The following is a 111,894-nucleotide window of genomic DNA, read 5'->3' as shown; positions in this document are numbered from 1 at the left end:
GCTGCACTGGATGGCGCCCACCGGCTGCGAGGGCGTGAGCGTGGTTGACTGGCTCGAGCCCGCCGCCGTCCGGCAAGCCGTGGCGGCCCCGCCGCCCGATGTGCTGGTCGAGGCCTTCGGCTGCGAGCCGGCGCCCGAACTGATCGCGCGCTTTGCCGAGCCGCAGGCCCAGGGCGGGCCGGGGCGGGCGTGGATCAATCTCGAGTACCTGTCGGCCGAGCCGTATGTCGAACGCCTGCACGGCCTGCCCTCGCCCGTGTTCAAGGGGCCCGGCACGGGATTGACGAAGCGCTTTTTCTATCCGGGCTTCACCCCCGCCACGGGGGGCCTGCTGCGGGAGCCCGGCCTGCTGGAGCGACGGGCGCGCTTCGACCGCGCGCAATGGCTCGCGGCGCAGCAAATTCCCTGGCGCGACGGCGAACGCCTGGTGTCGCTGTTCTGCTACGAGCCGCCGTCGCTGGCGACCCTGCTCGAGCAATTGGCAGTGGGTTCGCAGCCCACACGGCTCCTGGTCACCTCGGGCCGGGCCGCGCATGCGGTCAGGGCGTTCTTTGCCGACAGGAAACAGCCGGATCACGGGGTCTCGGGGCTCGGCGCGCTATCAATTTCATACCTGCCCTACCTCACGCAGGCCGATTTCGATCATCTTCTCTGGGCCTGCGACCTGAATTTCGTGCGCGGCGAGGATTCGCTCGTTCGGGGGCTGTGGGCCGGCGTCCCGCTGGTCTGGCAGATCTATCCGCAGGACGACGACGCGCACCACGTCAAGCTCGGCGCCTGGCTCGACTGGCTGGGCGCCCCGCCGTCGCTGCGGCAGTTCCACCATGCCTGGAACGGGTTCGACAGCAGCCCCCTGCCCGCTCTCGAAACACAGGGCCCATGGCGTGAAACCGTGCTGGCCGCCCGCCAAAAGCTCTGCGCACAAGAGGACTTGGTCACTCAATTGCGGCATCTGGTCGCCGGAAAAAGCTAAAATAGCGGGCTTTGCGGATTTCGGCCCGGATTTACACAGATCCGAGATGCTCTCCGCCAAACCTGCCGCGGGACATGTACCGCGGGGCCAATGAGGCCGGCAAGACACGCCGGCAAGACCTTGCAAACCACATTGCATACGTCGCCCGATGGCTCCGCGCACCGAGCGGCCAACATCCAGAGAACCTGATATGAAAATCGCTCAAGAAATCCGCGCCGGCAACGTCATCATGCACGGCAAGGACCCGATGGTCGTCCTCAAGACCGAATACAGCCGCGGCGGCCGCAACTCCGCCACCGTGCGCATGAAGCTCAAGAGCCTGATCGCCAACTTCAACACCGAAGTGGTCTTCAAGGCCGACGACAAGATCGACCAGATCGTGCTGGACAAGAAGGAGTGCACCTACTCCTACTTCGCCGACCCGATGTACGTCTGCATGGACACCGAGTACAACCAGTACGAAGTCGAAGCCGAGAACATGGGCGACGCCCTCAACTACCTCGAAGACGGCATGCCGGTCGAAGTGGTGTTCTACGACGGCAAGGCCATCTCGGTCGAACTGCCGACCAGCGTCGAGCGCGAAATCACCTGGACCGAGCCGGCCGTCAAGGGCGACACCTCGGGCAAGGTGCTCAAGCCCGCCAAGATCGCCACCGGCTTCGAAGTGCCGGTGCCGCTGTTCGTGTCGCAAGGCGACAAGATCGAAATCGACACCCGCACCGGCGAATACCGCAAGCGCGTCTAAGCCCGCACCCATGCTGGCTGGCCAGCACCCAACGACAAAGGCTCCGCAGGGAGCCTTTTTCCGTTGATGGGCTTACCCTTGCGCCCATGAACACGTCCGCCAGCGTCCGCACCGAGATCGATGGGCCGGTCAGCACCATCGTCATGAGCCGCCCGAAGCAGCGCAACGCCGTCGACCGGCCCATGGCCGACGCGCTGCGCGCCGCCTTCGAGCGCTTCGAAGCCGATCAAAGCCAGCGCGTTGCGGTGCTCTGGGGCGAGCACGGCACCTTCTGCGCCGGCGCCGACCTGGGCGCGGTCGGCGACCCCGCGCGCCGCAACGAACTCGACCCCGAGGGCGGCGGCACGGGCCCGATGGGCCCGACCCGCATGGCGCTTGCCAAGCCCCTGATCGCCGCCATCAGCGGCCATGCGGTGGCCGGCGGCCTGGAACTGGCGCTGCTGGCCGACCTGCGCGTGGCCGAGGAAGATGCCGTGCTCGGCGTGTTCTGCCGGCGCTGGGGCGTGCCGCTGATCGACGGCGGCACGGTGCGGCTGCCGCGCATCGTTGGCATGGGCCGCGCACTCGACCTGATCCTGACCGGACGGCCCGTGAGCGCCCCGGAAGCGCAGGCCATGGGCCTGGTCAACCGCGTGGTGCCGCTCGGCCAGGCCCGCCACGCGGCCGAAGCGCTCGCGCGCGAGATCGCGTCGTTCCCGCAGCAGTGCATGCTGGCGGACCGCCAATCCGCTCATGCCCAATGGAGCCTGCCGCTGGCCGATGCGCTAAGGCAGGAAGGCCGGCTCGGCGTGCCGATCGTCGCGGCCGAAGGCGCGGCCGGTGCCGAACGCTTCGTGCGCGGCGAGGGGCGCCACGGCACCTTCTGAGCCGCGGGGCGCCGCATCCGCGACGCTGCACAATGCTGCAAGTCTTCCTGTCCGATTTCTCCATGAACAACACGCACGACCTTCACGACAAGCGCCTCGCGGACGCCTGGGCCACCCTCAAGGCGCACGCCGAAAAGGGCCTCCCCCTCGATCCCGATCCTTCGCGCCTCGCCTTTGCCGATCCGGAATTCCTGCTGCGCCGCGAAACCCGCGGCATCCGCATGCAGCTCGAGCTGATGAAGCCCGACCTGGAGCAGCGCGCCCACGGCATCGAGAACACCGTGGTGGTGTTCGGCAGCGCGCGCTTTCGCAGCGAGGAAGAAGCAGCCGCGCTGGTCGCGCAGGCCGAAGCCGCCGGCGATGCGGTGGCGGCCGAGCGCTGGCGCCGCCTGGCGCGCAGCTCGCACTACTACGAGAAGGCCCGCGCCTTCGGCAAGCTGGTGGCGGAGTTCAGCAACGGCAAGGAGCCCGAGGACAAGCTCTTTGTCTGCACCGGCGGCGGCCCCGGCATCATGCAGGCGGCCAACCGCGGCGCGCACGAAGGCGGCGGCCTCTCGGTCGGCCTGGCCATCGCGCTGCCGATGGAAGAAGAAGCCAACCCCTACGTCACGCCGGCGCTGAGCTTCAAGTTCCACTACTTCGCGATCCGCAAGATGCATTTCATGATGCGTGCCAAGGCGCTGGTGGCGTTTCCGGGCGGCTTCGGCACGCTGGACGAGCTGTTCGAGGTGATCACGCTGGTGCAGACCCGCAAGTCGAAGCCGGTGCCGATCGTGCTGTTCGGCTCGGCCTACTGGAAGAAGCTGGTCGACTTTGACTTCCTGGTCGAGGAAGGCGTGATCTCGCCGGCCGACGTGAAGCTCTTCGAATACGTCGACGCGCCCGAAGATGCCTGGGATGCGATCAAGCGCTTCTACAAGCTGTAGTCCGGTTCCAGGCTCCGGCGGCATCGCCCCGCCTCCGCGGGGCAGCTAGACCTTCAAGCCCCAGGTCGCCCGCGCCCCCAGCACAACCACGCCGCCCACCACCCAGAAGACGCCCGCGATGCCGATCAGCGCGCCGATCGAGCCGAACAGCATCGGCATGGCCACGCTCGAGGCGTTGATGGTCATGAGGCGCAGGCCCAGCGCCTCGCCGTGCCGCGCATGCGGCGTGATCTGGTGCAGCATGCTCATCACCATCGGCTGCACCGCGCCGAGCGCAAAGCCCAGGATCACCGAGCACAGGCCCATGCTCCAGGCCGAATCGAGCAGCGGATAGACCGCGAACACCAGCGCCGTGACGAGGGTGGAGCTCAGGATCACGCTTCGCTCCGAAGCGCGCGAGGCCACCAGCGGCAGCACCACCCGGATGGCCGCCGCTGCAATGGCGAAGGCGCCGAGGATGGAACCGATCATCGACGCGCTGATGCCGCGGTCATGCCCCAGCACCGGCAGCACGAAGGCATGCACGTCCCAGCTCGACGATTGCAGCCAGTTCACGAACAGCAGGCGGCGGAACATCGGCTCGCGCAGCAGGTCCCAGGCGCGCGTGGGCGCGGCGCCGGCGGCGGGTGCCGCAGGCGGCGGTTCGTGCGCGCCGCGCGCCAGCAGCCAGCAGGCGATGGGGAAAGCCGCCATCACCGCAAAGCAGACCCGGAACGCCAGCATGTCCGCAGGGGCTCGCCCTGCATGGTCGATGAGCATGCCGGCGACGAAAGGGCCGATGAAATTGGCGACCGCGGGCGCTATCGCAAGCCAGCTGAACACGCGCTTGAGCTGCGTGGCGTTGGTCGCGGAGCGGCCCACGTGGCGCTGCAGCGCAATGACGGTCGCGCCGGTGGCGCCGCCGGTCAGCAGCGCCGCGATGCACATCATTGGAAAGGTCGGAAAGGCGAGCACGAGTGCTGCGCCGGCCGAAGCCGCAATGACCGACAGCCACAGCGGCCGCTTGAACCCGTACCGGTCGGCAAAGCGCCCCGCCGGCAGCGCCAGGAACACCTGCGTGAGCGCGAACAGCGCGATCAGCACGCCGACGGCCGCCGCGCTGTAGCCCAGTTGCAGCGCCAGCAGCGGGGTTGCGAGCCGCATGCCGGCCATGGTGGCGTGCAGGCAGACCTGGGCGCCGATCACGCGCAGCAGTTCGGAGCCTTTCACGGGGTGTCGTCGCCCTCGCTGTCTGCGGTGGGAGGCAGCAGCACCTGCGACTGGGCCTCGGGCAGCGCCTCGACCTTGCGCAGCGCCAGGCGCATCTGCTTGGCGCGCGTGTCGGCCTTGTCGAGCGTGTCGGAGGCCTTGGCCACCTGCTCCTTGATGCGCGAGACCCATTCGCCATAGCGCTCGAACTCGGTCTTGACCGCGCCCAGCACCTTCCAGACCTCGGAGGCCTGCTGCTCGAGCGCCAGCGTGCGAAAGCCCATGTGCAGGCTGTTGAGCATGGCAAGCAGGGTGGTGGGGCCGGCCAGCGTGACGCGGTGCTGGCGCTGGATGGCGTCCATCAGGCCCGGGCGGCGCAGCACCTCGGCATAGAGGCTTTCGACCGGCAGGAAAAGAATGGCGAAGTCGGTGGTGTGCGGCGCCGCCAGGTAGTTCTCGGCGATCGAGCGGGCCTCCACGCGGATGCGCGCCTCGAGCGCCTTGGCCGCGAGCTCGGCGCCGGGCGCGTCGGCGCGCTCGTGCGCATCGATCAGGCGCTCGTAGTCGTCGCGCGGAAACTTGGCGTCGATCGGCAGCCACACCGGGGCGCCGTCGTCGCCGCGGCCAGGGAAACGGATCGCGAAGTCCACGCGCTGGCCGCTGCGCGGCTTGGTCTCGATCTGCTTGGCGTACTGCTCGGGCGTGAGCACCTGCTCGAGCAGCGCCTCGAGCTGCACCTCGCCAAACACGCCGCGCGTCTTCACGTTGGTCAGCACGCGCTGCAGGCTGCCGACGCCGACGGCCAGCGTCTGCATCTCGCCCAGGCCCTTGTGCACCTGTTCGAGCCGGTCGGCCACCTGCTTGAAGCTCTCGCCCAGGCGGGCTTCGAGCGTGCTCTGCAGCTTCTCGTCGACGGTCTTGCGCATCTCGTCGAGCTTGGCGGTGTTGCTCTGCTGCAGCTGCGCGAGCTGCGCTTCCATGGTCGCCCGCACTTCCGACAGGCGGCGCGCATTGGATTCGCTCAGGCCCTGGAGCTGGGTGTTGAGCGTGTCGGCCAGCGTCTTCTGCAAGGAGGCGAGCTGCAGCGAGAAGGCATCGAGCTGGGCGTTCTGCGTGCGGGTGGCTTCGGCGCCCTGCTGCACCAGCGCCTGCTGGAAGGTGGCGAAGGCCTGCGCGGTTTCCTGCCGCGCGCCGCGCGAACTTTCGCCGATCTCGTGGCGCAGTTCGCGCTCGGTGCGTTCGTTGGCGGTGCCCATGGCGGACAGCACGGAGAGCAGTTCGCTGTGGTCGGGCGCCGGCTGGCGGCGAGCCAGCAGCCAGACCGCGAGCACCAGCTGGACCACCGCAAGGGCGGCCAGCAGAAGAAGAATCAGGGAAGTGTCCAAGGTGACGATGAGGGTCCGTGTTTATTTACTTGGCGGCGGGCGGAACGGGCGTGACGGGCGTCAGTGCGCCCTTGCCGCTGAACCAGGCAATGAGGTTGTCGGCCGCGAGATCGGCCATGGCGCGGCGCGTGGGCACGGTGGCGCTTGCGATGTGCGGCGTCAGCACCACGTTGGGCACGGTCAGCAGGTCGGGGTGGACCTTGGGTTCGCCCTCGAACACGTCGAGCCCCGCCGCGGCAATGCGCCTTTCGCGCAGCGCCACGGCCAGCGCCGCGTCGTCGACGATGCCGCCGCGCGCGATGTTCACCAGCGTGGCGGTCGGCTTCATCAGCGAGATCTCGGCCGCGCCGATGGTGTGGTGCGACGCCGGCGAGTACGGCACCACCAGCACCACGTGGTCCGCCGTCTTGAGCAGCTCTTCCTTGCTCAGGTAGCTGGCCTTGCATTCGGCCTCCAGCGCCGCATCGAGCCGCGAACGGTTGTGGTAGACCACCTTCATGCCGAAGCCGTGCGCGCCGCGCTTGGCAATGCCCTGGCCAATGCGGCCCATGCCGATGATGCCGAGCGTGGCGCCGTGGATGTCGGAGCCCGCGAACATGTCGAAGCTCCACTTCTGCCACTTGCCTGCGCGCAGGAAGTGTTCGCTCTCGGTGATGCGGCGGGCCGTGGCCATGAGCAGCGCAAAGCCGAAGTCGGCCGTGGTCTCGGTGAGCACGTCGGGTGCATTGGTGCCGAGCACGCCGTGCGCGGCCATGGCGTCGACGTCGAAGTTGTTGTAGCCCACCGCCATGTTGGCGCAGATCTTCAGGTCGGGGCAGGCGTCGAGCAGCGCGGCGTCGATGCGCTCGCTGCCGGTGGTGAAGGCGCCCTGCTTGCCTTGCAGCCTGGCGATCAGCTGCTCCTTGCTCCAGCTTTCGTCGGCCTGGTTCGACTCGACTTCGAAATGCTGCGAGAGGCGCTCGATGGTCTCGGGAAAGATCGCGCGTGCGACCAGGATCTTGGGCTTGCTCATGATGTCTGCTCTCAACGGAAGAAGATGAAGGTGGAAAGGACGAACAGCGGAATCAGCACGACCACGGACCAGCCCATGTACCCGAAGAAGCTCGGCATGCGCACGCCGCGGCTTTCGGCAATGGCCTTGACCATGAGGTTGGGCGCGTTGCCGATGTAGCTGTTGGCACCCATGAACACGGAGCCGGCCGAAACTGCGGCCAGCGTGGTAGCGTAGGTGGTCATGAGCGTGGCCGGATCGCCGCCTGCGGTGTTGAAGAACACGAGGTAGGTCGGCGCGTTGTCCAGGAACGAGCTCAGGATGCCGGAGGCCCAGAAATACATGGCCGGATCGGGCTGGCCGTCGGGCCTCGTCACCGCCGCGATCACGGGCGCGAACGCCCCGTGCGCGCCGGCCTTGAGCATCGCGATCACCGGGATGATGGTCAGGAAGATGCCCGCGAACAGCTTGGCCACCTCGGCCATCGGACCCCATTCGAACTGGTTGTCGGCATGCACCTTGGCCGCGGTGGTCTTGAACGAGACGAGCGTGATGGCAATGAGCCCGATGTCGCGCACCAGCCCCGGCAGCCCGACGTGCGTGCCGAACACCTCGAAGCCGACGGGCGATTTCCAGACGCCGGAAAGCAGCACGAAGAAGACGATTCCGCCCAGCAGCCAGAAGTTGGCGGCGCCGTCGAAGCCGACGCGCCGGGTGTCCGGCGTCGGGTCGAACGGCAGCACGCCTTCCTTGCGGTAGAGGTGGCGGTCGATGACGTAGAACAGCGCCAGCAGCATGCCGACGAGGAACAGCGTGTTGGGCAGGATGTTGCGCGCCGTCCAGAAGAAATCGACGCCTTTCAGGAAGCCGAGGAACAGCGGCGGGTCGCCGAGCGGCGTGAGCGAGCCGCCCGCATTCGAGACGATGAAGATGAAGAACACCACCACGTGCGCCTTGCTCACGCGGTTGTCGTTGGCGCGGATCAACGGGCGAATCAAGAGCATCGACGCGCCCGTGGTTCCCATGAGGCTCGCGAGCACTGCGCCAATCGCAAGGATGGCCGTGTTGAGGCCGGGCGCGCCATGCAGGTTGCCGCGGATGTGGATGCCGCCCGCCACCGTGAACAGCGCCGTGAGCAGGATGATGAAGGGGATGTATTCCTCCACCAGCGCGTGCACGAACTGGGAGCCGGCCAGCGGCGCGCCATGGATCGCGGCAAAGGGAAGCAGGAACGCCAGCGCCCAGGCGGCGGAGATCTTGCCGTAGTGGTGGTGCCAGACCGACGGGGCCAGCAGCGGCATCAGCGCAATCGACAGCAGGATGCCCGCGAACGGAACACCCCAGAGCGCCGACAGCTTGCTGCCGTCGAGCTCGGCCGCCATGGCCAGCGCGGGGAACATCATCGGCAGCGCTGCGGCTGCCGCAAGGCGGATTGTTTTTTTCATCGGGGCCGTACCGTACCAGACGCGCGTCAGGCCGGCGGCTGCTCGATCTCGAACACCTGGCGCAGGTAGGCCAGGTATTTTTCGTCCTCGCACATGTTCTTGGAAGGCGTGTCCGACAGCTTGGCCACCGGCTGGCCGTTGCAGTTGATCATCTTGATGACGATCTGCAGCGGCTCGTAGCCGAGGTCGTTGGTGAGGTTGGTGCCGATGCCGAACGCCAGCTGGCAGCGGCCGCGGAACTGCTGGTAGAGCTCGACGGTGCGCGGCACCGTGAGGCTGTCGCTGAAGATCAGCGTCTTGGTGCGCGGATCGACCCGGTTGGCGATGTAGTGCGCCAGCATGCGCTCGCCCCACTGGAACGGATCGCCGCTGTCATGGCGCGCACCGTCGAACAGCTTGCAGAAGTACAGGTCGAAGTCGCGCAGGAAGGCGCTCATGCCGTAGACGTCGGACAGCGCAATGCCCAGGTCGCCGCGGTATTCGCGGGCCCAGCTCTCGAAGCCGAAGATCTGGCTGTCGCGCAGCCGCGGGCCGAGCCCCTGGCAGGCCTGAAGGTATTCGTGCGCCATGGTGCCGAGCGGAATCAGGCCGAGCTTCATCGCATAGAGCACGTTGCTGGTGCCCGCGAGCTGGGGCAGCCGCGCACCGGGCTCGGCCTGCGCCGGCGGCGAGGTGACGGCACCGAGCCTGGCGGTCAGCGTGCGCAGCACCTCTTCATGCCAGTCCTTGGAAAAGCGGCGGCGCGTACCGTAGTCGGCAATCTTGAGGTCCGACAGGCCGGCATCCTGCAGCTGCCCGATCTTGGTCTCCAGGCGCCGCCGGCCTTCCTCGAGGTCGGGCTTCTTCTGCGTGTTGCGGAAGTAGACCTCGTTCACGATGGCCAGCACCGGAATCTCGAACAGGATGGTGTGCAGCCACGGCCCCTTGATGCGGATCTCGAGCTCGCCCGAGGGCTGGGGCGTGATGGAGATGTACTTTTCGTTGAGCCGGAACAGGCCCAGGAAGTCGACGAAGTCGCTCTTGATGAAGCGCATCGAGCGCAGGTAGGCCAGCTCGGCGTCCCGGAACTGCAGCGAGCAGAGGCTTCGCACCTCTTCGCGGATCTGCCCCGCGAACTGCGCCAGGTCGATGCCGGGATTGCGGCACTTGAACCGGTACTCGACCTGGGCGCCCGGGAAGTGATGCAGCACGACCTGCATCATGGTGAACTTGTAGAGGTCGGTGTCGAGCAGGCTGTGAATGATCATGGTGCGGCGCGCGTTGTCCCGAGCTTTTCGGCGTGCGTTCGATTATCACGGGCGCCGTCGGCTTGTGCCTACGGCGCCAGCACTGGGCGTCCTACCGCCAGGGTGAATGGCCCCCGCGACAGTGCGTTCACGGCAGCCGGGGAGCTCGCCGAATCCATCTTTTCAAGGAGATTCGCATGAACAAGGACACCATTGCAGGCAACTGGAAACAGCTCAAGGGCAAGGTCAAGGAGCAATGGGGCAAGTTGACCGACGATGACTTCGACGTGATCGCCGGCAAGCGCGACCAGCTGCTGGGCCGCATCCAGGAACGCCACGGCATCAGCCGCGACGAGGCCGAAAAACAGGTCCGGGACTGGGAAACGCGCGACGGCCGCACGCCGGAAGCGCTCTGGTACGAGAAGTACTGAGCTCCCGATTCCTCTCTGAACAGCAAAGGAAGAACACCATGAAAAAGCACCTGCTCATGCTCGCTCTTGCATCCACCTGCTTCATGGCCACCCAGGCGGGCGCCATGACCAAGGACGAATACAAGGCGGCCAAGGAAAAGATCGAGGCCGACTACAAGTCCGCCAAGGCCCAGTGCGACGCGATGAAGGACAACGCGAAGGACGTCTGCCAGAAGGAAGCCAAGGGCACGGAAGACGTGGCGAAGGCCGAACTCGAACAGCAGTACAAGCCGAGCGACGCCCATGCCCGCAAGGTGGCCGAGGAGAAGGTCAAGGCCACGTACGAAGTCGCCAAGGAAAAATGCGACGACCAGTCCGGCGATGCCAAGGCTGCCTGCGTGAAGCAGGCCAAGGCCGACGAGGCCCAGGGCAAGGCCGAGATCAAGGCCATGAAGAAGACGAAGACGGCCATGTAGGCGCGGATCCCTCCGCACGGCAAAAAAAGCGCCCTCCTCGGGCGCTTTTTTTGTGATCAGGCCTTCAGCGAATCGACTACGCGCTGCAGCGCCTCGGGAAGCGGCACCGGCCGCTGCGTGGCCCGGTCCACATACACGTGCACGAAGTGGCCCTGCGCGGCTGCGCTGTCCGAGCCTTGCGCAAAGAGCGCGATCTCGTAGCGCACGCTCGACCGTCCGGCCTGGGCCACGCGGATGCCGGCCTCCACGGTCTGGGGAAAGGCGATCGGGGCGAAATAGTTGCATTGCGTCTCGACCACGAAGCCGATGGTCTGCCCCTGGTGGATGTCGAGCGCGCCGCGTTCGATCAGCAGCGCATTCACCGCCGTGTCGAACCAGCTGTAGTAGACGACGTTGTTGACATGGCCGTACATGTCGTTGTCAGCCCAGCGCGTGGGAATGCTGCGGAACGCGCGGTAGCTGCTTCGGGAATGCGGCGTGGGTTTGGCGGCGGAGCTCATCGCGCGGCATTTTGCCAGCGGCGCCAGTAGTCGAAGGCGACCCTGAAGGTGCCCAGCTGCACCTGCACCGTCTCGGCGATGTCGCTGGCGTAGCCTCCGGCCATCGCGAAGGCCAGCGGAATGCGGCGCTGCCAGGCCCAGTCGAACACCCGGCGGTCGCGCGCCTCCAGGCCGTCGAATGTCAGCTTGAGCCGGCCGAGCCGGTCGCGCTCGAAGGGGTCGGCGCCCGCCAGGTAGATCACCAGGCCCGGCGAGAAGCGCCGCTCCAGCTCGTCGAGCGCGTGCTCGAGCGCGGTGAGGTAGTCGGCATCGCCGCAGCCGTCGGGCAGCTCGACGTCCAGGTCGCTCGCCTCCTTGCGGAACGGAAAGTTCTTCTGGCCGTGCAGCGACAGCGTGAAGACGCTCGGGTCGCTGCGGAAGATGCTGGCCGTGCCGTTGCCCTGGTGCACGTCCAGGTCGATCACCGCGACCTTGAGCTGCCGGCCAGCGCGGCCGTGCTCCGCCTGCATCAGCCGCGCAGCCACCGCGGCGTCGTTGAAGACGCAGAATCCGCCGCCCTTGTCGGCATAGGCATGGTGCGTGCCGCCCGCCATGTTGGCCGCCACGCCGCCGGCGAACGCCGCGCGGCAGGCCGCGATGGTCGCCCCGGTGGACCGGCGCGAGCGCTCGACCATCGCCTCGCTCCAGGGAAAGCCGATCTCGCGCATGGCCTGCGGGCTCACGCTGCCGTCGCTGATGGCGGCGATCCACTGCGGGGTGTGGGCCAGCGCCAGCTCGCCGTCGGTGGCACGCGGGGCCTGGTCCATGTCCACCGCCGGCAGGTGCTCCAGCAGGCGGTCGCGCAGCAGGGCATAGCGGGACATCGGGAAGCGGTGGCCCGGAGGCAGAGGCAGGACGAACTGGCCGGAATAGAACGCGCGCATGGCCCGCATTCTGGAGGCCGGAGCGAATTTAGAAAGTGTGTTCTAAATTGCTGCAAAGCAGCAAAACCCCCTTGATCGCAAAGCTGTGCTGCCTATACTTGAGGCCATGCTGCACCGCAACATAGAACATGGACGACGAGGCAGCGCAACGTGAACCGACCACCCTTCATCCTTACCGGAGATTCCCAAATGGCCCTGACCGCTGACCAAATCCTCGCCGCCCAAAAAGCAAACCTCGAAACCCTGTTCGGCCTGACCACCAAGGCCTTCGAAGGCGTCGAGAAGCTCGTCGAACTGAACGTGACTGCCTCCAAGGCTGCGCTGAGCGAAGCTCAGAGCACCGCCCAAGCCGCCCTGAACGTCAAGGACGCACAAGAGCTGCTGACGCTGCAAGCCAGCCTGTTCCAGCCCCTGGCCGAAAAGACCGCTGCCTACAGCCGTCACCTCTATGACATCGCCCAGGGCACCGGCGCCGAGTTCACCAAGGCTTTCGAAGCCAAGGCCGCTGAAGCCCAGCAAACCTTTGTCGGCCTGGTCGACAGCGCTTCCAAGAATGCACCCGCCGGCTCGGAAACCGCCGTTGCCGTGCTGAAGAGCGCCGTGGCTGCCGCCAACAACGCTTTCGAATCGGTCCAGAAGGCCGTCAAGCAAGCGTCGGACGTTGCCGAAGCCAACTTCAACGCCGTGTCGACGCAAGCCGTTGCCGCCGCCAAGACCGCGACCACCTCGCGCAAGCGCTAAGCTGCCGACCACCACCAGTTGTCTCCTTGGGTCCTCACGGATCCAATTCAAGCCTCGTCTTCGGACGGGGCTTTTTTTTGTCCCGCTGCCGTCTTCGATAATGCCGGTCTCATTTCAGGAGACTCTCAATGCAGATCGACGGCAAGGTTTTTATCGTGACCGGTGGCGCCTCGGGCCTCGGCGAAGGCACGGCGCGCATGCTGGCTGCCAATGGCGGCAAGGTTGTGATCGCCGACATGCAGGCCGACAAGGGTGAAGCCGTCGCCAAGGACATCGGCGGCGTGTTCGTCAAGTGCGACGTGAGCCAGGAGGCCGACGGCCAGGCGGCGGTGGCCGCGGCGCAGAAGCTCGGCAAGCTGGTGGGCCTGGTCAACTGCGCGGGCATCGCGCCGGCCGAGAAGACCGTGGGCAAGAACGGCCCGCATGCGCTGGCGGTGTTCAGCAAGACCATCACGGTCAACCTGATCGGCAGCTTCAACATGATCCGCCTCGCGGCCGACGCCATGAGCCGGAACGAGCCCGAAGCCACGGGCGAGCGCGGCGTGCTGATTTCCACCGCATCCGTGGCGGCCTACGACGGCCAGATCGGCCAGGCCGCCTACAGCGCCTCCAAGGGCGGCGTGGTCGGCATGACCCTGCCGATCGCGCGCGACCTGGCACGCAACGGCATCCGCAACATGACCATCGCCCCTGGCATCTTCGGCACGCCCATGCTCTTCGGCATGCCGCAGGAGGTGCAGGACGCGCTGGCCGCCAGCGTGCCCTTCCCATCCCGCCTGGGCACGCCGGAGGACTACGCCAAGCTCGCCAAGCACATCATCGAGAACGACATGCTCAACGGCGAGGTGATTCGTCTCGACGGAGCGATTCGGCTTCCGCCCCGGTGAGCGGCGGCACCGCCGTGCTGCCGGTGCGGTCCAGCCGCTCGTACTGGGCGATCACCTGGGCGCCCAGCAGCACGAGCGTGGCGGCGATCTCCAGGCTCAGCAGCACCACGATGGCCGTGGTGAGCGAGCCGTAGACCACGTTGACCTGCGACAGCGTCGAGAAGTACCAGATCAGCACGCGCCGCGTGGCCTCCCACAGCAGCGCGGCGGTCACGCCGCCCAGCAGCGCATGGCGCAGCGACATGCGGCCGGCCGGCATCACGAGGTAGAGCGAGGTCAGCATGAAGATCTCGCCGCCCAGCCCCAAGAGGTAGAGCAGCAGGCCCGAGACGCCCGACAGCGACCAGTTGCGCCCGAACAGGTCGACGCTCTCCTGGCCCACCAGCTGCAGCGCGCCCGACACCAGCGTGACCAGCAGCAGGCCCACGCACAGGAACAGGATGTAGAGATAGGGCATGACCGCCGACACCAGAAAATGGCGCCGGTGGTCCGCCTTGCGGTGATGGAAGATCACCGCCATGGCGCTCTCCAGCACGCTGAAGGCCAGCGAGCTGAAGAAGATCATGGTCACGAACAGCACCGGCCCCATCACGTCGCGGTGCTGGAGGAAGTTCGACAGCTCCGCCACGATCGCCTTCGACTGCCCCGGCAGCAGCCATTCGAGGTACCGGCCGATGGTGCGCAGCAGCTCGGCCTGCTCGATCAGGTGGGACATCGCGATCACGCTCACGATCAGGAGCGGCACGATGGAAAGCAGCGCGTAGTAGGCCACGGCGCCCGCGAGCAGCAAGCCCTGGTTGGCGCGGAAAGCCTTGAGCGCATCCCAGACGAAGCGCAGGGGATGGCGCAGCAGCGGCGCGACGTGGTGCAATGGGTGGGGCGTCTTCATCCGTGGGTTCCAGCTGCGGGCAGTATGGCCTTCGCGCGCGGGCGTTCGAAGGCTTGCGTATGATTTGCCGCTCTTCGCCTACATGACCATCCCCGCTTCATTCATCCAGGAACTCATCGCGCGCGCCGACGTGGTGGAAATCGTCGGGCGCTACGTGCAGCTCAAGAAGGCCGGCGCCAACTTCATGGGCCTGTGCCCGTTCCACGGCGAGAAGTCGCCCTCCTTCTCGGTCAGCCCCACCAAGCAGTTCTATCACTGCTTCGGCTGCGGGGTCCACGGCAACGCCATCGGCTTTCTCATGGAACACGCGGGCATGGGCTTCGTCGAGGCGGTGCACGACCTTGCCGGCCAATACGGCCTGCAGGTGCCCGAGGACGACGCCTCTCCGGCGGAACGCGCCCGCGCCGCCAGCCAGCGCCAGAAGCAGGCCACGCTGACCGACGTGCTCGAAAAAGCCGGCGAGGCCTACCGCAAGGCCCTGCGGCAGGCACCGGGCGCCATCGAATACTTGAAGGGCCGCGGCGTCTCGGGCGAAGTGGCCAGGCAGTTCGGCATCGGCTATGCGCCCGCCGGCTGGCGCACGCTTGCCAGCGTGTTTCCCGACTACGATGACCCGCTGCTGGCCGAAAGCGGCCTGGTGATCGTCAACGCCGAAGACGGCGCCGAAGACGCCAAGCGCTACGACCGCTTCCGCGACCGCGTGATGTTCCCGATCCGCAACGTGAAGGGCGAATGCATCGGCTTCGGCGGCCGGGTGCTCGGCGACGAAAAGCCCAAGTACCTCAATTCGCCCGAGACGCCCGTGTTCAGCAAGGGGCGCGAGCTCTACGGACTGTACGAGGCCCGCGCCGCCTTCCGCGAGCGCGGCTTCGCCCTGGTGACCGAGGGCTACATGGACGTGGTCGCGCTGGCCCAGCTCGGCTTTCCCAATGCCGTGGCCACGCTCGGCACGGCCTGCACCACGGAGCACGTGCAAAAACTCTTCCGGTTCACCGAATCGGTGGTGTTCAGCTTCGACGGCGACGCCGCCGGCCGCCGCGCCGCGCGCAAGGCGCTCGACGGCGCCCTGCCCTATGCCACCGACGTGCGCAGCATCAAGTTCCTGTTCCTGCCGGCCGAGCACGACCCCGACAGCTTCATCCGCGAATTCGGCGCCGATGCGTTTGCGCGCTTCATCCAGGAAGCCACGCCGCTGTCGCGCTTCATGCTCGAGGCCGCGCGCGAAGGCTGCGACCTGACCACCGCGGAGGGCCGCGCCCACATGACGAGCAATGTGCGCCCGCTCTGGAGCGCCATGCCCGACGGGGCGCTCAAGCGCCAGCTGCTGAGCGAGATCGCCGCGCTGGTGCAGCTCGACGCGGCGGCGCTCTCCGAGCTCTGGGCCTCCACGCCGGGCCCGCGCAGGCCGGCTGCGGCGCCAGCCCAGCGCCAGGGCGACGCGGGCCACGAGAGCGACTACCCCGACATGCCCCCGCCGGCCGAATACGAGCCGCCGCGCTATGAAAGCGATAGCAAGCCGCGCAAATTCACCAAGGGCAAGCGCTGGGGCGGCAAATTCGAGGCGCCGATCGAGCCGCTGCGCGGCCGGGGCAAGCCGCCGAGCCGGCCGGACGTGGCGGCGCGGCTGCTGCTGTCGAACATGGCGCAGTGGGACGCGCTGTCGCACGAGCTCCACGTGATGCTGTGCGACCTGCCGGGCCCGCACGGGGCGCTTTTCACCTGGCTCGACAGCCAGTTGCACGAGCACGGCGTGCAGCCGTGGGCGGCGCTCCGCGAAGGCATGCGCGGGCTCGATTTCGAGGCGCTGGCCGAACGCCTCATGAGCGTTTCCGAGAGCGCCCCTGTCCCCGAGGGCGAGGAAGAGCAGCACCTGGCCGATGCCGCCAAGGAGCTCGCGAGCGTGCTCGACTTCATGCTGGACGACCGCCTGAAGGCCCAGCAGAGCGAGGCCATTGCCGCGGTCGGAAAGGACCCGAAGGCGCTCGAACGCTACAAGGCGCTGGAGGCCAGGCGGCTCGAATTGCGCAACCGATTGAACCCGCGCGGTGCAGAAACTGCTTGAAATTTGCGCAATAGGCTATAATGTAAGGCTTCGCAACTGGCGAAATTAGGCAAGAGCGACAGCAGCACCTCCGGGCCGACCCCTAGCGCAACGCACTCCCACGGAAAGAATCCGTCGGAAAGGGTCAATAACCGCAAGGACTGCACACCAAATGTTCGCCCGACATCTTGCCTGACGAGGAATTTCTTCCTCTTTCCCAATTGTTCCGTCCGTGCCTGTGCCCGGACCGTGGTGGCGCTGCCGTGTGGCGGTGCGCCTGTGATTCCGCTTGGTCCATCTTGCTGTAACGAGGTCGTATGCCCAGTTCAAAGAAGCCTGCTCCTTCACTCGCCAAAAGCGCCGCCGCGAAGTCTGTCGCAGAAAAACCGTTGAAAGCTGGCGTTATGCCGGCAACTAAGTCGGGTGCCGCCGCTTCCAAATCGGCAGCCGCAACGAAAGTGAAAACCGTGCCCACGAAATCGACCTCCATCGACGATCCGAAAAAAGCTGCCGCCAAGGCAGTTGCCGCCCCCGCCGCCAAGAAAGTAGGCCGCCCGCCCAAGGCCGCCGGCGCTGCCGCGCCCGCCACCGGCGCCAAGCGCGGCCGCAAGCCCAAGGCCGGCAACGAAGCACCCGAAAGCGACGTCGACCTGTCGGACATCGAGGAAGACCTGGCCGGCGACGAGCCCGCAACCGCCACGACCACCGAGGAAAAGGTCAAGCCGCTGCGCATGAAGATCAGCAAGGCGAAGGAACGCGCCTTGATGAAGGAGTTCGGCCTGGACGAGACCGTGCTCTCCGAGGAAGACCTGGCCAAGCGCCGCTCGCGCCTGAAGACGCTGATCACGCTCGGCAAGACCCGCGGCTACCTCACGCACGGCGAAATCTCCGACCACCTGCCCGACAAGCTGGTCGACGCCGAGACCATGGAAGTCGTGGTCACCATGCTCAACGACATGGGCGTGGCGGTGTACGAGCAAACGCCCGACGCCGAGACCCTGCTGCTGAACAACACCGCGCCCACCGCCACCACGGTGGAAGAAGCCGAGGAAGAAGCCGAAGCGGCCCTGTCCACGGTGGACAGCGAATTCGGCCGCACGACCGACCCGGTGCGCATGTACATGCGCGAAATGGGCACGGTCGAGCTGCTCACGCGCGAAGGCGAAATCGAAATCGCCAAGCGCATCGAAGGCGGCCTGATGGCCATGATGGAAGCCATCTCGGCCTCCCCCGCCACCATCGCCGAGATCCTGCGCCTGGCCGCCGACATCCGTGAAGGCAAGGTCGTCATCTCCACCGTGGTGGACGGCTTCTCGAACCCCAACGAAGCCGACGACTACGTGGCCGAGGAAGACTTCGACGAGTTCGACGAGGAAGACGACGACGACGGCAAGGGCGGCTCCAAGGCCCTCACCAAGAAGCTCGAGGAACTCAAGCGCGATGCGCTCGAGCGCTTCGACCGCATTGCCTCGATGTTCGAGAAGGTCCACAAGATCTACGACAAGGAAGGCTACGGCACGCCCGCGTACGAGAAGGCCCAGCAGGCCCTGTCGGACGAGCTCATGACCATCCGCTTCACGGCCAAGACCATCGAGAAGCTGTGCGACCTGGTTCGCACGCAGGTGGACGACGTGCGCAAGAAGGAGCGCGAGCTGCGCCGCATCATCGTGGACAAGTGCGGCTTCCCGCAGGACGAGTTCATCCGCGATTTCTCGGGCTACGACAAGAACGGCAACCGCGTGCCCTCGAACCTGCTGAACCAGAAGTGGGTCGAGAAGCAGGCCGCGGCCGGCAAGCCCTGGAGCGCCGTGCTTGCGCGCAACATTCCGCCGGTGCAGGAACTCCAGCAGAAGCTCGCCGACATCCAGTCGCGCGTGGTGGTGCCGCTCACCCAGCTCAAGGAAATCAACAAGCGCATGAACGAGGGCGAATCGTCCTCGCGCGATGCCAAGAAGGAAATGATCGAGGCCAACCTGCGCCTCGTGATCTCCATCGCCAAGAAGTACACCAACCGCGGCCTGCAGTTCCTGGACCTGATCCAGGAAGGCAACATCGGCCTGATGAAGGCGGTCGACAAGTTCGAATACCGTCGCGGCTACAAGTTCTCGACCTACGCCACGTGGTGGATCCGCCAGGCCATCACGCGCTCGATCGCGGACCAGGCGCGCACCATCCGCATCCCGGTGCACATGATCGAGACGATCAACAAGATGAACCGCATCTCGCGCCAGCATCTGCAGGAATTCGGCTTCGAGCCCGACGCCGGCATCCTGGCCGCCAAGATGGAGATCCCGGAAGACAAGATCCGCAAGATCATGAAGATTGCGAAGGAGCCGATCTCGATGGAAACCCCCATCGGCGACGACGACGATTCGCACCTGGGCGACTTCATCGAGGACAGCAGCAACACGGCCCCGATCGAGGCCGCGATGCAGGCGGGCCTGCGCGACGTGGTCAAGGACATCCTCGACAGCCTCACGCCGCGCGAAGCCAAGGTGCTGCGCATGCGCTTCGGCATCGAGATGTCGACGGACCACACGCTGGAAGAAGTCGGCAAGCAGTTCGACGTGACGCGCGAGCGCATCCGCCAGATCGAAGCGAAGGCCCTGCGCAAGCTCAAGCATCCCTCGCGTTCGGACAAACTGCGCAGCTTCATCGATACTCTGTAATCCGGGTTCCCTGAAGCCACAAGCGCCCGCAGCGCCCCGTCATACGGGCGGCGGGCGCTCTCTTTTGTGCAACGCAAACAAGAAGAATGGAGCAATTGCCATGAATCCCGATGCAGACAAACTCTGGCAGGCCCCGCGCTGGGCACTGGCCGTGCTGCTCGCGGTGCTGGGCATGCTGGGCCCCTTCTCCATCGACACCTACATCCCGGCCTTCTCTGGCATTGCGCGCTCCATCGGCGCCACGCCGGCCGAGATGCAGCAGACGCTTTCGGCCTACCTGTTCGGCTTTGCGTTCATGAACCTGTTCCATGGCGCGCTGTCGGACAGCTTCGGCCGGCGGCCGGTGGTGCTGTGGGGGCTCGCGGTGTTCACGCTCGCCTCGCTGGGCTGCGCGCTGTCGCAGAACATCGCGCAGCTGGTGCTGTTCCGCGGGCTGCAGGGCCTGTCGACCGGCGCGGGCATCGTGGTGTCGCGCGCCGTGATCCGCGACATGTTCCCGCCGGCCGAGGCGCAGCGCGTGATGAGCCAGGTGACGATCTACTTCGGCGTGGCGCCGGCCATTGCGCCGATCATCGGCGGCTTCCTGTTCGTGCATGCGGGCTGGCACGCGGTGTTCTGGTTCCTGGTGGCGGTCGGCGTGGTTCTGTTCGCGGCCAACTACAAGCTGCTGCCCGAAACCCTGCACCAGAGCCAGCGCCAGTCCTTCCATGTGCGGCACCTGCTGCGCGGCTACTGGGACCTGTGTTCCGATCCGCGCTTCCTGCTGCTCGCGCTCGCGAGCGGCGTGCCGTTCAACGGCATGTTCCTCTACGTGCTGGCCGCGCCCGCCTTCCTGGGCGACCACCTCTCGCTGCAGCCGCAGCAGTTCTTCTGGTTCTTCCTGCTGACCATCGGCGGCATCATGCTGGGCGCGCGCGCCAGCGGCCGCATGGCGGGCAAGGTGACGCCCAAGCGGCAGATCCGCGACGGCTTCCTGATCATGCTGGTCACCTCGGTGGTCAACGTGGCGGCCAACTTTTTCTTCGATGCGCACGTGGCATGGGCGCTGTGGCCGCTGGCGGTGTTCGCCTTCGGCTGGGCGCTGATGGTGCCGGTGGTCACGCTGCTGGTGCTCGACCTGCACCCCGAGCGCCGCGGCATGGCCTCGTCGCTGCAGGCCGTGATCGGCTCGACCGCCAACGGCCTGGTCGCCGGTGCGATTGCGCCGCTGGTGATGCATTCCACGCTGGCGCTCGCCGTCACCTCCATGCTGATGCTGGGCATCGGCCTGGTCGCCTGGGTCTGGCTGCACGGCCGCTGGCCCGAGATCGGACGAAGCCTCGCCAACGAAACCTGAAAGAGCGATACCCGCATGCGGACCTCCCCGTTCCTGACCTACGCGCGCGCCTGGTTGCCGGGCCGCACCACCGTCGACATGCGCGAGAGGCTGCGCGCGGTCTGCGGGGCCGCCATCGGCCTGCTCGTCACGGCCGTGCTGTGCCGCTGGCTGGCCGAGCCGCTGGGCAGCAGCGTCTGGCTGATCGCGCCGCTGGGGGCCAGCGCCGTGCTGGTGTTCGCGGTGCCCGCGAGTCCGCTGGCGCAGCCCTGGTCGGTGATCGGCGGCAACACGCTGTCGGCGATGGTCGGCATCGCCAGCGTGAGCTGGATTCCCGACCCGGCGCTGAGCGCCGCGGTGGCGGTGGCTGCCGCGATCGGCGTGATGTTCTTCGCGCGCTGCCTGCATCCGCCGGGCGGCGCGGCGGCGCTGCTCGCGGTGCTCACGCACACCACGCATTTCTCGTCCGCCCTCTTTCCGTTCTTCACCAATTCGCTGCTGCTGGTGCTGGCGGGCGTGGCCTACAACTCGCTCACGGGCAGGCGCTACCCGCATGTGCAGGTCGCGCAGCCGCCGCGCACCGATGCGCGCTTCAGCCAGGCCGACATCGATGCGGTGCTGGCGCGCTACAACCAGGTGCTGGACATCAGCCGCGACGACCTCGAGTCGCTGATCCAGCAGACCGAGCTCGAGTCGTACAAGCGGCGGCTCGGCACCCTGCACTGCGGCGACATCATGTCGCGCGACCCGGTGTCGGTGGAGTTCGGCACGCCGCTGCAGGAAGCCTGGATGCTGATGAACCAGCGCCGCATCAAGGCGCTGCCGGTCACCGACCGCACGCGCCGCGTGGTCGGCATCGTGACGCAGGCCGACTTCTTCCGCCAACTCGACCTGGAGCACCACGAAGGCATTGCCGGGCGCCTGCGCGACCTGATCCGCGCCACGCGCACCGTGGTGTCGAACAAGCCGGAGGTGGTGGGCCAGATCATGACGCGCCAGGTGCGCGTGGCCAGCGCCGACCGCCCGGTGGTCGACCTGGTGCCGCTGTTCTCCGAGGGCGGCCACCACCATATCCCCATCATCGACCATGAAAAGCGGCTCACCGGCATGATCACGCAGTCGGATTTCGTGCGCGCCCTCTACCGTGCCGTGCGGCCGGAGAACTGAAACTTTTCAAGGAGCGTGCATGGCGTGGATCGTTTTGCTGGTGGCGGGGCTGCTCGAAATGGGCTGGGCCATCGGGCTCAAGTACACCGAAGGATTCACGAGGTTCTGGCCTTCCGTCGGCACTGCGATCTCGATGGTGCTCAGCGTGGTGCTGCTGGGCTGGGCGATGCGCTCGCTGCCCGTGGGCACGGCCTACGCGGTGTGGACCGGCATCGGCGCCGTGGGCACGGTGATCCTGGGCATCGTGCTGTTCCATGAGCCCGCCAACGCCGCGCGCCTCATCTGCGTGGGCCTGATCGTCGCGGGCATCCTCGGGCTCAAATTCACGAGCGCTGCCTGAATCGGTGCTTCACTCCAGCACCACGTTCGCCTTCTTCACGAGCGCCGCATAGCGCGCCGCCTCGCTGCGGAAGTAGCTCGCGGCCTGCTCGGGCGAGGTGGGCTTGATGATGTTGCCCTGCTTGTCCATGGCCTCGCGCACCTCGGCGCTCGTGAAGGCCGCGGCCACGGCGTCGTGCACGCGCTGGACGTCGGCAGGCTGCATCTTCGGCGGGCCGATCACCGCGAACCAGCCTTCCACGACGTAGTTGGGCAGGCCCTGCTCGGCGATGGTGGGAATGTCCGGCGCGGCCGGCGACCGCGCCGGGCCGCACAGGCCGATGGCGCGCAGCGCGCCGCTCTTGAGGTGCGGCTGCACCGCGGGCAGCGCCACCACGCCCATCTCGACCTGGCCCGCGATCATGTCGGTGACCATCGGGCCGGTGCCCTTGTAGGGAATGTGGCGCGCCTTCACGCCGGCCTCTTCCATGAACATCTCGCCGGCCAGGTGGATGATGGTGCCGTTGCCCGACGAGGCGTAGTTGTAGCTCTCGGGCCGGGCGCGCAGCAGCGCCACCAGTTCCTTCACGTTCTTCGCGGGCAGCTTGGAATTGACCACCAGCACCAGCGGCGTCGCGCCCACCACGCTGATCGGCGTGACGTCGCCGAGCGCGTCGAAGGGCATCTTCTTGTACACGGCCGGATTGATGACGTGGTTGTTCGACACCATGCCGAGCGTGAGCCCGTCGGGCGCGGCCTTGACGACGGCCGAGGTGCCGGTGATGCCGCCCGCGCCGGGCAGGTTCTCGATCACCACCGGCTGGCCGAAGGCCTTGCCGAGTGCAACCGAAGCCGCGCGCGCGATGGCGTCCACGCCCGAGCCGGCGCTGATCGGCAGGATGAAGCGGACGGGCTTGTCGGAGCCCTGTGCAAGCGCGGGGCATGCCGACAGCGCGGCGGCGCAGGTGCCGAAGCCCAGGACGGCGCGGCGGGTCATCGGGGGAAGGATCGTGTGCATGGTCTTTGTCTCTCTTTATGTTTTTTGGAAAAGGCGTTCAGGCGACGGCCGATTCGGCCTGCATCGCAGCCACCTGCGCATCGCCGTAGCCGAGCTCGGCGAGCAGTTCGCGCGTGTGCTCGCCGAGCGTCGGCGGGTCCAGGCGCACGCCCAGGCGCTCGCCGCCGAGCGTGATCGGGAACAGCGTGGTCTGCGCGGTCTGGCCGGCACGCTCGCCGTCGGGCAGGCGGATGTCGGCGAGGCCGCCGGTCGCCTTCAGGTGCGGATCCTCGTAGAGGTCCTCGGGCCGCACGATGGGCGCGAACGGCAGGCCGCGCGCCTCGAAGATGGCCGACAGTTCGGCGGCCGGGCGGTCGGCCAGGCGCTGGCGCAGGTCCGCGAGCAGCGTGGGCCGCAGGCGGACCCTGTCGTTGTTGGTGCGCAGGGCCGGGTCGGCCTTCAGGTCGTCGAAGCCCAGCGCGTCGCAGAACACGGTCCATTGCGCGTCGCTCACCGCGGCCAGGAAGATCTGCTCGCCGTCCTTCACGGTGAACACGTCGTACAGCCCCCAGGCCGAGATGCGCTGGGGCATCGGCGCCGCGGCCTGGCCGGTGATCGCGTACTGCAGCATGTGCTGGCCGACCAGGAACACGTTGTTCTCGAACAGCGCCGACTGCACTTCCTGGCCCTTGCCGGTCTGCGCGCGCTGCATCAGCGCGGCCATGGCGCCGATGGCGCCGAACATGCCGCCCATGATGTCGTTCACGCTGCTGCCCGCGCGCAGCGGGTCGCCGGGGCGGCCCGTCATGTAGGCCAGGCCGCCCATCATCTGCACCACTTCGTCGAGGGCCGTGCGGTGCTCGTAGGGGCCGGGCAGGAAGCCCGTGTGGTTGACGTACACCAGGCGTGGGTTGAGCTTGCCGAGCGCGGCATGGCCCAGGCCGTACTTGTCCATGGTGCCGGGCCTGAAGTTCTGCGCCACCACGTCGGCGGTGGCGCACAGGCGCAGCGCCGCTTCCAGGCCCTGCGGGTGGCGCAGGTCGAGCGCGATGCTCTTCTTGTTGCGGTTGAACATCGGAAAGAAACCGGCGCCCGCGCCCAGCAGGTGCCGCGTGCGGTCGCCCTCGATCGGCTCGACCTTGATGACCTCGGCGCCGAGGTCGGCCAGCACCATGCCGCAGGTCGGGCCCATGACCATGTGCGTGAACTCGACCACGCGAATGCCCGTGAGCGGCAGGCGTTTTTCTTCGGTGGCCGCGTTCATGCGGCCACTCCGGCGGTTGCCGCGAAGGTCTTCGGGAAACCCGCGCGCCACACCGTGCCCTGCAGCGTCTCGCCTTCGAGCCAGCCGGCCACGCGCTGGCGCAGGCCGAGCAGCTTCGGCAGGTCGACGCCGGTTGCAACGCCCATGCTTTCGAGCATGAAGACGAGGTCTTCGGTGTCGACGTTGCCGCTGGCACCGGGCGCATGCGGGCAGCCGCCGATGCCGGCCAGGCAGGCGTCGAAACGCGCGATGCCGACTTCCAGTGCGGCGTAGACGTTGGCGAGCCCCAGGCCGCGCGTGTCGTGGAAATGGCCGCACCACAGGCGCTCGCCCGCGATGCGCTGCGCGCGCTCGAACAGGCTGCGGACCATCGCGGGATCGGCATAGCCGACGGTGTCCGCCAAGCTCACGCGGTCGGCGCCCGCATCGAGCAGCGCCTGCATCAGCCGCAGCACCTCGCCGGAGTCCACATGGCCCTGGATCGTGCAGCCGAACGCAGTGCCCACGCCGCCCTCGATCAAGGTCCTGGAGCCCGCGGCGTCGCGCGCGGCGCGGATGCGCGCGACCTCGGCCACCACTTCGTCGGGCGTCTTGCGCAGGTTGGCAAGGCTGTGGGCGTGGCTGGCGGACAGCGGCACCATCATGAGATCGGCCTCGCCGGCAATGGCCAGTTCCGCGCCGCGCAGGTTGGGCACCAGCACCGAGGCGACGAGCCCGGGCAGCGTCTTTGCAAAGGCCAGCAGCTCGGCCGTGTCGGCCAGTTGCGGCAGCAGGCGCGCGGGCACGAAGGAGCCGACTTCGATCTCGCGCTGGCCGGCGGCGTGTGCAGCGCGGATCCATTCGAGCTTCTGGGCGGTGGGCAGGGTTCTGGCGATGCTCTGCAGGCCGTCGCGCAGCCCCACTTCGCGAACGTCCGCGCTGGGCGGCAGGAAGGCATGAATCAAAACTGGTCTCCGTCGTGAGGGTCGGCGTCGATCTTAGAAGTTCCGATTTAATCCAGAAGGTATATTTTGGAAGCCATTCGATTCCAGAACGGAACATCATGAGAGACCTCGACCTCACCACGCTCCGCCTCTTCGTCGCCGTCTGCGAGACCCGCAGCATCGCGCGTGCGGGCGAGCAGGCCAGCATCGTCGGCTCGGCCATCAGCAAGCGCCTGGCCCAGCTCGAGGACGCCGTCGGCACGCCGCTGCTGCTGCGCAAGCGCCGCGGCGTGGTGCCCACGCCCGCCGGCGAAACGCTGCTCGAGCATGCGCGCGCGATGCTCGGCAGCGCCCACCGCATCGAGCGCGACATGGCCGCCTATGCAGGCGGCGCGCGCGGGCATGTGCGCATCCTGGCCTCGGCCTCGGCGCTGGCCGAATCGCTGGCCGAGGACGTGGCGAACTTCCTGCAGAACCCCGCGCACCGCAACATCCGCGTCGACATGGAAGAGCGCGTCAGCCCCGAGATCGTGCGCGGCATCCGCGAGGGCAGCGCCTCGATCGGCCTGTGCTGGGACGCGGCCGACCTCGAGGGCCTGCAGCGGCGCGACTACCGCACCGACCACCTCGCGATCGTCGCGCACCCCTCGCATCCGGCGGCGCGCCACGGCCAGGTGCGCTTCGAGGACGTGCTCGGCCATGAATTCGTCGGCATGCCCGCGCTGAGCGCCGTGCAGCTGATGCTCGCGCGCGAAGCGGCGGTGGCGGGCAAGCCGCTGGTGTACCGCGTGCTGGTGTCCAACTTCGATGCCGCCCTGCGCGTGGTGCGGGCCGGGCTCGCGATCAGCGTGGTGCCGGCCGAGGTGGCGCGGCCCTTCACCGACACCTACGGGCTGCGGCTGATGCCGCTCGCCGATGCCTGGGCGCGCCGCCGATTCGCGATCTGCTTTCGCGACGAAGCGGCGCTCTCGCCGTCGGCGCAACTGCTGGTGGCGCATCTCGAACGGTGCGCGACCGAGCGCGAGGTCGCTGGGTGATTCGTTCGAAATGCGAAACTATTCATTGGCAAATACAGGGTTTTTGTTTCCATTCACGAAACCTAACATTCGGGCTGTCCGCGCTGCCATCCCGCCAACGCCACTCCACCGAAAGACCCGAATGTTCCGCAGAACCCTTCTCTCCGCCGCCGCGCTCGGCGCCGCCCTGTCGTTCGCTGCCCTGGCGGCCCATGCCGCCGAGCCGCTCAAGCTGGAGGTGTACAACCCCGGCGCCAAGTCGATGTTCCCGGTGTCTTCCGAACTGGTCATGGGCCAGGCCGATGCCGTGCTGATCGACGCGCAGTTCCAGCGTAACGACGCCGAGGCGCTGGTGCAGAAGATCAAGGCCAGCGGCAAGAAGCTGACCACGGTCTACATCAGCCACAGCGACCCCGACTACTACTTCGGCCTCGACGTGATCCAGGCCGCGTTCCCCGACGCAAGGATCGTCGCCACGCCGCAGACCGTGGCAGCCATCCAGGCCTCCAAGGACGGCAAGCTCGCGCACTGGGGCCCGATCCTGAAGGACAACGCGCCCAAGGCGCTGGTCGTGCCCGAGCCGCTGGCCGGCGACAGCATCACGCTCGAAGGCCGCAAGATCCATGTCGTCGGCCTCGACGGCCCCACGCCCGAACGCACCTTTGCATGGATCCCCTCGCTCAAGGCGGTGGTCGGCGGCATTCCGGTCTCGGCCAACATCCATGTGTGGGTGGCCGACACGCAGACGCCCGCCTCGCGCCGCGACTGGATCAAGACCCTCGGCCGCATCGAGGCGCTGCGCCCGAAGACCGTGGTGCCCGGCCACTACCTTCCGAATGCGGACGGCAGTGCGCCCTACGCGCTCGCCTCGGTGAAGTTCACGCGCAGCTACCTGCAGGCCTTCGAGACCGAGGCGAAGAAGGCCGCGGACTCGGCCGCGCTCATTGCCGCGATGAAGAAGCGCTACCCGAAGCTCGAAGGCGCCTCGTCGCTCGAACTGGGCGCCAAGGTCATCAAGGGAGAAATGAAGTGGCCGCAGTGAACGACAACCCATCGGCAGCAGGCGCCACGCTGCACTACATCTTCGATCCGATGTGCGGCTGGTGCTATGCGGCTGCGCCGCTGGTCGAGGCGGCGCGCGGCGTGCCGGGCCTCAAGGTCGCGTTCCACGGCGGCGGCATGATGACCGGCGCCAATCGGCGTGCGATCACGCCGCAATGGCGCGACTACGTGATGCCGCACGACCGCCGCATTGCCGAGCTCACGGGCCAGCCCTTCGGCGAAGCCTACTTCGACGGCCTGCTGCGCGACACCGGCGCGGTGATGGACTCCGAGCCGCCGACCACCGCGGTGCTCGCGGCCGAGGCGCTGCGCGAAGGCGGCGGCCTCGACATGATCCATCGGCTGCAGCGCGCGCACTATGTCGAAGGCCGGCGCGTGGCCGATGCGGACGTGCTCACGGCGCTGGCAACGGAGCTCGGCTTCGATGCAGGCGCCTTCGCATCGGCCTTCTCGCGCCTTGGCGGCGAAGCGACCTCCCGGCACATCGCCGCAAGCCGCCAGCTGCTGCAGCGCGCGGGCGGCCAGGGCTTTCCGACCTTCGTGCTGGCGCAGGCCGACGGCAGCGAGGGCCGGATCGAGATCGGTCCCTGGCTCGGCCGTACCGAAGAATGGAAGGCGCAGCTCGCCGGGCTCGTGCTGCCCTCGCCGGCCACGGCGGCGGGCGCCGGCCCGACCTCATGCGGGCCCGACAGCTGCGCAGTCTGAGAAGCCGTTCAGCCCCGCCGCGCTACCTGCTGCACTGAAAACTGGCGGCCTGCGACACATCGCCGCCGGTGTAGCGCGGCCACAGCGGCCATTCGCACAGCGGGCGCGCACGCACGGCCTTGAACGGCGGCGGCACTTCCTGCTCGACCAGCTGCAGCCCGCTGGGCGCACGGCCGCGCTCGACCCAGTCGGCCAGCGCGCCGAGCATGTCGACGTTGGCCGGCGCACCGCTGCCCACGTGATCGACGCCGGGCGCGGTGTACAGGCGCAGGAAGCGGTCCGCGTTGTCGCGGCCCATGCGCGCGACGATCGACTCGTAGTAGCGGATGCCTGCGAACGGGCTCTGCGCATAGTCGGCCATGTGCTCCAGCATCAGCAGCTTGCCGCCGCGCGCGTGGAAAGCGCCCAAATCGGGGTTCGTCGAATCCATCAGCTGCGAGACGGCGGCGATGCGCGCGGCAAAGTCTTCCGCGCGGTAGTTGCGCACGTCGAGCGACGGGTTGCGCGCATAGAAATACTGCAGCGCGCCGCTGCCGTAGAACCACGCGATGCCGTTGCTCGGCTGCGGCGGCACGGTGGGCGCGCTGGTGCCCGTCCACCACGCGTTCCATCCGCCCATCGATGCGAAAGCCGGCGTCGCCTCGCCACCGATGCCCCAGCCGGGGTATTCGGTGACGCCATGGGCCAGCGGCACGGGCGAGCGCCACGGCGAACGCAGCGTGCGCACCGCCTGCACCTGCGCATCGTTCAGGCAGTTGTCGCCGCTCGTGCCCGCCGCGCAGCGCAGGCTCGCCGGATCGAAGCGCTGCAGGCAGGCCACCGGGTTCGACACGATGCGGTCCGCCGCGCCATCCGCGGCATCGCACGATGCGAGCACGGCGTTGTGCACCAGCTGCACCTGCGCGGGCCGTAGCCATCCTTCGCCGAAGGTGGCGATGCCGTTGCGCGTGCCGGCGTGCTGGAGCCCGGTCCAGTTGATGACCGGTACGCGGCTGAAGATGCCGTCGAAGTCCTGCGGATAGCGCTGCGCCATCGTGAGCGCCTCGCGCCCGCCTTCGGAGCTGCCCATGAAGTACAGCTTCTGCGGCGCCTGCCCGTAGGCGCGCTGCATCAGCGCCACCGCCACGTCGCGCACCTTCTTGTACGAGGCGTGGGCGAAGTTCGCCAGCGCCTCGTCGTTGAGCGCAAAGGCCTGCGGCGGCTGACCGGCCACGTTCTGGTGGCCGGAGTCGGTGCCGTAGGTCACGTAGCCCTGCGCGAGCGGTGTCGGCTGGTCGAAGCGCGCAGCCGGCACCAGCGCAAGGCCAGTGATCAGCGTGCCGTTGAAACCGCCGCCGCCGTACTGCACGCTGCGCCCGTTCCATGCGAGCGGCAGGTTGACCCGGAACAGGATCGGGGGTGCCGCGGCATCGAGCGGCGCAATGCGGCCGAGCACCGCACAGTGCGCAGGCGTTGCCGGCGTGATGCGCGCGGCCGGGCTGGGGCCGCGCTCGGCGACGGCAAGCGCCGTGGCGGGAACGAGCGTGGCCGAATCGATCGTGGCCGCGCCGCTCGGCAGGCCGATGGCCGCGGGCGCGACCGGCGCGGCGGCAAGGGCCGCACAGGCCGCCGCCGGATCTGCGCCGAGGCCGAGGCTCTTCGGGCCGGTGGTGCCGCAAGCGGCGAGCAATGCGGCGGCCGCCAGCATGGCGCCCCCGCTGAGCACTGTCTTCGGGATCGCCATTTTTCTGTCTCCTTCTTGTTCGCCGGGCCGCTAGCGCGCCACGCCCAGCAAGCGTTCGAGCACTTGAGGCTGGCTGCGCAATGCCGCGGCACTGTCGGCATGCACGATGGTCCCGTGGTCGAGCACCACGGCGTGGTCGGAAATCGCGAGGATCGCCTGCGGATGCTGCTCCACGATGATCGCGGCCAGCCCCTCGTCCTGCGTGATGCGGCGGATGGCGCGCAGCAGCTCTTCCACGATGATCGGCGCCAGCCCTTCGAGCGGCTCGTCGAGCAGCAGCAGCTTCGGGTTGAGCACCAGCGCGCGGCCCACGGCCAGCATCTGCTGCTCGCCGCCCGACAGCTGCGTGCCCAGGTTGGTCTTGCGCTCGGCCAGGCGCGGGAACATCTCGTAGACGCGCTGCGGGTTCCACTTGCCGGGCCGCTCGACCGCCGTGAGGTTCTCGTGCACCGTGAGCGACTTGAAGATGTTGCGCTCCTGCGGCACCCAGCCGATGCCGCCCGCCGCGCGCTGGTGCGGCGCCAGCTTGTGCAGCGCCAGTCCAGCCAGCGAGATGCTCCCGCCGTGCTGCCGCGTCGCACCCGCCAGCGTGTTGATCAGCGTGGTCTTGCCCGTGCCGTTGCGGCCCAGCAGCGCCAGCGTCTGGCCTTCGCCGAGCGCGAAGGCCACGTCGTGCAGCACCACGGCCTCGCCGTAGCCGGCGCTCAGGTTCTCGATGCGCAGCAGTTCAGACATGAACGGCATCTCCATGGCCCAGGTAGACCTCTTTCACCTTCGGATCGTTGGCGATGGTTTCGGGGTCGCCTTCCGTCAGCAAGGTGCCGTTGACCAGCACCGTCATGCGGTCGGCAAAGCTGAACACCAGGTCCATGTCGTGCTCGATCAAGAGCACCGACACGTCGGCCGGCAATGCGGCCACCGTCTGCAGCAGCTCCTCGCGCTCGCCGGCGGGAACGCCCGCCACCGGTTCGTCGAGCAGCAGCACGCGCGGCTCGCAGGCCAGCGCAATCGCAATCTCGAGCAGGCGTCGCTTGCCGTAGGCCATGAACTTCGTCTGCTGCTGCGCCACGTCGCCGAGGTGGAACTGCTCGAGCAGCTGCGCCGCGCGCTCCGTCACGGCCTTGCTGGACCCCAGCGGGCGCCACCATTGCGAGGCGATGCCCTGGTGCTGCGAGACCACGAGCGCCAGTGTTTCGAGCGGCGTCATCGAGTCGAACAGCTGGTTGATCTGGAAGGTGCGCACCAGGCCGCGCGCCACGCGCTTGTGCGGCGCGAGCGTGGTGATGTCTTCGCCGAGCAGCGAGATGCGGCCTTCGGTGGGCACGAGCACGCCCGTCAGCAGGTTGATGAGCGTGGTCTTGCCGGCACCGTTGGGGCCGATCAGCGCATGGCGCGCGCCGCGCTTGAGCTCCATCGTGACGTTGTTGGTGGCCGTGATGCCGCCGAAGCGCATCACCAGGCCCTGTGTCGAAAGCACGGTCTCGGTCATGCCGCGCCTCCCTTCTTCCTCTTGCCCAGCCAGGTCCACGGCTTGAGCACGCGGTCGCGCCCCACGAGCACCAGCAGCACCAGCAAGAGGCCGATCCAGAACATCCAGTACTGCGGCGTCACGGCCGAGAGCCAGTTCTGCAGCAGCTTGAAGACGATGGCGCCCGCCACGCCGCCATAGAGCCAGCCCACGCCGCCGATCACCAGCATCAGCAGCACGTCGGCCGAGCGGTCGAAGGCCAGCACGTCGAGCGAGGCAAAGCCCGTGGTCTGCGCGAGCAGCGCGCCCGCGGCACCGGCAATGCCGGCGGCCACGGTGTAGATGACGACGACCCGCGACACCACCGGAATGCCGATGGCCATGGCGCGCAGCCGGTTGTCGCGGATGGCCTTCAGCGTGGCGCCGAAGGGCGAATGCACGATGCGGCGCATCGCGAGGAACAGCAGCAGCATCACCGTCAGCGAATACCAGGCCGCCGTGCGGCCGTAGAGGTCGAACGCGAACAGGCCGAGCACCGGCCCCATCACCACGCCCTGCAGGCCGTCGGCACCGCCCGTGAGCCAGTCGAGCTTGTTGGCGAGTTCGAGCAGGAGCAGCGCAGTGCCCAGCGTCACCATCAGCCGCGTGAGGTCGCTGCCGCGCAGGATCGTGACGCTGGCGATCAGGCCGAGCATGGCCGAGAGCACGGCGGCCACCACCAGCCCCACGGTCGGGTCGGGCATCACGAGCTTGGCGAACAGCGCCGCGGCGTAGGCGCCAAAGCCGAAGAAGGCGGCATGCCCGAGTGACACGATGCCGGTGTAGCCGAGGATCAGGTCGAGCGACATCGCGAACAGCGCGACGATGGCGATCTCGTTGACCAGCAGCGAATGCGAGGGCATGAGGAACGGCAGCGCAAAGGCCACGGCCCAGGCCACGAATTCGAGCGGGCGCCAGCGCGCCTTGCGCAGCAGGGCCGATTGGTACGTTGAAGGCTCGTTCATTCAACGGCCTCCCTTGCGCGTGAACAGGCCCTGCGGCCGCCACATCAGGATCAGGATCATGAGCAGATAGACGGTGAACGCACCCATCTTCGGAATGAAGTACTTGCCCGCCACGTCGGCAATGCCGAGCAGCAGTGCGGCCGCGAGCGGCCCGGTGATCGACGAGGTGCCGCCGACGGACACCACGATCAGGAAATAGATCATGTACTTGAGCGGAAAGGTGGGGTCGAGCCCAAGGATCTCGGCGCCCAGCGCGCCGCCCAGCCCCGCGAGCCCCGAGCCGACCGCGAAGGTCAGCAGAAACACGATGTTGACGTTGATGCCCAGCCCTGCCGCCACGCGCGGATCGTCGACGGCGGCGCGCAGCCGGCTGCCGAAGCGCGTCTTCGACAAGATGAGCTGGAGCACCACCGTGAGCACGGCGCACACCGCGATGATGAAAAGCCGGTAGTGCCCCATGCCGAGCAGCAGTGCGCCGTCGCCGACTTCGGTGCGCCCGCGCAGCCATTCGGGCAGCTGGATGTTCTGCTGCGACGAACCGACAAAGTAGTCGACCGCCGCCACCGCCATGAACGCGAGGCCGATGGAAAACAGCACCTGGTCGAGGTGCGGCTTGCCGTACATCGGCCGGTAGAGCGTGCGCTCGAGCAGCGCCCCGGCCAGTGCCACCACGATGAAAGCGAGCGGCAGGCAGGCCAGAAACGGCACGCCCAGCTTCTGCATCGCAAACACCGTGAGGTACCCGCCCGCCATGGCAAAGGCGCCATGCGCCAGGTTGATGAAGTTCATCAGCCCGAGCGTCACGGCCAGCCCCACGGCGAGCACGAAGAGCAGCATGCCGTAGGCGATGCCGTCGAAAAGAATGGTCAACATGTCAAATCTCTTGCCGCGTGATGGTGTGGCTCTCGTTTCGGATGCTTTTGTTCGGGGCGCGTGCACAGGCCACCGGGTACTCCCCTCCGCGAATGTCCCCCGCCTTCGGCTCCTCCTTTATTTCGCTGCGGGGAGCACCCGATGCCCTGTGCACTGGACACGCTGCTGGTGTATCGCTGATCAACGACTGCTCCGCATCACGCTCCCGTCGATGGGGTGCCTTGCGCAGCGAAATCAAGGAGGAGGCCGCAGGCCGGGGGACATTCGCTTCGCCGCGTACCCCGTCGGCGGGAGCGAGCCCTGAACAGCAGCGCCCCCGAACGAAACACCTGGGCACCAAATTACTTCGCCTTGCCCGGATCCTTCACACCCTTGATCACATCGAACTCGACGTTGTAGAGCTGGCCGTCCTTCTTCTCGACCTTGCGCAGGTACACGTCCTGCACGATGTCGCGCGTCTGCGCGTCGATGTAGACCGGCCCGCGCGGGCTCTCGAAGATCTGGCCCTTCATGGCGGCCAAGAGCGCGTCGCCGCCGCCCTGCCCCTTGGTGGCCTTGAGCGCCTCGTAGATCACGCGCATGCCGTCATAGCCGCCCACGGCCATGAAGTTGGGGCGCATCTTCGGGTTGGCCTTCTGGAAGGCCTCGACGAACTTCTTGTTGGCAGGCGACGGATGCGCGGCCGAATAGTGGTGCGAGGTGACCACGCCCAGCGCGCCGTCGCCCATGTCGTTGAGCTGGTCGTCGTCGGTCACGTCGCCGGTGGCGATCATGCGGATGCCGGCCTTGTCCATGCCGCGCTCGAGAAACTGCTTCATCACGGCCGCGCCGGCGCCCGAGGGCACGAAGACGAACAGCGCATCGGGCTTGGCGTCGCGCACCTTCTGCAGGAACGGTGCGAAGTCGGGGTTGCGCAGCGGCACGCGCAGCTTCTCGATCACCTTGCCGCCGTTGAGCTGGAAGCGCTCGGTAAAAAACTTCTCGGCGTCGTTGCCCGGGCCGTAGTCGGCCACCAGCGTGACCACCGTCTTCACGCCGTTCTTGGGTGCCCAGTCGCCCATCGCCACCGACACCTGCGGCAGCGTGAAGCTCGAACGCACGATGTAGGGCGAGGCCTCGGTGATGCTCGACGTGGCCGCGGCCATCACCACCTGCGGCGTCTTCGATTGCGTGGCCAGCGGCGCGGCGGCCAGCGCGGCCGGCGTGACGCCGAAGCCCGCGATCACGTTCACCTTGTCGTTGACGATGAGTTCCTGCGCGAGGCGCTTGGTGACGTCGGGCGTGGCCACGTCGTCCTTGACGATCAGTTCGATCTTCTTGCCCGCCACGGTGTCGCCGTTCTGCGCCATGTACAGCCGGGCCGCCGCTTCGATCTGCCGGCCGGTGGAGGCCTGCTGCCCCGTCATCGGCAGGATCAGGCCGATCTTGAACTTGTTGCTGTCCTGCGCAGTGGCAAGCGACATGGAAAGCGCAAGCGCCGTGAGGCCTGCGGTCTGGATGAGATGGCGTCTTTGCATGAAGTTTTCCTTGGGGGGCGGATGCGAACGGGGAGCTATTTTTCAATACTTTGCAACATGCGGCGGAGCAGGCAATCACCTACTCCACCGCCGGGGCGCGCCTTTGTTGCGCGATGAACAAATGAACTGCGCGATGATCGCGCAGCGCAGCGGACTGCGTGCATGCATCCATTGCTCAGCCGCGGCGGCGGATCAGCTGCACGCCGGGCAGCGGGCGCTGTTCGGCGGTGGTCGCGCCATGCAGCGCCTCGCGCAGGTTGCGCCGCGCGATGCGGCTGTGCTCGCGCATCAGCGCCTCGGCACGCGAGCCTTCGCCGGCCTCGATGGCATCGAGCACCTGCAGGTGCTGGTCCTGCGCGATCACGAGCATGTCGCGCGCCGCGGGCGAATTGGCCTGCACGATGACAAAGCCCGAGGGCGACGCGAACGGCAGGTTGACCACGCGTTCGAGCTGCTGCGCAATGACCGGGCTGGCCGCCATCTCGCACAGCAGCGAATGGAACTTCTCGTTGTGCGTGACGTACCGCGAGAAGGCCGCGTCGTCGAGCGCGGGCTCGCGCAGCAGTTCGTCGATGCGTGCCAGGCAGGCGCGCGCCTCGCGCAGCACCACCGGCGCCGCGCCGCGTTCGGCCGCGAGCCGCGCCACCAGGCCTTCGAGCGTGCCGCGCAGCTCGATCGCATCGGCCACGTCGCGTTCGGAAAAAGTGCGCACCGCATAGCCGCCGTTGGGCAGCGCCTCGAGCAGGCCTTCCTGTTCGAGCCGCATGAGGGCGCTGCGCACCGGCGTGCGCGAGACGCCGAGCTGCTCGGAGATGGCCACCTCGGCAATGCGCGCACCGCCGGGCAGCTCGCCGGCCAGGATCATCTCGCGCAGCCGCAGCTGTGCCTTCACGGCCTGCGAGCCGCCGCCGTCCGCGGGTTCGACGGGTGATGCAGCTGCGGCTTTCATGCGGTTGCGGGTGTTCTCATGAATACTGAATGTATACAAATCTCACGAGACTTTCGCTGATGAAGCCCCGTATTGCGGGTAAACACCAAGCCCGTTGTACACACCAATGTCCGTTCCTGAGGCGATACGATGTCCATCGTTTTTCAGCCACGACGGAGATCACCATGTCCCAGCACGCCGCCCTGCCCGCCCGCTACGACCACGTCGGCAGTTTCCTGCGCCCCAAATACCTGCTCGAAGCACGCGAGCAAAAGGCCAAGGGCGAGATCACGCCCGAGCAGCTGCGCAAGGTCGAAGACAAGGCCATCACCGAGATCGTCCGGTTCCAGGAAGACATTGGCCTCAAGAGCATCACCGACGGCGAATTCCGCCGCACCTACTTCCACATCGATTTCCTCGACCAGCTCGGCGGCGTGAAGACCGACATTCCAGTCACCATCCGCAAGCCCGACGGCACCGAGGAACTCGCGCCGCCCGCGATGCGCGTGCTCGACAAGGTGCGCCACATCAAGGACATCCAGCTCGCCGACTTCCAGTACCTCAAGAGCCAGGTCTCGGCCGGCCGCACGCCCAAGGTGACGATTCCTTCGCCGACGATGCTGCACTTCCGCGGCGGCCGCGCCGGCATCAGCAAGGAGGCCTACCCCGAGCTCGACCCGGTGTTCTACGACGACGTCGCCAAGGCCTACGGCGACGAACTGCGCTCGCTCGCGGCCGCAGGCTGCACCTACGTGCAGATGGACGACACCAACCTGGCCTACCTGTGCGACGAGCACATGCGCGAAGCCGCCCGCAAGCGCGGCGACGATCCCAACGAGCTGCCGCACCGCTACGCCGCCTTCATCAACAAGGTGGTGGCACAGAAGCCGCCGGGCATGCTGCTGGCCATGCACCTGTGCCGCGGCAACTTCAAGAGCACCCACGCCGCGGCCGGCAACTACGAGCCGGTGGCCGAGGCGCTGCTGAAGGAAATGGACCTCGACGCCTACTTCATGGAATACGACGACGCGCGCTCGGGCGACTTCAAGCCGCTGCGCTACCTGCCCAAGGGCAAGACGGTGGTGCTGGGCCTCGTGACCACCAAGTTCGGCGAGATGGAAGACAAGGACGAGCTCAAGCGCCGCATCGAGGATGCCGCCAAGTACGCGCCGCTCGAGCAGCTCGCGCTGTCGCCGCAGTGCGGCTTCTCGAGCACGGTGCACGGCAACAACATCGCGGTGGAAGCGCAGCGCGCCAAGCTGCGCCTCGTGGTCGAGACCGCGCAGGAGGTCTGGGGCTCGACCTGAAGCGCCTTTCATGGTGAAGTCGGGGGCATGAAGACCCAGATCTATTCCGCCCCCCTCAGCATGTTCGGCGCCAAGGTGCAGATCGCCGCGCTCGAAAAAGGCGTCGATTTCGAACTGGTGATGGTGCCCTTCACCAAGGACGACACCTACGAGCCCAAGCACCCCGAGGTGCTGCGCGTCAATCCCGTGAAGCAGCAGGTGCCGATCCTGATCGACGGCGATGTCGAGCTGTTCGATTCGACCCAGATCTTCGAGTACCTCGAAGACCGGTATCCGAGTCCTGCGCTGTGGCCCCGCGGCATTGCCGAGCGGGCCCGCGCGCGGCAGCTCGAGCAGAAGTCGGACGAGGTGTTCTTCCCCAACGTGATCCGGCTCTTCGGCCTGCAGCACGACATGCAGAGCGCGCCCGCCGTGGCGGCCTGCGCCGCCTGCGCGCGCTACTACGAGGAAATGGAAGGCCTGCTGGCCACGCGCGAATACCTCGCTGGCCCCTACTCCTTCGCCGACATCGCCTTCTACATGGCGCATGTGTTCGCCGACCGCAAGGGCGCCGGCATGACCGGTGCCACGCCGCGGCTCGTGGCCTGGCGCGGCCGCGTGGGCGAGCGGCCCGCAGTGCGCGCGGCGGTCGATCCGATGATGCGCTTCCTGGCCTCCGAGGGTCGCGGTGTGCCGGCCTTCCTGCAACGCTGAGCGGCGCGGACCCGTCCTCGGGCATCATCGCCACATGCCGAATTCCATATTCGACTGGCTCCCCTCCCCGTCCCAGCATTTTCTCGTCGTCACCTTTGCGCTGCTGGTCTATGTGCTGACCACGCGCGCGCGCCGCGAGCAGCGCGCCCCCACCACGGCCATTGCCTGGGTCATGGGGCTGGTGCTGATGCCCTACATCATCCTGCCGATGTACCTGCTGTTCGGCCAGCGCAAGCTGCGACCCGCGGGCTCGCCGCGGCCGGCGCGCACGGCCGCGCGCGGGCACTGGGCGGCCGACCTCATCGAGAGCTTCGGCCTGGCGCCGCCCGGGCGCTGCGAGATCCGGCTGCATGCCGACGGCGACGCCGCGCGCGAGGCGCTGTGGCAGGTGATCGACGGCGCGCGCGAGCGCATCGACGTGTGCACCTTCATCATCGGCGACGACGCGCTGGGCCATGCCGTGATCGAACGGCTGGCGCTGCGCGCGCGCGAAGGCATCAAGGTGCGCGTGCTGCTCGACGGCTTCGGCGCGCTGACCCTGCCGCGCCGCCACATGCGCCTGCTGCGCGCGGCCGGCGGCGAGATCGCCGTGTTCCGCCCCTTCTTCAGCCTGCGCCGCATCGGGCCGCGCAACCTGCGCAACCACCGCAAGTTCACCATTGCCGACGACGGCTGGCTGTGGTCGGGCGGGCGCAACCTCGCGAGCGAATACTTCGCCGGCAACGACGCGCAACCCGACGCCTGGCGCGACCTTTCGTTCGACCTGCGCGGCAGCGTGGCCGCCGCGGCGGCGCGCCAGTTCGACCACGACTGGAGCTCGGTGCGCGGGCGCAAGGCGCGCGCCATCACGGCCGACGACGTGGCGGAAAGCGCAGGCAGCGCCATGGCCCAGTTCCTTCCGAGCGGCCCCGACCAGACCGAGGACACCGCCCACGCACTGCTGATCGACGCCTGCTTTCGCGCCGAGCACCGCGTGCTCGCCGTCACGCCCTACTTCGTGCCCGGCGACGGGCTGCGCGATGCGCTGCGGCTGGCCGCGCGGCGCGGCGTGCAGGTGACCATCGCCATGCCTGCGCGATCGAACCACCGCCTGGCGGACTTCGTGCGCGCACGGGCCATGCGCGACCTGGCGCGCGCCGGCGTGAGCTTTCGCATGCTGCCGTTCATGGCCCACGCCAAGGCCGTGGTGGTCGACGACGAACTGGCCATGTGCGGCTCCATCAACCTCGACCTGCGCAGCCTGCTGCTCAACCACGAGGCCGCCGTGGTGTTCTACGGCCCGCGCGAGATCGACTGGCTGGCCGAATGGATCGACACCATCGCCTCCGCCGGCGAGCCCTACCGCGCGCGGCGGCCGGGCCTGGTGCGCGACGTGGCCGAGGGGCTGCTGCTCACCGTCGCCTTCCAGCTTTAACGGGCGCCGCCTCCTTCGCGATGGCGTCGAGGCCCGCGAACACGTAGCGCATCAGGTCGTCCGCGAGGCCCTCGGCATCCTTCAGCGCCGGCAGCACCTTGCTCGCCAGGTCCTTGGGTGCCACCGTCATCACGATGCAGGGCAGCACCGCGAACAGCAGGCCACGCTGCACCGAGGGATGGTCCTCGGGCAGGCCCATGATGCCGCCGATCAGGCCGCGGATCAGCCGGGCCTTGGGCAGCACCGCCTGGCGGATCAGCGCGGGCAGCGCCGGAGACGGCGACAGCGCCTCGCGCAGCACCACGCGAAAGCCCCAGGGTGCCTTGGGCTGGCTGCCCATCTCGACCAGGTGCGTGAGGAAGGCGCGCAACTTGAGCCGCGGATCGCCGGCCTCGCTGGCCAGGCTGATCAGCTCGTCCATGCTCACGAGCTGGCGGTGCGCCTCGATCAGCACGGCCTCGTAGAGCCCGTCCCGGCTGCCGAAGTGGTAGTTGACCGCCGCCATGTTGGTGCCGGCGCGCGTGCAGATTTCCTTGCTGGTGCTCTCGGCGAAGCCGCGCTCGGCGAACAGTTGGCCCGCGGTTTCGAGGATGTGCAGGCGCGTGGTGCTGCCGTCGGTGCGCTGGGTGCGCGACGCGCCCTCGCGCGCGGCGGGGGAGCGGGTGGTGGAAGAGCGTGTCGCCATGCGCCAAGGTTAATCGAACTGAAAAAATACTTCAAATTCAAATTTCAATTTGATAACATCCGGCCGTTATCCGACCCGGAAACCGGCAGGAGCCCGCCCATGAACAAGAAACCCCTCATTGCCGCGGCCGCCGTGGCGCTGGCCGCCGCGGCCGGCGGCTGGTGGTACTTCAGCCGCTCGGCCACGCCCTCCGACCAGCTCGTGCTGTACGGCAACGTCGACGTGCGCCAGGTCTCGCTCGCCTTCAATGCCAACGAGCGCGTGGCGGAGCTCACGGTGCGCGAAGGCGACCACGTGCGGGCCGGGCAGGTGCTGGGCCGGCTCGACACGCGCTCGCTGGTGCTGCGCGTGGCGCAGGCGCAGGCGCGCATCGGCGTGCAGGAGCAGGCGCTGCTGCGCCTGAAGACCGGCAGCCGCCCCGAGGAACTGGCGCAGGCCGGCGCCCAGGTGGCCGCGGCGCAAGCCGATGCCGACCTGGCGCAGCAGCAGCTGGCGCGCCTGCAGGCCATCGGCCAGACCACCGCCGGCCGCGCCGTGAGCCAGCAGGACCTCGACAGCGCGCAGGCCCGCCGCAAGGTGGCGCTCGCGCAGCTGGACAACGTGCGCAAGGCGCAGCAGCTCGCGGTGGCCGGCCCGCGCAAGGAAGACATCGCGCAGGCGCAGGCCCAGCTCGAATCCGCGCGCGCCGATCTCGCGCTCATGAACCACCAGCTGGCCGAGGCCGAGCTCAGGTCGCCCATCGACGCCGTGGTGCGCGCCCGCCTGCTCGAGCCCGGCGACATGGCTTCGCCGCAGCGCCCGGCCTTCACGCTGGCCATCACCGATCCCAAGTGGATTCGCGCCTATGTGGCCGAGCCCGACCTCGGCCGCGTGCGGCCCGGCCAGCCGGCCAGTGTGGCCACCGACAGCCAGCCCGGCCAGCCGATCGCGGGCAAGGTGGGCTACATCTCGTCGGTGGCCGAGTTCACGCCCAAGACGGTGCAGACCGAGGAGCTGCGCAGCAGCCTGGTCTACGAGATCCGCGTGATGGTCGACGACAAGGAAGACCGGCTGCGGCTCGGCATGCCAGCCACGGTGCGGCTGCAGCTGTCGTCGACCGGCAAGCCGTGATGACCGATCTCATCGATCGTCCGTGCGCATTGCTCCCTCCCCTTCCGGGGGAGGGCTGGGGTGGGGGCGCCCCCATCCCAACCTTCCCCCGAAAGGGGAAGGAGCAAGACCGCATGCCCGGAGGGAGGTTGAATGCTGCGCGCTGAGCCGGCCGTCAGCGGACGCTCCCTGCACAAGCGCTTCGTGGCCAAGGGCTCGAAGCAGGTGGTGCGCGCGCTCGACGACGTGTCGCTCGAAGTGCCCGCCGGCACGCTCACGGCGCTGGTCGGACCCGACGGTGCCGGCAAGACCACGCTGCTGCGGCTCATGGCGGGCCTGATGCGCGCCGACGAGGGCGAACTGCGCGTGCTCGGCATCGACGTGTCGGCCGATCCGCAGGCAGTGCAGGACCGCATCAGCTACATGCCGCAGCGCTTCGGCCTCTACGACGACCTCAGCGTGCAGGAGAACCTCGACCTCTACGCCGACCTGCATGGCGTCTCCGCGGACAAGCGCCGCGAGCGCTATGCGCGGCTGATGGAAATGACCGACCTCGGCCGCTTCACCGATCGGCCCGCGGGCAAGCTCTCGGGCGGCATGAAGCAGAAGCTCGGCCTGGCCTGCACGCTGGTGCGCTCGCCCGACCTGCTGCTGCTCGACGAGCCCACCGTGGGCGTCGATCCGCTCTCGCGGCGCGAGCTCTGGCAGATCGTGCAGCAGCTGGTCGGCGAGGAAAAGCTTTCGGTGATCGTGAGCACCGCCTACCTCGACGAGGCCGAGCGCTGCAGCCACGTGTTCGTGCTGCAGGAGGGCCGGCTGATCGCAGAGGGCACGCCGGACGAGATCCGCGGCCATGCCGAGGGCACCTGCTTCGTCGCTGCGCCGCCCGAGGGCGAGGCGCCGCGCCTGATGCAGGCGCGCCTGCTCGATGCGCGGCAGCAGATCGTCGATGCCGTGCCGCAGGGCGGCGAAGTGCACTTCATCCGCCGCCCGGACGCGGACGACGCGGCGCTCGAAAAGCTGCTGGCCGGCGCGCGCGCCGAACCCGTGCCGCCGCGGCTCGAGGACGGCTTCATGACACTGCTGCGCACGCGGCAGGCCAGCGACACGAACATTGCCCCATCGGCGGCGAGCGAAGGCCTTGCGCCGGCCGAGGGTGAACCCGGCGAAGTGGTCATCGAGGTGAAGGACCTGGTGCGCCGCTTCGGCGACTTCGTGGCCGTGGCCAGCACCAGCTTCTCGGTGCGGCGCGGCGAGATCTTCGGCCTGCTGGGGCCCAACGGCGCGGGCAAGACCACCACCTTCCGCATGCTCTGCGGCCTCCTGCCCGCAAGCGGCGGTCAGCTGCGCGTGGCCGGCGTCGACCTGCGCCATGCGCGCGCGCAGGCGCGCCAGCGCATCGGCTATGTCTCGCAGAAGTTCGCGCTCTACGGCAATCTCACGGTGCGCGAGAACCTCTCGTTCTTCGGCGGCGCCTACGGCCTGCGCGGGCAGAAGCTGCAGGGGCGCATGGACACGGTGCTGCGGCAGTTCGACCTCGAGCGCGAACTCGACGCGCCCAGCGGGCAGCTGCCCGGCGGCTACCGGCAGCGCCTGGCCATGGCCACGGGCCTGCTGCACGAGCCCGAGATCCTGTTCCTCGACGAGCCCACCAGCGGCGCCGATCCGCTCGCGCGGCGCGAGTTCTGGCGCCGCATCACGGCGCTGGCCGAAGGCGGCACCACCGTCGTCATCACGACCCACTTCATGGAAGAGGCCGAGTACTGCGACCGCATCGTGATCCAGGACGCCGGCAAGGTGCTGGCCATCGGCACGCCGCGCGAGGTGCGCGCGCAGGCGCAGGACGGCGCAGACGGCGGAAGGCGCATCGACATGGAGCAGGCCTTCATCGGCATCGTCGAGAAGGCGCGGCAGGAAGAAAGGAGACAGCCATGAGCGGCTTCGGCACCCGGCTCGTCTCGCTCACGCGCAAGGAATTTCGCCAGCTGCTGCGCGACCGCAGCAACCTGGCCATCGGCATCCTGCTGCCCATGGTGCTGATCCTGATCTTCGGCTATGGCATGTCGCTCGACGTGAAGAACGCGCCGGTGGCCGTGGTGCTCGAAGATTCCTCGCCGATGGCGCACGAGGCCATTGCCGGCCTGCAGCTCTCGCCCACCATCGCACCCGTGCTGCTGGGCTCGATGCGCGACGCCGAGGCCCTGATGCGCGAGCGCAAGGTCGACGGCATCGTGCGCGTGCCCGCCGACTTCTCGCGCGCGCTGGCCGCGGGCGATGCGCGCGTGCAGCTCATCGTGCATGGCGCCGACGCGGGGCGCGCCACCATCATCCAGGCCTATGTGAGCAGCGCGCTGGCGCAAGCGGCCCTGCGCCAGGCCGACCGCGGCGGCGCGGCCGGTGCGGCCGCGCCTTCGGCGGGCCGCGTGACGGTGGAGCAGCGCATGTGGTTCAACGCCGCGAACACCAGCACCTGGTACCTGGTGCCCGGGCTCATCGTGCTCATCATGACGCTGATCGGCGCCTTTCTCACCGCGCTGGTGATGGCCCGCGAATGGGAGCGCGGCACGCTCGAGGCGCTGTTCGTCACGCCGGTGCGGCCGGTGGAAATACTGCTGGCCAAGATCATTCCGTATTTCGCGGTCGGCATGCTGGGCCTGGCGCTGTGCCTCCTGGCCGCGCGCTTCCTGTTCGCGGTGCCGATGGTCGGCTCGCTGTTCGCGGTGGTGCTCAGCTCGATGCTCTACCTGATCGTGGCGGTGAGCCTGGGGCTGGTGATCTCGTCGGTCACGCGCAACCAGTTTCTCGCGAGCCAGGTGGCGCTGATCGCCACCTTCATGCCTTCGATGATGCTGTCGGGCTTCCTGTTCGACCTGCGCAACGTGCCCACCGCCGTGCGCGTGATCGGCCACCTGCTGCCGGCCACCTACTTCATGGACCTGATCAAGACGCTGTTCCTCGCGGGCGACGTCTGGCCGCTGATCTGGCGCAACTGCGCGGTCCTCGTGGCCTATGCCGTGGGCCTGCTGCTGCTGGCCCGCATGGTCACGCGCAAGAGCCTGGACTGAAGGGGAGCATTCCATGATCGACTTCCTGCTGCGCATTGCCAACCTCTGCAAGAAGGAGCTGCTCGCCATCTTCAAGGACCCGGCGAGCCGCGTGATCCTGTTCGTTCCCGCCATCATGCAGAGCCTCATCTTCGGCTACGCCGCCACCTACGATCTCTCGAACGTGCCCTATGCGCTGCTCGACCAGAGCCGCACGGGCGCCTCGACCGAGCTCATTGCGCACCTGGACAGCACCGGCGTCTTCCATCGCGTGGCCACGCTGCGCACGCAGGCCGACATCCGCGAGGTGATCGATACCGAGAAGGCGCTGCTGGTGATCCAGATCGCGCCCAACTTCGAACAGCAGCTCGGCGCGGGCCAGCCCGCGGCCATCCAGCTGATCCTCGATGCGCGCAACTCCAACACCGCGGGCTCCGCGGCCGGCTACGTGGGCGCGGTGGTCGAGCGCTACAACGCCGAGCTGCGCACGCGCGCCGGCGCGCCGCCGGCTCCGCTCACCATCGAATCGCGCGCCTGGTTCAACCCGAACCTCCAAACGCGGTGGAACCTGCTGCCCGGCCTGATTGCCGCGCTCAGCATGCTGCAGACGCTGCTGCTCACCGCGCTCTCGGTGGCGCGGGAGCGCGAGCAAGGCACCTTCGACCAATTGCTGGTCACGCCGATGTCGCCGCTCGAGATCATGATCGGCAAGGCGCTGCCGCCGGTGCTGGTGGGCCTTGCGCAGTCGACGTTGATCCTGCTGGTCGCGCTGTTCTGGTTCGGCATTCCGATGGCGGGCTCGCTCATCACGCTCTACACCGGGCTGGTCTTCTTCACGGTGGCCAGCGTGGGCATCGGCCTGTCGATCTCGGCGGTGTCGGCCAACATGCAGCAGGCCATGCTCTACACCTTCGTCCTGCTGATGCCGATGATGCTGCTCTCCGGGCTGACCACACCCGTGCGCAACATGCCGCACGTGCTGCAGCTGATCACCATGGCCAACCCGCTGCGCTTCGCGATCGACCTGGTGCAGCGCGTCTACCTGGAAGGCGTGGGCCTGGCCACGGTGTGGCACAACCTGATTCCGCTGTCGATCATCGCCATCGTCACACTGCCGCTGGCGGCCTGGCTGTTTCGCCATCGTCTGGTCTAGGGAGCACTCCATGTCCGCATCGCGCACCCTCTTCTCCTGTTCCGCGCTCGCGCTCCTTCTTGCAGGCTGCGCCGTGGGGCCCGACCACCGGCCCGCGCAGCCGCAGGCGCCGGCCGACTGGTCCGCATGGCACGGCGGCTCGGCGGCGCTGCTCGGCGCCGAGCGCAAGGCCGCGCCCACAGCCGCCGCATCCGGCGACTGGAAGGCCTTCGGCGATCCGCTGCTCGACCAGTTGCAAGCCCGCGCCCTGGCCGCCAACCACGACCTGCAGACCGCGGCCCTGCACTTCGCGCAAAGCCGCGTGCAGCGCACCGCGGCCGCGGCGCAGCAGGCGCCACAGCTCAATGCCAGCGCCAGCGTGAACCGGCAGCGCCAGAGCGAGAGCGGCGCCGCCACGCGGATGATCGATGCGCTGGGCTCGTCGGTCGCCAACCGCGACCAGCTGATCCGCACGCTCAGCGAGCCCTACAACCTTTACCAGGCCGGCTTCGACGCCTCCTGGGAAATCGACCTCTGGGGCCGCGTGCGGCGCAGCATCGAGGCCGCCGATGCGGATGCCGGCGCATCGGCCGCGCTGCTGCAGCAGGCGCAGCTCAGCGTGCAGGCCGAGGTGGCGCGCAGCTACTTCGAACTGCGCGGCGCGCAGCGCGAACTGCGCGTGGCGAACGCCGACATCGCGGCCGCAGCCGAATCGCTCGAGCTGGTGCAGGCGCGTGCCGATGGCGGCCTGGTCACCGACCTGGACCCGACGCGCCAGCGCACGCAGCTGGCCGAACTCAAGGCGCGCATCCCCATGCTGCTGCAGCAGGAGGCGCAGGCCATGAACCAGATCACGCTGCTGACCGGCGCAGCGCCGGGCGCGCTGAACGCCGAACTCGCGCCAGCTTCCGATGGCGCGGGCAACCCGCTCGAAGCGCTGCAGGCACCGCCGCTGCCCGAGCTTGCGCTGGGCCTGCCCGGCGACGTGGTGCGCCGGCGCCCCGACATCGCCGCCGCCGAAGCCCAGCTGCATGCCGCCACCGCGCGCATCGGCGTGGCGGTGGCCGACCTCTATCCGCGCGTCACGCTCGGTGCGGGCTTCGGCTACGAATCGGCCGGCAGCGAGCGTTTTGGCGAATGGGGCAGCCGCCAATGGCACGTCGGTCCTTCCATCAGCCTGCCGATCTTCGACAACGACCGGCGCCGCAGCACGGTGAACCTGCGCGAGCTGCAGCAGCAGGAAGCCGCGGTGGCCTTCCAGCAGGCCGTGCTCAAGGCATGGCACGAGATCGATTCGGCGCTCAGCGCCTACGCCGCCGAGCGCCAGCGCCATGCCGAGCTGGCCGAGCGCGAGCGCAGCAGCCGCGATGCACTCACGCTCGCACACGCGCGCTATGCGAACGGACTCACGGATTTCGGCGTCGAACTCGACGCGCGCCGCGCACTGCTGCAGGCGCGGCGCGACCAGGTGCAGAGCACGAGCCGCATGGCGGTGGGCATGGTGGCGGTCTACAAGGCGCTCGGCGGCGGCATTCCCGCGGCGCCCGGCACTCCAGGCTAGAAGGTGTTGGTGAAGCTCGCATTGCCGAGCCCGGTGCCGATCGTCAGCACGCCCCAGTGGGTCACGTCGCGCATGAAGGGCAGTTCGCTCAGCCCCTGCACCACCGCGTCGTTGTGCATCAGGATCAGCGTGGGGCCGGAGCCGATCATCGGCATGCGCCGCCACAGCGCGCTCGGCAGGTGGAACGCGCGGCTTTCCCAATCGCCCGGCAGGTTCTGCGTGCCGCGCTCGATCGAACCGTCCTTGCGGATCAGCCCGGGGCAGGCAATGCCGATGAAGGGCGCCAGGCGGATGTGCTTGCGCTCGCAGTAGCGCACCATGTCCTCGAGCATGGCCGCGATGCGCTCGACCATGCCGGTGCGGTTCGGGTCGTCGTCCGCATGCCGCCATTTCTCCCGCCGCACCACCTTGGCAAGCGACAGGTCGCGTGCCTTGCGCCGGCGCGTCTTCACGATGCCGCAGCGCACGTTGGTGCCGCCGATGTCCACCGCCAGGATGGCGTCGTGCTTCTTGAGCATGGCCGGCGGTGCCAGGTGCACCCAGCCGATCAGGCCGCCGTCGTCGACCTCGTGCGACAGGCGCCCGAGCTGGACGTGAACGCCCAGCTCCTCGAGGATGGCGGCGGTCTGCAGGATGGCGCGCTCGCCCACGTCGCTTTCGGTGAAGCCGCCGCCCACCACGATGCGCTCCACCTTCTTCCATGAGGGCTGGCGCGTGAAGCGCTGGATCACGAGGGCCAGTTCCTCGGCGAACTCCTCGATGGCGCCGTGCATCAGGTCGCCGGCCGCCGAGGTCTTCAGCAGCACGCGGTCGAGCTGCTTCTTGCTGAGGTCGCGCGAGTGTTCCCTGCCCAATGGATCGGTGCCCGTCTTGCGGCGGCGCTTGCGCCAGCGCTCGAGCAGTTCCCTGAAGGCCGTCTGGCTGGCCTGGTCGCCCACGAAGCCGTCCTTGTCGCGCAACTGCAGGCTGTAGCCCTCGACCCGAAGGCCCGGGAGTTCGCGCAGGCCGTGAACGTCGGGGCCGGGCAGGAGATGGGTTTTCTTCTTCATGGCGGCCACTATGGGCGCGGCTGCATCTACGAAGCATCGGTAGCCCGCACCAGGGTTTGTAGGAGATTGGCGGGTACGCCGAGCGGTTCGATGTCTATACACTGGCCTGCGATGCCACTGCCCCATCACCGCATGCTGCGCGCCGCCTTGTTGTTCCTTGCCATGGCCTGGCTCGGTGCCGCTGCATCGGCGCAGCCCGGCGAGGGCACGCTGCGCGTCGGTTCCAAGCGCTTCACCGAGTCGTACATCCTGGCCGAACTGCTCGCGCAGACCGCGGCGCCCCACACCGCATCGCCGCCGGTGGTGCGCCAGGGCCTCGGCAACACGGCCATCGTGTACGAGGCGCTGCGTTCGGGTGCCATCGATCTCTATGCCGAATACACCGGCACCATCGCGCTCGAAATTCTCAAGGGTTCGCCAGCCGAAACGCGCGAGGCCATGAACGCGGCGCTGGCGCCCATGGGCCTGGGCGTGGCGATTCCGCTGGGCTTCAACGACGGCTATGCACTGGCCGTGCGGGCGGCCGATGCCGAGCGGCTCGGGCTGCGTACGCTGAGCGATCTTGCAAAGCATCCCGAACTCAAGCTCGGCCTGTCGAACGAATTCCTCGGCCGCGCCGACGGCTGGAAGGGCCTGGCCGCGCGCTACGGCTTCACCCAGGCGCCCACCGGCCTCGACCATGGCCTGGCCTACGAAGCCGTGGCCGCGAAGCAGATCGACGCGATCGACATCTACACCACCGACGCCAAGATCGAGCATCTCGGCCTGCGCGTGCTCGAAGACGACAGGAAATACTTTCCGCGCTACGACGCCGTGGTGCTCTACAGGCTCGACCTGCCCACGCGGCTGCCCCAGGCCTGGGCCGCGCTGAAAACGCTCGAAGGCCGCATCGACGAACACGCGATGATCGCGATGAATGCGCGCGCCGAACTCCAGAGCGTGCCCTTCGACACCATTGCGCGCGACTTCCTGGCCGGCGCAGGCCAGGGCGCAAAGACCCAGGAGCCCCGGCGCGGCTTCAGCGCCAAGCTGTTCGGCCCCGATCTCTGGCAGCTCGCGCGGCAGCACCTGGTGCTGGTCGCCGTATCGGTGGGCGTGGCGATCCTGATCGGCGTGCCGCTCGCGATCCTGGTGTTTCCGCATGTGCGGCTGCGCGCGCTGGTGCTCGGCTTCGCGAGCCTGCTGCAGACCGTGCCTTCGCTCGCGCTGCTGGCCGTGCTGATTTCCATGCTCGGTGCGATCGGCGCGCTGCCCGCGCTGATCGCGCTCACGCTCTATTCGCTGCTGCCGATCATGCGCAACACCGTGACGGGCCTGGCCGAAGTGCCGAACGGCCTGCGCCTGGCCGGCACCGCGCTGGGCATGACGCCGCCGCAGAGCCTGCGGCTGGTGCTGCTGCCGCTGGCACTGCCCACGCTGCTGGCGGGCGTGCGAACGGCCACCGCCATTGCCATTGGCACCGCGACCATCGCGGCCTTCATCGGCGCAGGCGGATTCGGCGAGCGCATCGTCACGGGGCTGGCGCTCAACGACCGCGAGCTGCTGCTGGCCGGCGCGCTGCCGGCCGCGGCGCTGGCGTTGCTGAGCGAGGGGATCTTCGAGCTCGTGGAGATGCTGATGCGCCGCCGGCGCCGGGCGCCGCCGCCTTCGCTTCTCCCATGAGGCATTCGCGCAGCAGCGTAGCGCCCGCTCCCAGCGTCTTGTCGCCGCGGTGGCAGAAATGGCACTGCTGGCTGGTTCCACCGCCGGGGCCGATGCGGCTCACCGGCAACTGCACCAGCGTTCCGGCGGCCAGGTCGCCGGCCACCAGCCACGACGGCATCTTTCCCCATCCCAGGCCCGCGCGCAGCAGCGCGAGCTTGATGTACATGTCGGTCACGCGCCAGGTCGAGGGCGAGAGCACATCGATGTCGTAGCCCTGGCTGAGCGTGCTCGGATCTTCCACCACGATCTGCACGTGCTCCGCCGCGGCGGCATCCAGGCCCCCCGCACCGCGCCGGCCCGCATGGACCGCCAGCGCATGCGACGGCGCGGCAACGGCCACGGTATGAAGCTGCATGAGGAATTCGCGGCTGATTTTTTCGTCGGCATGGCCGAAGGCCGCAATGGCGAGATCGCATCGGCCCGAATTCAAGGCATCGACGGTGCCGCCCATCGAGCTGTATTCCACGCGGATGGCAATGCTCGGGTAGACCGCATGCATGCCACGCAGCGCGCTGGCCAGGAGGTTCGGCGGAAAGAGCGTGTCCACCGCAACTGCCAGCCCGAGCTCGATGCCCTGTTCGAGCCCCTGCGCGCGCGAGCGCAGCGCCTCGACCTTCGACAGGATCACCCGCACGTCGCCCAGCAGTGCCTTGCCCGTGGGCGTGAGCACCGGCTTGTGGCCGGAACGGTCGAAGAGCCGCACCTGGAGCTGTTCCTCGAGATTGGCAATGGCATGGCTCACGGCCGACTGCACCCGGTGCAGCCGGGCCGCGCCGGCACGGAAGCTGCCGGCATCCGCCACGGCAACGAACATCTGCATCTGGCTCAGCGTGAGGATGTCCAGCATGATCTGTCCAATCGATTGAGTTGGCCGATATTATTCGCTTTCATTGATCGGGTGCCCGCTGCAAAGTGGCGGCATGCAGAACCGAATCGAAATGCGCGGCGCCACATCGCCACCCGCCGCTGCGCCGCTCTCACCTTCTTCAACGCACTGGCTCGGCGTGGCGCTGGTCGTGGCCGCCGGGGTCGTGGCGTCCCTCCAGGTCGGCAAGGTCGCCATTGCCGTGCCGCAGTTGCGCACGGACTTCGGGCTCGACCTCACGATGGTCGGCTGGCTCATGGCAACGTTCTCGCTGCTGGGCGTGGTTGGCGCGGTGCCGGTCGGCGCGTGGGTCGCGCGCGCGGGCGACAGGCGCCTGCTGGTGGCCGGCCTGCTGGCCATTGCCATCGGCAGCATGGTCGGCGCATGGGCACAGGGCATCGCAATGCTGCTGATCGGCCGCGTCGTCGAAGGCCTGGGTTTCGTGCTGATCACCATTGCCGGCCCTTCGGTGCTGCAGCGCATGGTCGCGCCCGGCGGCAAGGACCTTGCCTTCGCGATCTGGAGCTGCTTCATGCCCGCCGGGATTGCCATCGCGCTCTTCAGCGGCTCGCTGCCGGGCAGCTGGCGCGGCTTGTGGCTGGGCAATGCCGCGCTTGCGGGCTTGATCGCGGTGCTGGTGCTGGCGGGCGTTTCGCGCGGCGCGAGTGCAAATACCCGCGAAGCGCCGGTTTCGTGGCGCAGCATGGCCCGCGACGCGGCCGCCACGGCAAAGGCCAGCGCGCCGGCGCTGATCGCCGCTTCGTTCGTGATCTACAGCCTGCAGTTCTTCGCGCTCTTCAGTTTTCTGCCGGTGCTGCTGATCGAGCGCATGGGCGTGGGCACGGCCACCGCCGGACAGCTGAGCGCCGCGGCCTGCTGCGTCAACGTGGCGGGCAATCTTGCGGCCGGCATGCTGCTCCAGCGCGGCATCGCGCGCTGGCTGCTCGCGGCACTGGCCAGTGCGGCGATGGGCATCGCGTCCATCGGCATCTTCCTGCCGGTGCTCGGCGCAGTGCCGGCCTTTGTGCTGTGCCTGGTTTTTTCGGGCGCGGGCGGCCTGCTTCCCGCAACGCTGATCGGCACCTCTCCCATCGTGGCACCGAGCACGCGGCTGGTCCCGATGTCGATGGGCTTGCTCATGCTGGGCAGCAATCTCGGCCAGATGATCGGCCCCGTGATCGTGGGCGGTGCAGTGGATTCGCTGGGCTGGCCGGCGGCCGCCGCCATCGTCGCCCTGGCGGGCGCAATGGGCGTGCTGCTTGCACTGGGCCTGCGCCGCTCGATGGCGCGCGGCGGCCATCGGCTGTAGGGCGGACAAAGTGGACGGCCAGCGCCGGGCGCGTGCGGCGCCCGGCGCGGGGGTGGCATCAAGCCAGCGTGTACGCCGTCTTCACCGTGGTGAAGAACTCCTGCGCATACTTGCCCTGCTCGCGCGGGCCGTAGCTCGAGCCCTTGCGCCCGCCGAACGGCACGTGGTAGTCCACGCCCGCCGTGGGCAGGTTCACCATCACCATGCCGGCCTGGCTGTGGCGCTTGAAGTGCGTGGCGTACTTCAGGCTGGTGGTGGCAATGCCGGCCGACAGGCCAAACTCGGTGTCGTTGGCCGTGGCCAGCGCCTCTTCGTAGTTCTTCACCCGGATCACGCTCGCCACCGGGCCGAAGATCTCTTCCTTGTTGATGCGCATCGCGGCCGCCGATTCGCTGAACAGCGCCGGCGACATGTAGTAGCCGTCGGTCTCCAGCTTCAGCAGTTCCCCGCCGGCCGCCAGCGTGGCGCCCTCGCCCTTGCCGATGGCGATGTATTCCATGTCCTGGTCCAGCTGCGACTTCGAGGAGACCGGGCCCACGTCGGTGCCCTGCGCCAGCGCATCGCCGACCTTGATCTTGGCCATGCGCGCCTTCATCGCCTCGATGAACTTGGAGTAGATGCCTTCGGTCACGATCAGGCGGCTGGAGGCCGTGCAGCGCTGGCCGGTCGAGTAGAAGGCGCTTTGCACGCTGAGCTCCACGGCCTGGGCCAGGTCGGCGTCGTCCAGGATCACCTGCGGGTTCTTGCCGCCCATCTCGAGCTGCACCTTCTTGTGGTTGGTCACGCACTGCACCGCGATGTTGCGGCCCACGCCGACCGAGCCGGTGAAGCTGATGGCATGGATGCCGGGGTGGCTGACCAGCGCGTTGCCGATCACGCTGCCGCGGCCCATCACCAGGTTGAACACGCCCGCCGGAATGCCCGAGCGGCTGATGATCTCGGACAGCGCCCAGGCGCAGCCGGGCACGAGGTCGGCGGGCTTCAGGACCACGCAGTTGCCGAAGGCCAGTGCGGGCGCGATCTTCCAGGCCGGGATGGCAATGGGGAAGTTCCAGGGCGTGATCAGGCCGACCACGCCGACCGGCTCGCGCGTGATCTCCACGCCGATGTTGGGGCGCACCGAGGGCAGCACTTCGCCTGCGAGGCGCAGGCATTCGCCGGCGAAGAACTTGAAGATCTGGCCGGCGCGGGTGGCTTCGCCGATGCCTTCGGCCTTCGTCTTGCCTTCTTCACGGGCGAGCAGGGTGCCGAGCTCTTCCTTGCGCGCGAGGATCTCGGTGCCGATCTTGTCCAGCGCATCGGAGCGCGCCTGGATGCTGCCGGTGGCCCAGGCCGGGAAGGCGGCGGTGGCGGCGGCCACGGCGGCCTCGACATCGGCAGCCGTGCCCTGCGCGTAGTGGCCCAGCACGTCGGACAGGTTGCTGGGGTTGAGGTTGGGGCTGTAGCTTGCGCCGGCACGCCATTCGCCGCCGATCAGGTTGTCGAAGTTTTGCATGAGGATTCCTTGTGCTGCTCGATGGAAAGAAAGAAGCCGGAGCACTGCGTGTCCGGCTGCGGAAATGGAAACGGGAGACTAAACCTTCAGCGCACCATGCAGGGCTTTTTATTGTCGAAAGTCCACCCCGGGATCAGGTATTGCATCGCCTGCGCATCGTTGCGCGCGCCCAGGCCATGCTTCAGGTACAGCTGGTGCGCCTTCTCGACTTCGTCCATGTCGAGCTCCACGCCCAGGCCGCCGCGCGTGGGCACCTTCACGTAGCCGCCCTCGATCTGCAGCGGGGCCTTGGTCAGGCGCTGGCCGTCCTGCCAGATCCAGTGCGTGTCGATGGCCGTCACCTTGCCCGGCGCGGCCGCGGCCACGTGCGTGAACATGGCCAGCGACACATCGAAGTGGTTGTTCGAATGCGAGCCCCAGGTCAGGCCCCAGGCCTGGCACAGCTGCGCCACGCGCACCGAGCCCTGCATCGTCCAGAAGTGCGGATCGGCCAGCGGAATGTCGACCGACTGCAGCGAGAGGCTGTGCACCATCTCGCGCCAGTCGGTGGCGACCATGTTGGTGGCGGTCGGCAGGCCCGTGGCGCGGCGGAACTCGGCCATCACCTCGCGGCCCGAGAACACGCCTTCGGCGCCGCAGGGGTCCTCGGCATAGGCCATGACGCCATGCAGGTCGCGGCACAGGCGGATCGCATCGGCCAACAGCCAGCCGCCGTTGGGGTCGAGCGTGACGCGCGCCTTGGGAAAGCGCTCGTGCAGCGCGCGGATGGCCTCGACTTCTTCCTCGCCGCGCAGCACGCCGCCCTTGAGCTTGAAGTCGGTGAAGCCGTAGCGCGCGTGCGTGGCCTCGGCCAGGCGCACGATGGCTTCGGGCGTCATGGCTTCTTCGTGGCGCAGGCGAAACCAGTCGTCGGCGCCGCCGGGGTCGCTCTCGTAGGGCAGGTCGGTCCTGGTGCGGTCGCCCACGTAGAACAGGTAGCCGAGCATCTGCACGGCATCGCGCTGCTGGCCTTCGCCGAGCAGTGCGGCCACCGGCACTTCGAGGTGCTGGCCCAGCAGGTCGAGCAAGGCCGCCTCGACGGCGGTGACCGCATGGATGGTCACGCGCAGGTCGAAGGTCTGCTGGCCGCGGCCGCCGCTGTCGCGGTTGGCGAAGGCACTGCGCATGCTGTTGAGCACTGCGTGGTGTTTGCCCAGGGGCTGGCCCACGATGAGGCCGCGCGCATCTTCGAGCGTCTGGCGGATCTTCTCGCCGCCCGGCACTTCGCCGACACCGGTGTGGCCCGCGCTGTCGGTCAGGATCAGCAGGTTGCGCGTGAAGAACGGGCCGTGCGCGCCGCTCAGGTTCATGAGCATGCTGTCGTGGCCCGCGACGGGCACCACGCGCATGGCGGTGACCACGGGTGCGCCGGAGATGGGAGAAGCGGAGTCTGGAAGTGTCATTTTTTGCGCGAGCCCTGGAAGAAAAGTGCTGCTAGATCCGAACGGCCTGGCGGGCCAGCATCTTCCACTCGCCGCCCTGTTTTTGCCAGATGCCGAGGATCTTGAGCGCCACCTTGCCGGGCTTGCCCGAATCGTTGGTGTCGGCCGCGAGCGTGTGGCGCACGATCGCAACGTCGCCCGCCACCTTGATGGTCTGGTCGGTGATCGTGATGCTCACGAAGTCCGACTTGCCGGCCACCAGGTCGCCGATGAAGCTGGCCTTGGTGTCGACCTTGCCGCTCGAATGGCCGTAGCTCAGGTCGTCGGCCACCAGTGCGCCAAGGGCGGCCGGCGTGGGATCGATCATTGCAAGGCGCAGCCGCTCGGCGGCCGCGGCCACGGCCGGCTCGGCCGAAGCACCGCCGCCCGCGGGCGCCATGGCACAGCCCGAAAACATGACGGCCGATGCGGCAATGAGGAAGAACTTCTTGATGATGGACATGCGTTGTCTCCGTTGTTGTTTGTTGTCGTCGTTCCCGGCCCGGCCGCTTACTGCGGGCCGAGCGCGTCGATCAGCGCCTTGAGCTGTTCCATCTCGGCGGGCTGGAGGTCCGTGAGCGGCGTGCGCACCGGGCCGGCGTCGTGGCCGACGATCTTGGCACCGGCCTTGACGATGCTCACCGCATAGCCGGGCACGCGGTTGCGCAGATCGAGATACGGCATGAAGAAGTTCTTGAGCAGGCGGTGCTGCGTCGGCAGGTCGTCGGCGGCAACGGCCTTGTAGAAATCCATCGCGGTCTTCGGGATGAAGTTGAAGACGGCCGACGAATACACCGGCGTGCCCAGCGCCTTGTAGGCCGCGGCATAGACCTCGGCCGTGGGCAGGCCGCCCAGGTAGGCGAAGCGGTCGCCCATCTTCTGGTAGATGGCGACCATGGCTTCGATGTCGCCCACGCCGTCCTTGAAGCCCACGAGGTTCGGGTTGCGCTCGGCCAGCGCGGCCAGCGTCTCGGGCTTGAGGCGGCTGGTGGCGCGGTTGTAGACGATCACGCCGAACTTCACGCTCTTGCACACGGCTTCCACGTGCGCGGCCAGGCCTTCCTGGCCGGCTTCGGTCAGGTAGTGCGGCAGCAGCAGGATGCCGTGTGCGCCGGCCTTCTCGGCCGCCTGCGCGCACTGGATCGCAAAGCGCGTGGGGCCGCCGGCGCCCGCGATGATCGGCACCACGCCGCGGCAGGTGTCGACCGCGGTCTGGATGATGCCGGGGTATTCGTCGCCGGTCAGCGAGAAGAACTCACCGGTGCCGCCGGCCGCGAACAGCGCGCTCGCGCCGTAGGGAGCGAGCCATTCGAGACGCTTCTCGTAGCCCTTCTTGTTGAAGTCCCCGTTCGCGTCGAAGTCGGTCAACGGGAACGAGAGCAGGCCGGAGCCCATGATGGATTTGAGTTCTTGAGGGTTCATCGAGACACCAATGAGTGAGTTGAAAAATGGATGCTGAGGGCGCTCAGTCCAGCTTGATGCCGGCGTCGGCAACGACCTTGGCCCAGCGCGCGCGCTCCTTGCCGAAGAACTGCTCTTCCTCGGCCGGCGCCATGGTCACGACCTCGGCGCCCTGCCCCGCGAGGCGCGAGCGGATGTCGGCCGTGCGGATGACGGTGATCAGTTCCTTGTTGAGGCGCTGCACGATGGCGTCGGGCGTGCCCCTGGCCACGCGCACGCCCTGCCAGGTGCCCGACTCGAAGCCGGCCACGCCCTGCTCCGCGATGGTGGGCACTTCGCCGATCAGCGGCATGCGCGTCGCTTTCGACACGCCGAGCACCTTGAGCTTGCCGCTCTGCACATGCGGCAGCGTGGCGAGCATGCCGTTCATCAGGATCTGCGTCTGGCCGGCGACCGTGTCCTGCACCGCCTGCACGCCGCCCTTGTAGGGCACGTACTGCCAGCGTGCGCCGCTCGCACGCTCCAGCGCCACGCCGGCCAGGTGCGGCGCACTGCCGGTGGCGGTGACGGCGAAGTTGATTTCCGACTTCTTCGACAGCGCGATCAGTTCCTTCAGGTTGTTGGCCTGGACCGAGGGATGCACCACCAAGAGGTGCGGCGAATAGGCCAGCATGGTTACGCCGCGCAGGTCCTTGGAAGGATCGAAAGGCAGCCGCGTGTAGACCGAGGGGCTGATGGCGAGCGCGCCGACGTCGCACAGCAGCAGCGTGTAGCCATCGGGCTTGGACTTGGCGACGAAATCGGCGCCGAGGTTGCCGTTGGCGCCCGGCTTGTTGTCGACGATGACCGGCTGGCCCAGCGCTTCCGACAGCGGCTGGCTGATGGAGCGGGCAATGATGTCGGACGAACCGCCCGGCGGGTACGGCACCACGATGCGCACCGGCCTGGACGGCCAGTTGTCCGCGGCATGCACGCCACCGGCGGCGAGCACCCCGCCGCCCAGGGCGCCTAGCATCAGATCACGTCGTTTCAAGCTCATTCTGAGTCTCCTGCTGGGTTGTGTTGTCAGTCATCGTACAACTAGGAATGACGCTTGTCCAGCCTCTGCCCGAAATTTCTTCTCAGGGAGCCGCTGGCGGCGTCTTGGCCGCGGCCTGCTGGGCCGCTTCCTGCGCCACGCGCAGCCGCTCGCGGCTGTTGGTCAGGTGGATGCGCATGGCCGCGCGGGCCGATTCGGGATCGCGGCGCGCGATGGCCGCGTAGATCTCTTCGTGCTCGCGGTTCACGCGGCTCAGGTACTCGCCGCGCCGGTCGTAGTTGCGGATGGCGGTGATGCGCGTGCGCGGGATGATCGTGGTGCCCAGGTGGCTCATGATGTCCGCGAAGTACGGGTTGCCGGTAGCCTGGGCGATCTGCAGGTGGAAGCGGAAATCGGGCGCCACGGTGTCCCCCGCCACCGCCACGTTGCGCTCGAAATCGTCGAGCGCCTGGCGCATCGCGAGCAGCTGCTCCTCGGTGCGGCGCGTGGCGGCCAGCCCGGCGGATTCGGTCTCGAGGCTGATGCGCAGCTCGAGCACCGCCAGCACGTCCACCGAGGTGGCGATGTCGGCGGAATCGAGCCGGAACATGCCGGCCGCGCGCGGCTGCAGCACGAAGGTGCCCACGCCGTGGTGCGTTTCCACCAGCCCCGCGGCCTGCAGCTTGGACAGCGCCTCGCGCACCACGGTGCGGCTGACGCCGAAGGATTGCATGATGGCTGACTCGGTCGGCAGCTTGTCGCCCGGGCGCAGCTGCTGGCTGCGGATCTTTTCGCCCAGGTCCTCGACCAGCCCGTGGGCGAGCCCGCGTGCGCGCGGACGCGGCCGCCCCACGAAGGGCGTGCCGGCGGCAACTTCTGTCGCCGCGTCGGAAATTGAGGGATTACCCGCAGTCGTCTGGACCATGGTCACGATAATAATCCCGCATTAGTTGTACGACAACAGATAACTTCTCAGGCCAGCAAAAATGTCGACGTCCCATCAAGCCCCCCACACCCCGCTCCACCGGATTCTGCTGACCGGCGCCGCCGGCGGACTGGGCAAGGTCCTGCGCGAACGCCTGCGCCCCTACGCCCGGATCTTGCGCCTTTCCGACATTGCCGCCCTCTCCCCTTCCGAGGGCGCGCACGAAGAAGTCGTGCCCTGCGATCTTTCGGACAAGGCCGCGGTCCACGCACTGGTCGAGGGCTGCAGCGCCATCGTGCACCTGGGCGGCGTTTCGGTCGAGCGGCCGTTCGAGGAAATCCTCGAAGCCAACATCAAGGGCGTCTTCAACGTCTACGAAGCCGCGCGCCGCCACGGCGTGAAGCGCGTGGTGTTCGCAAGCTCCAACCACGTGATCGGCTTCTACAAGCAGAGCGAGCATATCGACGCCCACGCCCCGCGCCGGCCCGACGGCTACTACGGCCTGTCGAAGTCCTTCGGCGAGGACATGGCGCAGTTCTATTTCGACCGCTGGGGCATCGAGACGGTGAGCATCCGCATCGGCTCGTCCTTTCCCGAGCCGCTCAACCGCCGGATGATGAGCACCTGGCTCAGCTACCGCGACCTGACCACGCTGCTCGAAAAGTCGCTCTTCACGCCCGGCGTGAAGCACACGGTGGTCTACGGCATGTCCGACAACCGCGACGTCTGGTGGGACAACAGCGCCGCCGCCCACCTGGGCTTCGTGCCGCAGGACAGCTCCGAGGTGTTCCGCGACAAGGTCGAGGCGCAGCCGCCCGTGGCGCCGACCGATCCCAACGCCATCTACCAGGGCGGCGCCTTCACGGCACAGGGACCGTTCGGCGATGCAGGCTGAGCTCGTCCTCGATGCGCGCAACGGCACCGGCGAAAGCCCGGTGTGGCATGCCGCGGAGCAGGCACTCTACTGGGTCGACATTCCGGCGCGCACGCTGAACCGCTGGCATGCGAGCGAAGGCCATGCGCAGTGGCATGCGGACGAAATGATCGCCTGCATCGCGCCGCGCGCCGATGCGCCCGGCGCCTGGATCGCCGGCATGGAAAGCGGCCTCTTCTCGCTCGCGCCGCAGGCCGGCGGCACGCTGGCCGCCACCGCGCTCGCACCCGTGGCGCATGCCGTGCCCGCGATGCGCTTCAACGACGGCCGCTGCGACCGCCAGGGCCGCTTCTGGGCCGGCACGATGCTGCAGGACATGGCCGCCGGCGCGCGCGTCGGCCGGCTCTACAGCTACGCCAAGGGCAGTGCCGGCGCCGCCATGCGGCTGGACGACTTCATCGTGCCCAACGGGCTTGCCTTCAGTCCCGACGGCCGCACGATGTACCTCTCGGATTCGCATCCCGCGGTGCAGGCCATCTGGTCCTTCGACTACGACACCGACACCGGCACGCCGCACAACCGCCGCCTGTTCGCCGACATGAAGCCGCTGCCCGGCCGCCCCGACGGCGCGGCCATGGACGCCGACGGCTGCTACTGGATCTGCGGCAACGACGCGGGCCTGGTGCACCGCTTCACACCCCAGGGCCGGCTCGACCGCTCGCTCGAAGTGCCGGTGAAGAAGCCCGCGATGTGCGCCTTCGGCGGCCCGGCGCTCGACACGCTCTTCGTCACCTCGATCCGGCCCGGCGGCGTCGACCTGTCGGACCAGCCCCTGGCCGGCGGCGTGTTCGCGCTGCGGCCCGGCGTGGCGGGCGTTCCCGAGCCGGCGTTCGGCGGCTGACCCTTTTCCTTCTTTCTTTCTTTTTTCACGACAACCACCACGCAGAGGACGAGACAATGAAGCTCCACAAGACCCTGATCGCACTTGCCGTCGGCGCCGCAGCCGCGCTCACCACACTGGCTGCCAGCGCCACCGAGTTCCGCTCGGCAGACATCCATCCCGACGACTACCCGACCGTGACCGCGGTCAAGTTCATGGGCGAGCGGCTCAAGGCGCTCTCCGGCGGCAAGCACAGCATCAAGGTGTTCAACAACAGTTCGCTCGGCAGCGAGAAGGACACCATCGAGCAGACCAAGATCGGCGCGCTGCAGATGGTGCGCGTGAACATCGCCCCGATGAACAACATCTGCGCCGAGACGCAGGTGCCGACCATGCCCTTCCTGTTCCGCTCGGTGGACCACCTGCACAAGGTGCTCGACGGCCCGATCGGCGAAGAGATCCTGAAGTCGTGCGAGAAGCAGGGCTTCGTCGGCCTCGCCTACTACGACAGCGGCGCGCGCTCGATGTTCACGGCCAAGAAGCCGGTGCGCAGCTTTGCCGACATGAAGGGCCTGAAGGTGCGCGTGCAGCAGTCCGACCTGTGGGTGTCGATGCTCGAGGCCATGGGCGCCAACGCCACGCCGATGCCCATGGGCGAGGTCTACACGGGCCTGAAGACCGGCCTGATCGACGCCGCCGAAAACAACTACCCGACCTACGAAAGCGCCCGCGCCTTCGAAGTGGCCAAGTACTACAGCAAGACCGAGCATTCGATGGCACCCGAGATGCTGCTGTTCTCCAAGCGCGCGTGGGACAAGCTCTCGGCCGAGGAGCAGGGCTGGATCCGCCAGGCCGCCAAGGAATCGGTGCCCTACATGCGCAAGCAGTGGGAAGAGCGCGAGATCAAGTCGCTCGCCACGGTGAAGGCCGGCGGCGCCGAGATCATCGAAGTCGACAAGGCCCCGTTCCAGGCCGCGATGAAGCCGGTGTATGACAAGTTCATCACGGACGCGAAGCTCAAGGACCTGGTCAAGCGCGTGCAGGACACGAAGTAGGCAAGCCGGATTGTTGAATTGGCTCCTTCCCCTTCCGGGGGAAGGTTGGGATGGGGGCACGACGGCGCCCAGATGGATGCGCCGCTTGCCCCCACCCCTGCCCTCCCCCGGAAGGGGAGGGAGAAAGACAAAGAAGAACTTACATGTACACCAAACTTTGCCGCACCCTCGCCCGTGCCTGCATGTGGTTGGGCATCCTCGGGCTCGTCGCGGTGATCTGCGCCGTGAGCTGGCAGGTGTTCGGCCGCTACGTGCTCAACAACACCCCCACCTGGGCTGAAAGCCTGGCGCTGCTGCTGGTGCTCTACGTCACGATGTTCGGCGTCGCCGTCGGCGTGCGCGACGCGGGCCACATCGGCCTCGAATCCTTCCTCGTGCTCGCGCCCGACTGGCTGCGGCTGAAGATGGAATACCTGATCCACGCACTGATCCTCGTGTTCGGCCTGGCCATGGCCTGGAATTGCGCCTCCCTCGCCGAATCGGTGTGGGACTACCGGCTGCCCACGCTCTGGATCTCCGAGGGCTGGAAATACGTGCCCGCCTCCGTGGCCGGCGTTCTCATCGTGATGTTCTCCATCGAACACATCATCGCGCTCGCCCAAGGCCGCGAAGTCGAACCCGCCTGGGCCTGAACCGCATCATGACGATTCCTCTGCTCATTCTTTGCCTCTCGTTCACGCTCTTCCTGCTGCTGGGCGTGCCGGTCGCTTTCTCGATCGGCCTCTCGGCCCTGTCCACGCTGCTGTATGAAGGCCTTCCGCTGGAAGTCGGCTTCCAGCAGATGACCTCCGGCATGGGCATCTTCTCGTTCCTTGCGATTCCGTTCTTCATCTTTGCCGGCGAACTGATGCTCTACGGCGGCATTGCGGACCGCATCGTCAACTTCGCACGCAACGTCGTGGGCCACGTGCGCGGCGGCCTCGGCATGTCGAACGTGGTGGCCTGCACGCTGTTCGGCGGCGTCTCGGGCTCGCCCGTGGCGGACGTCTCGGCCATGGGCGCCGTGATGATCCCGATGATGAAGAAGGAGGGCTACCACGCCGACTACGCGGTCAACGTGACGACCCACGCGGCCCTGGTCGGCGCGCTGATGCCGACCAGCCACAACCTGATCATCTATTCGCTCGCGGCGGGCGGCAAGGTGTCGATCGCGGCGCTGATCCTGGCGGCGCTGCTGCCGGCGGCGGTGCTCACGCTCAGCAACCTCGCGGCCGCCTACCTGGTGGCGGTGAAGCGCGGCTACCCGGCCGGCAGCTTTCCGGGCTGGGCCATCGTGGCGCGCTCGTTTGCGGCGGCGCTGCCGGGCCTGTTCATCGTGGTGCTGATCCTCGGGGGCATCCTGTCGGGCGTCTTCACGGCGACCGAGTCGGCGGCCGTGGCGGTGCTCTATGCGCTGGCGCTCACCATCTTCGTCTACCGCACGCTGAAGTGGGAGCACTTCGTCAAGGCAGCCTCGAAGGCGGTGCGCACCACCGGCGTGATCCTGCTGCTGATCGGCATCTCCAGCACCTTCGGCTACCTGATCAGCCTGTACGGCGTGGCCGAACTCACGGGCCAGATGCTGTCGCAGATCACGAGCACGCCGTGGGTGATCTTCCTGCTCATCAACATCATCCTGTTCGTGCTGGGCACCTTCCTCGACATGGCGGCAACGATCCTGCTGTGCACGCCGATCTTCCTGCCCATTGCACAGCACTACGGCATGAGCTCGGTGCAGTTCGGCATCGTGATGCTGATCAACTGCGCGCTCGGCCTGAACACGCCGCCGGTGGGCACCACGCAGTTCGTGGGCTGTGCGATTGGCGGCGTATCGGTGGGCACGGTGATGAAGACCATCTGGCCGTTCTACGGTGCGCTGATCTTCGCGCTCGCGGTGGTCACCTTCGTGCCGGCCTTCTCGACCTGGCTGCCGAGCATGTTCATGGTCGTGAAGTAACGGCAGCACAAAGCAAGACAGAGGTTCCGCGATGACCGATCCGAACACCCGAGCACCGCACTTCATCCGCATGCACGCGGCGGACAACGTCGCCATCGTGGCCAACGACGGCGGCCTGCCCGCCGGCACCGTGCTCGCGTCCGGCCTGGTGCTGGTCGACAAGGTGCCCCAGGCGCACAAGGTGGCGCTCGAGGACATTCCCGAAGGCGGCGTGGTGCGGCGCTACAACGTGCCGATCGGCTATGCCCTGAAGCCGATCCCGGCCGGCAGCTGGGTGCACGAACGCCTGCTGCAGATGCCCGCCGCGCGCGAGCTCGAAGGCCTGCCGATCGCCACCGTGCGTCCGCCCGCGCAGCCGCCGCTCGAGGGCTACACCTTCGAGGGCTACCGCAACCTCGACGGCTCGGTGGGCACGCGCAACATCCTCGCCATCACGCAGACCGTGCAGTGCGTGGCGGGCGTGGTCGACTTTGCCGTGCAGCGCATCAAGGCCGAGCTGCTGCCCAAGTACCCCAACGTCGACGACGTGGTGGGCCTCTCGCACAGCTACGGCTGCGGCGTGGCCATCGATGCGCCCGACGCCGTCATCCCGATCCGCACGCTGCGCAACATCAGCCTCAACCCGAACTTCGGCGGCGAGGTGATGGTCATCAGCCTGGGCTGCGAGAAGCTGCAGCCCGAGCGCCTGCTGCCGCCTGGCAGCATCGCGCTGGTGGACGAGCGCAACGTGGCCGACGTCGGCGAAACGGCCAACGCCAAGCTCGACGTGGTGTGCCTGCAGGATGACGCGCACGTCGGGTTCATGTCGATGATCGATTCGATCATGCGGCAGGCCGAAGAGCACCTGGAGCGGCTCAACGCCCGCCGGCGCGAGACCGTGCCCGCGAGCGAGCTGGTGGTGGGCGTGCAGTGCGGCGGCAGCGATGCCTTCTCGGGCGTCACGGCCAACCCGGCCGTGGGCTTTTGCACCGACCTGCTGGTGCGCGCCGGCGCCACCGTGATGTTCTCGGAAGTGACCGAGGTGCGCGACGGCATCGACCAGCTCACCTCGCGCGCCACCACGCCCGAGGTGGCCGAGGCCATGATCCGCGAGATGGCCTGGTACGACGCCTACCTGGACCGCGGCCGCGTCGACCGCAGCGCCAACACCACGCCCGGCAACAAGAAGGGCGGGCTCTCGAACATCGTCGAAAAGGCGATGGGCTCGATCGTCAAGAGCGGCAGCGCGCCGATCTCGGGCGTGGTTGCGCCGGGCGAGAAAGCGAAGCAAAAGGGCCTGCTCTACGCCGCCACGCCCGCCAGCGACTTCATCTGCGGCACGCTGCAGCTGGCCGCCGGCATGAACCTGCATGTGTTCACCACCGGCCGCGGCACGCCCTACGGCCTGGCCGAGGTGCCGGTGATCAAGGTGGCCACGCGCAGCGACCTGGCGCGCCGCTGGCACGACCTGATGGACGTGAACGCGGGCCGCATCGCCGACGGCGACGCCACCATCGAGGACATCGGCTGGGAGATGTTCCGCCTGATGCTCGACGTGGCCAGCGGCCGCAAGAAGACCTGGGCCGAACAGTGGAAGCTGCACAACGCGCTTGTGCTGTTCAACCCGGCCCCCGTGACCTGACTTCGAAAGGAAACACCATGGAAGACCTCAAGGGCAAGACCGCACTCGTCACCGGCGCCAGCACCGGCATCGGCGCTGCCGTGGCCATTGCGTTCGCGGCGCGCGGCATGCGCGTGGCGGTGCACTACAACAGCTCGGCCGACGCCGCCAACCAAGTCGTCGAGACCATCCGCCAGGCCGGCGGCGACGCCTTCACGCTGCAGGCCGACGTGCGCGACACGGGCGCGATCCGCGAGTGCGTCAAGCAGGCGGCATCGCGCCTCGGCCGCATCGACGTGCTGGTGAACAATGCCGGCAGCCTGGTCAAGCGCGTGCCCATCGCCGAGTTCGACGATGCGCTGTTCGACGAGGTGATGCACATCAACGCACGCTCGGTGCTCGCGTTTGCGCGCGAGGCGGTGCCGCTGATGCGCACGCACGGCGGCGGCAACATCATCAACGTGACCTCGGTCGCGGCGCGCACCGGCGGCGGGCCGGGCGCCTACCTGTATGCGGGCTCCAAGGGCTTCGTGAGCACGGCCACGCACGGGCTCGCCCGGGAACTCGTCGGCGACAGGATCCGCGTGAACGCCGTGGCACCGGGTGTCATCCAGACGCCGTTCCAGGACCGCTTCTCGACGCCCGCCATGCTCGAATCGTTCCGCACCGCCATTCCCATGGGCCGCATCGGCTCGCCCGACGAATGCGTGGGCGCCTTCCTCTACCTGGCTTCGGAGCAGCTCTCGGGCTACGTGACGGGCCAGGTGATCGAAGTGAACGGCGGGCAGTACATGCCCTGACGCGGCAGGCGCGCTTTTTCGAGACACCGGAATCAGATCAATAACGGAGACAACACCTCATGAAGAGAAGCAGATTCCTTGGCGGCCTCGCCACCCTTTCGGCTGCGGCCGCCCTGTCGCTCGGGTTCGCCGCGACTGCCGCGGCGCAGGCCGGCGACTTTCCGAACCGCACGATCGAGCTGCTGGTGCCCTACCAGCCGGGCGGCGGCACCGACGGCCTGGCGCGCGCCTTCTCCGAGGCCAGCCGCAAGCACATTTCGCAGAGCATCGTGATCGTCAACCGTCCGGGCGCGGGCGGCGCCATCGGCTGGACCGAGGTGATCAACGCCCGGCCCGACGGCTACAAGCTCGCGGTGCTCACGGTGGAACTGCTGACGCTGCCGCACCTGGGCCTGGCCAAGTTCAACTACGACGACTTCCAGCCGATCGCGCAGCTCAATGCCGACCCGGCCGCCATCACCGTCAAGGCCGATGCGCCGTGGAACACGATCGAGGAATTCCTCGCGGCGGCGAAGAAGTCGCCCGAGAGCGTGCGCGTCGGCAATTCGGGCAACGGTTCGATCTGGCACCTGGCCGCCGCGGCGCTCGAGGACAAGACCGGCGCCAGGTTCGGCCACATCCCGTTCCAGGGTGCGGCGCCCGCGGTGCTGGCGCTGCTGGGCGGGCACATCGAGGCCGTGGCGGTGAGCCCGGCCGAGGTCACGACGCATGTGCAGTCCGGCAAGCTCAAGGTGCTGATGGTCATGGCCGACAAGCGCGTGAAGGGCTTCGACAAGGTGCCCACCGCCAAGGAGCGCGGCATCGACCTGTCGATCGGCACCTGGCGCGGCCTCGGCGCCCCCAAGAACACGCCGCCCGAAGTGATGGCCAAGCTGCGCGAGATCACGGCCAAGACGGCCGCCGAGCCGCTCATGCACGAGGTGATGGACCGGCAGAACCTCGGCTACGTCTACACGGACGGCGCGGTGTTCAAGGAAACCCTGGCCAAGGACAACGCCTACTTCAAGGCGCTGATCGCCAAACTGAACATCAAGCCATGAACCGCCGCACTCCCATCCTTCGCGCGCTCCAGGGCGCGGTCGCGCTGCTGTCCGTGGCCGCCATGGGCCAGGCCTGGGCCGCCACCTGGGTCTACGTGTCCAACGCCGACAGCCAGGAGATCTCCGTGCTCGAGCTGGATCGCGCCGAAGGCGTGCTCAAGCCGGTGCAGACGCTCAACGTCGGCGGCACGGTCATGCCAATGGCCGTGAGCCCTGACAAGCGCGTGCTCTACGCCGCGCTGCGCTCGCAGCCGTTCCGCGTGGTCAGCATGTCGATCGACGCGGCCACCGGCAAGCTGCAGAAGCTCGGCGAGGCGCCGCTGGCCGACAGCATGGCCAACATCGACCTCGACGCGAGCGGCAAGTGGCTCTTCGCGGCCTCCTACCAGGGCGGAAAGATCTCGGTCAACGCCATCGGCAAGGACGGCGCGGTGGGGCCGATCCAGCAGCTGGTGCAGACGGGCCCGAACGCGCACGCGGTCCACGCCGATGCGAACAACCGCTTCGTGCTCGCCACCAGCCTGGGCGGCGACAACGTGTCGAGCTGGCGCTTCGATGCGGACAAGGGGCTGCTCGCGGCCAATGATCCGCCGCTGACCATGAGCACCGCCAAGTCGGGACCGCGCCACTTCGTCTGGGACAAGGCGCAGCGGCACGTCTACCTGCTGAACGAGCTCGACGCGTCCCTGCACGTGTACGCCTGGGACGCGGCGCGCGGCGCGCTCAAGCTGGAGCAGAGCACCACCACGCTGCCGCCGGGCTTCACGGGCAAGCCCTGGGCGGCCGACCTGCACCTGACGCCCGACGGGCGCTACCTGTACGCCTCCGAGCGCACCTCGAGCACGCTCTCGGCGTTCAAGGTGGACGCGGCGAGCGGCCAGCTGCAGCCGCTCGGCCAGACGCCGACCGAGAAAGGGCCGCGCGGCTTCGCGATCGATTCGAGCGGCCGCTACCTGATTGCCGCCGGGCAGGAGTCGCACGGCATTTCGCTGTACCCCATCGATTCCGCGACCGGTGCGCTGGGCAAGCCCTCGCGCATCACCGCGGGCAAGAACCCGAACTGGATCGAGATCGTCGACGCACCCTGAGGTGGCGGCCGCCATCCACATCATCAAAGGAGATATTGCAATGCAACGCCGCACATTGATTCGCACCGCCCTCGCCTCTTCGCTCGCCGCGGGCCTGCCCGCGTTCGCGCAGGGCCCCGGCAACTGGCCCACGGGCAAGGCCATCACCTACCTCGTGCCCTTTCCCGCGGGCGGCACCACCGACGTGCTGGCCCGCCTGATCGGCCAGAAGCTCGGCCCGGTGCTGGGCACGAGCGTGATCATCGACAACAAAGGCGGCGCCGGCGGCAGCGTGGGCTCGGAAATCGGCTCGCGCGCAGCGCCCGACGGCTTCATGATGGTGGGCGGCACGATCAGCTCGCACGCGATCAACGTGAGCCTGTATCCGAAGCTCGGCTACGACCCGCAGAAGTCGTTCGCGCCGGTGACGCTGATCGGCACCAACCCGCTGGTGCTGGTGGTCAACCAGGCCAGCCCCTACAAGACGCTGAAGGACGTGCTGGAAGCCAGCAAGACCAAGTCGGGCGGGCTCTCGTCGGCCTCGGCCGGCACCGGCACCTCGCAGCACCTGTCGCTCGAGCTGCTGGCGTTCAAGTCGGGCGTGAAGTTCACGCACATTCCCTACAAGGGGAGCGGCCCGGCGATCCAGGACGTGATCGGCGGGCAGGTCGACATGATGTTCGACACCACCGTGGTGGCGGGTCCGCACATCCAGAGCGGCAAGCTGCGCGCCATTGCCGTGACCTCGGCCAAGCGCCTGGCCTCGATGCCCGACGTGCCGACGGTCGCGGAATCCGGCATTGCGGGATTGCAGGACTTCGAGGTGCTGTCGTGGCAGGCGATCTTCGTGCCCGCGGGTACGCCGGCGCCCATCGTCGAGCGGCTGCACACCGAGATCCGCAAGATCCTCGCAACGCCCGAGATGCAGGAAAAGCTCAAGGGCTTCGGCATGGAGCCGGCCGACCTCTCCACGGCAAAGATCGCGGCCTTCCAGAAGGCCGAGGTCGAGAAGTGGGCGCAGGTGATCAAGGCCGCGGGCATCAAGGCGGACTGACGCCAACCGGGAAACAGCGCGACGGATACAAGGGAAGCCTCCTACGCCCGGGCTGCCGGGCGCTTTATAGAATGCCCCTCCGATTCGCACTCCAGGCATTCCAGGCCTCCCACACGTGTCCGACCGCTCTGCCGTACTGCCCCAATACCTGTTCCCCAAGCAGGCCCTGACGAACTTCGCCGGCTGGGTCGCGGGCAAGGAACGCGGCGCCGTCACCACCTGGATCATCCGGCGCTTCGTTGCCAAGTACGGTGTCGACATGGGCGAGGCGCTCGAATCCGACATCAACCACTACAAGAGCTTCAACCAGTTCTTCACGCGCGCGCTCAAGCCCGGCGTGCGGCCTCTTGCGCAGGCCGACCTCGTGTGCCCGGTGGACGGCGCCATCAGCCAGTTCGGCGCCATCGAGGGCGACCAGATCTTCCAGGCCAAAGGCCACAACTACAGCACCACCGCGCTGGTCGGCGGCGACGCGGTGCTCGCGGCGCGCTTCGCGCATGGCAGCTTCGCCACGCTGTACCTGAGCCCGAAGGACTACCACCGCATCCACATGCCCTGCGACGGGCGCCTGGTGCGCATGATCCACGTGCCCGGCGACCTGTTCTCGGTCAACCCGGTCACCGCGCGCGGCGTGCCCGGGCTGTTCGCGCGCAACGAGCGCGTGGTGTGCGTCTTCGAATCGGCGCACGGGCCCTTCGTGCTGGTGCTGGTGGGTGCCACCATCGTCGGCAGCATGGCGACCGTGTGGCACGGCGTGGTCAATCCGCCGCGCGGCGGCGAGCTGCGCGAATGGCACTACGCCGACCAGCAGATCCTGCTCAAGCAGGGCGAGGAGATGGGCCGCTTCCTGCTCGGCTCCACCGTCGTCATGCTGTTCCCGCCGCCCCCGCTGGCCTTCAACCCCGACTGGGCGCCCACCCGGCCGGTCCGGCTGGGCGAGGCCATGGCCAATCTCGCGAATTTGTGAAGCTTTGTCTCACGGCCCGCATGCAGCATGCACCCGTAGCTATAAAACTAGTAGCATCGTGATCCTTGCGCTATAGTCGCCGACGCAATGCGCGGTCCCTGATAGCGAGCCAACAAGAACGCGAGGCACCGGCCCTGCCCAGGACCGACGGCCCGCCCAGCCCCGAGGAGATGATGTCGATGAGTACCAAGGAAAACGCAGCCGTCAGCCAGCTGCTTGCGCTTCTCGAGGCCCGCTACGCACTTCGCGTGCTCTGGGCGCTGCGCGACGGCCATGCCCAGACCTTCCGGCTGCTGCAGGACAGCGTCGGCAGCATCACCCCCAACACGCTCAACACCCGCATCAAGGAACTGCGCGAGGCGGGCCTCGTGAGCCACGGCGGCGACGGCTACAGCCTCACGGTGAGCGGACAGGACCTTCTCAAGCGGCTCTCGGACCTGCAGGCCTTCGCGGGCAAATGGCAGCTGGGCCAGGTCAAGAAGGCCGCGGCACCGGCGGCGCCCACGCCTGCTGTGCCTTCATCGCCTTCGTCGTCTTCGCCTTCGGCGCCTCCTTCTTCCTCTTCCCCGGGCGCACCCCCCTCCGCCCCGCCTGCGGCGCCCTCCCCGCCCTCCTCCGTCCCGCCTCTTGACACTGGCAATTGAGCAGGCCGGCCGGGCCGCTGCCGGGGCGTCGGTAAACTCCGCGCCTTCGGTCCGTTTATCCATCCATCCACCTTCCATCCTCCCATTGACGCAAGGAGCGTTCAACATGCCTACCACTCCCTCCGGCCTGCAATACGAAGACACCACCGTGGGCGACGGCGCAGAAGCCAAGGCCGGCCAGCACGTGCACGTGCACTACACCGGCTGGCTCTACAACGACGGCGTGCAAGGCGCCAAGTTCGACTCGAGCCGCGACCGCAACGACCCGTTCGCGTTCTCGCTGGGCGCAGGCCAGGTCATCAAGGGCTGGGACGAAGGCGTTGCCGGCATGAAGATCGGCGGCAAGCGCACGCTGATCATTCCCGCTTCGCTGGGCTATGGCGCACGCGGCGCAGGCGGCGTGATCCCCCCGAACGCCACCCTGAAGTTCGACGTCGAACTCCTCGACGCGCACTGAACTCGCCCCCCGGGGGCCGCGCGCGCTGCGTGCCGCTACGCCCTCCCGTCGGCGCTTTTGTCCCCGTTGCGGCCTTCCGGCCGCATTTTTTCGCTTGAAAAGCCCCTGACCAGCCCCAAGTGGCTGGCTATCGTTTGTTTCCCGGCCCCCCGCCGGTTCTTTGAAAAATGTCTGACCCGCAACAATCCGCACAGAATTCGCAAATGCTGCAAGGCGAGCCAAGCCCCGAAGAACTGGAAGCCGCACAGGCTGCCAACGAAGCGGAGGCGCAGGATGCGCTGGCCGTGGCCCAGGGCGAACTCGCTGCCCTGCAGGCCAAGAACGCCGAGCTGTCCGACCAGTACCTGCGCGCCCAGGCCGACGTCCAGAACGCCCGCCGCCGCGCCGACGACGAGATCACCAAGGCGCGCAAGTTCGCGGTCGAAGCCTTCGCCGAGAGCCTGCTGCCGGTGACCGACAGCCTCGAAGCCGGCCTGGCCGTCAAGGACGCCACGCCCGAGCAGATCCGCGAAGGCGCCGAAGCCACGCTGCGCCAGCTCAAGAGCGCGCTCGAACGCAACAAGGTGATCGAGGTGGCCCCGGCCCCCGGCGCCAAGTTCGACCCGCACCAGCACCAGGCCATCTCGGTGGTGCCCGCTCCCGAGCAGGAGCCCAACACCGTGGTGACCGTGCTCCAGAAGGGCTACACCATCAACGACCGCGTGCTGCGCCCGGCGCTGGTCACGGTCAGCGCCCCCAAGTAAGCGGCGCGGTACACACGATTCCCACAGGAAATCCCCGCTTCATACCTTGAATCGCGCCGGGTTATCCACAAGTTCATAACAACATATTTTTCAGGCTTTCAGGAGTAAGAACATGGCAAAGATCATCGGCATCGACCTCGGCACCACCAACTCGTGCGTGTCGATCATGGAAGGCAACACCACGCGTGTGATCGAGAACTCGGAAGGTGCGCGCACCACGCCGTCGATCGTGGCCTACCAGGAAGACGGCGAAGTGCTGGTCGGTGCCTCGGCCAAGCGCCAGGCCGTGACCAATCCCAAGAACACGCTGTACGCGATCAAGCGCCTGATCGGCCGCAAGTTCGAGGAGAAGGAAGTCCAGAAGGACATCGACCTGATGCCCTACACGATCGCGAAGGCCGACAACGGCGACGCGTGGGTGGAAGTGCGCGGCAAGAAGATCGCGCCCCAGCAGGTCAGCGCCGACATCCTGCGCAAGATGAAGAAGACCGCCGAAGACTATCTCGGCGAGCCCGTGACCGAAGCCGTGATCACGGTGCCGGCCTACTTCAACGACGCGCAGCGCCAGGCCACCAAGGACGCCGGCCGCATCGCAGGCCTGGACGTCAAGCGCATCATCAACGAACCGACCGCCGCGGCGCTGGCCTTCGGCCTGGACAAGCAGGACAAGGCCGACCGCAAGATCGCCGTGTATGACCTGGGCGGCGGCACCTTCGACATCTCGATCATCGAAATCGCGGATGTCGACGGCGAGAAGCAGTTCGAAGTGCTGTCGACCAACGGCGACACCTTCCTGGGCGGCGAAGACTTCGACCAGCGCATCATCGACTACATCATTGCCGAGTTCAAGAAAGAGCAAGGCGTGGACCTGGGCAAGGACGTGCTCGCGCTGCAGCGCCTGAAGGAAGCCGCCGAAAAGGCCAAGATCGAGCTGTCGAACAGCGCGCAGACCGACATCAACCTGCCCTACATCACGGCCGACGCCTCGGGTCCGAAGCACCTGAACATCAAGCTCACGCGCGCCAAGCTCGAAAGCCTGGTCGACGAGCTGGTCGAGCGCACCATCGCGCCCTGCCGCCTGGCCATCAAGGACGCCGGCATCAGCGTGTCGGACATCAACGACGTGATCCTGGTCGGCGGCATGACCCGCATGCCCAAGGTGCAGGAAAAGGTCAAGGCCTTCTTCGGCAAGGAGCCGCGCAAGGACGTGAACCCCGATGAAGCCGTGGCCGTCGGCGCCGCCATCCAGGGCCAGGTGCTCTCGGGCGACCGCAAGGACGTGCTGCTGCTGGACGTGACCCCGCTGTCGCTCGGCATCGAGACCATGGGCGGCGTGATGACCAAGATGATCACGAAGAACACCACGATCCCGACGAAGTTCGCGCAGACCTTCTCCACCGCCGAGGACAACCAGCCGGCCGTGACCATCAAGGTGTTCCAGGGCGAGCGCGAGATCGCCTCGGGCAACAAGCTGCTGGGCGAATTCAACCTCGAGGGCATCCCGCCGGCAGCGCGCGGCACGCCGCAGATCGAGGTGAGCTTCGACATCGACGCCAACGGCATCCTGCACGTGGGCGCCAAGGACAAGGGCACCGGCAAGGAAAACAAGATCACCATCAAGGCGAACTCGGGCCTGTCGGAAGACGAGATCCAGAAGATGGTGAAGGACGCCGAGCTCAACGCGGCCGAGGACAAGAAGAAGGTCGAGCTCGCGCAGGCCCGCAACCAGGGCGAAGCCATGGTGCACAGCGTGAAGAAGTCGCTCGGCGAGCACGGCGCGAGCCTGGACGCCGGCGAGAAGGAAAAGATCGAAGCCGCGATCAAGGATCTGGAAGAAGCCCTCAAGGGCGAGGACAAGGCCTCGATCGAGGAAAAGACCAACACGCTGATGACCGCAAGCCAGAAGCTCGGCGAAAAGATGTATGCCGATGCGCAGGCCGCGGCAGGCGCCGCCGGCGGCCCGGGTGCCGCTGCTGGCCCGGAAGCTGCAAGCGCACCGGCCGACGACAACGTGGTCGACGCCGAGGTCAAGGAAGTCAAGAAGGGCTGATCTTCAGTCCTTCGAACGAGGCTGGACCACCTGACCGGGTGTTCCAGCCTTTCTCGCTTCAAGTTACGGCTTCCCGCCCGCCCCGACCGAACCAGCCATGGCCACAAAACGCGACTACTACGAAACCCTCGGCGTTCCCAAGAACGCGAGCGAGGAGGAAATCAAGAAGGCTTATCGCAAGCTTGCGATGAAGCACCACCCGGACCGCAACCACGGCGATACCACCAAGGACGCCGAGACCAAGTTCAAGGAGGTCAAGGAAGCCTACGAAATGCTGTCTGACGCGCAGAAGCGCGCGGCCTACGACCAGTACGGCCACGCCGGCGTCGACCCCAACATGCGCGGCGGCCCCGGTGCCGAAGGCTTCGGCGGCTTTGCGGAGGCCTTTGGCGACATCTTCGGCGACGTGTTCGGCGGCGCGCGCGGGCGCACCAGCGGCGGGCGCCAGGTGTTCCGCGGCAGCGACCTGAGCTATGCGATGGAGGTCACGCTGGAAGAAGCGGCCGAGGGCAAGGAAGCGCAGATCCGCATCCCGAGCTGGGACGACTGCGGCACCTGCAAGGGCACCGGCGCCAAGCCTGGCACCAAGCCCATCACCTGCACCACCTGCCACGGCGCCGGCGCCGTGCAGATGCGCCAAGGCTTCTTCAGCGTGCAGCAGACCTGCCCGACCTGCCACGGCAGCGGCAAGATCATTCCCGAGCCCTGCACCGTGTGCCATGGCCAGGGCAAGATCAAGAACAACAAGACGCTCGAGGTCAAGATCCCGGCCGGCATCGACGACGGCATGCGCATCCGCAGCACCGGCAACGGCGAACCGGGCACCAACGGCGGGCCGCCGGGCGACCTGTATATCGAGATCCGGCTCAAGAAGCACGAGCTGTTCGAGCGCGATGGCGACGACCTGCACTGCGTCGTGCCCGTGAGCATGACCACCGCGGCGCTGGGCGGCGAGATCAGCGTGCCCACGCTCAAGGGCGCCGCCGCCATCGACATTCCCGATGGCACCCAGAGCGGCAAGCAGTTCCGCCTGCGCGGCAAGGGCATCAAGGGCGTGCGCTCCAGCTATCCGGGCGACCTGTACTGCCACGTGCGCGTCGAAACGCCGGTCAAGCTCACCGAGCACCAGCGCAAGCTGCTCAAGGAGCTGGACGAATCGCTCAAGAAGGGCGGCGACAAGCACAGCCCGACCGACAAGGGCTGGTTCGACAAGGCCAAGGAATTCTTCAGCTGAAGGCCCGGCGCAGCCGATTCCCCTGTCTTTTCAAGCAGTTAGAAAGCGCGGCGCGCACTCGCTTGGGTGCCGCGCTGCTTCGCGCACGCGAACGGTGCCTGCCGACCTCGTTCGGTGCCGCGCACCATTGACGACACCCCCTCGGAACCCCGCCGACCACGCCTTGGCGCGCTTTCCCACGCCCACATGCGCGACATGCCCATCAAAAGATGGCGCGCAGATTGCTTTTATATATTTTTCGATTGAGCAATAAACCTAAACACGACCCGGCGCGTTATTGGTGTGTAACTGCTTTGAGCCGCCGGGGGCTCATTAGGAGGTGCTTTCGCCGGAAAAGATGCAATGACTGCATATGCCGATCGCCATAGGTATTTTCACTGGGCGGCAGGGTGGCGCTGAGATCGATAGCCCGAACCCTGAAATTTAGCTGGAATTGCCAAATGCTGCGGGTTTTTCTCAGGAACTTTACTCGGCACTGTGGTTCTGATTTAACAAAGAATTTTCCGGGTGCACTCTTTGCTTTATGCTGTTTGTGCAGATGGAGATTAAGGGAGTTTCGATGGCTTGCAGCCATGGGCGGTACACCTTTAAAAAGTTGCTACGCGTTGCGGCTGCTGGCTTCGGGTCCAATAAACCCGCAGACCTGATGGAGGCGTGACCATGGATGTGATCAGCAACTTTGCCGCCCGTTACGAGCGCACCCGCGAGGAAGTTCTCTCGCTGCAGGACTTCCTGGATATCTGCAAACGCGACCCCACCGCGTATGCCACTGCGTCCGAGCGGATGCTCAAGGCCATCGGCGAACCCGAGCTGGTCGACACGCGCAACGATTCCCGGCTTTCGCGGATCTTCGCGAACAAGGTCATCAAGATCTACCCGGCGTTCAAGGAGTTCTACGGCATGGAGGACGCCATCGAGCAGGTGGTGTCGTACTTCAGGCATGCCGCGCAGGGCCTGGAGGAAAAGAAGCAGATCCTCTATCTGCTCGGCCCGGTCGGCGGCGGCAAGAGCTCGATCGCCGAGCGCCTGAAGCAGCTCATGGAGCATGTGCCCTTCTATGCCATCCAGGGTTCGCCGGTCAACGAGACGCCGCTCGGCCTGTTCGACGCCGCCGAAGATGGCGAGATCCTCGAAAAGGAATACGGCATCCCGCGCCGCTACCTGAACCGCATCCTCTCGCCCTGGGCCGTGAAGCGGCTCGAGGAGTACGGCGGCGACATCCGCCAGTTCAAGGTGGTCAAGCGCTACCCGTCGGTACTGCGGCAGATCGCCGTGGCCAAGACCGAGCCGGGCGACGAGAACAACCAGGACATCTCCTCGCTGGTCGGCAAGATCGACATCCGCAAGCTCGAGACCTATGCGCAGGACGACCCCGACGCCTACGCCTATTCGGGCGGCCTGTGCCTGGCCAACCAGGGCCTGCTGGAGTTCGTGGAAATGTTCAAGGCGCCCATCAAGGTGCTGCACCCGCTGCTCACGGCCACGCAGGAAAGCAACTTCAAAGGGACCGAGGGCTTCGGCGCCATTCCGTTCGACGGCATCGTGCTGGCGCACAGCAACGAGAGCGAATGGAAGGCCTTCCGCAACAACAAGAACAACGAGGCTTTCCTCGACCGCATCTACATCGTCAAGGTGCCCTACTGCCTGCGCGCCTCCGAAGAAATCAAAATCTACGAGAAGCTGGTGCGCAACTCGTCGCTCGCCAAGGCGCCCTGCGCCCCGGGCACGCTGCGCATGATGGCGCAGCTCTCGGTGCTCACGCGGCTGAAGGAGCCCGAGAACTCGAGCATCTACAGCAAGATGCAGGTCTACGACGGCGAGAACCTCAAGGACACCGACCCCAAGGCCAAGTCGATCCAGGAATACCGCGACTACGCCGGCGTCGACGAAGGCATGAGCGGCGTCTCGACCCGCTTCGCGTTCAAGATCATCTCGAAGGTGTTCAACTTCGACAGCTCCGAGGTGGCCGCCAACCCGGTGCACCTGATGTACGTGCTCGAGCAGCAGATCGAGCGCGAGCAGTTTCCGCCGGAAACCGAGCAGAAGTACATCAGCTACATCAAGGAGCTGCTGGCGCCGCGCTACGCGGAATTCATCGGCAAGGAAATCCAGACCGCCTACCTGGAGAGCTACAGCGAGTACGGCCAGAACATCTTCGACCGCTACGTCACCTATGCCGACTACTGGATCCAGGACCAGGAGTTCCGCGACGTGGACACCGGCGAAGTGTTCGACCGCGCCTCGCTCAACGCCGAGCTCGAGAAGATCGAACGGCCCGCGGGCATCGGCAATCCGAAGGACTTCCGCAACGAGATCGTCAACTTCGTGCTGCGCGCGCGCGCCGGCAACGCCGGCCGCAACCCGGCCTGGACCAGCTACGAGAAGCTGCGCGCGGTGATCGAGAAGAAGATGTTCTCCAACACCGAGGAACTCCTGCCGGTGATCAGCTTCAACACCAAGAGCAGCGCCGACGAGCAGAAGAAGCACGAGGACTTCGTGACCCGCATGGTCGAGAAAGGCTATACGGCCAAGCAGGTTCGCCTGCTCTGCGAGTGGTACCTGCGCGTGCGCAAGAGTTCATAGCGGCAGTTCACAGCGGCGGAGCCCCACAGCAGGCTTCGCCCCCTTTTTGCAAGGAGCTTTGACAACATCGTGGCCATCCTGCAGCAGATCATCGACCGCCGGCTTTCGGGCAAGAACAAGTCCATTGGCAACCGCGAGCGCTTCCTCAGGCGCTACCGAGGGCAGATCCAGGAGGCTGTGCGGCGCGCGGTCAGCGGGCGCAACATCCGCGAACTGGAGCAAGGCGAAGATGTCACCCTGCCGCGCCACGACGTGTCCGAACCCGTCTTCGGCCATGCCCGCGGCGGCGACCGCGAGTACGTGCACCCGGGCAATCAGGAATACCTGAAGGGCGACCGCATTGCGCGTCCGGAGGGGCAGGCCGGCGGCGGCTCGGGAAGCGGCGAGGCCGCAGACAGCGGCGAAGGCGAGGACGACTTCGTCTTCCGCCTCACGCGCGAGGAGTTCATGCGCGTGTTCTTCGATGACCTGGCGCTGCCGCACCTCATCCGCACCCAGATCGCCGAGGTGCCCGAATGGAAGAGCCACCGGGCCGGCTTCACGAGCGATGGCTCGCCCAACAACCTGCACGTGGTGCGCTCGATGCGCGGCGCCCTGGCGCGGCGCATCGCGCTGGGCGGCGAGCCGCGCAAGGAGCTGCGCCGACTGGAGACGCACCTGCTGCACCTGCGGCAGCATCCGCAGGTCGAGCAGCCCTTGATCCAGAAGGAAATCCTCGAGACCGAGGAGCGGATCGCCGAGTTGCGCCGCACCTCGCGCCACGTGCCCTACATCGATCCGATCGACCTGCGCTACCGCAACCGCGTGAAGACGCCCGTGCCCAGCGCCAAGGCCGTGATGTTCTGCCTCATGGACGTGTCGGGATCGATGGACGAGGCGCGCAAGGACATGGCCAAGCGCTTCTTCATGCTGCTGTACATGTTCCTCACGCGGCACTACGAAACCATCGACCTCGTGTTCCTGCGCCACCACACGCAGGCGCAGGAAGTCACCGAGGAAGAGTTCTTCCATGCCACCGAAACCGGCGGCACCGTGGTGTCGAGCGCGCTGGTGCTGATGGACGAGATCATCAAGGCGCGCTATCCAAGCGGCGAGTGGAACGTCTACGGCGCGCAGGCGAGCGACGGCGACAACTGGCACCAGGACAGCGGGCGCTGCCGCGAGCTGCTGGTCGACCACATCCTGCCGGTGGTGCGCTACTACGCCTATGTGCAGGTGGCCGAGACCGAGCAGAACCTGTGGCAGGAATACGCGCAGCTCGAAGGCATCGAGCCCAATTTTGCGATGCGCAAGGTCTCCGACGCGCGGGACATCTACCCCGTCTTCCGCGACCTCTTCAAGAAGGAGGGAGTGCCCGCATGACCTCCGACCACCCTCCCCTCGCGCGCGGCACCGAACGCCTGGAACGCCTGCCCAGTCCGTCGGACTGGACCTTCGATCTCATCGAGACCTACCACACCGAGATCGCGAAGACGGCCAGGAGCTTCGGCCTGGACGTGTATCCCAACCAGCTCGAGGTGATCACCGCCGAGCAGATGATGGATGCCTATGCCAGCGTCGGCATGCCCATGATCTATCGCCACTGGTCGTACGGCAAGCAGTTCATCGCCACTGAAAAGAACTACCGCCGCGGCCACATGGGGCTGGCCTACGAGATCGTCATCAACTCGGACCCCTGCATTGCCTACCTGATGGAAGAAAACACCATGGCCATGCAGGCCCTGGTGATCGCGCATGCGGCCTATGGCCACAACAGCTTCTTCAAGGGCAACTACCTGTTCCGGATGTGGACCGATGCGTCCTCGATCATCGACTACCTCGTCTATGCGCGGCACTACATCGCCGAATGCGAGGAACGGCACGGCCTCGATGCGGTGGAGCAGCTGCTCGACTCCTGCCACGCGCTGATGAACTACGGCGTCGACCGCTACCGCCGCCCGCAGAAGCGCTCGCTGGCGCAGGAAGGCACGCAGCGTGCCGAACGCGAGCGCTACATGCAGCAGCAGGTCAACGACCTCTGGCGCACGCTGCCGCGCAAGAGCGAACACACCACCGAATCCGACTCGTCCCGCCGCTTCCCCTCGGAGCCGCAGGAGAACCTGCTCTATTTCATCGAGAAGAACGCCGCGCTGCTCGAGCCCTGGCAGCGCGAGGTGGTGCGCATCGTGCGCAAGATCGCGCAGTATTTCTATCCGCAGCGCCAGACCCAGGTCATGAACGAGGGCTGGGCCACGTTCTGGCACTACACCCTGCTGAACACCATGTACGACCGCGGCCAGCTCGCCGACGGCTTCATGATGGAATGGCTCAGCTCGCACACCGGCGTGATCTTCCAGCCGCCCGTCGGGCATCGCGCCTACAGCGGCATCAACCCCTATGCACTGGGTTTCTCGATGTTCACCGAGCTGCGGCGCGTCTGCGAAAAGCCCACCGAGGAAGACCGCCGCTGGTTCCCCGACTTCGCGGGCACCGACTGGGTCAAGACGCTCGACTACGCCATGCGCAACTTCAAGGACGAGAGCTTCGTCGGCCAGTTCCTGAGTCCCAAGACCATGCGCGATTTCAGGCTGTTCGCGATCCGCGACCACCAGAGCGAACCCGAGCTGGAGGTGTCCGCCATCCACGACGACAGCGGCTACCACGCGCTGCGCGAATCGCTGTCACGCCAGTACGACATCGGCAGCAGGGAGCCCGACATCCAGGTGTGGAACGTCAACATGCGCGGCGATCGCGCGCTGACGCTGCGCCACACGCAGCGCAACAACCTGCCGCTGCACGACGATGCCGAAGAGGTGCTCAAGCACGTCGCGCGGCTCTGGGGCTTCGACGTGCACCTGGAGAGCGTCGATGCCCAGGGCCACATCACCCGCAGCTGGAAGGCCGCGGCCCCGCGGCAAACCGACTGAGCGGCCGGCGCCGCAGCGGGCTCGTCAGGGCACCAGGGCCGCAATGGCCAGCACGTAGCCCTTCACGCCAAGACCCACGATGATGCCGCGCGCCGCGGGCGAGATGTACGAGTGGTGGCGGAATTCCTCGCGCGCGTGCACGTTCGAGATGTGCAGCTCGATCAGCGGCACGCTCGCGCCCTTGATGGCGTCGTGCAGCGCGATCGAGGTGTGGGTGTAGGCGCCCGGGTTCATCACCACGCCCAGCATGTGGCCCGCGGCCACTTCGCGGCCGGCCTCGTGGATCCAGTCGATCAGCACGCCCTCGTGGTTCGACTGGCGGCATTCGATCTCCACGCCGTGCTTTGCGCCGGCCTCCTGGCACAGGCGCTCGACGTCGGCCAGCGTGTCGCGTCCGTATTGCTCGGGCTCGCGGGTGCCGAGCAGGTTGAGATTGGGGCCGTTGAGGACGAGTATTTTCTTCATGGTGAATGGCTTCCTGGGATGCCGCCATTATGGTTGCGCTAAGGTGGTGCGCATCATGAGCACAGACAGCATTCCAACCTGGCATCCCGTGGCCCGCTCGGCCGAACTGCGCCCCGGCGCCAACATCGTCGCGGGCTTTGCCGAAGGCCAGGAGCTGGCCCTCTGGCGTGCGGCCAGCGGCGCCGCGCAGGCCTGGGAAAACCGCTGCCCGCACCGCAGCGTGCGCTTCACGCTGGGGCAGGTGCTGCAGGACCGCCTCGCCTGCGCGTACCACGGCTGGCAATACGACGCCGGAAACGGCCAGTGCGCGAGCATTCCCGCCCATCCCGGCATGCCAGCGCCGCGCAATGTGTGCGCGAAGGTGTTCCATGCGGCCGAGGCGGCCGGCATGCTGTGGGTGAGCCTCGCGGCCGAGACGCCGCCTTCTCCGCCGCCGGGCGATGCCGTGCCGGCCGGGTGGTCGTTCTGCCGCACGCTCAGCGTGCGCGCCGGCGTGGCCCGCGTGCGCGATGCGCTCGCGGCGCGCGGATTCGGGTCGGAGGCGCCGCCTGCTTTGCGCGGCGCGCTCGGCAAGGTCGATGCCGCCGCGCTGATGCTCGATGCACAGCCGCAGCTCGCCTTCATTCACCTCTGGACGCCCGCCGCGCCCGGCAGCGGCGCCATGAAGAAGCTGCACGCCGCCGCGCGCGCCCTGCGCGGCGAAATCGAAGAACAACAGCAGCCGCAAGCCTGACCGGAAGAACCCCATGCCCTTCGTCACCGATGACCCCAACATGCTCGACGACTGGCTGGTCGCAGGCCCCGCGGCCGCGCTCGCCGGCAGCTCCGAAGCGCGGCCCCGCGCAGTTCGCCTGCTCGGCGAAACGCTGCAGCTGTGGACCGATGACGCCGACATGCCGCAATGCCGGCTCGGCACACGCGCGCTCTCGGTCCAGGCGCGCCACGGCCATCTCTGGGTCTGCCCGAGCGGCCGGCCCGCACGGCCGCTGTTCGACTTTCCCGAATACGGCGAAGCCGGGCGCCGCATCATCGACTGCGGCGCCATCGGCGTGGCGGTGTCGGGCTTGCGCGTGATCGAGAACTTCCTCGACATGGCGCACTTCCCCTTCGTGCATGCCGGCTTCCTGGGCCAGGTGCCGCACACCGAAGTGGCCAAGTACCAGGTGCAGGTCGATCCCGCCACGCACGAGATCTGGGCCACCGACTGCCGCTTCTGGCAGCCCCGCGCCTCGGCCGCCCACGGCAGCGGCAGCGAAGTGCTCTACAAGTACCGGGTGATGCAGCCGCTCTCGGCCATGCTCTACAAGTCGAGCTCGCGCGACGGCGAGCTCGATGCCATCGGCCTGTTCCTGCAGCCGCTGGACGACGAGCACGTGATCGCCCATACGCTCTTGGCCTGCTACGACGACAGCTCCACCGATGCCGAGCTCATCGCGTTCCAGCAGACGATCTTCGGGCAGGACAAGCCGATCCTGGAGAACCACGCCTTCAAGCGCATGCCGCTCGAAGGCCGCGCCGAAACGCCGACGCGAGGCGACACCTCCTCCGTCACCTACCGGCGCTGGCTGCGCGAGCGCGGCATGCGCTTTGGCGTGAGGCAGGCGGCATGATCCGGCTCTACGACTACGCCCTGTCGGGCAACTGCTTCAAGGTGCGGCAGATGCTTGCCTGGCTCGGCCTCGACTACCAGCGCGTGCCGGTCGACTTCCATCCGGGCCGCGAGCACCGGTCGGCCGCGTTCCTGGCAGAGGTCGATCCGCTGGGCCAGCTTCCGGTGATCGACGACGACGGCTTCTTGCTGCGCGACGCGCAGGCCATCCTCGTCTATCTCGCGAGCAAGCACGACGCCGAGGGCCGCTGGTACCCCGCCGATCCGCAGCTGCGCGGCCAGGCCGCGATGTGGTTTGCCATGGCCGACGAGCTCACCCGCACCGCCTCGGCCGCGCGGCTGCACGACGCCTTCGGCTACGAGAACATCGACATCGAGGCCTGCCGGCGCGGCGCGCATGCGGCCTTCCGCCTGCTGGACGACCATTTGGCCGAGCGCGCCAGCGAGGGCCGCCAGTGGCTGGCCGGCCCGCATGCGACCGTGGCCGACCTGGCCTGCTTTCCCTATGCGGCCCTCGCTGGCGAAGGCGGCATTTCGCTGGACGAATACCCCGCCCTGCGACACTGGATCTGGAACTTTCGCCACCTGCCCGGCTTCATCGGAATGTCGGGTATCTTTGCCGCCGGGGCGGCCTGAACGCCGGCCTCGCTATCCTTGTCCCTTTGCCCTGAAGCGCCATGAAAACCAAAGCTGCCGTCGCCTGGAAATCCGGAGCCCCGCTCACCATCGAAACCGTCGACCTCGAAGGGCCGAAATTCGGCGAGGTGCTGGTCGAGATCAAGGCCACCGGCATCTGCCACACCGACTACTACACGCTCTCGGGCGCCGACCCCGAAGGCATCTTCCCGGCCATCCTCGGCCATGAGGGCGCGGGCATCGTGGTCGACGTGGGCCCCGGCGTCACCACGCTGAAAAAGGGCGACCACGTCATTCCGCTCTACACGCCCGAATGCCGCCAGTGCAAGTTCTGCCTGTCGCGCAAGACCAACCTGTGCCAGCTGATCCGCGGCACGCAGGGCAAGGGCCTGATGCCCGATGCCACCAGCCGCTTCAGCATGGACGGCAAGCCCATCTTCCACTACATGGGCACGAGCACCTTCAGCAACTACACGGTCGCCCCCGAGATCTCGCTGGCCAAGATCCGCGAGGACGCGCCCTTCGACAAGGTCTGCTACATCGGCTGCGGCGTGACCACCGGCATCGGCGCGGTGATCTTCACGGCCAAGGTGGAAGCCGGCGCCAACGTGGTGGTGTTCGGCCTCGGCGGTATCGGCCTGAACGTGATCCAGGGCGCCAAGATGGTGGGCGCCGACAAGATCATCGGCGTCGACCTGAACCCCGAGCGCGAGGCCATGGCGCGCAAGTTCGGCATGACGCACTTCCTCAACCCGAAGGAGCACGAGAACATCGTCGATGCGATCGTGCAGCTGACCGACGGCGGCGCCGACTACAGCTTCGAGTGCATCGGCAACACCAAGGTGATGCGCCAGGCACTCGAATGCACGCACAAGGGCTGGGGCCGCAGCATCATCATCGGCGTGGCCGAGGCCGGCGCGGAGATCAGCACGCGGCCGTTCCAGCTGGTCACGGGCCGCAAGTGGGAAGGCTCGGCCTTCGGCGGCGCGCGCGGGCGCACCGACGTGCCCAAGATCGTCGACTGGTACATGGAAGGCAAGATCAACATCGACGACCTGATCACCCACACCATGCCGCTCGAAGACATCAACAAGGGCTTCGACCTCATGAAGCGCGGCGAATCGATCCGCGGCGTGGTTCTCTACTAGCCTTCTAGGAGAGCGCCCGCCATGAACCGCATGGAACCCCTGCGCAAGATCGAAGCGGGCGTCCTCGAGATCGCCTATTACGAAACGGGGCCCTCGGACGGCCCGCCCGTGCTGCTGATGCACGGCTTTCCGTACGACATCCACACCTATGCGGAAGTCGCGCCGATGCTCGCCGGGCAAGGCTGCCGCGTGATCGTCCCGTACATGCGCGGCTACGGTTCCACGCGCTTCCTGCACGATGCCACGCCGCGCTCGGGCGAACAGGCGGCCTTCGGCGCCGATTTGCTCGCGCTGCTCGACGCGCTGGAGATCGACCGCGCGGTGCTCGCCGGCTACGACTGGGGCGGCCGCGCCGCCTGCGTGGCGGCGGCGCTGTGGCCCGGGCGCTGCGCGGGCCTGGTCTCGCTCAACAGCTACAACATCCAGAACATCGCCAAGGCGATGGAGCCGGACACGCCCGAAAACGAGCACAGCCTCTGGTACCAGTACTACTTCCACAGCGAGCGCGGCCGCGCCGGCCTCGCCAAGGACCGCAGGGCGCTCACGCGGCTGCTGTGGCGGCTCTGGTCGCCGACCTGGAAGTTCGACGACGCCACCTTCGAGCGCAGCGCCGCGGCCTTCGACCATCCTGATTTCGTCGAGGTGGTGATCCACTCGTACCGGCACCGCTTCGGCTTGGTGGCGGGCGACCCGGCCTATGCGGACATCGAACGCCGCCTGGCCGCGCAGCCCGCGATCACCGTGCCCACCATCACCTTCGACGGCATCGACGACGGCGTGCGGCCGCCCGCCGATGCCTCGGCCCATGCGCAGCGCTTCAGCGGCCCGCGTTCGCACCGCCTGGTGCCCGGCGCGGGCCACAACCTGCCGCAGGAGGCGCCGCGCATCTTTGCCGACGCCGTGCTCGAACTCGTGCCCGCCTTGCGGCACCACAACACCCTCTGATGACCGACTCCCTCAAGACCCTTTCCGAGCACCATGCCTTCGGCGGCGTGCAGAGCTTCCACGAGCATGCCTCGCACGAGATCGGCCTGCCGATGCGCTTTTCGGTCTACCTGCCGCCGCAGGCTGCGCAGGAGCGCGTGCCGGCCCTTCTTTACCTTGCGGGGCTGACCTGCAACGAGGAAACCTTTGCAGTGAAGGCCGGCGCGCAGCGCATGGCCGCCAGCCTGGGCCTGGCGCTGATCGCGCCCGACACCAGCCCGCGCGGCAGCATTGCCGAAAACCTGCCCGGCGCCACCGCCCACTGGGACTTCGGCGTTGGCGCGGGCTTCTACCTCGATGCCACCGAAGCGCCCTGGTCCACCCACTGGCGCATGGAAAGCTGGATCGTGCACGAGCTGCTGCCGCTGGTGGGGCGGCACTTCGCCATCGACGACCAGCACCTGGGCATCTTCGGCCATTCGATGGGCGGCCACGGCGCGCTCACGCTGGCGCTGCGGCATCCGGGGCGCTTCAAGTCGCTGTCGGCCTTTGCGCCCATCTGCGCGCCCACGCAATGCCCGTGGGGCCAGAAGGCGTTCGGCGGCTACCTGGGCGAGCCCGGCGGCGACCGCGCGCAATGGCTCGCGCACGACGCCAGCGCGCTCATGAAGTCGCAGACCGCCGCGCCCTATCCGCAAGGCATATTGGTCGACCAGGGACTGGCCGACAAATTCCTGGCCGAGCAGCTCAACCCCGAAGCCTTCGAGGCCGCCTGCTTTGCCGCCGGCCAGCCGCTCACGCTGCGCCGCCATGCGGGCTACGACCACGGCTACTACTTCATCCAGACCTTCATGGCGGACCACATCGCGCACCACGCGCAAACGCTGCGCGGCTGATCGACCGCGGCCCACGGCCGGCTTATCATGGGGCGCATGTCCGCAGCACAGATTCCCGCCTTCCAGTTGCGGTCCCGCGACGGCGCCGCCGAAGAGAGCCTGGCGCTGGCCGGCATCTGGCGCCGCGCCTGGATCGCGGCCAACCGGAATGCCGCCGTCATCGAGCCGATCACGCATTGGCTGCGGCGCGTGCAAACCGAATTCGTACCGCCCGCGGACGTGGTGCTGGCCGAGCGCGAAGGCCAGGTGCTCGCCTTCATGGTGCTGCTGGTGCGGCGCGAATATGTGGCGCAGCTGTTCGTCGAACCGCATCTTCGCAACCAGGGCCTGGGGCAGGCGCTGCTCGACGAGGCCAGCGTGCGCATGCCGCTCGGCTGGAAGCTTCACGTGGCCACCAGCAACACCGCGGCGCAGCGCTTCTACGAACGCTACGGCCTGGTGCGCGGCGCGGTCGACCGGCACCCGGCCAGCGGACGCGAACGGGTCGCCTACCATTGGTATCCGGCGAGCCCGCCGCGGCAGCCGCGTCGCACCGGCTGAGCGCCTTCTTCCGCTGCCCTTTCTCCATGCGCATCGATCACATCGCCCTCTGGACCACCGATCTCGAACGCTGCAAGCGCTTCTACGTCGACTACTTCGGCGCCACGGCCGGGGCGGGCTATGCCAATCCGGCCAAGGGCTTTGCCTCTTGCTTCCTGAGCCTGGGCGACGGCGCGCGCATCGAGGCCATGACCACCCGCACGCTCTCGCCGGTGCCCGCCGAACCCGGCGCCCAGCGCATGGGCTGGACGCACCTGGCCATCAGCGTGGGTTCGGAGGCTGCCGTCGACGCACTGACGCAGCGGCTCAAGTCGGACGGCTACCCGCTGCTCGACGGCCCGCGCCGCACCGGCGACGGCTACTACGAGAGCGTGGTGCTCGACCCCGACGGCAACCGCATCGAGATCACCGCATGAACCGCGCAAAGCCTGCCCGATGAGCGAATTCGTACAAAGCCTGCACGAAGTCTTCGAGCGCCTCGGCCGCATCGAAACCCGCCGCATGTTCGGCGGCCACGGCGTCTGGCACGAGGGCCGCATGATCGCGCTTGTCGCCAAGGACACGCTCTACCTCAAGTCCGATGCCGGCAGCGCCGAGCATTTCGACAAGCTGGACCTGCCGCCCTTCACCTATGTGCGCGAAGGCAAGGCCATGCCGATGTCGTACCGGCTCGCGCCGGCCGATCTTTTCGAAGACCGCGAGGAAGCCGCGCTCTGGGGCCGCCGTGCCTACGAGGCAGCCCTGCGTTCGGGCCAGCCGCCGAAGAAGAAAACCGCCAGGAAAGCCCCGGTGAAGAAGAAAAAGAAAGCAGCCTCCTCGTGAGCGACAACCCTCCCGCATTGCCGCCCCTCCCCGAACGCGAGCAGATCGCGCTGCTCGAACCCTTCGAGGGCCTGGGCCTGAAAGACATCGTGGTCGTCTCCACGCTGCAGGACGCCGAACATGCCGCCGCCGAATTGCTGGCCGCCGGCGTGGCCGGCTTCGACACCGAATCCAAGCCCACCTTCGCGAAGAACGAGGTCTCGGGCGGCCCGCACGTGGTGCAGTTCGCCACGCGCGAAATGGCCTGGCTGTTCCAGCTGCACCGCACCGAATGCAATCCGGTGGTCGCAACGCTGATTGCTTCCACCGAACTGCGCAAGGTCGGCTTCGGCCTTTCGACCGATCTCACGCTGATACGCAACCGCCTCAACATCGAGCCGAAGGCGGTGTTCGACATCGACAGCGAGTTCCGCCACCGCGGCTACCGCAAGTCGGTCGGCGTGAAGGCGGCCGTGGCGCTGGTCTTCAACCAGCGCTTCGTCAAGTCGCGCAAGGCGGCCACCTCGAACTGGGCCAACAGGCAGCTGACCGAAGCGCAGATGCGCTACGCGGCCAACGACGCCTATGCATCGATCCGCGTGTTCGATGCGCTGTTCGGCAAGCCCTAGTCCCGCCCCGCCTCCAGGATCGCCTGCGCCAGGCGCTTCGGGTTCGAGAAGAACATCTCGTGGCTGCCGGGGCACTCCACCAGCCTGAACAAGCCGAGCCGCTCCGACAGGCGCGGATGCCACGGCAAGCCGTGCGGCATGGCCGTGTCCTGCAGGCAGTTGAGGTACGACTTGCCGATCTGCAGCGCCGCCAGCGGCTCGCGCAGCCGGATCTTGTCGGTGAAGGTGCGGTAGGGATGCGGGTTCAGCCGCTCGTAGCTGGCCTGCGCGAGCGGCAGGTCTGCGTCGTTGATGAAGGCTTCGCGCCAGATCTCGAACGGCAGGCTCACCGCATTGCCATTGGCCGCGGCCACGGCGTCGAACATCGCGACGTAGTGCGGGGGCACCATGTCGTTGAGCGATTCACCATCGAGCGGCACGAAGGCGTTGACGTAGACCAGGCGCCGCAGCCGCTGCGCGATGCGGTCCGCCACGCCCGAGATCACCATGCCGCCGTAGCTGTGGCCCACCAGGCGAACGTCCACCAGGTCGTGCTCCTCGATGAAGCGAACGGCCGAGTCGATCGCATCGACGAGGCTGGTGCGCGAGCGGTCGTCGCCGGGGCGGTTTCCCGCGAGCGTGGGGCAATGCACGTGGTGGCCGGGCTCGCGCAGGCCGGCGGCCACGGCCTCCATCTCGGCGCCGGTGTGCCAGGCGCCGTGGATCAGGACATAGGTGTCGGACATGGGTGTCTCCTTCTTTATCGTCGTCGTTGAATTGGGACGACTTTAGGAAACACGGGGCGGCGCGAATGGCCGCTGGCTGCCAGGCCCATGGCCGATTTGCGCCTGCGCTGCCTTGCTTTTGCCTCAGCGCTGGCGCCGCCAGGCACCCGGCGTCATGCCGAGATGCCGGCTGAATTGGCGAACGAAGTGGGACGCATCGGCGAGCCCGACGCGCAAGCCGATTTCCGCAATGCTCAGGCGATCGAAGCGCGCATCGCCGAGCATCCGCCGCGCCACCTGCATGCGAAAGCCGGTCAGCGCGGCGGCGAAGGTGGTCGACCCTTCGCACAGGCAGCGGTGCAGGCTGCGCTCCGAGATGCCCAGTCCGCGCGCCACGCCGGCAGCCGTCAGGCCCGGCTCGGCATGGCGTTCGCGCGTGGCGTCGAGCACGCGGCGGCGCAGCGCGGCACGGGCGCTTTCGCTGGGCGCGGCCGACCCGCCCGCATCGCATGCCGTGCCGGCGGCAAGTGCGAGCAACCCGCCAAGGTGATCGGTCAGCAAGGCCGCGGGCAGCGGCGGCTTCAAAGCGCCCTGCGGAGAAAGCTGCTGGGCAAAGCCGCTCAGCACACGGCCCCAGCCGGACTGCCCGTCGATGCGCCGCGCCACCTGCCCGCCGGCATCGGGGAGCCACGACTCGACCCACGCGGTCGGCAGTTCGAGCGACAGCGTATCGGCGGACTGGAGCAGGCGAAGTTCATAGCAGCGCCGCGAATCGACCAGCACCAGATCGCCCGGCAGCATGCGCGCCGAGCGGCCGTCCTGCACGGCGACCCAGGGCGAATCGGTCTTGCACAGCAGGTAGTAGTAGTTGCTGCGGCTCTGGGCAATGGCCCGGCGCCTGCGGTACACGTCCTGCGCGCTGCCGCGGACCCGGTTCACGCCGATGGCGCCCAGCGGTGCGGATTCGAGCGTGGCGCCAAAGCTGCCGGCCAGGGAGCTGGTCACGTCCATTTCGAGAAAGCCTTCGCACACCGCGCCGATCCAGTAGTCCAGCCGCTGCGCCGGCGGCACGGCGTCGGTGGACCAGGTGTGGACCGCGGGCGAGGCATTTGCGTTCATCGCGCCAACATACCCAAGCCGCGCGCGCTTGCCAAGCGGGTATAGACGCCCTCCCACGGCAGCGCCCCGGCGCCCCCGGCACAATGCCCGTCACATCCACCGCAGACGAAAGAAGGGCCATGAGCAACAACAAGAGCGATTTCGGATTGATCGGCCTGGCCGTGATGGGCCAGAACCTGGTGCTGAACGTGGAAAGCCGCGGCTTCCAGGTCAGCGTGTACAACCGCACCGAAGCCACCACCGAGGCCTTCGTGGCCGCCAACCCCGGCAAGAAGCTGGTCGGCGCGAAGACGCTGGAAGAGTTCGTGCAGAGCCTGGCACGGCCGCGCAAGATCCAGATCATGGTGAAGGCCGGCGCACCGGTCGACCAGGTCATCGAGCAGCTGATCCCGCTGCTCGACAAGGACGACATCGTGATCGACGGCGGCAACAGCCTCTACACCGACACCGAGCGCCGCGATGCGTACCTTGCCACCAAGGGCCTGCGCTTCATCGGCGCCGGCGTCTCGGGCGGCGAGGAAGGCGCGCGCAAGGGTCCGTCGATCATGCCGGGCGGCCCGCTTTCCACCTGGGAAGTGATGAAACCGATCTTCGAGAGCATCGCGGCCAAGGTCGACGGCGAGCCCTGCGTGATCCACATCGGCCCCGGCGGCGCGGGCCATTACGTGAAGATGGTGCACAACGGCATCGAGTACGGCGACATGCAGCTGATCTGCGAGGCCTACAGCCTGTTCAAGGCGGCCGGCTTCAGCACCGACGAGATGGCCGCGGTCTTCAACGAATGGAACGAGGGCGAGCTGCAGAGCTACCTGATCCAGATCACCGCCAAGGCGCTCGAGCAGAAGGACCCGGAAACCGGCCAGCCGATCGTCGAACTCATTCTCGACAAGGCCGGCCAGAAGGGCACGGGGCAGTGGACGCTGGTCAACGCGGCCGAGAACGCGGTGGTCATCAGCACCATCAACGCCGCCGTGGAGGCGCGCGTGCTGTCGTCGCAGAAGACAGCGCGCGTGGCGGCCAGCAAGCTGCTGCAGGGGCCGAAGGTCGAACTCTCGCTCGGCAAGAAGGCGCTGGTGGCCAAGGTGCACGATGCGCTCTATGCGTCGAAGGTGGTCAGCTACACGCAGGGCTTCGACCTGATCCAGACCATGGGCGAGAAGAAGGCGTGGAAGCTCGACCTCGGCGGCATCGCGGCCATCTGGCGCGGCGGCTGCATCATCCGCGCGCGCTTCCTGAACCGCATCACCGACGCCTACCGCGCCGACCCGTCACTGGGCAACCTGATGCTCGACCCCTTCTTCAAGGACCTGCTCAACCGCACGCAGCAGAACTGGCGCGAGGTGGTGGCGCTGGCGGTGGGCAACGGCATTCCGGTGCCGGCGTTCAGTGCCTCGCTCGCCTACTACGACAGCTACCGCACCGAGCGGCTGCCCGCGAACCTGCTGCAGGCGCAGCGGGACTTCTTCGGGGCCCACACCTACGAGCGCGTGGACAAGCCGGCCGGCGAGTTCTTCCACACCAACTGGCCGGAAGTCATCGGCTGACCCCCTGCAAATCAGACCGCCGGCAACCAGGCCTTCACTTGCCCGACCGGTGCCACCAGCGGCTCGGTCGCGCAGCGCGGCGCCGAGGCTCGATTTGCTGCAGCCCGAAACACCCATCACGACCAGCGACGGCCCGTTCATACATACCCTTCCTGGTGAAACCGCGGGGATATTTCTCCGCGCATCGGCGGGACTTGAATCCACCTTCCGTCGGGACAGGCGCCACCGCCGCGGCCCATCCTAGAACAGGCTGCCCTGCCCCGCCGCGCCAGGCGGCCGGAACGCGCCGAGGTCGAGCGCAATGCGCTCGCGGTTGAAGCCGATGCGGTTCGCCGCCTTCTCGAAGCGCTGGCGGATCAGGTCGGCCCAGAGGCCGGAGCCCTTCATGCGCGTGGCGAAGTCGGCGTCGTAGTCCTTGCCGCCGCGCATCTCGTGGATGCGCGCCATGATGCGGTCCGCGCGCTGCGGGTAGTGCAGCTCGAGCCATTGCTTGAAGAGCGGCGCCACCTCCCAGGGCAGCCGGATCACCGTGTAGAAGGCGTTGCGCGCACCGGCGGCCCAGGCGGCTTCGAGCACCTGTTCCATGTCTTCGTTGACGAAGGGAATCTGCGGCGCCACGCTCACACCCACCGGCACGCCCGCCTCGGCCAGGGTGCGTATGGTGCGCAGCCGCCGGTGCGGCGCGGCGGCGCGCGGCTCCAGCTTGCGGGCCAGCTCGCCGTCGAGCGTGGTCACGGTGATGTACACCGCGGCCAGGTGCTCGGCGGCCATGGGCGCGATCAGGTCGAGGTCGCGCTCCACCGCGCTCGATTTCGTGACCAGCGCAAACGGATGCCGCGTTTCCTTCAGCAGCTCGATCACCGAACGGGTGAGCCGCAGTTCGCGTTCGATGGGCTGGTAGCAATCGGTGGCGGTGCCGATCGCGATGTGGCTGGGCCGGTAGCTCCTGCGGCCGAGTTCGGCACGCAGCACCTCGACGATGTTGCGCTTGGCGATGAGCCTGGTCTCGAAGTCGAGCCCCGGCGAGAGGTTGAGGTAGCTGTGCGTGGGCCGCGCAAAGCAGTAGATGCAGCCGTGCTCGCAGCCGCGGTACGGGTTGAGCGAGCGGTCGAACGAAATATCGGGCGAGTCGTTTTCGTTGAGCACCGACTTCACGTCCTCGAAGCGCACTTCGGTGGCAAGCCGCGGCAGTTCTTCGGCTTCGGCCGCGCCTTCTTCGAGCGTGCCCCAGCCGTCGTCGAAGGCATTGCGCTCGTCGCGCGAAAAGCGGTGCGCCAGGTGCGTGGCCGCGCCGCGGCCCTTGATGGCATGGATGGGAATCCGGGCGGCCGGCATGGCAGGTCCTTTCTCTCGAATACTGTATGTTTACACAGTATTCCAAAGCTTTTCCGCAGGCAAGCTGATTTTTAGTTTCTCTATTGACAGAAATTTCTAAAATCCTAGACTCCGAGGCATGGAACTCACCGACATCCAACGCAAGTTCGTTCTCCACTGGGGAGAAATGGGCTCCATGTGGGGCGTCAACCGCACGGTCTCTCAGATCCACGCGCTGCTGTTCGCGCACGGCAAGCCCATGCATGCAGAAGAGCTCTCCGACACGCTGGGCGTGGCCCGCTCCAACGTGAGCAACAGCCTGAAGGAACTGCAGGCCTGGAACCTCGTGCGCGTGACGCACATCCTGGGCGACCGGCGCGACTATTTCGAAACCAGCGTCGACGTCTGGGAACTGTTCCGCACCGTGGTGCGCGAGCGCAAGGAGCGCGAGTTCGACCCGACCATCCGCGTGCTGCGCGAGATCGTCTCCAGCCCCGACTTCCAGAAGGAGCCCGCCGATGCGCAGGACCGCATCCGCTCCACCATGGACCTCATGAGCAAGCTCGCCACCTGGGCCGACGAGATGCTGCGGCTCTCGCCCGGCACGCTCGACAAGGTGCTGACGCTCGGGGCCAGCGTGCAGAAATTCGTTCGCGGCGATGCGGCGCCGGCGGCCACGCCCGCGGCTCCCAAGAAGGATGGCGACGACCCCGATGCCCACCACGCCAGCCTGCCGATGATCTGAGCCGCTCTTTTTTTGCCTCATCATTTCTGTTTTGACAGAAACAACGAAAACAAACTCATGCGCACCATCGCCACCTACCCGCTGACCGTCTACTTCGATGCCACCTGCGTCCTTTGCACGGCAGAAATGAACGCAATGAAGGCGCGCGATGCCTCGGCCCGCCTGAACCTCGTCGACTGCTCACCCGCCGGTTTCAATACCGGCCCCGCCCCGCGCGAGGCGCTCATGACTGCCATTCACGCCGTCGACGCCGCAGGGCAGCTGTTCGTGGGCGTTCCCGCCATCCGCGCCTGTCGCGATGCCGTCGGGCTGCCAAGCGGCAGCCTGCTGCTCGACCTGCCGCTCATCGCGCCGCTGGCCGACCGCGCCTATGCGGTGCTCGCGCGCAACCGCTACCGGCTGCCGCGCTGGCTGGTGACCCTGCTCGCGGGCAAGGCCGCGCGCTCATCCCGCACCTGCGCCGGCGGCAATTGCCGGATCTGAAAAAAGGAGCTCTCGTGACCAAGGTCTTCCAGCCCGATTTCCGTCCTGCGGCCACCCGCACTGCGCCTCCGGCATCCGCGGCACCCGAAGCCTCCATCACCAAGGCCGACACGCAGGACTATTTCACCGAGGTGGCCGACGACTACCGCGCATGGAGTCCCAGCTACAACATGCACTTCGGCTTCTGGCGGCTCGGGCTGAATCCGCTGCGGCGCGAAGGCATGCTGGTGGAAATGAACCGCGCCGTCGGCCGCGCGCTCAAGCTCGACCAGCCCCGGCCAGCGCACCAAAGCGCAGAGCGCCGCTGCGTGGTCGACCTTGGCTGCGGCGCCGGGGCCACCGCGCGCACGCTGGTGGGCGACGACCCGTCGCTCTTTGCCGTCACGGTCACCAACGTGGCGGTGCAGAACCGCATCGCGCTGCGGCTCGATGCCGGCGCCGGCGTGGCCGACCGCGTGGCGCACATCGAGGCCGACTACACGCGCACTGGCCTGCCCACCGCACAGGCCGACGGCGCCTGGGCCGTGGAAAGCGCCTGCTACGCGAGCGGCACGGCCAAGGCCGATTTCGTGCGCGAGGCGGCCCGCCTGCTGAAGCCCGGTGCACGGCTCGCGGTGATCGACGGCTTCCTGCTGCGCGAGAAGCCCGGCCGCAGCGCCGGCTGGCTGCACCGCCTGTGGGCCGACAGCTGGGCCGTGCCCACGCTGGCGGTGCGGGACGATTTCGTCGCCGCGCTGCGCGACCACGGCTTCGACGACATCGAGGTGCGGTCGCTGCGCTGGCGCGTGGCGCCCAGCGCGCTGCACATCCCGGTGCTGGCCACGCGCTTCGCGCTGGCCGAACTCTGGAAGGCGCGCGGGCGGCTCAGCCCCTGGCGCCGCAAGCACATCGTGGCCAGCTACTGCGCGCTGGTGCTGGGCCTTTTCTGGCGCGATTTCGACTACTGCATGGTGACGGCCAGGCGCAGCGACTGAAAACCAACACATGACGAGGAGAAGAGATTGAAATGAGCACCGAACCCGATGACACCCAGCGGCCTGGCCCGGCCGCGCCGGCGCCCGCCGCCGCGCCTGCGATGAGCGGCATCTCCATCCGCCACATGCCCTTCGCCTGGTTCTGGCCTGCGCTGGCCGGTGCCCTGGTGGCATTGCTGCTGCGCATCGCATTCAGCGGTGGACCGGGCCAGCGCTTCTCGGCGATGCTCGGCTCGTTCATCTACCTCGCGCCTGCCGTGTGCGGCGCGGTCACGGTCTACATGGCCGAGCGCATCGGACGGCGCAGCTGGGGCTACTACCTCTGGATGCCCTGGATCTCCACGGCCCTGTTCCTGGCCGGCACATTGGCCATCTTCATCGAAGGCCTCGTCTGTGCGGTCGTGATCATTCCGCTGTTCGCGTTCATGGGCAGCCTCGGCGGCCTCGCGATGGGCATCGTCTGCCGCGTCACGAACTGGCCCAGGCCTGCGCTCTACAGCTTCGCCTTGCTGCCGCTGGTCTTCGGCGCCGTCGAGCCACAGTGGCCCAACCCCGAGCAGGTCTCGGGCACCTCGCGCACCCTCTTCATTGCCGCGCCCGCCGAACGCGTGTGGCATGAACTCAACAATGCGCAGGGCATCCGCCCGAGCGAGGTCGGCGATGCCTGGGCCTACCGCATCGGCGTGCCGATGCCGGTGGCGGGCGTGACCCAAGACACGCCCGAAGGCCGCGTGCGCAAGGTGCAGTGGCAAAAGGATGTGCACTTCGACGAGATCATCACCGAGTGGCGGCCGCTGCAGCGCGTGAAGTGGCGCTACCGCTTCTCGCCCGATTCCTTTCCCGCCGGCGCGCTGGACGACCACGTGGTGATCGGCGGCCACTATTTCGACCTGCGCGACTCGGCCTACACGCTCACACCGCACGAGGGCGGCACGGAGCTTCGCATCGATGTGTCCTGGCGCGTGAGCACGCGCTTCAACTGGTATGCCGACCGCGTGGCGCAGTTCCTCCTGGGCGACTTCTCCGAGCACATCCTGCGCTTCTACAAGGCGCGCAGCGAAACGGCCGAAGCGGCCGCCGCCTGAACGGGCCACAATGACCGGACCATGCCGCGCCGCCCCGAAAACCTCTATCCGCAATACCACGCCCACGTCTACTTCGACCCCGCCACGGTGGCCGAGGCCCGGCAGCTGTGCGAACAGGCGGGCCGCGAACTGATGGTGGTGGTCGGCCGCGTGCACGAACGGCTGGTGGGGCCCCACACGCGCTGGAGCTGCCAGCTGGCGTTCGACGCGGCGGAGTTCGACCAGGTGATCGAATGGCTCGAGGCGCACCGCAACGGCCTCGACATCTTCGTGCACGGCGTCACGGGCGACGACTTTGCCGACCACACGGCGCATGCGATGTGGCTCGGCGAGGAAAACCCGCTCGATCTGCGGATGTTCCGGCGTTAGCCCGCCTGTTCTTCTTCGCTCGTGGGTTGCAGCGTGTGGTGCTCCGCCGCGCTGCCGTGCACCTTGAAGAATTTCGCGCCCTCCACCTTCTGGCCGATCGCGCGTTCGTAGGCCGCGCGCACGTGCTCGGGCTGCCCGGCCTGCCCGAAGAAGTCCTTCAGGTAGGGCCCCAGCAGCGGATGGGCGGCAAGCTCCGCGCGCGGCAGGCCATGGAGCATCTCGTCGCGGCAGGCCGAAGGCAGCGGCACATTGCGGTTCATCGCAGTGTCGCGGATCACGCCCTTGGGCTCGTGCGCCGGATCGGCCTGCATCGCCTCCAGTTCCTCGAAGAAGCGGCGGCGCATCATCACGATGCCCTTGTCGCTCTGGCCGAGCTTTTCGCGGGTGCGGTCGGTGACCGTGCCCTGCCCCACCCACACCACGAAGTCCTGGTTGGCCACGTGGCTCGTGATCCAGCGGCCGGTGGCCGGATCCTTGATCGGGCCGTACCAGGACGGAATGCGCTCCTGCACGTAGGGCTCCTGCTCGGTCGGCACGCGGCTCAGCACCCACAGCACGCTCAGGGTGTTGTGGTCGTCGATGGGCACGCGCCATTCGAAGTGGTGGCCAAGGAAGAAGCCGTTGGGCCACAGCGTGACGCGGCCCGTGGTCCACATCACGTTGTCCTCGCTCTCGCCGCCGCGCAACCGCCGGTAGACGAAGCCGTGCTCGAACTCATCGAACGCGAGCTTCAGGTGGGTTGGCACATAGGGGCCTTCGTCGCCCTGCAGGCGCGTGGTCCAGTTGTTGTGCGTCCATTCGAAATGCACGGGGTCGATGGAATTTTCCTGGCACTGGAACCAGTTGCAGGGTATCTCTGCGAACACGGCCTGCGCGAAACCATTCCTGAAGTTGAACAGCTCCCAGTCGGGCAGCAGCGGTGCGGGCTGCGGCCCCATGTAGGCCCAGAGCAGCCCGGCCTTTTCCTGCACCGGGTAGGCCTTGATCTTCGTGTTCCTGCGCATGCGCGCGTCCGGGTCCAGCGTTTCCTCGAAGGGCTGGTGCACGCACTGGCCGCTCTGGTCGTACTGCCAGCCGTGGTAGCTGCAGCGCAAGCCGCATTGCTCGACAAAGCCGTAGGACATGTCGGCATTGCGATGCGGGCAGCGGCGGTCCACGAGCCCGTAGTTGCCGCCCAGGTCCTTGTAGAGCACCAGGTCCTCGCCCAGGATGCGCAGCGGCTTGACGGCCTTGTCGTCGAACTCGCTGGCTCCGGCAACCGGATGCCAGTAGCGGCGCAGGTAGTCGCCCATCGGCTTGCCCGGCCCGACCTCGGTCAGCAGGCGGTTCTTCTCTTCGCTCAGCATGTGCTTGTCTCCTTGTTCCAGCTCATTCGGCGCGGATGCCGAATTCCTTCACCAGCTTGCCGAAGCGCTGGTCGTCGTCCGCGATCTGCTGCGCCAGCACCGAGGGCGCGCCGCCGATCGGCTCGATGCCGAGCGCAGCCATGCGGGCCTGCACGTCGGGCATCTTCAGCACTTCGTTGAAGTGGCGGTTCAGGGCCTGCACCAGCTCCACCGGCATGCCCTTGGGGCCCAGCAGGCCCATCCAGGCGCTGACATCCACGTCCTTGTAGCCAAGCTCGATCAGCGTGGGCACGGCGGGCATCAGCTTGGTGCGCTGGCGCTCGGCCACCGCCAGCGCAACGAGCTTGCCGCCGGCGATGTGGCCCGCCACCGCGCCGGGGGTGATCCAGCCCACGCCCACGTGTCCGCCGAGCGCATCGTTCACCACCGGCGCCACGCCGCGATAGGGCGCGTGGGCAATCTGCGTTCCGGCGTCCTTGTTGAAGAGCTCGCCCGCGATGTGCATCGGCGAGCCCGCGCCCGGCGTGCCGTAGCTCAGCGCCTTGCCGGCCCGGGCGTCGGCCACCAGCTGCGCCACGTTCTTGATGCCGGTGGACGGCGCGGTCACCAGCAGCAGCGGGATGTTGCCGGTCTTCACGATGGGCGTGAAATCCTTGACCACGTCGTGCGCCACGCCGGGGCCGGCCTTCAGCACATGCTGCGCGATCGGAAAAGTGCTGGGGGTGAACAGCAGCGTGTAGCCGTCCGGTGCGGCCTTGGCGACCCAGGCGTTGCCGATCATGCCGCTGGCACCGGGCCGGTTGTCCACGAGCACCGGCTGCCCGATGCGCAGCGAGAGTTTCTCGGCATAGATGCGCGCGACCGCATCGGTGTCGCCGCCCGCGGGATAGGAAACGACGATGGTGATCGGCCTGCCCGGCCAGGCCTGCGCCATGGCGCCGCCGGCGGCCAGCAGGGCAAGGCCCGATGCGGCGATGGCGGCGGCGGCACGGGCCGCTTCGCGACGGGTGAACTTCATGCTCTCTGTTCCTTTTCAGTGGGACGACGGGTGGGGTCGACGCACTGTAGGAACACGCCGCCGAAGCCAGAAGATATAGTTTCACCAGGTGAACCTTTTTCTGGAGTTCCGCATGTCCGACACCACCGGCGTCCGAAGCGTGAAATCGATCGATGCGCTGCGCCGCGGACTCGACGTGATGCTGGCCATCCAGCGCTCGTCGGCCGCCACGCTGTCGGAGCTGCATCGCCAGACCGGCCTCTCGAAGGCCACGCTGCTGCGCATCCTGAAGACACTGCAGCAGGCCGGATGGGCCGAGCGCAGCGAACTCGACAAGCGCTATGTGCCGGCCTCGGCCGCCGGCGAATCGGGGCCCGCGGTGCAATGGCGCGCAAGCCTGTCGGCGCTGGCGGCGCAGTCGCGCGCCACGCTGCAGCGCCTGGTGCCGTGGCCCATCGACCTGGGCGTGCGCGACGGCACGGCCATGCTCATCCTGGACACGGACCGGCCGCGCAATGGCCTGGCGGTGAACTACCGGGCGCTGGGTTTCAGGCCGCCGATGCTGCTGTCGTCGCTCGGGCGCTGCTACCTGTCGTTCTGCCCCGAAGAGGAGCGGCGCGAGATTCTCGCGGCGCTGGCCCGCTCGCCGAGCGACACCGACCGCGCCGCGCGCCGCCCCGAGAACATCCGGCGCATGATGGCCCATGCGCGCGACCAGGGCTACGTGGTGCGCGACCCCGCGTCGACGAGCATGGACTCGCCCGACCGCTTCGGCGCGCTCTCGGTGCCGGTGCGCCTGGACTCGCTCGTGGTGGGCTGCCTGAGCTGCGCGTGGCTGCCGGCCGTGAAGACCGAGCGCGAGATCGTCTCGGCGCACCTGGCCGACCTGCAGCAGGCGGCGCAGAGCATCGAGCGCACGCTGCGGCAGGCGGGCTTCGGGCCGCCGCCGGCTTGAAGAAGAACCCGCTCGGAAAACCTGCCTAGAACTCGGCGTCGAGCTCGTCGATTTCCTCGGGCTCTTCCTTCGCGGCGGCCACCCACTCCTGCATGGCGGGCAGGTCCATCACACGCTTGCAGTAGGCGGCGCAAACGCTGTCGAGCGGCACGTCGTAGCTCAGGAAGCGCGTGACCACCGGCGCATACATGGCGTCGGCTATGCCGGGCTGCTTGCCGAAGAGAAAGGGGCCGCCGTAGGTCTTGAGGCATTCGCGCCAGATGGCGACGATGCGGTCGATGTCGGCCTGCGCGCGCGACCAGATCTTGAAGCCGCGGAACCGGGCCTTGATGTTCATCGGCAAGGCGCCGCGCATCGAGGCAAAGCCCGAATGCATCTCGCCGCAGATGGCGCGGCAATGCGCGCGCGCCTGGATGTCGACCGGCAGCAGCCCGCTCTTGGGCTTGATCTCGTTCAGGTATTCGCCGATGGCCAGCGTGTCCCACACCTTGACGCCGCCGTGCTGCAGCGAGGGCACCAGCATCGACGACGAGAGCAGCAGCATCTCGGCCTTCATGGCCGGGTCGTCGGGCGGGATGATCTTCTCGCTGAAGTCGAGCCCGGCCAGCCTGCACATCAGCCAGCCGCGCAGCGCCCAGGCGCCGTAGTTCTTGCTGCTGATCGTGAGAACGGGTTTGGCCATCGTGGATCTCCTTGGCGGACTGCCTGCTGCCGGTTGGCTCCCACGGGGCGTGCAAGGCTTGTGCCACCGCTTGGCCCGCAACTTGCCTGTACTACTTTCATGTTGTACCGGGCCTACCAGAACCAAGCCGACCTGCTTTCGCCCTCCCGGCTCGCAGCCCAGTACCTCGGCCAGGCCCTCTGGAAGGACGGCACCGACCGCACCATGATGCGGCGCATGGCCGCGCAGTTCGAGGTGTTTTCGCGCATGCGGCTGACCCATTCGCGCCCCGACTACGGCATTGCCAGCGTGCCGGTCGATGGCGTGGAAACCCCGGTGCACGAGGAGAAAACGCTGGTCTCGCCCTTCGGCACGCTGCTGCATTTCCGCAAGGACACGCAGGCCGTGCACCCGCCCGTGCTGCTGGTCGCACCACTGTCGGGCCATTTCGCGACGCTGCTGCGCGAAACCGTGCGCACCCTGCTGCGCGACCACGACGTGTACCTGACCGACTGGCACAACGCGCGCGACGTGCCGCTGTGGCACGGCGGCTTCAGCCTGGACGACTACACGCTGCAGCTCATCCGGTTTCTCGAAGCCGTCGGTCCCGGCGTGCACATGGTCGCGGTCTGCCAGCCCTGCGTGTCCGCGCTGGCGGCCACGGCGCTGATGGCCGAGGACGACAACCCCGCCACGCCGCGCAGCCTCACGCTCATGGCCGGCCCGGTCGATTGCCGCATCAACCCCACGGGGGTGAACGAGCTCGCCAACAGCAAGCCGATCGAGTGGTTCCGCCGAAACCTCATCAGCCACGTGCCGTGGCCGCATGCCGGCATGATGCGGCGCGTGTACCCGGGCTTCCTGCAGCTCTCGGCCTTCCTGAGCATGAACCCCGAGCGCCACAAGAAGCAGTTCCAGGACATGGTCCGCCACCTGGTCGAGGGCGACACCGAGAAGGCCCGCACCATCGGCACCTTCTACGACGAGTACCTGGCGGTGAACGACCTGCCGGCCGAGTTCTACCTGGAGACCGTGGAGCGCGTGTTCCAGACCTACGACCTGCCGCGCGGCGTGCTCACCGTGGGCGAGCGTACGGTGAACCCGGCGGCCATCCGCCGCACCGCGCTGCTCACGGTGGAAGGCGAGCGCGACGACATCTGCTCGGTCGGCCAGACGGTGGCGGCGCAAGACCTCTGCACCGGCATCCGGCCCTACCTCAAGGTGCATCACCTGCAGGCCGGCGTGGGGCACTACGGCGTTTTCAGCGGCAGCAAGTGGAACGCGCAGATCTACCCGCGCGTGCGCGAAACCATCCACGCCGCGGCCGAGCTGCACTGAGCCTTCGGCCGGACGCCCGGCTTCAGCGCCGGCTGCGCCGCTCCTTCGAGGCCACGCGCCGCACCGCCGCTTCGCCCGCCTGCGGCAGCCGCTCGCGCAGGAACGCGATCAGTTCCTGCGCCGCCACGTTGCGCATCGGCCCCGGCAGGTAGGCCAGCACCACGCGGCGCTCGACGCGCGGCTTCAAGAGCGGCAGCACCACCAGTTCGGGGTCGCGCAGCAGCGTGGTGTAGAGCCGCGGCATCAGCCCCAGCGCCTGGCCACTGCGCACCAGCGCATAGAGCGTTTCGGAATAGCTCACGCGGTAGGGCTCGGGGCCTTGCTCGAACTGCGCGCGCGCCGGGTTGCCGAGCGCCGGCATGCTGCCGCTCTCGAACAGCACCAGCCGTTCCTTGCCGATGGCCTCCCAGCTCGCGTCCCCGGCCGCCGCCAGCGCATGGCCGCGGCGCACCACCAGCACCAGCGGATCGCGGAACAGGTCGACGCAGGCCAGCCCGCCCGGCGGCTCGGTGATGGCGGCCACCGCCATGTCGAGCTGGCCGCTGCGCAGTTCGGCCAGCAAGGTGGTCGAAGGCGCATCGCGCCAGGCGATCTCGAGCTCGCGCGCGCCGGCCTGGAGGAACTCGCTGGCCGCGGCCATCACGCGCGCGCTGGCCGACGGGATCACGCCCACGCGCACGAAAGCCCGGCCGCGCTGCACGGTGCTCTCGATGTCGCGCAGCGCCACCTCGAAGGTGTTGACCAGGAAATCGGTGCGCGCCAGCACCTCGGCGCCCACCGGCGTGAGCTCGAGGCGGTGGGTGGAACGGGTCAGCAGCTCGGCGCCGAGCAGTTTTTCCATCTGCTTGATCGCGTTGCTGAGCGCCGGCTGGGTGATGGCCAGCCGGCGCGCCGCGCGGCCGAAGTGCCCTTCTTCCACCAGCACAGAGAAGAACTGAAGCTGGCGCAGCGTGAGCGCCCGGAGCGGCAGGGAGGCCATGGCGTTCCTGTTATCTATTCAATGAATCAAATTATAGAAATTCAAAATTTTGTTTATGAGGCGCCCTTGCCTAGACTGGCCGGCATGACCCGCCCCGCCCCGCCGCCCCTCACGCTGGAATCGATGCTGCATGCGATTCCCAAGGTGGAGCTGCACTGCCACCTGTTCGGCACGGTGCGCCACGAGACCTTCAAGCAGCTCAACCATCGCGCCGGCTCGCCGCTCGCGGCCGAGGAGATCGAAGGCTTCTACACGCGCGGCGAAAAACCGGTGGGCGTGCTGCGCGTGCTGCGCGCGCTCGATGCGCAGCTGGTGCGCAGCCCCGGCGACCTCTACCAGTTGACGCGCGAATACCTCGAGGACGCGGCGGCGCACAACGTGCGCTATGCCGAGTTCTTCTGGAACCCCACCGGCACGGTGCACGCCTCCGGCATCGCCTACCCGATGGCGCAGGGCGCGATCGTCCGCGCGATCCATGACGCGCAGCAGGAGTTCGGCATCACCGGCCGGCTCATTGCCGCGATCGACCGCGAGGCCAGCCCGGAAGCCGCCGTCGAGATGGTGGAATGGGTCAAGGCCCACCGCTGCGACGAGGTGATCGGCATCGGCATCGACTACCGCGAAGTCGACCGGCCGCCCGAACTCTTCGCGCGCGCCTATGCCGAGGCGCGGCGCGCGGGGCTCAAGGCCACCGCGCATGCGGGCGAGTTCGGCATGCCATGGACCAACGTACGCACCGCGCTCGACGTGCTGCAGGTCGACCGCATCGACCACGGCTACACGGTGGTCGACCAGCCCGATTTCGCGCGCCAGTGCGCCGAGCGCGGCGTGATCTTCACCGTGGTGCCCACCAACTCCTACTACCTGCGCACGCTGCCCCCGGAGCGCTGGGCGCTCGACCATCCCATCCGCCGCATGCCCGGCCTGGGCCTGCGCATCCATCCCAACACCGACGACCCGACGCTGCACAAGGTCACGCCCACCGAGGCCTGGCTGATGATGGCGCGCGACTTCGGCTTCGGGCTGGACGAGCTGCGCGGCTTCATGCACAACGGGCTCGAAGGCGCATGGATCGACGATACCCAGCGCCGCGCATGGCGCACGCAATGGAGCCGCGAGTTCGACACGCTGCGCGCCGGCCTTGCGCCGGTGCCGCAGCATCCCGCCCACCCGCAATGAACCACGCCATGAACAACCCCCGCCGCCTTCTTCTTGCCGCCACCCTCTGCTCGATGCTGCCGATGGCGGCACTCGCGCAGGGCGCCTGGCCCACGGCCAAGCCGATCACGCTGATCGTTCCCTACACCGCGGGCGGCAGCGTGGACGTCAACGCGCGCCTCGTCGCCACGCGGCTGGGCGAGCGGCTGAAGCAGTCGGTGGTGATCGAGAACGTGAGCGGCGCGGGCGGCGCCATCGGCGTGGCCAAGGCCGTGAACGCGGCGCCCGACGGCTACACGCTGGTGGTCGGGCCCGACAGCGCCATCGCCATCGGGCGGCTGGTCAACCCCTCGGCCTTCAAGTTCGATCCGCTCAAGGACCTGGCGCCGGTCGGGATGCTCAACACTGCGCCCATGGTGCTGGTGGCGCGGCCCGGCCTGGACGCCAACACCTATGCCGACTTCGTCAAGCTCGCCAAGGCCAAGCCCGGCGCCTACAACTACGCCACCTCGGGCGTGGGCACGGTGCTGCAGCTGGCGATGGAACTGCTCAAGCAGCGCAGCGGCATCTTCGTGACCCATGTGCCCTACCGCGGCGGCGCCCAGATTGCCACCGACGTGATCGGCAACCAGGTCGACCTGGCGATGCTGGTCAGCACCAGCGCCATTCCGCATGTGGGCGGCGGCCGCCTGAAGGCGCTCGGCATCACCGGCAGCCAGCGCCTTGCCGCGCTGCCCAATGTGCCCACCTTCAACGAGATGCCGGGCCTCAAGGGCTACGACATGGTGAGCTGGACCGGCATCTTCGCCCCCGCCCGCACCCCGCCGGCCGTCGTGGCCCGCCTCAACCAGGAATTGAATGCCGTGCTCGCCGAGGAGCAGGTGCGGGCCAAGCTCAACGAACAGGGCGCCCTGCCCGGCAGCGGCACGCCCGAGCAGTTCGGCCAGTTCGTCCAGGCCGAATACGCCCGCAACCAGAAGATCGTGCAGTCGGCCAATATCAAGGAATAAGTCCGCCGCCCGGAGCTGGGCGCGGCCGGCTACTGCTCTTCGGGCCAGTCGCGGATGTAGGCCTTGAGCATCTTGTTCTCGAAGTTCTGGCTGTCCACCACCGCCTTGGCCACGTCGTAGAAGCTGATCACGCCCATCAGCATGCGCTTGTCCATCACGGGCATGTAGCGCGCGTGGCGCTCCAGCATGATGCGGCGGATTTCGTCGAGGTCGGTTTCGAGCGTGCAGGTCACGGGCGCATCGTCCATGGCCTTGCGCACCAGCGTGCCGCCCACCTGGCCGCCGTTGTCGACAATGGCCAGGATCACTTCCCTGAAGGTGAGCATGCCGACCAGGTCGCCGTGTTCCATGACCACCAGGGAGCCAATGTCCTTTTCCGCCATGGTCTTGACGGCTTCGGCCAGCAGGTCGTCAGGCGTGATGGTGAAGAGCGTGTTGCCCTTGACGCGAAGGATGTCGCTGACTTTCATCGTGTGCTCCTCTCGGAAATCGTTCTCGGCGGCGGTGCCGATTTGAATATAGCCCACAATCGGCGCCGACTCCCACGCCCATGTTGCGCGCGCATGATTAGCAGACGTAACGGGGCATTGCGAACGAACCCAGAAAGGCTCCCATGCCCGGCTACTCCGACCCCGGCTTCGACACCCTGGCGCTGCACGCCGGCGCCGCGCCCGACCCCGCCACCGGCGCGCGGGCGGTGCCGATCCACCTCACCACCTCCTTCGTCTTCGAGTCGAGCGACCATGCGGCGGCGCTCTTCAACCTGGAGCGCGCGGGCCACGTCTACTCGCGCATCAGCAATCCGACCAACGCGGTGCTCGAGCAGCGCGTTTCGGCGCTCGAAGGCGGCATCGGCGCCATTGCCACCGCCAGCGGCCAGGCCGCGCTGCACCTGTCGATCGCCACGCTCATGGGCGCGGGCTCCCACATCGTGGCAAGCACCGCGCTCTACGGCGGCTCGCAGAACCTGCTGCACTACACGATGCGGCGCTTCGGCATCGAAACCACCTTCGTGAAGCCCGGCGACCTGGACGGCTGGCGCGCCGCGATCCGGCCCGAAACCAAGCTGCTGTTCGGCGAAACCGTGGGCAACCCGGGCCTGGACGTGCTCGACATTCCCGCGGTGAGCGACATCGCGCACGCGGCCGGCGTGCCGCTGCTGGTCGACTCCACGCTCACCTCGCCCTATCTCATCAAGCCCTTCGACTGGGGGGCCGACCTGGTCTACCACTCGGCCACCAAGTTCCTCTCGGGCCATGGCACGGTGATTGGCGGGGTGGTGGTCGACGGCGGCAGCTTCGACTGGGAAAAATCGGGCAAATTCGCCGAGCTGACCCAGGCCTATGACGGCTTTCACAACATGGTCTTCAGCGAGGAAAGCACGGTGGGCGCGTTCCTGCTGCGCGCCCGGCGCGAAGGGCTGCGCGACTTCGGCGCCTCGATGAGCCCGCACACGGCCTGGCTGATCCTGCAGGGCATCGAGACGCTGCCGCTGCGCATGGAGCGGCACATCGACAACACGCAGAAGGTGGTCGAGTTCCTCGCGAGCCACCCTTTCGTGTCGCGCGTGGGCCATCCGCTGATCGAATCGCACCCGAGCCATGCGCTGGCGCAGAAGCTGTTGCGCCACGGCGCACGCGGCGCCGGCGCGGTGTTCAGCTTCGACATCAAGGGCAGCCGCGCGCAGGGCAAGGCGTTCATCGAGGCGCTGAAGCTCTTCAGCCATCTGGCGAACGTGGGCGACTGCCGCAGCCTGGTGATCCATCCGGCGAGCACCACGCACTTCCGCATGACCGACGAGGCGCTCGCGGGGGCCGGAATTTCCCAAGGGACGATCCGGCTTTCGATCGGGCTCGAGGACCCGGCCGATCTGATCGACGACCTGAAGCGTGCGCTCAAGGCTGCGGAAAAGGCGGGGGTCTCGGCATGAGGGCTTGCTTTTCGTTGTGTCGTGTTGTCCGTCGTTCAGGGCGCGCTCCCGCCGACGGGGTACCTTGCTCCGCGAATGTCCTCCGGCCTGCGGCCTCCTCCTTTATTTCGCTGCGCAAGGCACCCCATCAGCGGGAGCGTTATGCGGAGCGGTCGTTGATCAGCGGTGCACCCAGAGCGTGCCCTGGTGCACAGAGCATCGGGTGCTCCCCGCAGCGAAATCAAGGAGGAGGCCGAAGGCCGGGGGACATTCGCGGAGGGGAGTACCCGGTGATCTGTGCACGCACCCTGAACAACAGCGCCAAGAACAAGACGCCCCCGTGGAGCAACTGACATGAACTACACCGTCAACAGCCACGCCACCTACTGCTACACCGGCGGCAAGGCTTTCGATGCGAACAAGCCGACCGTGGTGTTCATTCACGGCGTACTCAACGACCACAGCGTGTGGATCCTGCAAAGCCGCTGGTTCGCCAACCACGGCTGGAACGTGCTGGCCGTCGACCTGCCCGGCCACTGCAGGAGCGAAGGCCCGCCGCCCGCCAGCGTGGAAGACGCGGCGCAGTTCGTGCTCGCGCTGCTCGACGCGGCCGGCGTGCAGAAGGCTGTGCTCGTGGGCCACAGCTTCGGCTCGCTGATCGCGCTCGAGGCCGCCTCGCGCGCGCCCGAACGGGTGACCCATCTGGCAATGGTGGGCACCGCCTATCCGATGGCCGTGTCGCCCGCGCTGCTCGACGGCGCGCTCAACGATCCGCAGCGCGCCATCGCAATGGTCAACACCTTCTCGCATTCGCTGCTCGCGCCGCCGCCCTCCTCGCTTGGCCCCGGCACCTGGCTCTACGGCAGCTCGCGCGCGCTGATGCGGCGCGTGCTCGCGAGCAACCGCGATGCCAACGTGTTCCACATCGGCTTCAAGGCCTGCAACGACTACGCGAACGGCGAAAAAGCGATCGAAGCGGTGCAGTGCCCCGTGCTGTTCCTGCTCGGCGACGCCGACCAGATGACGCCGCCGCGCGCCACCAAGGCGCTGGTGGGCAAGGCCCGCAACGCCAAGGTGGTGACCGTGCATGCGGGCCACGCACTGATGAGCGAGGCGCCCGACGAAGTGCTGTTCGCGCTGCGCGACTTCATCGCCGCGCCCGCCTGAAGCGCCGCTTCTATTCCGCCGCGATGCCCGCGCGGTGCGCCAGCGCGCGGTAGCGGGAAATCTCGCCCTCCATCTGGCTGCGGAACGCCGCCGCGCCGATGACGACGGGCTCCATGCCCTGCGCGCGCAGCTGCGCCTGCAGGGCCGCGCTGCCCATCGTGGCCGTGACGGCGCGCGCCAGTTTGTCGAGCACCGGTGGCGGCGTGTGCGCCGGCGCGGCAAAGCCGTACCAGGCGTCGAAGGTGGCATCGGGCAGCCCCTGCTCGGCCAGCGTGCGCACCTCCGGCAGCATGCTCGAGCGCGCCGCGCCCACGATGCCCAGGGCGCGCAGCTTGCCCGAGCGCACATGCGGCGCCACGGCCGCCACGGTGTCGATGCCGACCTCGATCTCGCCGCCGATCACCGCCATCGAACCCTGGCTGCTGCCCTTGTACGGAATGTCCTGCAGCTGGATGCCCGCGGCCAGCGCAAGCAGCTCGCCCGCGAGGTGCGGGCCCGAGCCGGCGCCGAAGGTGGCGTAGCGGATGCTCTTCGGCTTGGCCTTGGCGGCGGCGATGAGCTCGGGCAGCGAACGCCATGGCGTGCCCGCCCCCACCACCAGCACCAGCGGCGTGCGCGCAACGATGGCAATGGGCGCGAGGTCGCGCACCGGATCGTAGGGAAGCCTGGCGCGCAGCGCGGGGTTCACGCTGTAGCTGGTGGAGCCCGAGAGCAGCAGCGTGTAGCCGTCGGGCGCGGCCTTGGCGACCGCATCGGTGCCGATGATGGTGGCGGCGCCGGGCTTGTTGTCGATGACCACGGGCTGGCCGAGCCGCTCCGACAGGCCCTGGCCCATCGCGCGCGCGACGATGTCGGTGCCGCCGCCCGGCGGAAAGGGCACGACCAGCTTCACGGGCCTGTCGGGCCATTTTTCCTGCGCGGGCGCATGGAAGGCGACGAGCGCCAAGGTGCAGGCCAGCAGGCCACGAAGCCGATGGAAGAGAGCAGTTTTCATTGGGGTTCGTCCAGAAAGAGAAATCAGGCGGCCGCGGTGTGCGGCGTTTTACCGGCGGCCCACGGCGCGAGCCCCGGCTCGCCCAGGTCCCAGTAGAGGCCGGCCATGATCTGCAGGCCCTCGCGCGCCAGCGGCGCCAGCAGGTGCTCGTTGGGCGCGTGCTGCGCGCAGGCCGGGTAGGAATGCGGCACCCACAGCGTGGGCAGGCCCAGCAGGTCGGCAAAGACATCGTTGGGCAGCGAGCCCGCGAGGTTGGGCAGCAGGTCGACGCGCTGGCCGCTGCTCTTTTCGATGGAGCGCCGGGCCCAGTCGACCCAGGGGTTCTGCACGTCGAGCCGCGTGGCCGCGCCTTCGAGCGTGACCTTCACTTCCACATCGCCGAAACCATGCGCGCCGAGGTGGGCGCGCACGATGCTCGCGAGTTCGCGCCACGGCGTGCCGACCACGAAGCGCAGCTGGCAATGCGCCACCGCCTCGGACGGAATCGCATTGACGGGCCGCTGCGGCGAGCCGGCGCCGAGCGCGAGCACCTCGATGGTGTTCCACGCCACCAGCCGCTCGGCCGGGCGGAGGCCGGGCTCGCCCCAGCCTTCGTCGAGCGCGGGATCGTCGGCGCCACCGCCAATGGCGATATCGGCCAGCGCCTCGCGCACGCCCTGCGGAATTCCAGCCGGCCGCAAGGCCTCGACCAGGATGCGCCCGCGCGCATCCACCAGCGAGGCCACCGCATGGCTCAGCACGGTGGCAGGATTGGCGAGCACGCCGCCCCAGTTGCCCGAGTGGTAGCCCCGCGCCCTGGCGCGCAGCCGCAGGCTGAAGTTGACGGCGCCGCGCGAGCCCAGGAACAGCGTGGGCCGCGCGGCGCTCACGCGCGGCCCGTCGCTCGCGATGAACAGGTCGGCGCGCAGCCGCTCGCGCTGCTGCTCGCACACCGCATGCAGGCCCGGCGACGCGGCCTCTTCGCCGGTCTCGATGAGCCAGGTGATGTTGTAGCCCAGGCGCCCGCCCCGCGCGCGCAGTGCGGCCGCCAGCCCGCCGAGCGCGATGCTGTGCTGGCCCTTGTTGTCGGCCGTGCCGCGCCCGTACCAGCGGTCGCCGCGCACGGTGAGCGCCCAGGGGCCGAGGCCTTCGTCCCACTGCGCGTCCTGCCCGCTCACCACGTCGCCGTGGCCATAGCTCAGCACGGTGGGCAATGCAGGGTCTTCGATGCGGCGCGCGATCAGGAAGGGCCCGCCGCCCGCCACCGGGTTCTCGACGATCTCGCATTCGAAGCCCAGCGCGGCCAACGGCGGCACCAGCTCGTCGCGCAGGTAGGCGCCGAGCGCGGGCGTGGCGGCGCCGGTGTCGCTCTCGGTGCGGAAGGCGACGCGCCGCTGCAGGTCGGCAAAGAAGCCGCCGTCGTCGAAATAGGCGGCGGCCGCGGCAAGGCTCTCGGTACGTTGCATGAGGGGATTTCCTGTTGGCGTGGGATGCAGCAAGTACAAGGCCTGCAGGGCAATGCTTCCAGCACCGAATTCGCAAGCTACTATTGCCTTCAAGGCAACGCTCCAATCGCCATGGCACCACCGCTCCTCAGCATTCCGATGCGCCATTTCCTCGAAGTGGCGCGCAGCGGCTCGGTCAGCCAGGCCGCGGCGCGGCTGTTCGTGGCCTCGTCGGCGGTCAGCCGGCAGATCGCCAAGCTCGAGGACAGCCTGGGCACGCCCCTGTTCGAGCGCCACGCCCGGGGCATGGCTCTCACCGCGGCGGGCGAGCGGCTCGCGGCGCACCTGCGCAATGCGCAGCTCGACATCGAGCAGGTCATCGAGCAGGTGCGCGACCTCGGCGGCCGCAGCGCGCACCGCATCCGCATGGCCTGCACCGAAGGCTTCGCCGCGCATTTCATGCCGCAGGTCATGCGCAGCTTCGAGTCGGCGAATCCGGGCACGCAGCTCGAGCTCCACGTGGGCTCGCCCGATGGCGTGAGCGCGCTGCTCGCGCGCGGCGAGGCCGACATCGCGCTCAAGTACGTGGTGGCGCCGGAGCCCGGCCTGAAGATCGAGCACTCGGCCAATGCGCCGGTGTTCGCGGTGCTGCGCCCCGACCATCCGCTGGCGCGCCAGCGCGTGGTGTCCGTGGCCGACGCCGTGCGCTATCCGCTGGCCGTGGGCGACAAGGGCGTGACCGCGCGGCAGCTGTTCGACCAGGCGTGCAGCCTGCAGGGGCTGCAATACCGCGCGATCTTCGTAAGCAATTTTTCATCGGTGCTGCTGCCGCTGTTGCGCACGCCGGACGTGATGCTGTCGGGGCACCTCACGGTCACGCATCTCATCGATGCAGGCACGGTGGTGGCGCGCCCGTTCGCCGAGGCGCCGCTGCAGCAGCGGCAGCTGCAGGTGCTGGCGCTCGAAGGCCGCACGCTCACGCCGCTGGCGCAGGCGTTCGTACAACACCTGGTGCATGCCATTGCCAGCGCGGGCCGGCGCAAGCTGGGCCGCGCGCGGTCGAGCGCCTGAGCCTCAGCGGCCCAGCGCGTTGATGTCGGCCGGGTCGAGCAGCACCTTCGGCGCGCCGTGCCGTGCCACGGCCAGCATGGCGCGGCCCACCTTCTCGGTGGTCGTCACCCTGTCGGGCCAGAGCCGGTGGGCCAGCCCGAGCACCGGCTTGAGCACCATGATCGCGGCCTGGTAGAGCGGCGTCTTCGAACGCACGCCGTGCAGCGGCTGGATCATGCCGGGGCGGAACATGTAGGCGGCCTTGAACGGCAGCCTGAGCAGGGCGTTTTCGGTCGCGCCCTTCACGCGCGCCCACATGCGGCTGCCGCGCTCGCTGCTGTCGGTGCCCGCACCCGTCACATAGGTGAAGGTCATGCCCGGGTTGAGCCGCGCGAGCACGGTGGCAGCGGCCATCGTGAGGTCGTAGGTGATGCGCTTGTAGTCGGCCTCGTTCATGCCCACCGACGACACGCCGAGGCAGAAGAAGCAGGCGTCAAAGCCCTGCAGCTGCGGCTCGACACCGCTGTAGTCGCTCATGTTCTTGATGACCAGGTCCTGCAGCTTCGGATGCTGCTGCCCGGTGGCCCTGCGGCCGACCGCGACCACGCGCGCCACGTCGGGCGCCAGCAGGCATTCGCGCAGCACGCCCTGCCCCACCATGCCGGTGGCGCCGAAGATCAGGATGTTCATCTTGGGGGCGCGGTCAGACCGCGAAGTCGCCGGGACGCTTCTCGAGCACCGCCAGCAGCAGGTCGACGTCGAGGCTGGAAGGCTGCGGCGCCTGCAACGCACCGAGCATGCGCGAGAGCGTCTCGGCATGCGGCAGCAGCGGGCCCAGGAAGCGGGTGCCGTCGGCACCGGCGATCAGTAGCGTGGGAAAGGTCTCGACGTCGAAGGCGTCGGCAATCTCGGCGTGGTCCTCGATGTCGACCCAGGCAAAGCGGAACTGCGGATGCGCCCGCGCCACCTGCTCGAGCAGCGGCCGGTAGTCGCGGCAGGTGCCGCACCATTCGGCGCAAAGGCACACGACCCACGGCGCATCGCTGGCCGGCTCGGCGGAAACGGGGGCGGCAGGAAGGGCGCTCAAGGTTGATGCGGTGCAGGTGTGAATACGAAGCCGCAGTGGTGCGGCCCAAGGGGCGTGGCTATTATGGACAAAGCGCCTCCGGCGTTCAGGAGACCCGCACGATGAACACCACGACTGCCCCGGAATCTGCTGTCGATCCGCGACGTTTCAAGAGCTTCGCGGAGTTCTACCCCTTCTACCTGAGCGAGCACGCCAACCGCACCTGCCGGCGCCTGCACTTCGCGGGCTCGAC

The 111,894-nt window shown here is 67.8% G+C and carries 107 protein-coding genes and 2 pseudogenes (2 of these 109 only partly in view); 69 read left to right on the top strand and 40 right to left on the bottom strand.

All coding sequences use genetic code 11. The features are described from left to right. The 4 genes from earP to AC1DSC_RS02660 form a co-directional block, all read left to right on the top strand. Positions 1–973, top strand: partial view of an elongation factor P maturation arginine rhamnosyltransferase EarP gene (gene earP, locus AC1DSC_RS02675; protein WP_028256158.1) — the 3' portion only. Its footprint begins 191 nt before the window's first position; the window shows 973 of its 1,164 coding nt (coding positions 192–1,164); its start codon lies off the left edge, out of view; it ends in the stop codon at positions 971–973. Positions 974–1,163: 190 nt separating this feature from the next. After that, positions 1,164–1,718 carry an elongation factor P gene (gene efp, locus AC1DSC_RS02670; RefSeq protein WP_012746921.1) on the top strand — a complete coding sequence of 185 codons (555 nt, stop codon included), beginning with the start codon at positions 1,164–1,166 and terminating at the stop codon, positions 1,716–1,718. A gap of 86 nt (positions 1,719–1,804) precedes the next feature. Then, positions 1,805–2,584 carry a crotonase/enoyl-CoA hydratase family protein gene (locus tag AC1DSC_RS02665; protein ID WP_369664336.1) on the top strand — a complete coding sequence of 260 codons (780 nt, stop codon included), beginning with the start codon at positions 1,805–1,807 and terminating at the stop codon, positions 2,582–2,584. Between the two features lie 62 nt (positions 2,585–2,646). Beyond that, complete coding sequence (locus tag AC1DSC_RS02660; protein ID WP_026283814.1) at positions 2,647–3,510, top strand: LOG family protein; 864 nt, start codon at positions 2,647–2,649, stop codon at positions 3,508–3,510. Positions 3,511–3,555: 45 nt separating this feature from the next. Here the strand turns inward: AC1DSC_RS02660 and AC1DSC_RS02655 are convergent, their stop codons facing one another. The 5 genes from AC1DSC_RS02655 to pncB are packed head-to-tail and all read right to left on the bottom strand — an operon-like array spanning position 3,556 to position 9,766. Beyond that, complete coding sequence (locus AC1DSC_RS02655) at positions 3,556–4,719, bottom strand: MFS transporter (RefSeq protein ID WP_028256160.1); 1,164 nt, start codon at positions 4,717–4,719, stop codon at positions 3,556–3,558. Further along, positions 4,716–6,083, bottom strand: coding sequence for a DNA recombination protein RmuC (locus AC1DSC_RS02650; protein ID WP_028256161.1), 1,368 nt, complete (start codon positions 6,081–6,083; stop codon positions 4,716–4,718). The genes AC1DSC_RS02655 and AC1DSC_RS02650 overlap by 4 nt, the downstream gene beginning before the upstream one ends. Positions 6,084–6,108: 25 nt before the next feature. Then, a complete protein-coding gene (locus AC1DSC_RS02645) occupies positions 6,109–7,095 on the bottom strand; it encodes a 2-hydroxyacid dehydrogenase (RefSeq protein ID WP_062362341.1) in 987 nt (328 codons plus the stop codon). An 11-nt stretch (positions 7,096–7,106) separates the two neighbouring features. Continuing rightward, positions 7,107–8,519 carry a sodium:proton antiporter gene (locus tag AC1DSC_RS02640; protein WP_018903025.1) on the bottom strand — a complete coding sequence of 471 codons (1,413 nt, stop codon included), beginning with the start codon at positions 8,517–8,519 and terminating at the stop codon, positions 7,107–7,109. A 26-nt stretch (positions 8,520–8,545) separates the two neighbouring features. Then, positions 8,546–9,766 (bottom strand): nicotinate phosphoribosyltransferase, encoded by a 1,221-nt coding sequence (gene pncB, locus AC1DSC_RS02635; RefSeq protein ID WP_012746914.1) that lies wholly within the window; start codon positions 9,764–9,766, stop codon positions 8,546–8,548. A 176-nt stretch (positions 9,767–9,942) separates the two neighbouring features. Here pncB and AC1DSC_RS02630 point away from each other — a divergent pair, with 176 nt between their 5' ends. Together AC1DSC_RS02630 and AC1DSC_RS02625 are read left to right on the top strand one after the other, a co-directional pair. After that, positions 9,943–10,176: a CsbD family protein gene (locus tag AC1DSC_RS02630; RefSeq protein ID WP_012746913.1), complete on the top strand. Its 234-nt coding sequence runs from the start codon at positions 9,943–9,945 to the stop codon at positions 10,174–10,176. Between the two features lie 38 nt (positions 10,177–10,214). Beyond that, positions 10,215–10,631: a hypothetical protein gene (locus tag AC1DSC_RS02625; RefSeq protein WP_012746912.1), complete on the top strand. Its 417-nt coding sequence runs from the start codon at positions 10,215–10,217 to the stop codon at positions 10,629–10,631. 56 nt (positions 10,632–10,687) lie between these two features. Here AC1DSC_RS02625 and AC1DSC_RS02620 read toward each other — a convergent pair whose 3' ends face one another. Together AC1DSC_RS02620 and AC1DSC_RS02615 are read right to left on the bottom strand one after the other, a co-directional pair. Beyond that, a complete protein-coding gene (locus AC1DSC_RS02620) occupies positions 10,688–11,131 on the bottom strand; it encodes an acyl-CoA thioesterase (protein WP_018903027.1) in 444 nt (147 codons plus the stop codon). Next, positions 11,128–12,054, bottom strand: a complete 927-nt coding sequence (locus AC1DSC_RS02615; protein ID WP_174545050.1) for a histone deacetylase family protein — start codon at positions 12,052–12,054, stop codon at positions 11,128–11,130. The genes AC1DSC_RS02620 and AC1DSC_RS02615 overlap by 4 nt, the downstream gene beginning before the upstream one ends. Before the next feature lie 189 nt (positions 12,055–12,243). Between AC1DSC_RS02615 and AC1DSC_RS02610 the strand changes: the two genes are divergently transcribed. Further along, complete coding sequence (locus tag AC1DSC_RS02610; protein ID WP_012746908.1) at positions 12,244–12,795, top strand: phasin family protein; 552 nt, start codon at positions 12,244–12,246, stop codon at positions 12,793–12,795. Positions 12,796–12,923: 128 nt separating this feature from the next. After that, positions 12,924–13,682: a 3-hydroxyacyl-CoA dehydrogenase gene (locus AC1DSC_RS02605; RefSeq protein ID WP_012746907.1), complete on the top strand. Its 759-nt coding sequence runs from the start codon at positions 12,924–12,926 to the stop codon at positions 13,680–13,682. On the opposite strand, the gene AC1DSC_RS02600 is transcribed toward AC1DSC_RS02605, so the two are convergent. Beyond that, positions 13,630–14,571, bottom strand: a complete 942-nt coding sequence (locus AC1DSC_RS02600; protein WP_012746906.1) for a YihY/virulence factor BrkB family protein — start codon at positions 14,569–14,571, stop codon at positions 13,630–13,632. The two genes, AC1DSC_RS02605 and AC1DSC_RS02600, sit on opposite strands and share 53 nt — an antisense overlap. A gap of 82 nt (positions 14,572–14,653) precedes the next feature. On the opposite strand from AC1DSC_RS02600, the gene dnaG reads away from it, so the two are divergent. From dnaG to sugE, 5 genes are all read left to right on the top strand, one after another. Continuing rightward, a complete protein-coding gene (dnaG, locus tag AC1DSC_RS02595; protein ID WP_012746905.1) occupies positions 14,654–16,633 on the top strand; it encodes a DNA primase in 1,980 nt (659 codons plus the stop codon). A gap of 296 nt (positions 16,634–16,929) precedes the next feature. After that, on the top strand, positions 16,930–19,281 hold the full coding sequence (gene rpoD / locus AC1DSC_RS02590; protein WP_026283816.1) for an RNA polymerase sigma factor RpoD: 2,352 nt from the start codon (positions 16,930–16,932) through the stop codon (positions 19,279–19,281). A 100-nt stretch (positions 19,282–19,381) separates the two neighbouring features. After that, complete coding sequence (locus AC1DSC_RS02585; RefSeq protein WP_012746903.1) at positions 19,382–20,617, top strand: multidrug effflux MFS transporter; 1,236 nt, start codon at positions 19,382–19,384, stop codon at positions 20,615–20,617. A gap of 15 nt (positions 20,618–20,632) precedes the next feature. Beyond that, complete coding sequence (locus AC1DSC_RS02580; RefSeq protein WP_012746902.1) at positions 20,633–21,763, top strand: HPP family protein; 1,131 nt, start codon at positions 20,633–20,635, stop codon at positions 21,761–21,763. Between the two features lie 19 nt (positions 21,764–21,782). Then, the gene (gene sugE / locus AC1DSC_RS02575) at positions 21,783–22,103 is read left to right on the top strand and encodes a quaternary ammonium compound efflux SMR transporter SugE (protein ID WP_012746901.1); all 321 of its coding nucleotides are present in this window, start codon (positions 21,783–21,785) and stop codon (positions 22,101–22,103) included. 9 nt (positions 22,104–22,112) lie between these two features. Here the strand turns inward: sugE and AC1DSC_RS02570 are convergent, their stop codons facing one another. The 3 genes from AC1DSC_RS02570 to AC1DSC_RS02560 are packed head-to-tail and all read right to left on the bottom strand — an operon-like array spanning position 22,113 to position 25,286. Beyond that, entirely contained in the window at positions 22,113–23,099 is a 987-nt protein-coding gene (locus tag AC1DSC_RS02570; RefSeq protein ID WP_062362343.1) for a Bug family tripartite tricarboxylate transporter substrate binding protein, read from the bottom strand. Positions 23,100–23,136: 37 nt separating this feature from the next. Next, entirely contained in the window at positions 23,137–24,342 is a 1,206-nt protein-coding gene (locus AC1DSC_RS02565) for a CaiB/BaiF CoA transferase family protein (RefSeq protein ID WP_436298288.1), read from the bottom strand. Next, the gene (locus AC1DSC_RS02560) at positions 24,339–25,286 is read right to left on the bottom strand and encodes a hydroxymethylglutaryl-CoA lyase (protein ID WP_012746898.1); all 948 of its coding nucleotides are present in this window, start codon (positions 25,284–25,286) and stop codon (positions 24,339–24,341) included. Before AC1DSC_RS02560 ends, AC1DSC_RS02565 begins: the two co-directional genes overlap by 4 nt. 98 nt (positions 25,287–25,384) lie before the next feature. Here AC1DSC_RS02560 and AC1DSC_RS02555 point away from each other — a divergent pair, with 98 nt between their 5' ends. The 3 genes and pseudogenes from AC1DSC_RS02555 (at position 25,385) to AC1DSC_RS02545 (ending at position 28,048) form a co-directional block, all read left to right on the top strand. Further along, a complete protein-coding gene (locus tag AC1DSC_RS02555; RefSeq protein ID WP_012746897.1) occupies positions 25,385–26,302 on the top strand; it encodes a LysR family transcriptional regulator in 918 nt (305 codons plus the stop codon). Positions 26,303–26,423: 121 nt separating this feature from the next. Then, positions 26,424–27,317 (top strand): annotated as a pseudogene (locus AC1DSC_RS02550) (MBL fold metallo-hydrolase); the annotation flags it as partial. Next, positions 27,311–28,048: a DsbA family protein gene (locus AC1DSC_RS02545; protein WP_012746895.1), complete on the top strand. Its 738-nt coding sequence runs from the start codon at positions 27,311–27,313 to the stop codon at positions 28,046–28,048. The pseudogene AC1DSC_RS02550 and the gene AC1DSC_RS02545, both read left to right, overlap by 7 nt. Positions 28,049–28,070: 22 nt before the next feature. Here AC1DSC_RS02545 and AC1DSC_RS02540 read toward each other — a convergent pair whose 3' ends face one another. The 7 genes from AC1DSC_RS02540 to AC1DSC_RS02510 all read right to left on the bottom strand — a co-directional run bounded on the left by AC1DSC_RS02540 (position 28,071) and on the right by AC1DSC_RS02510 (position 35,582). Beyond that, on the bottom strand, positions 28,071–29,771 hold the full coding sequence (locus AC1DSC_RS02540; protein ID WP_012746894.1) for a tannase/feruloyl esterase family alpha/beta hydrolase: 1,701 nt from the start codon (positions 29,769–29,771) through the stop codon (positions 28,071–28,073). A 30-nt stretch (positions 29,772–29,801) separates the two neighbouring features. Further along, a complete protein-coding gene (locus AC1DSC_RS02535; protein ID WP_012746893.1) occupies positions 29,802–30,506 on the bottom strand; it encodes an ABC transporter ATP-binding protein in 705 nt (234 codons plus the stop codon). Beyond that, on the bottom strand, positions 30,499–31,260 hold the full coding sequence (locus AC1DSC_RS02530; RefSeq protein WP_012746892.1) for an ABC transporter ATP-binding protein: 762 nt from the start codon (positions 31,258–31,260) through the stop codon (positions 30,499–30,501). Before AC1DSC_RS02530 ends, AC1DSC_RS02535 begins: the two co-directional genes overlap by 8 nt. After that, positions 31,257–32,243 (bottom strand): branched-chain amino acid ABC transporter permease, encoded by a 987-nt coding sequence (locus tag AC1DSC_RS02525; RefSeq protein ID WP_012746891.1) that lies wholly within the window; start codon positions 32,241–32,243, stop codon positions 31,257–31,259. Before AC1DSC_RS02525 ends, AC1DSC_RS02530 begins: the two co-directional genes overlap by 4 nt. Further along, positions 32,244–33,116, bottom strand: a complete 873-nt coding sequence (locus tag AC1DSC_RS02520; RefSeq protein WP_012746890.1) for a branched-chain amino acid ABC transporter permease — start codon at positions 33,114–33,116, stop codon at positions 32,244–32,246. 341 nt (positions 33,117–33,457) lie between these two features. After that, the gene (locus tag AC1DSC_RS02515) at positions 33,458–34,633 is read right to left on the bottom strand and encodes an ABC transporter substrate-binding protein (protein ID WP_012746889.1); all 1,176 of its coding nucleotides are present in this window, start codon (positions 34,631–34,633) and stop codon (positions 33,458–33,460) included. Between the two features lie 175 nt (positions 34,634–34,808). Next, entirely contained in the window at positions 34,809–35,582 is a 774-nt protein-coding gene (locus AC1DSC_RS02510) for a GntR family transcriptional regulator (RefSeq protein WP_012746888.1), read from the bottom strand. A 164-nt stretch (positions 35,583–35,746) separates the two neighbouring features. Between AC1DSC_RS02510 and AC1DSC_RS02505 the strand changes: the two genes are divergently transcribed. From AC1DSC_RS02505 to AC1DSC_RS02495, 3 genes are read left to right on the top strand one after another with little or no spacing between them, the layout of a single operon-like run. Continuing rightward, the gene (locus tag AC1DSC_RS02505) at positions 35,747–36,868 is read left to right on the top strand and encodes a 5-methyltetrahydropteroyltriglutamate--homocysteine S-methyltransferase (RefSeq protein ID WP_012746887.1); all 1,122 of its coding nucleotides are present in this window, start codon (positions 35,747–35,749) and stop codon (positions 36,866–36,868) included. A gap of 27 nt (positions 36,869–36,895) precedes the next feature. Next, positions 36,896–37,561, top strand: a complete 666-nt coding sequence (locus AC1DSC_RS02500; protein ID WP_012746886.1) for a glutathione S-transferase family protein — start codon at positions 36,896–36,898, stop codon at positions 37,559–37,561. A gap of 34 nt (positions 37,562–37,595) precedes the next feature. Further along, positions 37,596–38,975, top strand: a complete 1,380-nt coding sequence (locus AC1DSC_RS02495; protein WP_012746885.1) for a phospholipase D-like domain-containing protein — start codon at positions 37,596–37,598, stop codon at positions 38,973–38,975. Here AC1DSC_RS02495 and AC1DSC_RS02490 read toward each other — a convergent pair. Next, a complete protein-coding gene (locus AC1DSC_RS02490) occupies positions 38,953–39,660 on the bottom strand; it encodes a TetR/AcrR family transcriptional regulator (protein ID WP_027730624.1) in 708 nt (235 codons plus the stop codon). The genes AC1DSC_RS02495 and AC1DSC_RS02490 overlap by 23 nt on opposite strands. Before the next feature lie 99 nt (positions 39,661–39,759). Between AC1DSC_RS02490 and AC1DSC_RS02485 the strand changes: the two genes are divergently transcribed. From AC1DSC_RS02485 to AC1DSC_RS02465, 5 genes are all read left to right on the top strand, one after another. Next, complete coding sequence (locus AC1DSC_RS02485) at positions 39,760–40,770, top strand: HlyD family secretion protein (protein ID WP_012746883.1); 1,011 nt, start codon at positions 39,760–39,762, stop codon at positions 40,768–40,770. A 132-nt stretch (positions 40,771–40,902) separates the two neighbouring features. Beyond that, entirely contained in the window at positions 40,903–42,684 is a 1,782-nt protein-coding gene (locus AC1DSC_RS02480) for an ATP-binding cassette domain-containing protein (RefSeq protein WP_012746882.1), read from the top strand. Then, a complete protein-coding gene (locus AC1DSC_RS02475; protein WP_012746881.1) occupies positions 42,681–43,814 on the top strand; it encodes an ABC transporter permease in 1,134 nt (377 codons plus the stop codon). Before AC1DSC_RS02480 ends, AC1DSC_RS02475 begins: the two co-directional genes overlap by 4 nt. 13 nt (positions 43,815–43,827) lie before the next feature. Further along, positions 43,828–44,946, top strand: a complete 1,119-nt coding sequence (locus AC1DSC_RS02470; protein WP_012746880.1) for an ABC transporter permease — start codon at positions 43,828–43,830, stop codon at positions 44,944–44,946. A 10-nt stretch (positions 44,947–44,956) separates the two neighbouring features. Then, positions 44,957–46,486, top strand: a complete 1,530-nt coding sequence (locus tag AC1DSC_RS02465) for an efflux transporter outer membrane subunit (RefSeq protein ID WP_012746879.1) — start codon at positions 44,957–44,959, stop codon at positions 46,484–46,486. Here the strand turns inward: AC1DSC_RS02465 and AC1DSC_RS02460 are convergent. After that, on the bottom strand, positions 46,483–47,535 hold the full coding sequence (locus AC1DSC_RS02460) for an ROK family protein (RefSeq protein WP_012746878.1): 1,053 nt from the start codon (positions 47,533–47,535) through the stop codon (positions 46,483–46,485). The two genes, AC1DSC_RS02465 and AC1DSC_RS02460, sit on opposite strands and share 4 nt — an antisense overlap. Positions 47,536–47,667: 132 nt before the next feature. On the opposite strand from AC1DSC_RS02460, the gene AC1DSC_RS02455 reads away from it, so the two are divergent. After that, positions 47,668–49,197 (top strand): ABC transporter permease/substrate-binding protein, encoded by a 1,530-nt coding sequence (locus AC1DSC_RS02455; RefSeq protein ID WP_012746877.1) that lies wholly within the window; start codon positions 47,668–47,670, stop codon positions 49,195–49,197. A 55-nt stretch (positions 49,198–49,252) separates the two neighbouring features. Here the strand turns inward: AC1DSC_RS02455 and AC1DSC_RS02450 are convergent. Beyond that, positions 49,253–50,059: pseudogene (locus AC1DSC_RS02450) on the bottom strand (LysR family transcriptional regulator); the annotation flags it as partial. A 100-nt stretch (positions 50,060–50,159) separates the two neighbouring features. Here AC1DSC_RS02450 and AC1DSC_RS02445 point away from each other — a divergent pair. Then, positions 50,160–51,413 carry an MFS transporter gene (locus AC1DSC_RS02445; RefSeq protein ID WP_012746875.1) on the top strand — a complete coding sequence of 418 codons (1,254 nt, stop codon included), beginning with the start codon at positions 50,160–50,162 and terminating at the stop codon, positions 51,411–51,413. 58 nt (positions 51,414–51,471) lie between these two features. Here AC1DSC_RS02445 and AC1DSC_RS02440 read toward each other — a convergent pair whose 3' ends face one another. The 6 genes from AC1DSC_RS02440 to AC1DSC_RS02415 all read right to left on the bottom strand — a co-directional run bounded on the left by AC1DSC_RS02440 (position 51,472) and on the right by AC1DSC_RS02415 (position 57,712). Next, positions 51,472–52,908 carry an aldehyde dehydrogenase family protein gene (locus AC1DSC_RS02440; protein ID WP_012746874.1) on the bottom strand — a complete coding sequence of 479 codons (1,437 nt, stop codon included), beginning with the start codon at positions 52,906–52,908 and terminating at the stop codon, positions 51,472–51,474. An 86-nt stretch (positions 52,909–52,994) separates the two neighbouring features. Next, a complete protein-coding gene (gene gudD, locus AC1DSC_RS02435) occupies positions 52,995–54,350 on the bottom strand; it encodes a glucarate dehydratase (protein ID WP_012746873.1) in 1,356 nt (451 codons plus the stop codon). Positions 54,351–54,381: 31 nt separating this feature from the next. Further along, a complete protein-coding gene (locus AC1DSC_RS02430; RefSeq protein ID WP_012746872.1) occupies positions 54,382–54,831 on the bottom strand; it encodes a nuclear transport factor 2 family protein in 450 nt (149 codons plus the stop codon). A 47-nt stretch (positions 54,832–54,878) separates the two neighbouring features. Next, complete coding sequence (gene kdgD / locus AC1DSC_RS02425) at positions 54,879–55,790, bottom strand: 5-dehydro-4-deoxyglucarate dehydratase (protein ID WP_012746871.1); 912 nt, start codon at positions 55,788–55,790, stop codon at positions 54,879–54,881. Positions 55,791–55,833: 43 nt separating this feature from the next. Further along, positions 55,834–56,808 carry a Bug family tripartite tricarboxylate transporter substrate binding protein gene (locus AC1DSC_RS02420; protein ID WP_012746870.1) on the bottom strand — a complete coding sequence of 325 codons (975 nt, stop codon included), beginning with the start codon at positions 56,806–56,808 and terminating at the stop codon, positions 55,834–55,836. Between the two features lie 82 nt (positions 56,809–56,890). After that, positions 56,891–57,712: a FadR/GntR family transcriptional regulator gene (locus AC1DSC_RS02415; RefSeq protein ID WP_012746869.1), complete on the bottom strand. Its 822-nt coding sequence runs from the start codon at positions 57,710–57,712 to the stop codon at positions 56,891–56,893. Between the two features lie 61 nt (positions 57,713–57,773). Here AC1DSC_RS02415 and AC1DSC_RS02410 point away from each other — a divergent pair, with 61 nt between their 5' ends. The 19 genes from AC1DSC_RS02410 to AC1DSC_RS02320 all read left to right on the top strand — a co-directional run bounded on the left by AC1DSC_RS02410 (position 57,774) and on the right by AC1DSC_RS02320 (position 79,602). Next, positions 57,774–58,607, top strand: a complete 834-nt coding sequence (locus tag AC1DSC_RS02410; protein WP_012746868.1) for an NAD-dependent epimerase/dehydratase family protein — start codon at positions 57,774–57,776, stop codon at positions 58,605–58,607. Further along, entirely contained in the window at positions 58,597–59,487 is an 891-nt protein-coding gene (locus AC1DSC_RS02405) for an SMP-30/gluconolactonase/LRE family protein (RefSeq protein ID WP_012746867.1), read from the top strand. Before AC1DSC_RS02410 ends, AC1DSC_RS02405 begins: the two co-directional genes overlap by 11 nt. A 56-nt stretch (positions 59,488–59,543) precedes the next feature. After that, a complete protein-coding gene (locus AC1DSC_RS02400; RefSeq protein WP_012746866.1) occupies positions 59,544–60,521 on the top strand; it encodes a TRAP transporter substrate-binding protein in 978 nt (325 codons plus the stop codon). 143 nt (positions 60,522–60,664) lie between these two features. Continuing rightward, on the top strand, positions 60,665–61,153 hold the full coding sequence (locus tag AC1DSC_RS02395; protein ID WP_012746865.1) for a TRAP transporter small permease: 489 nt from the start codon (positions 60,665–60,667) through the stop codon (positions 61,151–61,153). Between the two features lie 8 nt (positions 61,154–61,161). After that, complete coding sequence (locus tag AC1DSC_RS02390) at positions 61,162–62,457, top strand: TRAP transporter large permease (RefSeq protein ID WP_012746864.1); 1,296 nt, start codon at positions 61,162–61,164, stop codon at positions 62,455–62,457. A gap of 31 nt (positions 62,458–62,488) precedes the next feature. After that, entirely contained in the window at positions 62,489–64,078 is a 1,590-nt protein-coding gene (gene garD, locus AC1DSC_RS02385; protein WP_012746863.1) for a galactarate dehydratase, read from the top strand. 17 nt (positions 64,079–64,095) lie between these two features. Beyond that, positions 64,096–64,857, top strand: coding sequence for an SDR family NAD(P)-dependent oxidoreductase (locus AC1DSC_RS02380; RefSeq protein WP_012746862.1), 762 nt, complete (start codon positions 64,096–64,098; stop codon positions 64,855–64,857). Between the two features lie 59 nt (positions 64,858–64,916). Continuing rightward, positions 64,917–65,897, top strand: coding sequence for a tripartite tricarboxylate transporter substrate binding protein (locus AC1DSC_RS02375; protein WP_012746861.1), 981 nt, complete (start codon positions 64,917–64,919; stop codon positions 65,895–65,897). Beyond that, entirely contained in the window at positions 65,894–66,985 is a 1,092-nt protein-coding gene (locus AC1DSC_RS02370) for a lactonase family protein (protein ID WP_012746860.1), read from the top strand. The genes AC1DSC_RS02375 and AC1DSC_RS02370 overlap by 4 nt, the downstream gene beginning before the upstream one ends. A 40-nt stretch (positions 66,986–67,025) precedes the next feature. Next, entirely contained in the window at positions 67,026–68,018 is a 993-nt protein-coding gene (locus AC1DSC_RS02365) for a Bug family tripartite tricarboxylate transporter substrate binding protein (RefSeq protein WP_012746859.1), read from the top strand. A gap of 115 nt (positions 68,019–68,133) precedes the next feature. Next, positions 68,134–68,985 carry an archaetidylserine decarboxylase gene (gene asd / locus AC1DSC_RS02360; protein WP_012746858.1) on the top strand — a complete coding sequence of 284 codons (852 nt, stop codon included), beginning with the start codon at positions 68,134–68,136 and terminating at the stop codon, positions 68,983–68,985. A 179-nt stretch (positions 68,986–69,164) separates the two neighbouring features. Continuing rightward, positions 69,165–69,629 (top strand): winged helix-turn-helix transcriptional regulator, encoded by a 465-nt coding sequence (locus AC1DSC_RS02355; RefSeq protein ID WP_012746857.1) that lies wholly within the window; start codon positions 69,165–69,167, stop codon positions 69,627–69,629. 106 nt (positions 69,630–69,735) lie between these two features. Next, on the top strand, positions 69,736–70,086 hold the full coding sequence (locus tag AC1DSC_RS02350; protein WP_012746856.1) for an FKBP-type peptidyl-prolyl cis-trans isomerase: 351 nt from the start codon (positions 69,736–69,738) through the stop codon (positions 70,084–70,086). Between the two features lie 167 nt (positions 70,087–70,253). Next, a complete protein-coding gene (gene grpE, locus AC1DSC_RS02345; RefSeq protein WP_027730027.1) occupies positions 70,254–70,829 on the top strand; it encodes a nucleotide exchange factor GrpE in 576 nt (191 codons plus the stop codon). A 112-nt stretch (positions 70,830–70,941) separates the two neighbouring features. Then, complete coding sequence (dnaK, locus tag AC1DSC_RS02340; protein ID WP_012746854.1) at positions 70,942–72,879, top strand: molecular chaperone DnaK; 1,938 nt, start codon at positions 70,942–70,944, stop codon at positions 72,877–72,879. Positions 72,880–72,976: 97 nt separating this feature from the next. Next, entirely contained in the window at positions 72,977–74,113 is a 1,137-nt protein-coding gene (gene dnaJ, locus AC1DSC_RS02335; RefSeq protein WP_012746853.1) for a molecular chaperone DnaJ, read from the top strand. Positions 74,114–74,773: 660 nt separating this feature from the next. Continuing rightward, entirely contained in the window at positions 74,774–76,696 is a 1,923-nt protein-coding gene (locus tag AC1DSC_RS02330; RefSeq protein WP_012746852.1) for a PrkA family serine protein kinase, read from the top strand. Positions 76,697–76,765: 69 nt separating this feature from the next. Then, a complete protein-coding gene (locus AC1DSC_RS02325) occupies positions 76,766–78,058 on the top strand; it encodes a YeaH/YhbH family protein (RefSeq protein ID WP_012746851.1) in 1,293 nt (430 codons plus the stop codon). After that, positions 78,055–79,602, top strand: a complete 1,548-nt coding sequence (locus AC1DSC_RS02320) for a SpoVR family protein (RefSeq protein WP_012746850.1) — start codon at positions 78,055–78,057, stop codon at positions 79,600–79,602. The genes AC1DSC_RS02325 and AC1DSC_RS02320 overlap by 4 nt, the downstream gene beginning before the upstream one ends. 24 nt (positions 79,603–79,626) lie before the next feature. Here AC1DSC_RS02320 and aroQ read toward each other — a convergent pair whose 3' ends face one another. Continuing rightward, positions 79,627–80,067: a type II 3-dehydroquinate dehydratase gene (gene aroQ / locus AC1DSC_RS02315; protein WP_012746849.1), complete on the bottom strand. Its 441-nt coding sequence runs from the start codon at positions 80,065–80,067 to the stop codon at positions 79,627–79,629. 55 nt (positions 80,068–80,122) lie between these two features. Here aroQ and AC1DSC_RS02310 point away from each other — a divergent pair, with 55 nt between their 5' ends. Genes AC1DSC_RS02310 through AC1DSC_RS02265 form a run of 10 tightly spaced genes read left to right on the top strand, consistent with a single transcriptional unit; the run spans position 80,123 to position 87,250 of the window. Then, positions 80,123–80,800, top strand: coding sequence for a Rieske (2Fe-2S) protein (locus tag AC1DSC_RS02310; protein ID WP_012746848.1), 678 nt, complete (start codon positions 80,123–80,125; stop codon positions 80,798–80,800). Positions 80,801–80,813: 13 nt separating this feature from the next. Next, entirely contained in the window at positions 80,814–81,677 is an 864-nt protein-coding gene (locus AC1DSC_RS02305) for an aromatic ring-hydroxylating oxygenase subunit alpha (RefSeq protein ID WP_012746847.1), read from the top strand. Beyond that, the gene (locus AC1DSC_RS02300) at positions 81,674–82,312 is read left to right on the top strand and encodes a glutathione S-transferase family protein (RefSeq protein ID WP_012746846.1); all 639 of its coding nucleotides are present in this window, start codon (positions 81,674–81,676) and stop codon (positions 82,310–82,312) included. Before AC1DSC_RS02305 ends, AC1DSC_RS02300 begins: the two co-directional genes overlap by 4 nt. A gap of 41 nt (positions 82,313–82,353) precedes the next feature. Further along, positions 82,354–83,460: an S-(hydroxymethyl)glutathione dehydrogenase/class III alcohol dehydrogenase gene (locus tag AC1DSC_RS02295; protein ID WP_012746845.1), complete on the top strand. Its 1,107-nt coding sequence runs from the start codon at positions 82,354–82,356 to the stop codon at positions 83,458–83,460. A gap of 21 nt (positions 83,461–83,481) precedes the next feature. Continuing rightward, complete coding sequence (locus AC1DSC_RS02290) at positions 83,482–84,405, top strand: alpha/beta fold hydrolase (RefSeq protein ID WP_012746844.1); 924 nt, start codon at positions 83,482–83,484, stop codon at positions 84,403–84,405. After that, entirely contained in the window at positions 84,405–85,280 is an 876-nt protein-coding gene (fghA, locus tag AC1DSC_RS02285) for an S-formylglutathione hydrolase (protein ID WP_012746843.1), read from the top strand. The genes AC1DSC_RS02290 and fghA overlap by 1 nt, the downstream gene beginning before the upstream one ends. Before the next feature lie 36 nt (positions 85,281–85,316). Continuing rightward, the gene (locus AC1DSC_RS02280) at positions 85,317–85,820 is read left to right on the top strand and encodes a GNAT family N-acetyltransferase (RefSeq protein ID WP_223262442.1); all 504 of its coding nucleotides are present in this window, start codon (positions 85,317–85,319) and stop codon (positions 85,818–85,820) included. Between the two features lie 26 nt (positions 85,821–85,846). Then, entirely contained in the window at positions 85,847–86,236 is a 390-nt protein-coding gene (locus AC1DSC_RS02275; protein ID WP_012746841.1) for a VOC family protein, read from the top strand. Positions 86,237–86,255: 19 nt separating this feature from the next. Beyond that, positions 86,256–86,642 carry a TfoX/Sxy family protein gene (locus AC1DSC_RS02270; RefSeq protein WP_012746840.1) on the top strand — a complete coding sequence of 129 codons (387 nt, stop codon included), beginning with the start codon at positions 86,256–86,258 and terminating at the stop codon, positions 86,640–86,642. Next, positions 86,639–87,250, top strand: coding sequence for a 3'-5' exonuclease (locus tag AC1DSC_RS02265; RefSeq protein WP_478131771.1), 612 nt, complete (start codon positions 86,639–86,641; stop codon positions 87,248–87,250). The genes AC1DSC_RS02270 and AC1DSC_RS02265 overlap by 4 nt, the downstream gene beginning before the upstream one ends. Here the strand turns inward: AC1DSC_RS02265 and AC1DSC_RS02260 are convergent. Both AC1DSC_RS02260 and AC1DSC_RS02255 read right to left on the bottom strand, forming a co-directional pair. Further along, a complete protein-coding gene (locus AC1DSC_RS02260; protein ID WP_012746838.1) occupies positions 87,247–87,975 on the bottom strand; it encodes an alpha/beta fold hydrolase in 729 nt (242 codons plus the stop codon). The genes AC1DSC_RS02265 and AC1DSC_RS02260 overlap by 4 nt on opposite strands. A 123-nt stretch (positions 87,976–88,098) precedes the next feature. Further along, complete coding sequence (locus AC1DSC_RS02255; RefSeq protein ID WP_012746837.1) at positions 88,099–89,073, bottom strand: AraC-like ligand-binding domain-containing protein; 975 nt, start codon at positions 89,071–89,073, stop codon at positions 88,099–88,101. A gap of 119 nt (positions 89,074–89,192) precedes the next feature. Here AC1DSC_RS02255 and gnd point away from each other — a divergent pair, with 119 nt between their 5' ends. Next, positions 89,193–90,617, top strand: coding sequence for a decarboxylating NADP(+)-dependent phosphogluconate dehydrogenase (gene gnd / locus AC1DSC_RS02250; RefSeq protein ID WP_012746836.1), 1,425 nt, complete (start codon positions 89,193–89,195; stop codon positions 90,615–90,617). Between the two features lie 240 nt (positions 90,618–90,857). Here the strand turns inward: gnd and AC1DSC_RS02245 are convergent, their stop codons facing one another. Continuing rightward, positions 90,858–91,952 (bottom strand): PA0069 family radical SAM protein, encoded by a 1,095-nt coding sequence (locus tag AC1DSC_RS02245; protein ID WP_012746835.1) that lies wholly within the window; start codon positions 91,950–91,952, stop codon positions 90,858–90,860. Positions 91,953–92,070: 118 nt separating this feature from the next. On the opposite strand from AC1DSC_RS02245, the gene AC1DSC_RS02240 reads away from it, so the two are divergent. The 5 genes from AC1DSC_RS02240 to AC1DSC_RS02220 are packed head-to-tail and all read left to right on the top strand — an operon-like array spanning position 92,071 to position 95,587. After that, positions 92,071–92,676, top strand: a complete 606-nt coding sequence (locus AC1DSC_RS02240) for a GbsR/MarR family transcriptional regulator (protein WP_012746834.1) — start codon at positions 92,071–92,073, stop codon at positions 92,674–92,676. 57 nt (positions 92,677–92,733) lie between these two features. Then, positions 92,734–93,159 (top strand): thiol-disulfide oxidoreductase DCC family protein, encoded by a 426-nt coding sequence (locus tag AC1DSC_RS02235; RefSeq protein WP_012746833.1) that lies wholly within the window; start codon positions 92,734–92,736, stop codon positions 93,157–93,159. A 14-nt stretch (positions 93,160–93,173) separates the two neighbouring features. Continuing rightward, on the top strand, positions 93,174–94,133 hold the full coding sequence (locus AC1DSC_RS02230) for an SAM-dependent methyltransferase (protein WP_012746832.1): 960 nt from the start codon (positions 93,174–93,176) through the stop codon (positions 94,131–94,133). 32 nt (positions 94,134–94,165) lie between these two features. Beyond that, entirely contained in the window at positions 94,166–95,218 is a 1,053-nt protein-coding gene (locus tag AC1DSC_RS02225) for a polyketide cyclase (protein ID WP_012746831.1), read from the top strand. A gap of 21 nt (positions 95,219–95,239) precedes the next feature. Then, the gene (locus tag AC1DSC_RS02220; RefSeq protein ID WP_012746830.1) at positions 95,240–95,587 is read left to right on the top strand and encodes a DOPA 4,5-dioxygenase family protein; all 348 of its coding nucleotides are present in this window, start codon (positions 95,240–95,242) and stop codon (positions 95,585–95,587) included. On the opposite strand, the gene AC1DSC_RS02215 is transcribed toward AC1DSC_RS02220, so the two are convergent. Then, positions 95,584–96,933: an aromatic ring-hydroxylating oxygenase subunit alpha gene (locus AC1DSC_RS02215; RefSeq protein WP_012746829.1), complete on the bottom strand. Its 1,350-nt coding sequence runs from the start codon at positions 96,931–96,933 to the stop codon at positions 95,584–95,586. The genes AC1DSC_RS02220 and AC1DSC_RS02215 overlap by 4 nt on opposite strands. Before the next feature lie 22 nt (positions 96,934–96,955). Beyond that, entirely contained in the window at positions 96,956–97,951 is a 996-nt protein-coding gene (locus tag AC1DSC_RS02210; protein ID WP_012746828.1) for a Bug family tripartite tricarboxylate transporter substrate binding protein, read from the bottom strand. Between the two features lie 112 nt (positions 97,952–98,063). Here AC1DSC_RS02210 and AC1DSC_RS02205 point away from each other — a divergent pair, with 112 nt between their 5' ends. Further along, positions 98,064–98,885 (top strand): IclR family transcriptional regulator domain-containing protein, encoded by an 822-nt coding sequence (locus AC1DSC_RS02205; protein WP_012746827.1) that lies wholly within the window; start codon positions 98,064–98,066, stop codon positions 98,883–98,885. A 25-nt stretch (positions 98,886–98,910) separates the two neighbouring features. Here the strand turns inward: AC1DSC_RS02205 and AC1DSC_RS02200 are convergent, their stop codons facing one another. Continuing rightward, positions 98,911–99,567, bottom strand: a complete 657-nt coding sequence (locus AC1DSC_RS02200; RefSeq protein WP_012746826.1) for a glutathione S-transferase — start codon at positions 99,565–99,567, stop codon at positions 98,911–98,913. Positions 99,568–99,666: 99 nt separating this feature from the next. On the opposite strand from AC1DSC_RS02200, the gene AC1DSC_RS02195 reads away from it, so the two are divergent. Then, positions 99,667–100,884, top strand: a complete 1,218-nt coding sequence (locus AC1DSC_RS02195; protein WP_012746825.1) for a polyhydroxyalkanoate depolymerase — start codon at positions 99,667–99,669, stop codon at positions 100,882–100,884. 22 nt (positions 100,885–100,906) lie between these two features. On the opposite strand, the gene AC1DSC_RS02190 is transcribed toward AC1DSC_RS02195, so the two are convergent. Next, entirely contained in the window at positions 100,907–101,863 is a 957-nt protein-coding gene (locus tag AC1DSC_RS02190) for a LysR family transcriptional regulator (RefSeq protein WP_012746824.1), read from the bottom strand. 84 nt (positions 101,864–101,947) lie between these two features. Here AC1DSC_RS02190 and add point away from each other — a divergent pair, with 84 nt between their 5' ends. Then, positions 101,948–103,042, top strand: a complete 1,095-nt coding sequence (gene add, locus AC1DSC_RS02185) for an adenosine deaminase (protein WP_174545051.1) — start codon at positions 101,948–101,950, stop codon at positions 103,040–103,042. Between the two features lie 8 nt (positions 103,043–103,050). Next, complete coding sequence (locus AC1DSC_RS02180) at positions 103,051–104,031, top strand: Bug family tripartite tricarboxylate transporter substrate binding protein (protein ID WP_086012196.1); 981 nt, start codon at positions 103,051–103,053, stop codon at positions 104,029–104,031. A 29-nt stretch (positions 104,032–104,060) separates the two neighbouring features. Here AC1DSC_RS02180 and AC1DSC_RS02175 read toward each other — a convergent pair whose 3' ends face one another. Then, positions 104,061–104,501: a CBS domain-containing protein gene (locus AC1DSC_RS02175; RefSeq protein ID WP_012746821.1), complete on the bottom strand. Its 441-nt coding sequence runs from the start codon at positions 104,499–104,501 to the stop codon at positions 104,061–104,063. A gap of 143 nt (positions 104,502–104,644) precedes the next feature. Here AC1DSC_RS02175 and AC1DSC_RS02170 point away from each other — a divergent pair, with 143 nt between their 5' ends. Beyond that, positions 104,645–105,961 carry an O-acetylhomoserine aminocarboxypropyltransferase gene (locus tag AC1DSC_RS02170; RefSeq protein WP_012746820.1) on the top strand — a complete coding sequence of 439 codons (1,317 nt, stop codon included), beginning with the start codon at positions 104,645–104,647 and terminating at the stop codon, positions 105,959–105,961. A gap of 333 nt (positions 105,962–106,294) precedes the next feature. Beyond that, positions 106,295–107,107: an alpha/beta fold hydrolase gene (locus AC1DSC_RS02165; protein ID WP_062362352.1), complete on the top strand. Its 813-nt coding sequence runs from the start codon at positions 106,295–106,297 to the stop codon at positions 107,105–107,107. A 10-nt stretch (positions 107,108–107,117) separates the two neighbouring features. Here the strand turns inward: AC1DSC_RS02165 and AC1DSC_RS02160 are convergent, their stop codons facing one another. After that, a complete protein-coding gene (locus AC1DSC_RS02160) occupies positions 107,118–108,101 on the bottom strand; it encodes a Bug family tripartite tricarboxylate transporter substrate binding protein (protein WP_062362355.1) in 984 nt (327 codons plus the stop codon). A gap of 23 nt (positions 108,102–108,124) precedes the next feature. After that, the gene (locus AC1DSC_RS02155) at positions 108,125–109,546 is read right to left on the bottom strand and encodes a M20 family metallopeptidase (RefSeq protein ID WP_062362358.1); all 1,422 of its coding nucleotides are present in this window, start codon (positions 109,544–109,546) and stop codon (positions 108,125–108,127) included. 111 nt (positions 109,547–109,657) lie between these two features. Between AC1DSC_RS02155 and AC1DSC_RS02150 the strand changes: the two genes are divergently transcribed. Next, complete coding sequence (locus AC1DSC_RS02150) at positions 109,658–110,596, top strand: LysR family transcriptional regulator (protein WP_062364414.1); 939 nt, start codon at positions 109,658–109,660, stop codon at positions 110,594–110,596. A gap of 3 nt (positions 110,597–110,599) precedes the next feature. Here the strand turns inward: AC1DSC_RS02150 and AC1DSC_RS02145 are convergent, their stop codons facing one another. Continuing rightward, positions 110,600–111,265 (bottom strand): NAD-dependent epimerase/dehydratase family protein, encoded by a 666-nt coding sequence (locus tag AC1DSC_RS02145; protein WP_062362361.1) that lies wholly within the window; start codon positions 111,263–111,265, stop codon positions 110,600–110,602. 13 nt (positions 111,266–111,278) lie between these two features. Continuing rightward, the gene (locus AC1DSC_RS02140) at positions 111,279–111,662 is read right to left on the bottom strand and encodes a thioredoxin family protein (protein WP_062362363.1); all 384 of its coding nucleotides are present in this window, start codon (positions 111,660–111,662) and stop codon (positions 111,279–111,281) included. A gap of 101 nt (positions 111,663–111,763) precedes the next feature. Here AC1DSC_RS02140 and AC1DSC_RS02135 point away from each other — a divergent pair, with 101 nt between their 5' ends. Next, positions 111,764–111,894: the beginning of an Mpo1-like protein gene (locus tag AC1DSC_RS02135; RefSeq protein ID WP_062362366.1), read on the top strand. Its footprint extends 208 nt past the window's final position; 131 of the gene's 339 nt are visible here — the first part of the coding sequence; the start codon lies at positions 111,764–111,766; the stop codon falls past the right edge of the window.

Source organism: Variovorax sp. 01N425, from assembly GCF_056399465.1.
This window is presented reverse-complemented; position numbering and strand designations above follow the sequence as displayed.

Coding starts and splice junctions, on each gene's coding strand:
- add (WP_174545051.1), top strand. CDS start 101,948: ATGACCCGCCCCGCCCCGCCGCCCCTCACGCTGGAATCGATGCTGCAT.
- AC1DSC_RS02630 (WP_012746913.1), top strand. CDS start 9,943: ATGAACAAGGACACCATTGCAGGCAACTGGAAACAGCTCAAGGGCAAG.
- fghA (WP_012746843.1), top strand. CDS start 84,405: ATGACCGACTCCCTCAAGACCCTTTCCGAGCACCATGCCTTCGGCGGC.
- AC1DSC_RS02165 (WP_062362352.1), top strand. CDS start 106,295: ATGAACTACACCGTCAACAGCCACGCCACCTACTGCTACACCGGCGGC.
- AC1DSC_RS02370 (WP_012746860.1), top strand. CDS start 65,894: ATGAACCGCCGCACTCCCATCCTTCGCGCGCTCCAGGGCGCGGTCGCG.
- AC1DSC_RS02180 (WP_086012196.1), top strand. CDS start 103,051: ATGAACAACCCCCGCCGCCTTCTTCTTGCCGCCACCCTCTGCTCGATG.
- AC1DSC_RS02210 (WP_012746828.1), bottom strand. CDS start 97,951: ATGAAGTTCACCCGTCGCGAAGCGGCCCGTGCCGCCGCCGCCATCGCC.
- rpoD (WP_026283816.1), top strand. CDS start 16,930: ATGCCCAGTTCAAAGAAGCCTGCTCCTTCACTCGCCAAAAGCGCCGCC.
- dnaG (WP_012746905.1), top strand. CDS start 14,654: ATGACCATCCCCGCTTCATTCATCCAGGAACTCATCGCGCGCGCCGAC.
- AC1DSC_RS02480 (WP_012746882.1), top strand. CDS start 40,903: ATGCTGCGCGCTGAGCCGGCCGTCAGCGGACGCTCCCTGCACAAGCGC.
- AC1DSC_RS02245 (WP_012746835.1), bottom strand. CDS start 91,952: ATGCCGGCCGCCCGGATTCCCATCCATGCCATCAAGGGCCGCGGCGCG.
- AC1DSC_RS02535 (WP_012746893.1), bottom strand. CDS start 30,506: ATGTCTGAACTGCTGCGCATCGAGAACCTGAGCGCCGGCTACGGCGAG.
- AC1DSC_RS02330 (WP_012746852.1), top strand. CDS start 74,774: ATGGATGTGATCAGCAACTTTGCCGCCCGTTACGAGCGCACCCGCGAG.
- AC1DSC_RS02600 (WP_012746906.1), bottom strand. CDS start 14,571: ATGAAGACGCCCCACCCATTGCACCACGTCGCGCCGCTGCTGCGCCAT.
- AC1DSC_RS02190 (WP_012746824.1), bottom strand. CDS start 101,863: ATGGCCTCCCTGCCGCTCCGGGCGCTCACGCTGCGCCAGCTTCAGTTC.
- grpE (WP_027730027.1), top strand. CDS start 70,254: ATGTCTGACCCGCAACAATCCGCACAGAATTCGCAAATGCTGCAAGGC.
- AC1DSC_RS02420 (WP_012746870.1), bottom strand. CDS start 56,808: ATGAGCTTGAAACGACGTGATCTGATGCTAGGCGCCCTGGGCGGCGGG.
- pncB (WP_012746914.1), bottom strand. CDS start 9,766: ATGATCATTCACAGCCTGCTCGACACCGACCTCTACAAGTTCACCATG.
- AC1DSC_RS02495 (WP_012746885.1), top strand. CDS start 37,596: ATGCCGAATTCCATATTCGACTGGCTCCCCTCCCCGTCCCAGCATTTT.
- AC1DSC_RS02275 (WP_012746841.1), top strand. CDS start 85,847: ATGCGCATCGATCACATCGCCCTCTGGACCACCGATCTCGAACGCTGC.
- AC1DSC_RS02530 (WP_012746892.1), bottom strand. CDS start 31,260: ATGACCGAGACCGTGCTTTCGACACAGGGCCTGGTGATGCGCTTCGGC.
- AC1DSC_RS02170 (WP_012746820.1), top strand. CDS start 104,645: ATGCCCGGCTACTCCGACCCCGGCTTCGACACCCTGGCGCTGCACGCC.
- AC1DSC_RS02505 (WP_012746887.1), top strand. CDS start 35,747: ATGTCCCAGCACGCCGCCCTGCCCGCCCGCTACGACCACGTCGGCAGT.
- AC1DSC_RS02640 (WP_018903025.1), bottom strand. CDS start 8,519: ATGAAAAAAACAATCCGCCTTGCGGCAGCCGCAGCGCTGCCGATGATG.
- AC1DSC_RS02585 (WP_012746903.1), top strand. CDS start 19,382: ATGAATCCCGATGCAGACAAACTCTGGCAGGCCCCGCGCTGGGCACTG.
- AC1DSC_RS02400 (WP_012746866.1), top strand. CDS start 59,544: ATGAAGCTCCACAAGACCCTGATCGCACTTGCCGTCGGCGCCGCAGCC.
- sugE (WP_012746901.1), top strand. CDS start 21,783: ATGGCGTGGATCGTTTTGCTGGTGGCGGGGCTGCTCGAAATGGGCTGG.
- AC1DSC_RS02390 (WP_012746864.1), top strand. CDS start 61,162: ATGACGATTCCTCTGCTCATTCTTTGCCTCTCGTTCACGCTCTTCCTG.
- AC1DSC_RS02310 (WP_012746848.1), top strand. CDS start 80,123: ATGAGCACAGACAGCATTCCAACCTGGCATCCCGTGGCCCGCTCGGCC.
- AC1DSC_RS02300 (WP_012746846.1), top strand. CDS start 81,674: ATGATCCGGCTCTACGACTACGCCCTGTCGGGCAACTGCTTCAAGGTG.
- AC1DSC_RS02365 (WP_012746859.1), top strand. CDS start 67,026: ATGCAACGCCGCACATTGATTCGCACCGCCCTCGCCTCTTCGCTCGCC.
- AC1DSC_RS02460 (WP_012746878.1), bottom strand. CDS start 47,535: ATGAAGAAGAAAACCCATCTCCTGCCCGGCCCCGACGTTCACGGCCTG.
- AC1DSC_RS02605 (WP_012746907.1), top strand. CDS start 12,924: ATGCAGATCGACGGCAAGGTTTTTATCGTGACCGGTGGCGCCTCGGGC.
- AC1DSC_RS02615 (WP_174545050.1), bottom strand. CDS start 12,054: ATGCGCGCGTTCTATTCCGGCCAGTTCGTCCTGCCTCTGCCTCCGGGC.
- AC1DSC_RS02260 (WP_012746838.1), bottom strand. CDS start 87,975: ATGTCCGACACCTATGTCCTGATCCACGGCGCCTGGCACACCGGCGCC.
- AC1DSC_RS02625 (WP_012746912.1), top strand. CDS start 10,215: ATGAAAAAGCACCTGCTCATGCTCGCTCTTGCATCCACCTGCTTCATG.
- aroQ (WP_012746849.1), bottom strand. CDS start 80,067: ATGAAGAAAATACTCGTCCTCAACGGCCCCAATCTCAACCTGCTCGGC.
- AC1DSC_RS02205 (WP_012746827.1), top strand. CDS start 98,064: ATGTCCGACACCACCGGCGTCCGAAGCGTGAAATCGATCGATGCGCTG.
- AC1DSC_RS02225 (WP_012746831.1), top strand. CDS start 94,166: ATGAGCACCGAACCCGATGACACCCAGCGGCCTGGCCCGGCCGCGCCG.
- AC1DSC_RS02565 (WP_436298288.1), bottom strand. CDS start 24,342: ATGAACGCGGCCACCGAAGAAAAACGCCTGCCGCTCACGGGCATTCGC.
- AC1DSC_RS02235 (WP_012746833.1), top strand. CDS start 92,734: ATGCGCACCATCGCCACCTACCCGCTGACCGTCTACTTCGATGCCACC.
- AC1DSC_RS02510 (WP_012746888.1), bottom strand. CDS start 35,582: ATGAAAGCCGCAGCTGCATCACCCGTCGAACCCGCGGACGGCGGCGGC.
- AC1DSC_RS02145 (WP_062362361.1), bottom strand. CDS start 111,265: ATGAACATCCTGATCTTCGGCGCCACCGGCATGGTGGGGCAGGGCGTG.
- AC1DSC_RS02155 (WP_062362358.1), bottom strand. CDS start 109,546: ATGCAACGTACCGAGAGCCTTGCCGCGGCCGCCGCCTATTTCGACGAC.
- AC1DSC_RS02175 (WP_012746821.1), bottom strand. CDS start 104,501: ATGAAAGTCAGCGACATCCTTCGCGTCAAGGGCAACACGCTCTTCACC.
- kdgD (WP_012746871.1), bottom strand. CDS start 55,790: ATGAACCCTCAAGAACTCAAATCCATCATGGGCTCCGGCCTGCTCTCG.
- AC1DSC_RS02395 (WP_012746865.1), top strand. CDS start 60,665: ATGTACACCAAACTTTGCCGCACCCTCGCCCGTGCCTGCATGTGGTTG.
- AC1DSC_RS02220 (WP_012746830.1), top strand. CDS start 95,240: ATGCCGCGCCGCCCCGAAAACCTCTATCCGCAATACCACGCCCACGTC.
- AC1DSC_RS02305 (WP_012746847.1), top strand. CDS start 80,814: ATGCCCTTCGTCACCGATGACCCCAACATGCTCGACGACTGGCTGGTC.
- AC1DSC_RS02645 (WP_062362341.1), bottom strand. CDS start 7,095: ATGAGCAAGCCCAAGATCCTGGTCGCACGCGCGATCTTTCCCGAGACC.
- AC1DSC_RS02380 (WP_012746862.1), top strand. CDS start 64,096: ATGGAAGACCTCAAGGGCAAGACCGCACTCGTCACCGGCGCCAGCACC.
- AC1DSC_RS02570 (WP_062362343.1), bottom strand. CDS start 23,099: ATGCACACGATCCTTCCCCCGATGACCCGCCGCGCCGTCCTGGGCTTC.
- garD (WP_012746863.1), top strand. CDS start 62,489: ATGACCGATCCGAACACCCGAGCACCGCACTTCATCCGCATGCACGCG.
- AC1DSC_RS02350 (WP_012746856.1), top strand. CDS start 69,736: ATGCCTACCACTCCCTCCGGCCTGCAATACGAAGACACCACCGTGGGC.
- AC1DSC_RS02620 (WP_018903027.1), bottom strand. CDS start 11,131: ATGAGCTCCGCCGCCAAACCCACGCCGCATTCCCGAAGCAGCTACCGC.
- AC1DSC_RS02270 (WP_012746840.1), top strand. CDS start 86,256: ATGAGCGAATTCGTACAAAGCCTGCACGAAGTCTTCGAGCGCCTCGGC.
- AC1DSC_RS02280 (WP_223262442.1), top strand. CDS start 85,317: ATGTCCGCAGCACAGATTCCCGCCTTCCAGTTGCGGTCCCGCGACGGC.
- AC1DSC_RS02240 (WP_012746834.1), top strand. CDS start 92,071: ATGGAACTCACCGACATCCAACGCAAGTTCGTTCTCCACTGGGGAGAA.
- AC1DSC_RS02320 (WP_012746850.1), top strand. CDS start 78,055: ATGACCTCCGACCACCCTCCCCTCGCGCGCGGCACCGAACGCCTGGAA.
- AC1DSC_RS02490 (WP_027730624.1), bottom strand. CDS start 39,660: ATGGCGACACGCTCTTCCACCACCCGCTCCCCCGCCGCGCGCGAGGGC.
- AC1DSC_RS02355 (WP_012746857.1), top strand. CDS start 69,165: ATGAGTACCAAGGAAAACGCAGCCGTCAGCCAGCTGCTTGCGCTTCTC.
- AC1DSC_RS02515 (WP_012746889.1), bottom strand. CDS start 34,633: ATGCAAAGACGCCATCTCATCCAGACCGCAGGCCTCACGGCGCTTGCG.
- AC1DSC_RS02520 (WP_012746890.1), bottom strand. CDS start 33,116: ATGTTGACCATTCTTTTCGACGGCATCGCCTACGGCATGCTGCTCTTC.
- AC1DSC_RS02485 (WP_012746883.1), top strand. CDS start 39,760: ATGAACAAGAAACCCCTCATTGCCGCGGCCGCCGTGGCGCTGGCCGCC.
- AC1DSC_RS02660 (WP_026283814.1), top strand. CDS start 2,647: ATGAACAACACGCACGACCTTCACGACAAGCGCCTCGCGGACGCCTGG.
- AC1DSC_RS02375 (WP_012746861.1), top strand. CDS start 64,917: ATGAAGAGAAGCAGATTCCTTGGCGGCCTCGCCACCCTTTCGGCTGCG.
- efp (WP_012746921.1), top strand. CDS start 1,164: ATGAAAATCGCTCAAGAAATCCGCGCCGGCAACGTCATCATGCACGGC.
- AC1DSC_RS02540 (WP_012746894.1), bottom strand. CDS start 29,771: ATGGCGATCCCGAAGACAGTGCTCAGCGGGGGCGCCATGCTGGCGGCC.
- AC1DSC_RS02195 (WP_012746825.1), top strand. CDS start 99,667: ATGTTGTACCGGGCCTACCAGAACCAAGCCGACCTGCTTTCGCCCTCC.
- AC1DSC_RS02610 (WP_012746908.1), top strand. CDS start 12,244: ATGGCCCTGACCGCTGACCAAATCCTCGCCGCCCAAAAAGCAAACCTC.
- gudD (WP_012746873.1), bottom strand. CDS start 54,350: ATGACACTTCCAGACTCCGCTTCTCCCATCTCCGGCGCACCCGTGGTC.
- AC1DSC_RS02160 (WP_062362355.1), bottom strand. CDS start 108,101: ATGAAAACTGCTCTCTTCCATCGGCTTCGTGGCCTGCTGGCCTGCACC.
- AC1DSC_RS02200 (WP_012746826.1), bottom strand. CDS start 99,567: ATGGCCAAACCCGTTCTCACGATCAGCAGCAAGAACTACGGCGCCTGG.
- AC1DSC_RS02405 (WP_012746867.1), top strand. CDS start 58,597: ATGCAGGCTGAGCTCGTCCTCGATGCGCGCAACGGCACCGGCGAAAGC.
- AC1DSC_RS02410 (WP_012746868.1), top strand. CDS start 57,774: ATGTCGACGTCCCATCAAGCCCCCCACACCCCGCTCCACCGGATTCTG.
- AC1DSC_RS02440 (WP_012746874.1), bottom strand. CDS start 52,908: ATGCAAAACTTCGACAACCTGATCGGCGGCGAATGGCGTGCCGGCGCA.
- dnaJ (WP_012746853.1), top strand. CDS start 72,977: ATGGCCACAAAACGCGACTACTACGAAACCCTCGGCGTTCCCAAGAAC.
- gnd (WP_012746836.1), top strand. CDS start 89,193: ATGAGCAACAACAAGAGCGATTTCGGATTGATCGGCCTGGCCGTGATG.
- AC1DSC_RS02525 (WP_012746891.1), bottom strand. CDS start 32,243: ATGAACGAGCCTTCAACGTACCAATCGGCCCTGCTGCGCAAGGCGCGC.
- AC1DSC_RS02430 (WP_012746872.1), bottom strand. CDS start 54,831: ATGTCCATCATCAAGAAGTTCTTCCTCATTGCCGCATCGGCCGTCATG.
- AC1DSC_RS02415 (WP_012746869.1), bottom strand. CDS start 57,712: ATGGTCCAGACGACTGCGGGTAATCCCTCAATTTCCGACGCGGCGACA.
- AC1DSC_RS02455 (WP_012746877.1), top strand. CDS start 47,668: ATGCTGCGCGCCGCCTTGTTGTTCCTTGCCATGGCCTGGCTCGGTGCC.
- AC1DSC_RS02465 (WP_012746879.1), top strand. CDS start 44,957: ATGTCCGCATCGCGCACCCTCTTCTCCTGTTCCGCGCTCGCGCTCCTT.
- AC1DSC_RS02500 (WP_012746886.1), top strand. CDS start 36,896: ATGAAGACCCAGATCTATTCCGCCCCCCTCAGCATGTTCGGCGCCAAG.
- AC1DSC_RS02580 (WP_012746902.1), top strand. CDS start 20,633: ATGCGGACCTCCCCGTTCCTGACCTACGCGCGCGCCTGGTTGCCGGGC.
- AC1DSC_RS02290 (WP_012746844.1), top strand. CDS start 83,482: ATGAACCGCATGGAACCCCTGCGCAAGATCGAAGCGGGCGTCCTCGAG.
- AC1DSC_RS02295 (WP_012746845.1), top strand. CDS start 82,354: ATGAAAACCAAAGCTGCCGTCGCCTGGAAATCCGGAGCCCCGCTCACC.
- AC1DSC_RS02475 (WP_012746881.1), top strand. CDS start 42,681: ATGAGCGGCTTCGGCACCCGGCTCGTCTCGCTCACGCGCAAGGAATTT.
- AC1DSC_RS02255 (WP_012746837.1), bottom strand. CDS start 89,073: ATGAACGCAAATGCCTCGCCCGCGGTCCACACCTGGTCCACCGACGCC.
- AC1DSC_RS02445 (WP_012746875.1), top strand. CDS start 50,160: ATGCAGAACCGAATCGAAATGCGCGGCGCCACATCGCCACCCGCCGCT.
- AC1DSC_RS02150 (WP_062364414.1), top strand. CDS start 109,658: ATGGCACCACCGCTCCTCAGCATTCCGATGCGCCATTTCCTCGAAGTG.
- AC1DSC_RS02215 (WP_012746829.1), bottom strand. CDS start 96,933: ATGCTGAGCGAAGAGAAGAACCGCCTGCTGACCGAGGTCGGGCCGGGC.
- AC1DSC_RS02555 (WP_012746897.1), top strand. CDS start 25,385: ATGAGAGACCTCGACCTCACCACGCTCCGCCTCTTCGTCGCCGTCTGC.
- AC1DSC_RS02665 (WP_369664336.1), top strand. CDS start 1,805: ATGAACACGTCCGCCAGCGTCCGCACCGAGATCGATGGGCCGGTCAGC.
- dnaK (WP_012746854.1), top strand. CDS start 70,942: ATGGCAAAGATCATCGGCATCGACCTCGGCACCACCAACTCGTGCGTG.
- AC1DSC_RS02470 (WP_012746880.1), top strand. CDS start 43,828: ATGATCGACTTCCTGCTGCGCATTGCCAACCTCTGCAAGAAGGAGCTG.